The sequence below is a fragment of the Cytobacillus sp. GQ23 genome (assembly GCF_059758675.1).
Window position 1 is genome coordinate 1 of sequence record NZ_JCAXER010000018.1, and the last position, 115,343, is coordinate 115,343.

At 41.1% G+C, this 115,343-nt stretch carries 120 protein-coding genes, 1 pseudogene and 1 riboswitch (1 of these 122 running past the window's edge); of the genes and pseudogenes, 60 read left to right on the forward strand and 61 right to left on the reverse strand.

Features of this window, described 5'->3' with window-relative positions; genetic code table 11:
• Positions 1–57 precede the first annotated feature (57 nt).
• Positions 58–1,116 (reverse strand): sulfite oxidase, encoded by a 1,059-nt coding sequence (locus AC6CHU_RS15695; protein WP_498122259.1) that lies wholly within the window; start codon positions 1,114–1,116, stop codon positions 58–60.
• A gap of 434 nt (positions 1,117–1,550) precedes the next feature.
• On the opposite strand from AC6CHU_RS15695, the gene AC6CHU_RS15700 reads away from it, so the two are divergent.
• On the forward strand, positions 1,551–2,300 hold the full coding sequence (locus tag AC6CHU_RS15700) for a YqjF family protein (protein WP_251284914.1): 750 nt from the start codon (positions 1,551–1,553) through the stop codon (positions 2,298–2,300).
• 8 nt (positions 2,301–2,308) lie between these two features.
• Here AC6CHU_RS15700 and AC6CHU_RS15705 read toward each other — a convergent pair whose 3' ends face one another.
• On the reverse strand, positions 2,309–2,446 hold the full coding sequence (locus AC6CHU_RS15705) for a hypothetical protein (protein WP_201306625.1): 138 nt from the start codon (positions 2,444–2,446) through the stop codon (positions 2,309–2,311).
• 89 nt (positions 2,447–2,535) lie between these two features.
• Between AC6CHU_RS15705 and AC6CHU_RS15710 the strand changes: the two genes are divergently transcribed.
• Positions 2,536–2,718 carry a cold-inducible protein YdjO-related protein gene (locus AC6CHU_RS15710; RefSeq protein ID WP_159871353.1) on the forward strand — a complete coding sequence of 61 codons (183 nt, stop codon included), beginning with the start codon at positions 2,536–2,538 and terminating at the stop codon, positions 2,716–2,718.
• 52 nt (positions 2,719–2,770) lie between these two features.
• Here the strand turns inward: AC6CHU_RS15710 and AC6CHU_RS15715 are convergent, their stop codons facing one another.
• Both AC6CHU_RS15715 and AC6CHU_RS15720 read right to left on the reverse strand, forming a co-directional pair.
• On the reverse strand, positions 2,771–3,013 hold the full coding sequence (locus tag AC6CHU_RS15715; RefSeq protein WP_159871310.1) for a transcriptional regulator SplA domain-containing protein: 243 nt from the start codon (positions 3,011–3,013) through the stop codon (positions 2,771–2,773).
• Positions 3,014–3,030: 17 nt separating this feature from the next.
• Positions 3,031–3,219 (reverse strand): hypothetical protein, encoded by a 189-nt coding sequence (locus tag AC6CHU_RS15720; protein ID WP_498122262.1) that lies wholly within the window; start codon positions 3,217–3,219, stop codon positions 3,031–3,033.
• A 122-nt stretch (positions 3,220–3,341) separates the two neighbouring features.
• Here AC6CHU_RS15720 and AC6CHU_RS15725 point away from each other — a divergent pair, with 122 nt between their 5' ends.
• Entirely contained in the window at positions 3,342–4,610 is a 1,269-nt protein-coding gene (locus AC6CHU_RS15725; RefSeq protein ID WP_159871314.1) for an erythromycin esterase family protein, read from the forward strand.
• Between the two features lie 53 nt (positions 4,611–4,663).
• Here AC6CHU_RS15725 and pepF (AC6CHU_RS15730) read toward each other — a convergent pair whose 3' ends face one another.
• Together pepF (AC6CHU_RS15730) and yhfH are read right to left on the reverse strand one after the other, a co-directional pair.
• Entirely contained in the window at positions 4,664–6,478 is a 1,815-nt protein-coding gene (pepF, locus tag AC6CHU_RS15730; RefSeq protein WP_498122264.1) for an oligoendopeptidase F, read from the reverse strand.
• A gap of 174 nt (positions 6,479–6,652) precedes the next feature.
• Entirely contained in the window at positions 6,653–6,787 is a 135-nt protein-coding gene (gene yhfH / locus AC6CHU_RS15735) for a protein YhfH (RefSeq protein ID WP_159871356.1), read from the reverse strand.
• A 275-nt stretch (positions 6,788–7,062) separates the two neighbouring features.
• Here yhfH and AC6CHU_RS15740 point away from each other — a divergent pair.
• Together AC6CHU_RS15740 and AC6CHU_RS15745 are read left to right on the forward strand one after the other, a co-directional pair.
• Positions 7,063–8,216: pseudogene (locus tag AC6CHU_RS15740) on the forward strand (ATP-binding protein).
• A gap of 253 nt (positions 8,217–8,469) precedes the next feature.
• A complete protein-coding gene (locus AC6CHU_RS15745; RefSeq protein ID WP_159871318.1) occupies positions 8,470–9,393 on the forward strand; it encodes a 3D domain-containing protein in 924 nt (307 codons plus the stop codon).
• Positions 9,394–9,965: 572 nt separating this feature from the next.
• Here the strand turns inward: AC6CHU_RS15745 and AC6CHU_RS15750 are convergent.
• The gene (locus AC6CHU_RS15750) at positions 9,966–10,874 is read right to left on the reverse strand and encodes a hypothetical protein (protein WP_498122266.1); all 909 of its coding nucleotides are present in this window, start codon (positions 10,872–10,874) and stop codon (positions 9,966–9,968) included.
• 258 nt (positions 10,875–11,132) lie between these two features.
• Here AC6CHU_RS15750 and AC6CHU_RS15755 point away from each other — a divergent pair, with 258 nt between their 5' ends.
• Positions 11,133–11,621 (forward strand): hypothetical protein, encoded by a 489-nt coding sequence (locus tag AC6CHU_RS15755; RefSeq protein WP_159871322.1) that lies wholly within the window; start codon positions 11,133–11,135, stop codon positions 11,619–11,621.
• A gap of 44 nt (positions 11,622–11,665) precedes the next feature.
• On the opposite strand, the gene AC6CHU_RS15760 is transcribed toward AC6CHU_RS15755, so the two are convergent.
• Positions 11,666–12,568 (reverse strand): aldo/keto reductase, encoded by a 903-nt coding sequence (locus AC6CHU_RS15760; RefSeq protein ID WP_251284908.1) that lies wholly within the window; start codon positions 12,566–12,568, stop codon positions 11,666–11,668.
• Positions 12,569–12,679: 111 nt separating this feature from the next.
• Positions 12,680–13,609, reverse strand: coding sequence for a 3'-5' exonuclease (locus AC6CHU_RS15765; RefSeq protein ID WP_251284907.1), 930 nt, complete (start codon positions 13,607–13,609; stop codon positions 12,680–12,682).
• Between the two features lie 241 nt (positions 13,610–13,850).
• Here AC6CHU_RS15765 and AC6CHU_RS15770 point away from each other — a divergent pair, with 241 nt between their 5' ends.
• From AC6CHU_RS15770 to AC6CHU_RS15785, 4 genes are all read left to right on the forward strand, one after another.
• Positions 13,851–14,432: a TerD family protein gene (locus AC6CHU_RS15770; protein ID WP_159871328.1), complete on the forward strand. Its 582-nt coding sequence runs from the start codon at positions 13,851–13,853 to the stop codon at positions 14,430–14,432.
• A 115-nt stretch (positions 14,433–14,547) separates the two neighbouring features.
• The gene (locus tag AC6CHU_RS15775; RefSeq protein ID WP_159871330.1) at positions 14,548–15,126 is read left to right on the forward strand and encodes a TerD family protein; all 579 of its coding nucleotides are present in this window, start codon (positions 14,548–14,550) and stop codon (positions 15,124–15,126) included.
• Between the two features lie 356 nt (positions 15,127–15,482).
• The gene (locus AC6CHU_RS15780; protein WP_159871332.1) at positions 15,483–16,169 is read left to right on the forward strand and encodes a hypothetical protein; all 687 of its coding nucleotides are present in this window, start codon (positions 15,483–15,485) and stop codon (positions 16,167–16,169) included.
• Between the two features lie 216 nt (positions 16,170–16,385).
• Positions 16,386–17,648, forward strand: a complete 1,263-nt coding sequence (locus AC6CHU_RS15785; RefSeq protein WP_251284906.1) for a glycoside hydrolase family 18 protein — start codon at positions 16,386–16,388, stop codon at positions 17,646–17,648.
• Between the two features lie 7 nt (positions 17,649–17,655).
• On the opposite strand, the gene AC6CHU_RS15790 is transcribed toward AC6CHU_RS15785, so the two are convergent.
• Positions 17,656–17,829 carry a hypothetical protein gene (locus AC6CHU_RS15790; RefSeq protein WP_201306626.1) on the reverse strand — a complete coding sequence of 58 codons (174 nt, stop codon included), beginning with the start codon at positions 17,827–17,829 and terminating at the stop codon, positions 17,656–17,658.
• Between the two features lie 165 nt (positions 17,830–17,994).
• Between AC6CHU_RS15790 and AC6CHU_RS15795 the strand changes: the two genes are divergently transcribed.
• The 4 genes from AC6CHU_RS15795 (at position 17,995) to AC6CHU_RS15810 (ending at position 23,493) form a co-directional block, all read left to right on the forward strand.
• Positions 17,995–20,232, forward strand: coding sequence for a DEAD/DEAH box helicase (locus AC6CHU_RS15795; protein ID WP_159871336.1), 2,238 nt, complete (start codon positions 17,995–17,997; stop codon positions 20,230–20,232).
• Positions 20,233–20,498: 266 nt separating this feature from the next.
• Positions 20,499–22,577, forward strand: a complete 2,079-nt coding sequence (locus AC6CHU_RS15800) for a transglycosylase domain-containing protein (RefSeq protein WP_498122269.1) — start codon at positions 20,499–20,501, stop codon at positions 22,575–22,577.
• A 175-nt stretch (positions 22,578–22,752) separates the two neighbouring features.
• Positions 22,753–22,947, forward strand: a complete 195-nt coding sequence (locus tag AC6CHU_RS15805) for a hypothetical protein (protein WP_159871341.1) — start codon at positions 22,753–22,755, stop codon at positions 22,945–22,947.
• A gap of 21 nt (positions 22,948–22,968) precedes the next feature.
• The gene (locus tag AC6CHU_RS15810) at positions 22,969–23,493 is read left to right on the forward strand and encodes an HD domain-containing protein (protein ID WP_159871344.1); all 525 of its coding nucleotides are present in this window, start codon (positions 22,969–22,971) and stop codon (positions 23,491–23,493) included.
• Positions 23,494–24,114: 621 nt separating this feature from the next.
• Here the strand turns inward: AC6CHU_RS15810 and AC6CHU_RS15815 are convergent.
• Entirely contained in the window at positions 24,115–24,765 is a 651-nt protein-coding gene (locus tag AC6CHU_RS15815; protein ID WP_159871347.1) for an MtnX-like HAD-IB family phosphatase, read from the reverse strand.
• A gap of 164 nt (positions 24,766–24,929) precedes the next feature.
• Between AC6CHU_RS15815 and AC6CHU_RS15820 the strand changes: the two genes are divergently transcribed.
• The 6 genes from AC6CHU_RS15820 (at position 24,930) to AC6CHU_RS15845 (ending at position 28,651) form a co-directional block, all read left to right on the forward strand.
• A complete protein-coding gene (locus AC6CHU_RS15820) occupies positions 24,930–25,367 on the forward strand; it encodes a peptidylprolyl isomerase (protein ID WP_159871350.1) in 438 nt (145 codons plus the stop codon).
• Between the two features lie 102 nt (positions 25,368–25,469).
• The gene (locus AC6CHU_RS15825) at positions 25,470–25,982 is read left to right on the forward strand and encodes a mismatch-specific DNA-glycosylase (protein WP_159867527.1); all 513 of its coding nucleotides are present in this window, start codon (positions 25,470–25,472) and stop codon (positions 25,980–25,982) included.
• Positions 25,983–26,160: 178 nt separating this feature from the next.
• The gene (locus tag AC6CHU_RS15830) at positions 26,161–27,126 is read left to right on the forward strand and encodes a S8 family peptidase (RefSeq protein WP_159867524.1); all 966 of its coding nucleotides are present in this window, start codon (positions 26,161–26,163) and stop codon (positions 27,124–27,126) included.
• On the forward strand, positions 27,123–27,932 hold the full coding sequence (locus AC6CHU_RS15835; protein WP_159867521.1) for an endonuclease I family protein: 810 nt from the start codon (positions 27,123–27,125) through the stop codon (positions 27,930–27,932). The genes AC6CHU_RS15830 and AC6CHU_RS15835 overlap by 4 nt, the downstream gene beginning before the upstream one ends.
• Before the next feature lie 247 nt (positions 27,933–28,179).
• Entirely contained in the window at positions 28,180–28,311 is a 132-nt protein-coding gene (locus AC6CHU_RS15840; protein WP_285869805.1) for a hypothetical protein, read from the forward strand.
• Between the two features lie 22 nt (positions 28,312–28,333).
• Entirely contained in the window at positions 28,334–28,651 is a 318-nt protein-coding gene (locus tag AC6CHU_RS15845) for an MGMT family protein (protein WP_251283818.1), read from the forward strand.
• A 45-nt stretch (positions 28,652–28,696) separates the two neighbouring features.
• Here AC6CHU_RS15845 and AC6CHU_RS15850 read toward each other — a convergent pair whose 3' ends face one another.
• The gene (locus tag AC6CHU_RS15850; RefSeq protein ID WP_159867515.1) at positions 28,697–28,954 is read right to left on the reverse strand and encodes a YpbS family protein; all 258 of its coding nucleotides are present in this window, start codon (positions 28,952–28,954) and stop codon (positions 28,697–28,699) included.
• A 262-nt stretch (positions 28,955–29,216) separates the two neighbouring features.
• On the opposite strand from AC6CHU_RS15850, the gene dacB reads away from it, so the two are divergent.
• Positions 29,217–30,701, forward strand: a complete 1,485-nt coding sequence (gene dacB / locus AC6CHU_RS15855) for a D-alanyl-D-alanine carboxypeptidase/D-alanyl-D-alanine endopeptidase (RefSeq protein WP_159867512.1) — start codon at positions 29,217–29,219, stop codon at positions 30,699–30,701.
• A gap of 54 nt (positions 30,702–30,755) precedes the next feature.
• Here dacB and AC6CHU_RS15860 read toward each other — a convergent pair whose 3' ends face one another.
• Positions 30,756–31,289, reverse strand: coding sequence for a YceI family protein (locus AC6CHU_RS15860; RefSeq protein ID WP_159867509.1), 534 nt, complete (start codon positions 31,287–31,289; stop codon positions 30,756–30,758).
• 203 nt (positions 31,290–31,492) lie between these two features.
• Between AC6CHU_RS15860 and AC6CHU_RS15865 the strand changes: the two genes are divergently transcribed.
• The 4 genes from AC6CHU_RS15865 (at position 31,493) to AC6CHU_RS15880 (ending at position 36,656) form a co-directional block, all read left to right on the forward strand.
• Positions 31,493–34,069: a DEAD/DEAH box helicase gene (locus tag AC6CHU_RS15865; protein WP_159867506.1), complete on the forward strand. Its 2,577-nt coding sequence runs from the start codon at positions 31,493–31,495 to the stop codon at positions 34,067–34,069.
• A gap of 18 nt (positions 34,070–34,087) precedes the next feature.
• Positions 34,088–34,930 (forward strand): deoxyribonuclease IV, encoded by an 843-nt coding sequence (locus AC6CHU_RS15870; protein WP_159867503.1) that lies wholly within the window; start codon positions 34,088–34,090, stop codon positions 34,928–34,930.
• Between the two features lie 186 nt (positions 34,931–35,116).
• Positions 35,117–36,109, forward strand: a complete 993-nt coding sequence (locus tag AC6CHU_RS15875) for an LLM class flavin-dependent oxidoreductase (protein ID WP_159867500.1) — start codon at positions 35,117–35,119, stop codon at positions 36,107–36,109.
• Between the two features lie 85 nt (positions 36,110–36,194).
• A complete protein-coding gene (locus AC6CHU_RS15880) occupies positions 36,195–36,656 on the forward strand; it encodes an SRPBCC family protein (protein WP_159867497.1) in 462 nt (153 codons plus the stop codon).
• A gap of 38 nt (positions 36,657–36,694) precedes the next feature.
• Here AC6CHU_RS15880 and AC6CHU_RS15885 read toward each other — a convergent pair whose 3' ends face one another.
• Positions 36,695–37,177 carry a ribonuclease H-like YkuK family protein gene (locus AC6CHU_RS15885; RefSeq protein ID WP_236566260.1) on the reverse strand — a complete coding sequence of 161 codons (483 nt, stop codon included), beginning with the start codon at positions 37,175–37,177 and terminating at the stop codon, positions 36,695–36,697.
• Positions 37,178–37,427: 250 nt separating this feature from the next.
• Here AC6CHU_RS15885 and AC6CHU_RS15890 point away from each other — a divergent pair, with 250 nt between their 5' ends.
• The 9 genes from AC6CHU_RS15890 (at position 37,428) to AC6CHU_RS15930 (ending at position 45,928) form a co-directional block, all read left to right on the forward strand.
• Complete coding sequence (locus AC6CHU_RS15890; protein ID WP_159867492.1) at positions 37,428–37,871, forward strand: YndM family protein; 444 nt, start codon at positions 37,428–37,430, stop codon at positions 37,869–37,871.
• A 175-nt stretch (positions 37,872–38,046) separates the two neighbouring features.
• The gene (locus AC6CHU_RS15895) at positions 38,047–39,408 is read left to right on the forward strand and encodes a DEAD/DEAH box helicase (RefSeq protein WP_159867472.1); all 1,362 of its coding nucleotides are present in this window, start codon (positions 38,047–38,049) and stop codon (positions 39,406–39,408) included.
• Between the two features lie 23 nt (positions 39,409–39,431).
• Positions 39,432–40,016 (forward strand): branched-chain amino acid aminotransferase, encoded by a 585-nt coding sequence (locus tag AC6CHU_RS15900; RefSeq protein WP_159867469.1) that lies wholly within the window; start codon positions 39,432–39,434, stop codon positions 40,014–40,016.
• A 147-nt stretch (positions 40,017–40,163) separates the two neighbouring features.
• Positions 40,164–41,207 carry a Delta(5) desaturase DesA gene (desA, locus tag AC6CHU_RS15905; RefSeq protein WP_159867466.1) on the forward strand — a complete coding sequence of 348 codons (1,044 nt, stop codon included), beginning with the start codon at positions 40,164–40,166 and terminating at the stop codon, positions 41,205–41,207.
• A 90-nt stretch (positions 41,208–41,297) separates the two neighbouring features.
• Positions 41,298–42,434: a sensor histidine kinase gene (locus tag AC6CHU_RS15910; RefSeq protein ID WP_159867463.1), complete on the forward strand. Its 1,137-nt coding sequence runs from the start codon at positions 41,298–41,300 to the stop codon at positions 42,432–42,434.
• Positions 42,431–43,030, forward strand: coding sequence for a response regulator transcription factor (locus AC6CHU_RS15915; RefSeq protein WP_159867460.1), 600 nt, complete (start codon positions 42,431–42,433; stop codon positions 43,028–43,030). The genes AC6CHU_RS15910 and AC6CHU_RS15915 overlap by 4 nt, the downstream gene beginning before the upstream one ends.
• A 431-nt stretch (positions 43,031–43,461) precedes the next feature.
• Positions 43,462–44,559, forward strand: coding sequence for a branched-chain amino acid aminotransferase (locus AC6CHU_RS15920; RefSeq protein ID WP_159867454.1), 1,098 nt, complete (start codon positions 43,462–43,464; stop codon positions 44,557–44,559).
• A gap of 113 nt (positions 44,560–44,672) precedes the next feature.
• Positions 44,673–44,939 (forward strand): DUF1292 domain-containing protein, encoded by a 267-nt coding sequence (locus AC6CHU_RS15925; protein WP_159867451.1) that lies wholly within the window; start codon positions 44,673–44,675, stop codon positions 44,937–44,939.
• A gap of 77 nt (positions 44,940–45,016) precedes the next feature.
• The gene (locus tag AC6CHU_RS15930; RefSeq protein WP_159867448.1) at positions 45,017–45,928 is read left to right on the forward strand and encodes a CBASS cGAMP-activated phospholipase; all 912 of its coding nucleotides are present in this window, start codon (positions 45,017–45,019) and stop codon (positions 45,926–45,928) included.
• Positions 45,929–45,959: 31 nt separating this feature from the next.
• On the opposite strand, the gene AC6CHU_RS15935 is transcribed toward AC6CHU_RS15930, so the two are convergent.
• Positions 45,960–47,096: a glycosyl hydrolase family 18 protein gene (locus AC6CHU_RS15935; protein WP_498122277.1), complete on the reverse strand. Its 1,137-nt coding sequence runs from the start codon at positions 47,094–47,096 to the stop codon at positions 45,960–45,962.
• Positions 47,097–47,369: 273 nt separating this feature from the next.
• Here AC6CHU_RS15935 and AC6CHU_RS15940 point away from each other — a divergent pair, with 273 nt between their 5' ends.
• Entirely contained in the window at positions 47,370–48,377 is a 1,008-nt protein-coding gene (locus tag AC6CHU_RS15940) for a DUF438 domain-containing protein (protein WP_236566266.1), read from the forward strand.
• A gap of 28 nt (positions 48,378–48,405) precedes the next feature.
• Here the strand turns inward: AC6CHU_RS15940 and AC6CHU_RS15945 are convergent, their stop codons facing one another.
• Positions 48,406–49,215, reverse strand: a complete 810-nt coding sequence (locus AC6CHU_RS15945) for a hypothetical protein (RefSeq protein ID WP_159867443.1) — start codon at positions 49,213–49,215, stop codon at positions 48,406–48,408.
• A gap of 328 nt (positions 49,216–49,543) precedes the next feature.
• Between AC6CHU_RS15945 and pepF (AC6CHU_RS15950) the strand changes: the two genes are divergently transcribed.
• The 9 genes from pepF (AC6CHU_RS15950) (at position 49,544) to htpG (ending at position 59,783) form a co-directional block, all read left to right on the forward strand.
• Positions 49,544–51,331: an oligoendopeptidase F gene (gene pepF / locus AC6CHU_RS15950; protein ID WP_159867440.1), complete on the forward strand. Its 1,788-nt coding sequence runs from the start codon at positions 49,544–49,546 to the stop codon at positions 51,329–51,331.
• A 165-nt stretch (positions 51,332–51,496) separates the two neighbouring features.
• Positions 51,497–52,510: a glycosyltransferase gene (locus AC6CHU_RS15955; protein ID WP_498122279.1), complete on the forward strand. Its 1,014-nt coding sequence runs from the start codon at positions 51,497–51,499 to the stop codon at positions 52,508–52,510.
• Positions 52,511–52,530: 20 nt separating this feature from the next.
• Positions 52,531–53,580 (forward strand): selenide, water dikinase SelD, encoded by a 1,050-nt coding sequence (gene selD, locus AC6CHU_RS15960; RefSeq protein WP_201306567.1) that lies wholly within the window; start codon positions 52,531–52,533, stop codon positions 53,578–53,580.
• 61 nt (positions 53,581–53,641) lie between these two features.
• The gene (gene phnD, locus AC6CHU_RS15965; protein WP_159867437.1) at positions 53,642–54,544 is read left to right on the forward strand and encodes a phosphate/phosphite/phosphonate ABC transporter substrate-binding protein; all 903 of its coding nucleotides are present in this window, start codon (positions 53,642–53,644) and stop codon (positions 54,542–54,544) included.
• 32 nt (positions 54,545–54,576) lie between these two features.
• Positions 54,577–55,311 (forward strand): phosphonate ABC transporter, permease protein PhnE, encoded by a 735-nt coding sequence (phnE, locus tag AC6CHU_RS15970; RefSeq protein ID WP_396398729.1) that lies wholly within the window; start codon positions 54,577–54,579, stop codon positions 55,309–55,311.
• Between the two features lie 12 nt (positions 55,312–55,323).
• Positions 55,324–56,097: a phosphonate ABC transporter ATP-binding protein gene (gene phnC / locus AC6CHU_RS15975; protein WP_159867431.1), complete on the forward strand. Its 774-nt coding sequence runs from the start codon at positions 55,324–55,326 to the stop codon at positions 56,095–56,097.
• 38 nt (positions 56,098–56,135) lie between these two features.
• Entirely contained in the window at positions 56,136–56,747 is a 612-nt protein-coding gene (locus tag AC6CHU_RS15980) for a polysaccharide deacetylase family protein (protein ID WP_159867428.1), read from the forward strand.
• Between the two features lie 109 nt (positions 56,748–56,856).
• Complete coding sequence (locus tag AC6CHU_RS15985; protein WP_159867425.1) at positions 56,857–57,795, forward strand: phosphotransferase; 939 nt, start codon at positions 56,857–56,859, stop codon at positions 57,793–57,795.
• Between the two features lie 110 nt (positions 57,796–57,905).
• Positions 57,906–59,783, forward strand: a complete 1,878-nt coding sequence (htpG, locus tag AC6CHU_RS15990; protein WP_159867422.1) for a molecular chaperone HtpG — start codon at positions 57,906–57,908, stop codon at positions 59,781–59,783.
• 37 nt (positions 59,784–59,820) lie between these two features.
• Here htpG and AC6CHU_RS15995 read toward each other — a convergent pair whose 3' ends face one another.
• On the reverse strand, positions 59,821–60,174 hold the full coding sequence (locus AC6CHU_RS15995) for a hypothetical protein (protein WP_159867419.1): 354 nt from the start codon (positions 60,172–60,174) through the stop codon (positions 59,821–59,823).
• 290 nt (positions 60,175–60,464) lie between these two features.
• On the opposite strand from AC6CHU_RS15995, the gene AC6CHU_RS16000 reads away from it, so the two are divergent.
• Positions 60,465–60,806, forward strand: a complete 342-nt coding sequence (locus tag AC6CHU_RS16000; protein WP_159867416.1) for a hypothetical protein — start codon at positions 60,465–60,467, stop codon at positions 60,804–60,806.
• A gap of 101 nt (positions 60,807–60,907) precedes the next feature.
• Complete coding sequence (locus tag AC6CHU_RS16005; protein WP_498122282.1) at positions 60,908–62,272, forward strand: amino acid permease; 1,365 nt, start codon at positions 60,908–60,910, stop codon at positions 62,270–62,272.
• Positions 62,273–62,339: 67 nt separating this feature from the next.
• On the opposite strand, the gene AC6CHU_RS16010 is transcribed toward AC6CHU_RS16005, so the two are convergent.
• The 3 genes from AC6CHU_RS16010 to AC6CHU_RS16020 form a co-directional block, all read right to left on the reverse strand.
• Positions 62,340–63,197, reverse strand: a complete 858-nt coding sequence (locus AC6CHU_RS16010) for a DUF421 domain-containing protein (protein WP_159867410.1) — start codon at positions 63,195–63,197, stop codon at positions 62,340–62,342.
• Positions 63,198–63,217: 20 nt separating this feature from the next.
• Positions 63,218–63,424 carry a DUF1657 domain-containing protein gene (locus AC6CHU_RS16015; protein ID WP_159867407.1) on the reverse strand — a complete coding sequence of 69 codons (207 nt, stop codon included), beginning with the start codon at positions 63,422–63,424 and terminating at the stop codon, positions 63,218–63,220.
• Between the two features lie 68 nt (positions 63,425–63,492).
• On the reverse strand, positions 63,493–63,696 hold the full coding sequence (locus AC6CHU_RS16020) for a DUF1657 domain-containing protein (RefSeq protein ID WP_159867404.1): 204 nt from the start codon (positions 63,694–63,696) through the stop codon (positions 63,493–63,495).
• Positions 63,697–63,929: 233 nt separating this feature from the next.
• Between AC6CHU_RS16020 and AC6CHU_RS16025 the strand changes: the two genes are divergently transcribed.
• A complete protein-coding gene (locus AC6CHU_RS16025) occupies positions 63,930–64,226 on the forward strand; it encodes a hypothetical protein (RefSeq protein WP_498122284.1) in 297 nt (98 codons plus the stop codon).
• Positions 64,227–64,304: 78 nt separating this feature from the next.
• Here AC6CHU_RS16025 and AC6CHU_RS16030 read toward each other — a convergent pair whose 3' ends face one another.
• The 29 genes from AC6CHU_RS16030 to AC6CHU_RS16170 form a co-directional block, all read right to left on the reverse strand.
• Positions 64,305–64,643 carry a zinc ribbon domain-containing protein YjdM gene (locus tag AC6CHU_RS16030; RefSeq protein ID WP_498122286.1) on the reverse strand — a complete coding sequence of 113 codons (339 nt, stop codon included), beginning with the start codon at positions 64,641–64,643 and terminating at the stop codon, positions 64,305–64,307.
• Positions 64,644–64,743: 100 nt separating this feature from the next.
• The gene (gene ytzI / locus AC6CHU_RS16035; RefSeq protein WP_159867398.1) at positions 64,744–64,908 is read right to left on the reverse strand and encodes a YtzI protein; all 165 of its coding nucleotides are present in this window, start codon (positions 64,906–64,908) and stop codon (positions 64,744–64,746) included.
• Positions 64,909–64,948: 40 nt separating this feature from the next.
• Positions 64,949–65,299, reverse strand: coding sequence for an ArsR/SmtB family transcription factor (locus AC6CHU_RS16040; RefSeq protein ID WP_159867395.1), 351 nt, complete (start codon positions 65,297–65,299; stop codon positions 64,949–64,951).
• Positions 65,300–65,318: 19 nt separating this feature from the next.
• Positions 65,319–67,082 (reverse strand): SulP family inorganic anion transporter, encoded by a 1,764-nt coding sequence (locus tag AC6CHU_RS16045; RefSeq protein WP_498122288.1) that lies wholly within the window; start codon positions 67,080–67,082, stop codon positions 65,319–65,321.
• A 769-nt stretch (positions 67,083–67,851) separates the two neighbouring features.
• Positions 67,852–68,004: a hypothetical protein gene (locus AC6CHU_RS16050; protein ID WP_498122290.1), complete on the reverse strand. Its 153-nt coding sequence runs from the start codon at positions 68,002–68,004 to the stop codon at positions 67,852–67,854.
• A gap of 111 nt (positions 68,005–68,115) precedes the next feature.
• The gene (locus AC6CHU_RS16055; protein WP_159867389.1) at positions 68,116–68,589 is read right to left on the reverse strand and encodes a staygreen family protein; all 474 of its coding nucleotides are present in this window, start codon (positions 68,587–68,589) and stop codon (positions 68,116–68,118) included.
• 77 nt (positions 68,590–68,666) lie between these two features.
• On the reverse strand, positions 68,667–69,428 hold the full coding sequence (locus AC6CHU_RS16060) for a YybI family spore inner coat protein (RefSeq protein WP_159867387.1): 762 nt from the start codon (positions 69,426–69,428) through the stop codon (positions 68,667–68,669).
• A 102-nt stretch (positions 69,429–69,530) separates the two neighbouring features.
• Positions 69,531–70,961 (reverse strand): alanine/glycine:cation symporter family protein, encoded by a 1,431-nt coding sequence (locus AC6CHU_RS16065; protein ID WP_159867384.1) that lies wholly within the window; start codon positions 70,959–70,961, stop codon positions 69,531–69,533.
• A gap of 323 nt (positions 70,962–71,284) precedes the next feature.
• Positions 71,285–73,735 carry a DNA topoisomerase IV subunit A gene (parC, locus tag AC6CHU_RS16070; protein ID WP_498122292.1) on the reverse strand — a complete coding sequence of 817 codons (2,451 nt, stop codon included), beginning with the start codon at positions 73,733–73,735 and terminating at the stop codon, positions 71,285–71,287.
• Positions 73,732–75,714, reverse strand: coding sequence for a DNA topoisomerase IV subunit B (gene parE / locus AC6CHU_RS16075; protein ID WP_311315913.1), 1,983 nt, complete (start codon positions 75,712–75,714; stop codon positions 73,732–73,734). Before parE ends, parC begins: the two co-directional genes overlap by 4 nt.
• 302 nt (positions 75,715–76,016) lie before the next feature.
• Positions 76,017–76,430, reverse strand: coding sequence for a CoA-binding protein (locus AC6CHU_RS16080; RefSeq protein WP_251283794.1), 414 nt, complete (start codon positions 76,428–76,430; stop codon positions 76,017–76,019).
• Positions 76,431–76,495: 65 nt separating this feature from the next.
• Positions 76,496–77,065, reverse strand: a complete 570-nt coding sequence (locus AC6CHU_RS16085; protein ID WP_498122294.1) for a GNAT family N-acetyltransferase — start codon at positions 77,063–77,065, stop codon at positions 76,496–76,498.
• A gap of 213 nt (positions 77,066–77,278) precedes the next feature.
• Positions 77,279–78,616, reverse strand: a complete 1,338-nt coding sequence (locus AC6CHU_RS16090; RefSeq protein ID WP_251283793.1) for a 5'-deoxyadenosine deaminase — start codon at positions 78,614–78,616, stop codon at positions 77,279–77,281.
• Positions 78,588–79,784, reverse strand: coding sequence for a M20 family metallopeptidase (locus tag AC6CHU_RS16095; RefSeq protein ID WP_159867370.1), 1,197 nt, complete (start codon positions 79,782–79,784; stop codon positions 78,588–78,590). Before AC6CHU_RS16095 ends, AC6CHU_RS16090 begins: the two co-directional genes overlap by 29 nt.
• Positions 79,784–80,407: a DUF1989 domain-containing protein gene (locus AC6CHU_RS16100; RefSeq protein WP_498122297.1), complete on the reverse strand. Its 624-nt coding sequence runs from the start codon at positions 80,405–80,407 to the stop codon at positions 79,784–79,786. The genes AC6CHU_RS16095 and AC6CHU_RS16100 overlap by 1 nt, the downstream gene beginning before the upstream one ends.
• A gap of 20 nt (positions 80,408–80,427) precedes the next feature.
• Positions 80,428–81,111 (reverse strand): cyclase family protein, encoded by a 684-nt coding sequence (locus tag AC6CHU_RS16105; RefSeq protein WP_159867364.1) that lies wholly within the window; start codon positions 81,109–81,111, stop codon positions 80,428–80,430.
• A 59-nt stretch (positions 81,112–81,170) separates the two neighbouring features.
• Positions 81,171–82,982, reverse strand: a complete 1,812-nt coding sequence (locus AC6CHU_RS16110; protein WP_159867361.1) for an adenine deaminase — start codon at positions 82,980–82,982, stop codon at positions 81,171–81,173.
• A gap of 3 nt (positions 82,983–82,985) precedes the next feature.
• Positions 82,986–83,264, reverse strand: a complete 279-nt coding sequence (locus tag AC6CHU_RS16115; protein ID WP_159867358.1) for a EutN/CcmL family microcompartment protein — start codon at positions 83,262–83,264, stop codon at positions 82,986–82,988.
• A 13-nt stretch (positions 83,265–83,277) separates the two neighbouring features.
• Positions 83,278–83,895 carry a hypothetical protein gene (locus AC6CHU_RS16120; RefSeq protein ID WP_498122299.1) on the reverse strand — a complete coding sequence of 206 codons (618 nt, stop codon included), beginning with the start codon at positions 83,893–83,895 and terminating at the stop codon, positions 83,278–83,280.
• A gap of 116 nt (positions 83,896–84,011) precedes the next feature.
• Entirely contained in the window at positions 84,012–84,296 is a 285-nt protein-coding gene (locus AC6CHU_RS16125) for a BMC domain-containing protein (RefSeq protein WP_009334686.1), read from the reverse strand.
• Between the two features lie 23 nt (positions 84,297–84,319).
• Positions 84,320–84,733, reverse strand: coding sequence for a BMC domain-containing protein (locus AC6CHU_RS16130; protein WP_498122301.1), 414 nt, complete (start codon positions 84,731–84,733; stop codon positions 84,320–84,322).
• Between the two features lie 71 nt (positions 84,734–84,804).
• Positions 84,805–85,746 carry a hypothetical protein gene (locus AC6CHU_RS16135; RefSeq protein ID WP_498122303.1) on the reverse strand — a complete coding sequence of 314 codons (942 nt, stop codon included), beginning with the start codon at positions 85,744–85,746 and terminating at the stop codon, positions 84,805–84,807.
• A 32-nt stretch (positions 85,747–85,778) separates the two neighbouring features.
• Positions 85,779–86,042, reverse strand: a complete 264-nt coding sequence (locus AC6CHU_RS16140; protein WP_061790799.1) for a BMC domain-containing protein — start codon at positions 86,040–86,042, stop codon at positions 85,779–85,781.
• Positions 86,043–86,068: 26 nt separating this feature from the next.
• Complete coding sequence (locus AC6CHU_RS16145; protein ID WP_159867346.1) at positions 86,069–87,406, reverse strand: UbiD family decarboxylase; 1,338 nt, start codon at positions 87,404–87,406, stop codon at positions 86,069–86,071.
• Positions 87,403–87,990: a UbiX family flavin prenyltransferase gene (locus tag AC6CHU_RS16150; protein ID WP_285869762.1), complete on the reverse strand. Its 588-nt coding sequence runs from the start codon at positions 87,988–87,990 to the stop codon at positions 87,403–87,405. Before AC6CHU_RS16150 ends, AC6CHU_RS16145 begins: the two co-directional genes overlap by 4 nt.
• On the reverse strand, positions 87,983–88,573 hold the full coding sequence (locus AC6CHU_RS16155; RefSeq protein WP_159867343.1) for a cysteine hydrolase family protein: 591 nt from the start codon (positions 88,571–88,573) through the stop codon (positions 87,983–87,985). Before AC6CHU_RS16155 ends, AC6CHU_RS16150 begins: the two co-directional genes overlap by 8 nt.
• A gap of 28 nt (positions 88,574–88,601) precedes the next feature.
• Positions 88,602–90,062, reverse strand: coding sequence for a dihydroorotase (locus tag AC6CHU_RS16160; RefSeq protein WP_498122305.1), 1,461 nt, complete (start codon positions 90,060–90,062; stop codon positions 88,602–88,604).
• 71 nt (positions 90,063–90,133) lie between these two features.
• A complete protein-coding gene (locus AC6CHU_RS16165) occupies positions 90,134–91,462 on the reverse strand; it encodes a nucleobase:cation symporter-2 family protein (protein WP_159867337.1) in 1,329 nt (442 codons plus the stop codon).
• Positions 91,463–91,717: 255 nt separating this feature from the next.
• Positions 91,718–92,068, reverse strand: coding sequence for a Na-translocating system protein MpsC family protein (locus AC6CHU_RS16170; protein WP_159867334.1), 351 nt, complete (start codon positions 92,066–92,068; stop codon positions 91,718–91,720).
• 162 nt (positions 92,069–92,230) lie between these two features.
• Positions 92,231–92,328, forward strand: a riboswitch (purine riboswitch).
• A 181-nt stretch (positions 92,329–92,509) separates the two neighbouring features.
• Here AC6CHU_RS16170 and AC6CHU_RS16175 point away from each other — a divergent pair.
• The 8 genes from AC6CHU_RS16175 (at position 92,510) to ade (ending at position 101,134) form a co-directional block, all read left to right on the forward strand.
• Positions 92,510–92,998 carry a (2Fe-2S)-binding protein gene (locus tag AC6CHU_RS16175; protein ID WP_498122307.1) on the forward strand — a complete coding sequence of 163 codons (489 nt, stop codon included), beginning with the start codon at positions 92,510–92,512 and terminating at the stop codon, positions 92,996–92,998.
• 3 nt (positions 92,999–93,001) lie between these two features.
• Positions 93,002–93,598 (forward strand): nucleotidyltransferase family protein, encoded by a 597-nt coding sequence (locus tag AC6CHU_RS16180; RefSeq protein WP_498122309.1) that lies wholly within the window; start codon positions 93,002–93,004, stop codon positions 93,596–93,598.
• A gap of 4 nt (positions 93,599–93,602) precedes the next feature.
• Positions 93,603–94,478, forward strand: coding sequence for an FAD binding domain-containing protein (locus AC6CHU_RS16185; protein WP_159867325.1), 876 nt, complete (start codon positions 93,603–93,605; stop codon positions 94,476–94,478).
• Positions 94,475–96,763, forward strand: a complete 2,289-nt coding sequence (locus AC6CHU_RS16190; protein ID WP_498122311.1) for a xanthine dehydrogenase family protein molybdopterin-binding subunit — start codon at positions 94,475–94,477, stop codon at positions 96,761–96,763. The genes AC6CHU_RS16185 and AC6CHU_RS16190 overlap by 4 nt, the downstream gene beginning before the upstream one ends.
• A gap of 8 nt (positions 96,764–96,771) precedes the next feature.
• Positions 96,772–97,605 (forward strand): XdhC family protein, encoded by an 834-nt coding sequence (locus tag AC6CHU_RS16195; RefSeq protein WP_159867319.1) that lies wholly within the window; start codon positions 96,772–96,774, stop codon positions 97,603–97,605.
• Positions 97,584–97,898, forward strand: a complete 315-nt coding sequence (locus tag AC6CHU_RS16200) for an XdhC family protein (RefSeq protein WP_159867316.1) — start codon at positions 97,584–97,586, stop codon at positions 97,896–97,898. The genes AC6CHU_RS16195 and AC6CHU_RS16200 overlap by 22 nt, the downstream gene beginning before the upstream one ends.
• Before the next feature lie 92 nt (positions 97,899–97,990).
• Positions 97,991–99,358: an NCS2 family permease gene (locus AC6CHU_RS16205; RefSeq protein WP_251283787.1), complete on the forward strand. Its 1,368-nt coding sequence runs from the start codon at positions 97,991–97,993 to the stop codon at positions 99,356–99,358.
• A 39-nt stretch (positions 99,359–99,397) separates the two neighbouring features.
• Entirely contained in the window at positions 99,398–101,134 is a 1,737-nt protein-coding gene (ade, locus tag AC6CHU_RS16210) for an adenine deaminase (RefSeq protein ID WP_498122314.1), read from the forward strand.
• 33 nt (positions 101,135–101,167) lie between these two features.
• Here ade and AC6CHU_RS16215 read toward each other — a convergent pair whose 3' ends face one another.
• The 3 genes from AC6CHU_RS16215 to AC6CHU_RS16225 form a co-directional block, all read right to left on the reverse strand.
• Positions 101,168–102,889, reverse strand: a complete 1,722-nt coding sequence (locus AC6CHU_RS16215; protein ID WP_498122316.1) for a glycosyl hydrolase family 18 protein — start codon at positions 102,887–102,889, stop codon at positions 101,168–101,170.
• Between the two features lie 128 nt (positions 102,890–103,017).
• Entirely contained in the window at positions 103,018–104,460 is a 1,443-nt protein-coding gene (locus tag AC6CHU_RS16220; RefSeq protein WP_498122318.1) for a phospholipase D family protein, read from the reverse strand.
• A gap of 129 nt (positions 104,461–104,589) precedes the next feature.
• A complete protein-coding gene (locus AC6CHU_RS16225) occupies positions 104,590–104,913 on the reverse strand; it encodes a DUF3243 domain-containing protein (protein ID WP_498122320.1) in 324 nt (107 codons plus the stop codon).
• Positions 104,914–105,106: 193 nt separating this feature from the next.
• Here AC6CHU_RS16225 and plsY point away from each other — a divergent pair, with 193 nt between their 5' ends.
• The 5 genes from plsY to AC6CHU_RS16250 all read left to right on the forward strand — a co-directional run bounded on the left by plsY (position 105,107) and on the right by AC6CHU_RS16250 (position 109,136).
• Positions 105,107–105,691 carry a glycerol-3-phosphate 1-O-acyltransferase PlsY gene (gene plsY, locus AC6CHU_RS16230; RefSeq protein WP_498122322.1) on the forward strand — a complete coding sequence of 195 codons (585 nt, stop codon included), beginning with the start codon at positions 105,107–105,109 and terminating at the stop codon, positions 105,689–105,691.
• A gap of 183 nt (positions 105,692–105,874) precedes the next feature.
• Positions 105,875–106,585: a sensor histidine kinase gene (locus AC6CHU_RS16235; RefSeq protein WP_498122324.1), complete on the forward strand. Its 711-nt coding sequence runs from the start codon at positions 105,875–105,877 to the stop codon at positions 106,583–106,585.
• Between the two features lie 109 nt (positions 106,586–106,694).
• Entirely contained in the window at positions 106,695–107,855 is a 1,161-nt protein-coding gene (locus AC6CHU_RS16240; RefSeq protein WP_498122326.1) for a CapA family protein, read from the forward strand.
• Positions 107,856–107,920: 65 nt separating this feature from the next.
• Positions 107,921–108,733 carry a CPBP family intramembrane glutamic endopeptidase gene (locus AC6CHU_RS16245; protein WP_498122328.1) on the forward strand — a complete coding sequence of 271 codons (813 nt, stop codon included), beginning with the start codon at positions 107,921–107,923 and terminating at the stop codon, positions 108,731–108,733.
• A gap of 109 nt (positions 108,734–108,842) precedes the next feature.
• Positions 108,843–109,136 carry a HesB/YadR/YfhF family protein gene (locus AC6CHU_RS16250; RefSeq protein ID WP_159867286.1) on the forward strand — a complete coding sequence of 98 codons (294 nt, stop codon included), beginning with the start codon at positions 108,843–108,845 and terminating at the stop codon, positions 109,134–109,136.
• A 54-nt stretch (positions 109,137–109,190) separates the two neighbouring features.
• On the opposite strand, the gene AC6CHU_RS16255 is transcribed toward AC6CHU_RS16250, so the two are convergent.
• The 9 genes from AC6CHU_RS16255 to acnA all read right to left on the reverse strand — a co-directional run.
• The gene (locus AC6CHU_RS16255) at positions 109,191–109,448 is read right to left on the reverse strand and encodes a hypothetical protein (RefSeq protein ID WP_341071653.1); all 258 of its coding nucleotides are present in this window, start codon (positions 109,446–109,448) and stop codon (positions 109,191–109,193) included.
• Positions 109,405–109,704, reverse strand: a complete 300-nt coding sequence (locus AC6CHU_RS16260) for a hypothetical protein (RefSeq protein WP_159867283.1) — start codon at positions 109,702–109,704, stop codon at positions 109,405–109,407. The genes AC6CHU_RS16255 and AC6CHU_RS16260 overlap by 44 nt, the downstream gene beginning before the upstream one ends.
• A gap of 159 nt (positions 109,705–109,863) precedes the next feature.
• Positions 109,864–110,301: an acyl-CoA thioesterase gene (locus tag AC6CHU_RS16265; RefSeq protein WP_159867280.1), complete on the reverse strand. Its 438-nt coding sequence runs from the start codon at positions 110,299–110,301 to the stop codon at positions 109,864–109,866.
• A 2-nt stretch (positions 110,302–110,303) separates the two neighbouring features.
• Positions 110,304–112,616 carry an AAA family ATPase gene (locus AC6CHU_RS16270; RefSeq protein ID WP_159867277.1) on the reverse strand — a complete coding sequence of 771 codons (2,313 nt, stop codon included), beginning with the start codon at positions 112,614–112,616 and terminating at the stop codon, positions 110,304–110,306.
• A gap of 125 nt (positions 112,617–112,741) precedes the next feature.
• The gene (tlp, locus tag AC6CHU_RS16275; RefSeq protein ID WP_159867274.1) at positions 112,742–112,993 is read right to left on the reverse strand and encodes a small acid-soluble spore protein Tlp; all 252 of its coding nucleotides are present in this window, start codon (positions 112,991–112,993) and stop codon (positions 112,742–112,744) included.
• A 157-nt stretch (positions 112,994–113,150) separates the two neighbouring features.
• Positions 113,151–113,294 (reverse strand): acid-soluble spore protein N, encoded by a 144-nt coding sequence (locus tag AC6CHU_RS16280; protein ID WP_159867271.1) that lies wholly within the window; start codon positions 113,292–113,294, stop codon positions 113,151–113,153.
• A gap of 62 nt (positions 113,295–113,356) precedes the next feature.
• A complete protein-coding gene (locus tag AC6CHU_RS16285) occupies positions 113,357–113,488 on the reverse strand; it encodes an FbpB family small basic protein (RefSeq protein WP_201306565.1) in 132 nt (43 codons plus the stop codon).
• A 235-nt stretch (positions 113,489–113,723) separates the two neighbouring features.
• A complete protein-coding gene (locus AC6CHU_RS16290; protein ID WP_251283783.1) occupies positions 113,724–114,245 on the reverse strand; it encodes a peroxiredoxin family protein in 522 nt (173 codons plus the stop codon).
• A gap of 555 nt (positions 114,246–114,800) precedes the next feature.
• Positions 114,801–115,343, reverse strand: partial view of an aconitate hydratase AcnA gene (gene acnA / locus AC6CHU_RS16295; protein WP_159867265.1) — the final stretch only. The gene runs 2,166 nt beyond the window's last position; the window shows 543 of its 2,709 coding nt (coding positions 2,167–2,709); the start codon falls outside the window, past its right edge; its stop codon occupies positions 114,801–114,803.

The window sequence follows — 115,343 nt, forward strand, 5'->3', positions numbered from 1 at the left end:
GAAGATGTAAAACATCTTCTCTTTTTGTATATATGGGATTTTGTATAGAAAAACGGATTATTTCACTTGAACTTTTATTTTTTGAACACCATTATATCCATATCCCATTCTGTTCCAGTAAGGATTTTTGGGCTGAATATTCCCCTCTGAATCAGCGGCCCGCACAAGAATAGTATATGCACCTTTATTTGCCTCCCAATTAAAATACCACCTCACCCAGGAATATTTTTCGTTTTCTCTGTATTTAAGCGTCGCTTTTCTCCATGTTTCCCCGTGATCAAAGCTTATTGCCACTTCAGTAATTGTGCCAGTTCCAGTCCAGGCAATACCTTTTATATCATGCAATCCTTCATCAACAATGGAATAATCCAAGGGATACTGAATTGTGCTGTTAACATTTATGGCGGTAACAGGCTTTTTATCAAAGTCATTATCTTTATTAGGATAGTAAACGTAATCTTTTGTTTGAAAAGGGCCATTAAATGTATGCTGAATAATAAAAATATTACTGAGCCACTTAACGGAAGCCATTCCGTACCATTGAGGGATGATTAGCCTAAAAGGAAAACCATGCTTATAAGGTATGTGCTTGCCGTTATATTCATAAGCTACGAGCGTATCTTCATGAAGTGCCTTTTCAATTGGTAAGCTTCTTGCATAGTAAAAGGAATCTTTAAAATCTTTTCGCACACCGAAATCCTTTCCCACAAATACAGCTTCTTTACTCCCATCCAAAAGTCCCGCTTTATCCAGCAGCTCTTTCAAAGGCACTCCTTTCCATTTCCCCTGACTGACTGCTCCTTCTTCCCATTGCTCACCAAAAACCTTTGGCTTAAATTTCGCTCTATTATTGCCGGCACATTCCAGCGTGACCAACATTTCTTTGGAAGGAAAGCGGGTAAGTTCATGAAATGATATTACCATCGGTTTCTGAACGTTCCCGGTAATGGACAAAGCTGCATTCTGAGCATTAACTAGCGGGTATGGAAAATGGTTTCTTAGATAGAAGTAATCCTGAGGGGTTTTCCAATTCTCCAGAAAATGAATGGGAGACTCCTGATTTTCCGGAGACAGACTGAGCGTTCTCAGATAGGGTACTGCTAGATGCCTATTCATGACCATCACCTCTCTTAATAAATACAAGGCAATGCAAAAGCTTAGAACTATAGACTATTTGAAATGCATTTATACCTCCTGAGTTTAATGCCTGCATTTTGAAGGAATAATCGTTAATAAAAAAGGCTGTTTTCGAAAAGATTGTTGCCTTTTCATAATCTAGTTTAATATGCTGAGTTGATCTTCGCTGGGGTACTTGATCCTCGAAAATGCTGACGCATTTTCTTCGTGCGGTGTCTATTCGAGGAAGCTCATTCAATGTCCTGAGGGAGGAGAGGGAAGTGTGAGACCCCGCAGGCGAAACCGAGGAGGCTCGCATACCTCCCCGCGGGTCCACTGCGTGCCTTTCGCTGCAATCAACGGGCAGAATTTATAATCAAAAAACATCAATGTTTTAGAAAAGAGCCATAAAAAAGATGAAAGGCGGTAAAAGCATGAAGGAAGAATTACAGATAACAGGGCATAGACCATTTCCGCTGCCTGATAAACCCTGGGTGATGGAGCAAATATGGAATGATGTCCTGTTTGCTCATTGGCCTGTGCCTGCAAAAATAATGAAAAAACACATTCCTTCTCAGCTAACGTTAGATACATTTAACGGACATGCCTGGATCGGAATAGTTCCTTTCTGGATAAGCAGAATGAGAGTCCGCGGCTTGCCGCCGCTGCCAATGATGAAAACAATGAATGAATTAAATGTAAGAACTTATGTAGAGTATGGGGGAAGGAAAGGGGTGTATTTTTTCAGTTTGGATGCCGACAATTTTTTAGCTGTAGCAGGAGCCAGAATGCTGTATTTCCTTCCCTATATGAATGCCGAAATGCAAGTTGATCAGGAAGAGGGGATTATTAAGTATGAGAGCATGCGGAAAAGTGCACATCAAGAGAGAGGACAATTCAAAGCTCACTCTAAGCCGGAATCCAGCCCATTTAATTCACAGCCGGGGTCCCTTGATGAATGGCTGACTGAAAGGTATTGCCTATGGGTAACAAAAAGTGAAAAGGTTTATCGCGGGGATATCCACCATACCAAATGGCAGCTTCATAAAGTATCTGTTTCGATACACGAAAATACGATGACATCATTTTTGCCTGACAAGTACTTAAAGGGGGAACCAGTTTTACACTATTCTCCTCAAAAGCATGCCTATTTTTGGCCACTAATAAGGGAGGCAGCCCCCTAAATTATGTTTCATTTCTTTAAATAATTTTCTGCCAGTCTTCTTTTTACCTCGTTATAAGATAATCCAGACTGGCTATTCAGCCTTTTTACCTCATCAATATCAGTTCCTGCGACAGTAAGGTTCTTTTTCTTCTGTTGGATGACCATAAAAAATCCTCCTCTTTATATTTGTTTTTAACATTTTCAATAATTTTCCCGATTCTTGTCCATACTAAGAAAAAAAGGGGGCGTTTCCAATTTTTTTCAATAAAAAAGGCCAAGATGATAAGCCAGAGGTTGTAATGCTCGACACAGAGGTGTTTTCCTGTAACAGCTGCAATGGCTGGATGAGAAAAGATTTTGCCTCTTCCGATTTAAGATGTCCATTATGCGGTGATGAAACAACTGCCGAAATGAGGGAATTACCGCAAATCTTATAATCAGCATATAAAGAAAGACTGTTGTTGCATAACAGTCTTTCTTTATTGGGCTTCAGTAATCTCCATATAATTCCTGAAATGCCTCTTCTGCATCCTTCTCAGAAGTAAACAGAGCATCATCTTCTTCTATTAAATGGAACGACTCATTAAGAAAGAGGGCTACTGCATTAGGATCCTTTGGATGAGGAACAATTTCAGCAGGCCTTACGTTTGCTACACTGGGAGTGTGAGGATTATGGTAAATGACATAAACCTCATCTCCTGCTTTTACTTCTTTAGGATCTATAGTTTCCATTTGTTTTCACTCCCCATTTATAGGTTTTCATTTTGCTGGCCGATTTCTTTTGCCCCCAAAATAGCATTTGCCGTCTCCAATTGTTCATGTCTATTTACAGAGTCCCCGACTGTATTTTTCAGATTTGGAAATTTGCCGTCATTTTCAATGGTAACCATATTTTCCTTCGGCGCAGATGTGAGGTATTTTTCATCCATTTTTTTCATATTTCCCTAACCCCTTCTTATAAATATTCGAACAGCTTTCTTTAAAGTTTTCTCTCAGCAGTGAGCTAATATTCAGCCATATAATCCTAATTCAATGGGCAAGGCTATATTGAGGTGAAAAAATGAATGCTAATCAAAAGGTGATCTCAGCTATTCAGTCGGAAGCTGGCTCTCTTAGTGATCCATCCTGGTTTGAGCGCATTATTGAAGCGGCCGGGAATGCGAAATTTGTTTTATTGGGAGAATCTTCCCACGGAACATCAGAATTTTATACGATAAGAGCTGAGATATCCAAGAGGCTGATTGAAAATAAAGGGTTTAATTGTATCGCAGTAGAAGGGGACTGGCCTTCCTGCTTTACTGTTAACAGGTATGTTAAAGGCTACGCACCTATGAACCCGCTTGATGCACTGAAAGATTTTAACAGGTGGCCGACATGGATGTGGGCCAATGAGGAAATAAAACAGCTGATAACCTGGATGCATGATTATAACCAGGACCTTAAAGATCAGAGCCAAATGGCAGGTTTTTATGGCATCGACATATATAGCTTATGGGAATCTATGGATGAGATCATAAAACTTTTGGAGTCGAAGGGGGCTGCCGAACTGGAAGCTGCTAAAAAGGCATTTGCCTGCTTCGAGCCATTTCACAGGAAGCCGGAAAATTATGCAGTAGCAGCAGAATTTTATGGAGATGCATGCGAAAAAGAGTTGGCCGACCTCTTGCTGAAAATAAAAAATAAGTGGGAGGAAACCAGCCATTTTGAAGAGGAATCACTGAACCTATTGGTAAATAGCCTTGTTGCCCTGAATGCAGAAAACTATTATCGCGCAATGGTAAAAGGCGGTCCTGATGATTGGAATATCAGAGATCATCACATGGTAAATGCATTGGAGGAAGTGTCGCAGTTTTACGGAGAAAATGCAAAGGTTATCGTTTGGGAACACAACACTCATATTGGTGATGCAAGGGCAACAGATATGAAAGAGGCAGGGCTTGTTAATGTTGGGCAGATCCTCCGTGAAAAATATGGGGAAGATCAGGTTTTTGCATTAGGTTTTGGCACTCACTCCGGCACCGTTATTGCTGCCGAACAATGGGGCAGTGAAATGCAGGTTATGGAGGTCCCGCCTGCACTGGAAGGAAGCTTTGAGGATACTCTTCAAAAGGCTGGTCCTGGTGATAAGGTACTGCTGTTCACCGATGAAAACAAACATTTATTTAAAGATTCTTTCGGACACAGGGCTATCGGAGTTGTATATAATCCTGAATATGAACAGTACGGGAATTATGTTCCCACTAAAATTTCTCAAAGGTATGACGGCTTTGTTTTTTTAGAGAAAACCCATAGCTTAAATCCGCTTAACATCCCTGTCAGATCACAATAAAACAACCAGAGGCTAAATAAAAATCCCCCTCCTTAAATCGGAGGGGGTTCCTGTTAACTATAACTCTTTTCCAATTCGTCCACCAGCGTTCCAACATAGCTAACTGCTTTTCGAATCGGCTCTGGCTTTGACATATCAATGCCCGCACTCTTAAGCTGTTCAAGAGGCTTCTTCGTTCCTCCTGCTTTTAGGACATCAAGCCAGCGCTTTACAGCAGGCTGGCCTTCCTCCTGAATGCTTTGTGCCATAGCTGTTGAAGCAGTCAAACCAGCTGAATAGGTATACGGGTAAAGTCCCATGTAATAATGAGGCTGTCTCATCCAGGTTAAAGCAGCTTTTTCATCCAATTCAACCGAATCTCCCCAGAATGCAGAAAGTGTGTCAAATTTTTGGGCAGAGAGTGTTTTTGCCGTTAAAGGAACACCCTTTTCAGCCAGCTGATATACTCTGCGCTGATACTCTCCTTCGAGAAGATGTGTGACAAAGTTGTGATAATACGTTCCAAGCATCTGCAGAATAACCCAGCGCTTCATTCTTTTATCTTCAGTACCTGCCATTAAATGCTGCCCAAGTAGCATTTCATTTAATGTGGAAGGTGCCTCGACAAAATAAGTTGAAGGACGGGTATTCATTATGCGCTGATATTTATTGGCCAAATAAAAATGACCCGCATGTCCAAGTTCATGAGCCAGAACAAAAGCACCGCGCATCGTGTCCGTCCATGTAATCAGGATGAACGGATGGGATCCGTACGGACTTGAGCAAAATGCGCCAGTTGATTTACCGATGTTATCTGCTAAATCAACCCAGCGTTCAGTCAGACCTTTCTTTATAATATCCGTATATTCCGGGCCCATCACATTGAGAGCTTCCAAAATAACATCGGATGCTTTTTCAAAAGTTATTTCCGGATTGAACTCCGTGTCAAGAGGAGCCTTCAGGTCACAAAATAGCATTTTATCTAATCCCAGGATCCTTTTCTTCAGCTGTGCATATCTGCGCATGTGGGGGGCAAGCTCCTTCTGGATAATATCGAGCTGATTGTTGTACATTTCCTCTGTTACATGCTGAGAATCAAGAAGCATTTCTGTAACTGAGCTGTATTTTCTAAGCCTCGATAATGTTACCTGCTTTTTCACTTCAGCAGAATACGCAGAGGCAAATGTGTTTTTGTAGTTCTCCAATGACTCAGTAAACGAGGCAAAGGCATTGCGTCTGACAGTGGTATCCGGGGAAAACTCATAGCTATCTTCGTACAGAGCAAAAGAGTTTGGCAACTCGTTTCCTTCACTGTCATTAAATGAAGCAAATGGCATGTCAGCAAGTTTTGCAGACTGATAGATATTATAAGGAGCACCAAATACTTCTCCCAATGCAGCCAGGGCTTCTTCCGTTTCCTGAGAAAGCCTGTGCCTCTTTGTTTCCAGTAGTTGAGTCAGCACATTTTTGAACGGTTCCAGGCCGCTTTCTTCGTTAATGTACCTTTCAACTGTACCATCAGGCAGAGACAATAATTCTGAATCAATAAACGAAAGGGCGGAAGCTGCTTTTGCCCTTAAAGAGGCCATCAATGATGAGTTTGCCTGATTGTCCGGATTTGTGCCGTCTTCGGATTGGCGTAAGCTTGCATATGTACCGGCCTGAACAAGACGGATCGAAAGCTTTTCTTGAGCAGAAAGGCAGGCAAGTAATACCTGCGGTCCTTCATGGAATTTTCCTTTGAATTGATCAAAAACTGCAAGATCCTCTTCAATACTTCTGATCTCCTGCTGCCAATCTTCCTCCAATGCAAATAAATCCTCCACGCTCCATTTGCGCTCTTTCGGCACCTCATGACGATTTAATCTCGTTATTGCTGTTTGAACCATGTAATGATCCCTCCTATTTCGATTCTCTAAGTAAAGAGATTATGGAACAATTATACAGGAAGCTCCACTTAATTTATAGACTTTTCAAATAATTTAACGTGTACTGTAACAGCTGGGGGTTGTAAAAATCTCATTAAAAAGAGGAAGGACCTGTGGCCTTCCTCTAATAGTGTGCTATTCCATTTTCTTTGACAAACAGCGATCACATTCCATCAAATATGATTCAGCTTGTTCCTTTACTGTTTGGCCACACTCTGGACATACCTTTTTGGGAAGCGTTCTGAAGAATTCAACCGGACTTTTCATCATCATTATTTCCTCCTTCTTATAATACAGTTTACTTTATTTGCTTCTGTTGTAGTACAGTATATACCAAACTTATATAAAAGTGAAGTGCTTTTGCTAAATTTTTTAAAAATTTCATTAATTATAATTCAAGGTACAAAAGAGGGCTGAAATTTTTTATTAAGCTGTCAGTTTTAACCGAACTGCAGACTTTATTTCTTCCAGCCTCTTCCATGGCATTATTGATTCCATTACAATCATATTGAATAAAGTAAAAATGAGGGGGCTAAAAGCCTGCGATGACTGAGATAATCGAATCTTTTAATCCGATATTAATCTTTGCGGGATTTCTAATTCTAAGCGGCCTCATTTCTTCCGGAGTCCTAGTCACCAAGCGCCTGAAAGTAAGCCGCACCCGCTTGCATGATATTCAGGCTGCACTGGATGAATCTACTATTGTGGCTATTACTGATCCAAAGGGGATTATCACTTATGTGAATGACAAATTTGTTGAAATATCGAAATATGAAGAAGATGAATTGCTGGGAAGGAATCATAATATCTTAAATTCAGGTTATCATCCGCCGGAATTTTTTCGAAACCTATGGAAAACAATTGGCCGTGGCCATGTGTGGAAGGGGGAAATCCGCAATAAAGCAAAGGACGGGTCTTATTACTGGTTCATACAACAATTGTGCCGTTCTTAAACGCAGACGGAAAACCTTATCAATACTTGTCCATAAGAAACGATATAACAGAGAGGAAGAAAACAGAGGAAGTGCTGCATCGGCAGGATAAACTTGCAGCAGTGGGCCAGCTTGCTGCAGGGGTTGCACATGAAATTCGCAATCCGCTGACAACAATGAGAGGATATGCAGAGTTCCTTCAGCTGGATGAAACGAATGAAGAGAGACAGGAATACTTAAGAATCATTTTAGATGAAATTAACCGGGTAAATGATATCGCAGAAGATTTTATGGTTCTTGCTAAGCCGAAAGCGGCAGAACTGGAAGAAAAAGATATTATACATATCTTAAAAAATGTCATTTCTTTATTGGAATTTGAAGCCCGAAACCTCTCGGTGAAGATTCGTTTCGAATTTGTACAGGATATTATCCAAATCGAATGTGACGAAAACCGCCTAAAACAAGTCTTCCATAATTTAATCAAAAATGGAATTGAAGCAATGCCTGAAGGGGGAGAATTAACAATCAGAGCAGCACTCATACATAACGAGGTGCAGATTGCTATACAGGATACAGGTGTGGGAATTCCGCAGGAACAGCTAAAAAGTATAGGCGAACCTTTTTTTACAACAAAAAAAAATGGAAATGGCTTAGGCTTGATGGTCAGCTTTAAAATAATAGAAAGCCATAATGGAAAAGTATTTATCCAGAGCGAATTAAATAAAGGTACGACATTTAATATTGTTTTGCCTGGCAAATCTAAATAGAAATTAATTCCTTTTCTGCTTAAAAATAGACTTTCCTAGCATATGGATAAATTAGTATAACATTGGCTGGAATCCCATTAGATAAGGAAAACCAGCACTTTAGGTTTAATCAGACCCTTCGCTTTGAAATATGTTTGTTATGATGCTGTTATCTCCGTAACAGGATTTTTACCTGTTTGTTCTTTTTTAGTAAAGATTACATGTTATAGTTATCCCCGTTAGCTAAAAACGAGCTATACGGGAGGTTTTACACATGAAAAAATCTATTTTAACTTTTGTAGCCGCTGCAGCAATTACAGGAACAGCAGGTGCAAATGTACAAGCAGAAGAAGTAACAGTAAAAAAAGGCGATACTTTATGGGATTTCTCCCAGTCATATAATGCACCAGTTGAGATGATAAAAGAATGGAACGGGCTGTCTTCAAATATCATCCATCCGGAGGAGGTATTAAATGTATACCCGGAAAAGAAATACATAGTATCAAAAGGTGATACTTTATGGGATATAGCAAGAGAGCACAATATCACAGCTGAGGCAATTAAAGAATGGAACAGCTTGAGCTCTGATTTAATCCGTCCGGACGATGAATTAATTCTTTATCCTGAAGCGAAAGCTGTTAATGCTGCAGCTGCTCCGGCAAAGTCCGATCAGCCTGCAGAAACAGTATCAGCTTCAAACCAAAAGTCTGAACAGCCGGCAGCAAAACAAACTCAGCCAGCCGAAAAGTCAGAACCGGCTCCAGAAGCAAAGCCAAAGGCAGAGTCAAATCCTGAACCAGCACAGCGGGTTGTGGAATCAAAGCCTGCAGCTGAGCCTGCCAAGCCTGCAGCGGAATCCAAACCAGCTGCAGAAAAACCTGCAGAAACTGCAAATGACGAAGCATCTCAAAAAGTGCTGAATATGGAAGCAACAGCCTACACAGCTGATTGTGAAGGCTGCTCAGGCATTACTGCAACAGGGATTAATTTAAAAGAAAATCCTGATCAAAAAGTAATCTCCGTAGATCCGGATGTGATACCGCTCGGAACTAAAGTCCATGTTGAAGGGTATGGTAATGCTGTCGCAGGAGACACAGGCGGAGCGATTAAAGGCAACAAGATTGATATCTTTATGCCATCTCAGGAAGATGCCATCAATTTTGGCAGAAAAACAGTTAAAGTTACAATTCTTGATTAATACTGGGAAAGCCGAATGCCTCAGTTTAGACAAGAAGGCACTATTCAATTAACCTGGTTCTCCACTTTGAGAGAAAACAAGATAGATAGTCAAAAGACAGACCAATCAGCAATTAATCGGTCTGTCTTTTTTGCTGTAAAGAACCGCTACAGGGTGTAATACTAAGTCCCTGTGCTAACTAGCGTATTTAAAGCTCTCTAAAATAATCCAAGATCATTTTGTTTCGGGCTAGTGCCGGATTTGATTAAAATGATAAAGGCTGATGATGAGGGTTTGTATTAGTGATGGTGGAGATATAGGCAGTGGTACAGCTAATATTGTCAACCATGTGTAAATGTTGGGAAGGCAACACATACAATCATAGAAGAATTAAAGAACAACAATTTACTAGAGGGAGTGAACATAACTTACTTAAATCCTGAAGACGAGGAGTACATCACCTTAAATCCATAAAGAGCCGATTTCAACCTAATGTAAAAGAGCATTGAGACATCCCAATGCTCTTATTTACTGTGTTATTTAAATTAACCTGCCTCCAACAGGAGAATCCTTTATTATCACAGTCTCTTTCTTTACTCTTTATTTTTGCCTTCCTTTGCCTTTTCTTCCTGATTGACAAAGAAGGTGTGGACCGGTTTTGCCAGCTGTTTTAAGCTTTTTTCAAAGCGTTCAGAAAGGTGGGAGGCCCGCTCATAAACAATTGACTTTAAATGATCTAATTGCCTGCTGATTTTTTCGGTGTTTGCCTCCTGGCTGTGCAAGCGTTCCATTATCGACCTGCTGGCCTGTTCCTGTTCGAGAAGCTTCATATTTAATTCTTCTTTCAATTGCTCCTGCGACTTAAGCTTTTTCTCAGCTTCCTCTGAAAAGGATGCGAACTGCTGGTCTAAACGTTCCATTACTGTATTGTGGAATACTTCCTGGACATCAAGGCTTTTGCTTAATTCTGCTTTCATTTCTTCCTGAGCTTTAAAATTTGATACGGCTTCTTCAGAAAATGCCTCGAACTTATCAAATTTACGGGAAAGTGCCTGTGTTGCCGCTTCCTGACAGGAAATTTGTTCAAGTATCTCCTGTTTTAACGGCTCTTCATTTTCAATAATTTCGAGAATTTCCTTATTTATTCCCTCCAAGGCAGCAAGTCTGTTATACAATAAATCATTTTCCTTTTCACGCTCATGCAGCATTTCCAGAAAACTGGCCAAAAAAGAATCCTGCTTTTCAAGCTTAGCTGATAGATGCCCAATATGATTACTGTGTTTGCCAGCAGCACTTTTTACAAGCCTTTTCATATCAAAGAACGAATCTTCAAGCTGAGTCTTCATCTCTTCATAGGTATCAGATAATCGGGTGTTTACCGTCTGCTGCTCTTTTATTATCTCCTGGAGGAAGTTGAGACGGTAAGTACCCTGATTAGTGTCAGGATGTGAATCGCTCAGAAAAAGCTTAGGCTTTACATCCCCATTTGATTTTTGTGACATAGGAACACTCCTCAGTTTTATATTTTTAATAGCCTATGCCAGAACTTTTTTTGACGGATGGGCACTCTCCCATAAAAGCCTAAACATTTTTCAGTTCTACACAGCATAATTCATAAAAACATTTCGAAAACCATAATTAAAAGGGTTGAAAAAAATCAAAAAAATATGTAAATTATTAATTGCCAGTTAATTGGCAATGTAATTACATATGAAGTCAATCAAAACTACCTCTGAACAATCGAAGGAGAGGACAAAAGCATGAAGAAATTATCTTTCTTGCTTTCAGCAGCTGTACTGACACTAATGCTGGGAGCATGCTCAAACGAAGAAGCTTCTAAAGTGGAAGAAAATGAAAAGGAGGCAGCTGAAGCGACAGAATCTGCTGAAGAATCCAAAGAAGTGCGCTCGGCTCTGCTGAACTATCAGGGAGAAGTGACAAAAATAATCCGAAGCACAGATGCCAACTTAACTGCTGAAGGTCAGGATCCGGCTGAAGCAGCTGCAGCATTCGAAAAGGAAGCGAAAGCCGTGTCTGTACCGGAGGAAATAACAGACTATACTAAGGATATTGAAGCCGCGATTGATAGCTTATCCCAATACTATGCTAAAAAAGCCGAGCTTGTAAAAGCAGGCTCAAAAGATATGGCGGAAGCAGAGCCATTTAAAGAAGAATATATCAATGCCATGACTAAAGTTTTTGAAGAGGTAGAATTATCTCCTCCTGCTTTTAAAAGTGTTTTTCAGTAATATGTAAAAAACAGCCCATTTAATAAATTGGGCTGTTTTCTTTATTAAGGGACATCATGCCCCAGTGAACTTTGATAAATTTCGAACCACTGATCCCGGTTAAGGTTATAAGATAATGCACCCACAGCACGTTCAATTCTTTCGATCCTGCTGGAACCAACAATCGGCATGATTCGGGCAGGGTGATTTAAGAGCCATGCAAATAACACTTGGTCAATATCAATTGCCCCGATGTCTTCAGCGACTTTAAGCAATGCGTTTCTTAGACGCACTGGTTTTTCTCCGGTACCGCTGAAGACTTCTCCGCCAGCCAAAGGAGACCAGGCCATCGGAGCAATTCTTTTCTCTTGGCACAAATTTAATGTGCCATCCTCGAAATTCTCCAGCTGATAGGCAGACAGCTCAATTTGATTAGTAATCAGATCCATGTCAAGATATGACTGAAGCATTGTAAATTGATGGCTTTTAAAATTCGAAACACCAAAATGCCTTACCTTGCCGGCTGTCTTTAGGGATGAAAATGCATCAGCCACTTCTTCCGGATCCATAAAAGGGTCAGGACGATGGATGAGCAGGGTATCTATGTAATCTGTTTTCAAATTTTGCAATGATCTCTCGACAGAAGCAATAATATGTTCTTTCCCGGTATTGTAATGATGGGATTTATGCTCTGGCCGGTTTGGTGACTCCAGCACAATCCCGCATTTCGTAACAATTTCTATTTTTTCACGGAGTTCCGGTTTTTTCGCCAGAGCCCTTCCAAACAGGCTTTCACAGGTATAGCTTCCATAAATATCAGCATGATCGAATGTCGTTATGCCGAGCTCCAGACAATGCTCTATTAATGTAATTAACTCTTCATCTAAAAATTTCCAGTCAGCCAGTCTCCAAAGTCCATGGACAATTCTTGAAAACGACAGGTCCTCTGCCATCTGCACTCTATCCAAACGTATCATCTCCCCGTGTTTAGTATTGTCATTATCTCTGAAATTGTTGAGAATACCAAGCAAAACGTTGGCAAAACACAAAAAAGAGGCAACTGTTATGTCACCTCCAAGTTAAACGCATATTTTCTCCAGCGGGTTAACCATTTGCTCATGCAGTATCATTATTTTTGATGTGTAAGAACAATGTTCCCTGTAGGCGGTCTGAAGTTCCTTATAAAAGTTGATTAATTCTTCAACAGCGGCTATCAGTTCACCCTCAAAAATGCCAGACCGATTTATCAGGATATTCTCATATTTTTCAACAAGCTTCTTAGTTCTTTTTATTAATTTCCAGGCATCTTTCATGCGCAAAGTATCATTTATACTGGAGTAGAATCCAGCCAGATCTTCATGAAGTACATGCTTAATTTCCTGGTTGAGTTTGTCATCAGGAGGGAGTTCTCCCTCTTGTAAGATAAATTGCTCCACCATAATTAAATCTGTTTTTACCAATTTCTCTTTGAATGACTGATAAATCCTCAGCGTATTATAAGCATCATACATAGGATGGTGGGGCTCACCAATAAAAGAGAGTCCATAGAATGACAAAGCTTTTTCAACAGAAGCTGAAGTACGGGAAGCTCTTTTTGTAAAAACAGCTTGAAAATCAACGTATCTATTAGTAATTTTTTCAATCGTTGTCTGGGGAAGATTATGCCTTAAAGCATCAGCTTTCAATCTTAAGATATCACTGGATGACCACGAGTAGAATTTAGCTTTTATCACTCCGCCGACCCAAAAAAGAAAATCTTTAAACACCTCAGGAAAGGTATCCGCAAATTCCAGGTCAGAGTCAGATATACCGGTTAATTCTTTACAGAAAGAACTTAAAGGCGAGGTCTGCTGCGGGCGAATGAATCTGTCAAATTCACTGACCCTGCCTGATGCAACATCCACTTTTACAGCACCAAGACGAATGGCCTCCATATCTTCAAACATCATGCCATTTTTGCTGCATAGCATTTCAAAATCAAAGAAAATCAGCTGCCTTAGCTCGGCCATACGCCATCACCCTTTCTATACCTGACTTCCCAACAAGACATTATAAAGAATAAGGGGTAAAAAAGGAAGGCACAGAATTATCCATCGACCTATGTGATAAAAAGAACTTTTTCCCAGCTCAGGCAGCAAATCGGTTTACGATTTCATTTGAAACGTTTACACTTAAGGTGTACATAGTTTTCAGCCGCAGCGTTGAGTGGGGCTGCTTATAAAATTTTGAATTTGAAAGGATGGATGAACATTGGGTATTTCATTATCGAAAGGGCAAAAAATCGATTTAACGAAAACGAATCCCGGGTTGTCTAAGGTAATCGTTGGACTTGGCTGGGATACGAATAAATATGATGGCGGCTTGGACTTTGACCTTGATGCCAGTGTTTTCTTATTAGATGCGAATGGCAAATGCGCATCAGATAAGGATTTTATTTTCTACAACCAGCTTGAAGGCGGCAATGGCTCAGTCGTACATACTGGAGACAACAGAACAGGTGAGGGAGACGGCGATGACGAGCAGGTCAAAGTTAATCTTAGCGCTGTTCCTGCTTCCATTGAGAAGATTTCTTTCGTTATTACTATCCATGATGGCGAAGGCCGCGGCCAAAACTTTGGACAGGTTTCCAACGCATTTGCGCGAATCATTAACGAAGAAACTAATGAAGAGTTAATCCGCTATGATCTGGGCGAAGATTTCTCTATCGAAACTGCCATTGTTGTAGGTGAATTATACCGTCATAATGGAGAATGGAAATTCTCTGCTGTCGGTTCAGGCTACCAGGGCGGACTTGCCCGCATCGCAACCGACTTCGGTTTGCAGGTAGGTTAAGACCTTTTTTTGCCAGGCAGAGCATCAGCTTTTCCTGGCTTTCTCATTAGATGAGCTTATTTATGCAGATGATCTGTCATCAAAAACAGATTTGGGTTATGAAGGAGTGAATATCTTGGGTATTCAATTATCAAAAGGGCAAAGAATTGATCTGACTAAAACGAATCCCGGCCTGACAAAAGCTATAATCGGCCTGGGCTGGGACACAAACAAATATAGCGGAGGCCATGATTTTGACCTTGACGCATCAGCATTTCTGGCTGATGAAAACAGTAAATGTACAAATGATCATGATTTTATTTTCTACAATAATCTGCAGCATCCAAGCGGGGCAGTAATTCACACAGGTGACAACCGTACAGGTGAAGGGGACGGTGATGATGAGCAGCTTGTTGTTGATTTTACTAAAATACCATCACACGTCCATCGCATTGGCATAACGGTTACAATCCATGATGCAGAACTAAGGCAGCAAAATTTCGGCCAGGTTTCCAATGCATTTGTTCGATTAGTGGATGAATCCAATGATCAGGAGCTGCTTCGCTTTGATCTTGGAGAAGATTTTTCAATTGAAACAGCGGTTGTTTTCTGTGAGCTATACCGCCATGGAAACGACTGGAAGTTCAATGCCATTGGCAGCGGATTCTCAGGTGGTTTGGCAGCTCTTTGCCGCAATTACGGGCTGCAGGTTTAATTTATAGGGATTTCGCAGGTTTTTTACTTGGTTAACTGTATGTAGCGGTAAAGGTGAGACCCGCGCATGCGCAGCGTTGATGATGTTTTTCGCCCATCCGAGCGAATGCGCATTTATTCAGCAAAAAGGAAATTAGCAGTTTCAGCATGAAGTGGAAATCAACAGGCTGCATTTAGAGGCGAAAAAAAACAGCCTTTGCGAAACGAACAATTTATTTTATTTCAAGCACCCGACATATCGGGTGCTTTTTTAGTGAAGTCTCTCAGCAAATTCTATTGGATATTAATGCCACACTTGAAAAAACGGCAATCGGGAAAAATAGGTTTGAGAAAAACCTTGAGAGGAAGGTATGCAGTATGTCACTAGAATGGTTTGACAGGGTAAGCGGTGAACTGCAGGATCATCTTGAATCAATTTGCAGTAAATATGATCAGATTGGCCATATGTCGGTTGACCGGGGTGCCAAGCATCCCAGAATGGAATTTTTTATTGAAACCGAGGACAATGACAGAGAGTATTTTTGCACACTTTTCTTTGATCCGCATAATGAGGAATTTTATGTAGAAGACTTTGACTTTGAACTTGGCCATACCTCTAAAACAATGCTTTTTGACATTGAAGATATCATCGATACCGTTCACGAAAGTCTTCATGACTACATGAATGGCACAGAAGATGAAGAATTTGGGTTTGAGGAGAATGAAGAAATTTATGTCGAGGAAGACGATGATATCGTTATCGCCGATGAATATGATTTCGGAGATGAAGGAGATATCTTCGAGGAAGTAGACGTAGAGTGGGAAACTCCTGAAGTTACTGCCTTTTTCAAGGAAGACGAAGTAGAGGTATCCTATCAGTTTGGAGTGGTCCAGGAAACAGGTGATGGCGTCCTGCGCAGAGTTAATCGCATTTGGACTGATGATGAGGATATGATAAAGGATGAAGATCACTTTATCTTCAGCAAAGAAGAGGCGAGCACAATCATTGCAATGATTGCCAGCCACATGGATTCACTCGGCGGGCATGAAGCAGATTATCTGTAATTTAAAAATATGTAAAAGTGGCTGTCAAGAATCCTTGAAGCCACTTTTTTGCGAGTGGGCACTTGCCAAAGCACGTAAACAGCAATCCCTCATTACCAAAACACCCCGGTTCACCAGGGTATATAAACACTTTGAGAATGCTTATTGGTCACTTAGTACTATTTAGGCCTGCCTCTCCCATAAACTAACTTAAAAGCAAGTGAAGTGAGGTGCATTATGGGGATTCACATCGTTCAGGCAGGCGATAGTCTTTGGAGCATATCTCAAAGGTTTAATATTCCTATCCTAAACATAATAGAGGCAAACGGCCTTGAAAGTGCACCTGCCATCATTCCTGGTTTAGCTCTATATATACCGGAGAATGAACCTGTTATCCGATCGTATCTGGTAAAGCAGGGTGACACACTTTGGACCATTTCCCAGCGTTTCCAGAGCTCAATTAATGCAATTCTGTCAGCAAACCCGGGAATTAGGCCAGAAAGACTGTATATCGGTCAGAAATTAAACATCCCATCATTACGCAAGTTAGCTATGAGAACGCTGGGTTTCATTGTCCCTTATTCCCCTGAAACCTTTTTACCCGCTTTCAGGGAAACAGCAAAGCATTTAACCTACATTGCCATTTCCTCTTATTCGCTGACAAAAGAAGGGTATGCCTACATCGAGCTGGACGATACAGCCATATTGGCAGAAAGCAGGCGTTTGAATGTCATCCCTTTGCTGATGATCCGAAATCTTGCCGAAGGAGACTTTAACGCTGAATTAATCGGTGGAGTACTCGAAAGGCCAGCTTATAGAAGGAACTTGATCTTAAGCCTGATGAATTTTGTCAGCCAAAAAGGGTACGGAGGCATCAGTCTCGATTTTGAATTTATCCCTCCGCAAAGGCGCCAGGATTTCAATTTATTCATAAAGGAACTAAAAAATGCCTTAGGACAAAAAATTCTTCATGTCAATGTTCATGCCAAGACGGAGGATATTCCGGGAAACCGGATAATAGGGGCATATGATTATAAAGCCATTGGAGAAGGTGCAGATATTGTTGCGGTCATGACCATGGATTACGGTTATCCTACAGGTCCTCCCAATCCAATCGCTCCATTATGGTGGGTCGAGGAGGTTATAAAATATTCGGCCACACAAATTGATACGAAAAAACTGCAAATTGCTTTGCCGTTATATGGCTATGACTGGAGAACAGCGGATAATCAAACCCGCTCGTTTTCCATGCAGGGCATTCAAAATTTGGCTTTAAGCAGAGGTGCAATTATTCAATACGATGGGTATGCAGCATCCCCATGGTTCAGGTACTGGAATGGAGCAGAAGAACATGTTGTCTGGTTCGAGGATATCCGCAGCATAACTGAAAAATATAAATTAATTGACCAGTATAATCTATTAGGGATGACATACTGGCAATTGAGCTTGCGTTTTCCGCAAAACTGGGCATTTATGGAGAGAAATTTTACAATTCTATAGCCTATTTCTAAAGTATTTCTTTCATTTCTTCTTCGAAATAAAACATTTTCGGATTTTCTTTAATTGTATATGTGTATTTCTTCATTTTCGCCACATAACATGTTTTGTTGATTGTCACTTTTTCTCCTGTATCAACCAGAATCACTACATCATTATGATCAAATTTATTTCTGCGCTTCACGCTGATCCCTCTTTCGTTCATTCGATTAGGTGTTATTTTCATTATCTCATACTTCGGGAGAATTAACCTTAGATATAATTAAACATTCATTTTTTCTTTTGCATATTGGCAAGTAAATGATATATTAGTCTAATTGAATATTTTAGTGGACAAAGGACGATAAAAATGACATCAACACTTGGACTTATAAGGGCTTGGCAAAAAGCCATCCAGGCTGAGATTTTACACTTAAAAAAATACGGGAGCTCCCGCTGGCTAATTCTTAATGGGCGTCTGCTTTCAAAATCAGATGCCTATATGTATTTTTTCGATACACCTTCAGCAATAAAAATACCAACTGGCTCAGCCATAAAAATAGACTGGGGAAGTAAGAGGATAGAGGGAAGAATCCTTTCTGCGGAAGGAAATAATGTGATTTTGGCCCTAAAAGAGGATATTGGCAGCGATTTATCTGAGGCCTATTTGCTTCATGACCCATGGGAGCTATTGGATCAGCTTTTTCAGCGCTTAGAGGACATAAAAGGCAGCAAAAGAAAAAGGGCGAGAATAAAAAAATTAATGGATCCTTCAATGCCCCCCAAACATCCTGCTGATAAAGTAAAAAGCAGTACCCATGAACTGATATTGCGCTCTAAATATAATCCGGCCACATATGTCTGGGGACCGCCAGGCACGGGAAAAACCTACACACTGGCACGAGTAGCTGCCAATAAATATTTTAAAGGACAAAATGTTCTCATTCTTGCACACTCCAATCAAGCAATCGATGTCCTTATGGCAGAGATTTCAGCCTTTGCATCCCACAAAAGAACGATCGCTGATGGTGATTTGCTTCGCTACGGGTCACAAATCGGCCCGGCATTAATTGATCATCAATCATTAAATGCTGAATTTCTATTAACTAAGCAGCACTCTAATCTCTCAGAGCAAAAAGCAGCTCTAATTGAGGACCGACGCCTGATTAAACAGGATTTATCAAGGTCGTTCAGCCAAAGAGATTCCGGCCAGCTAATTGAAATAGAAAAGAAGCTGTCCGGAGTGCTTGAAAAAATCAGGCAAAAGGAAATCGAGTTTGTAAAAAACGCTTCGATTATCGGAACAACACTCGCAAAAGCTGCAAGTGACCCGGCAATTTACGAGAAAAACTTTGATTTGGTCATCATCGATGAAGCCAGTATGGCTTATGTTCCACAGGCTGCCTTTGCAGCTTCGCTTGGAAGAAGGGTAATTATTTGCGGGGATTTTAAACAGCTTCCTCCAATTGCTGCCTCAAAACATAAGCTTTCGGAAAAATGGCTGAGGGAGGATATCTTTCACCACTCAGGCGTGTCTGATGCAGTCAAGGATGGACACTTGCATCCGCACCTTTTTCTTTTAAAAGAACAGCGCCGAATGCACCCGGACATATCCGCTTTTTCCAATAAACATATTTATCATGCACTTGTAGGTGACCACCCCGATGTATTGGCCGCTAGAGCTCCTATTGCAGCCTGCACACCTTTTCCCGGAAACGCCTCTATCCTGATCAATACAAATGGATCAGGAGAATATGGCATAAAAGATGGCAGCTCAAATTCAAGAATCAATCTATGGAATCTGCTGCTAGGGTTTCAGCTGATACAGGAGGCTTATATTGGGGGAAGCCGGTCAATAGGGTATGTTACTCCTTATCGTGCACAGGCCTTATTAATGGAACAGCTTCTCAGCGAGATATATGATGAAGAAAGAGCTTCTGCTGATATCATTGCTGCGACAGTTCACCGTTTTCAGGGAAGTGAACGGGATGTTATGATTTTTGATTCTGCAGATGCCGCTCCCCATGACAGAGCTGGAATGCTCTTGACTGGGAAAGATAGCGAAAGGCTTTTGAATGTTGCCATAACAAGAACCAAGGGAAAATTCATCCATATATGCGATTTGCAATTTATACAAAAGAAGGTTTTCAAAAACAAAACATGGCGGAAGCTGGCAGATCATCAGCTGGAAAATGGACAGGCTTTGCATCCTGAGCATATTGGCAGATGGATTAAAAATCAGCATCCTCATCTGCAGTGGATGCATGCAAAAAAATGGGAGAAAGTGCTTGAGGATATTTCTAAAGCGAAAAAGGAGATTATCATGTCCCTTCCTGATGGCCAGGGATTAGGGGAAGCGTGGGGGCAGGCAATTTCCAGAAGGTCACCAAAAACAAAGCTGACCCTGCTTGCAGAGCATTCTGTTCCTTTCGTTACCCCTGATGAGATATCGGAAAAATGCCTCCCGTTCCCATTCCTCTTAATTGACAGAAACGTCTTATGGCTGGGTATGCCGGCAGAGGCCCATAAAAACGCATGCCCGCCATACGTAGCAGCCAGGCTCCGGTCAGCAGCTATGGGCTCATATCTTACATCTTTAATCAAATAAAAAAGACGCCCCATAAGGGCGTCTTTTTCTACGTATTGCGGCGACACGACTGCACTCCACATAGTGCATTGCCAAGAAAGGCTTGTCTGTCGTCTTATGCAATTAGCTCATCGCTTAATCAATATAGCATTATTCCAAAAAGAAAACAAGCATTTTTTGTGAGCAGCCCCTTAAGCCGAACTTGAAACTTTTTATACTGTTTATTCGTTTAATATATAATAAGAGGAAATAATAAAGAAACTGAAAGAAATAGCGAAGGAGTCACCATGGAAAAATTACAGCGTTTCAAAGAAGCTTTTGCAGGATTTTGGCGCAAAAAGCATTTAACCCAAATTCTGCTGCTTTTATCACTGACTATATTACTGCTAACCATTCTATTTTTTGCTTTTCTCGCAGCTACAGCTAACGTTGAAACTCTGAAAGATGGATTAAGGCAGTCAACGGTAATCTATGATAAAGACGGCGATGCTGCTGCAAGACTTGCGGAAAACAGGGCAGAGGGGGCTAATATTGAGGAATTGCCTGAACATGTTGCCAATGCTGTTATTGCAATTGAAGATGAACGCTTTTACAAGCATAACGGATTTGATATAAAAGGCATTGCCAGAGCATTTTTTGGCAACTTATTTGCAGGGAGCATAACCGGCGGAGGAAGTACCATTACTCAGCAGCTCGCTAAGAACGCCCTGCTTTCACCTGAACAAACATACAAGCGAAAAGCTGAAGAACTGTTCCTGGCAGTAGAAATCGAAAAAAATTACAAAAAAGATGAAATCCTTCAAATGTATTTAAATCAGGTATACTTCGGAAGCGGCTCATGGGGAATCGAGCAGGCATCCAATAAGTATTTCAGCAAAACACCAAAGCAATTAAGCATCAGCGAAAGTGCATTGCTTGCAGGATTGCTTCAATCTCCTTCTGTTCTCGATCCATACAATCATTACGAACGGGCAATCAAAAGAAGGAATGTTGTCCTTGGGAAGATGAAAGAGCACAAAATGATTTCATCAGAAGAATATGAGATAGCTGTAAATGAAAAGATTCAATTACAGGAAGGTACCCGAAGCAAGAAGGAAAGGAAATACCCTTACTATGTTGATGCCGTCCTGGATGAAGCAATTAATACCTATGGATTAACCCAGGAGGAGATATTTACCAGAGGGTATAAAATTTACACAGAAATGGATCAAAACCTGCAATCAAGCCTGGAAAATGTATATCAAAAAGACTCCATTTTTCCAGCTGGAATGAATGGTCAAATTGTCCAGAGCGGTGCTGTGCTTCTTGATCCGGCGACAGGAGGAGTCAGGGGGCTGGTCGGCGGAAGAGGTGAGCATGTTTTCAGAGGATTCAACAGGGCCACACACATCAAGGCTCAGCCTGGATCTACACTAAAGCCTTTAGCCGTTTACACACCTGCCCTTGAAGAAGGATACTCACCAACCTCAATGCTGAAGGATGAACCCGTAACATACGGAGATTACTCACCGGCCAACGCTTCAGGACAATATGCAGGTGAAGTATCTATGTATAAAGCTGTGGAAGACTCCATCAATGTACCGGCCGTATGGCTGCTTAATGAAATTGGACTGGATAAAGGGCTGGATGCACTTGAGAGGTTCGGCATTCCACTCGAAAAAGAAGATGAATATCTCGGAATTGCCTTGGGCGGGATGCGAAAGGGTATTTCACCGTTAAAGCTCGCCGAAGCATATGCAGCTTTTCCTAATGGCGGTAAACGCAACGATGCCCATTTAATTACGAAAGTCGTAGGTCCGACCGGAAGCATTATTGCTGAGCGAGATAAAAAATCAGTTAAAGCAACGACAAAAACGGTATCTAACCAAATGACTTCCATGCTTTTAAATGTAGTTGAAACCGGCACAGGGAGCGCAACGAAGATAGAAGGACTTCAAATTGCCGGCAAGACAGGTTCGACCCAGCTCCCATATAAAGATATTAACGGAACAAAAGATCAATGGTTTGTAGGCTATACCCCGAATTTAGTGGGCGCCGTATGGCTGGGGTATGATAAGACTGACAGGGACCATTATCTGTCAACAAGCAGTTCTCAAACAGTAGTCCCTGTATTCCGATCGATAATGGAGGCAAGCCTGCCATACATGCAGGAAGGGGAATTTGCTACTAAATCGGTTAATGAAAAGCTCGAGAAAAAAGAATTAACAGAAGAAATTGGACAAACGATTAAAGAACAAGCTGAAAAATTCGAAGGCAAACTGAGAGAGGATCTCCCAATATGGAAGGAAAAATTAAGAGAAGGAAAACAGGAACTTGAAGATTTCGGCAGATTCCTGAAGGACAAATGGGATCAATTCAGCAAATAGCGTTAATGAGAGAATGGCTAACATAGCTGTTCTCTTTTTCATATTCCATTAATCTTTATACTGGAATAATTCAGCAAAACAGTGTAATCTAAATATTTATAGCACCTACTAACAAATCGACAGCATTCGCTATCATGTTGCTAGCTCTTAGATATTAATTGCCAGGAGGATTACAATGAGTGGAGAAACCCGTATTCAGCTTAATGTCCGCATATCAAAAGAAACGTCAAATAAGCTAGATGAAATTGTTGATTATTATCAGGAAAACACGAAACTCGGCAGGATTTATAAAGGCGACGTATTAACAGATATTATTGAAAAATCATATGAAGTAATGAATAAGCAAAAAATCCTCAATAAAAAATTCTAATAGTTAATGGAGGGAGATTACATGAGGGATGTTAAACTGACCGATATTTATCAGCATCGGATCGCACAAAAATATATAACTCGCTCCGGCATCGCTCATGCTATTGCCGTTGCCTATCACGCATTTCAAATTGCCAAAGAATTGGGAGAAGATGTTGATTCAGCAGCCAAAGCAGGATTTATGCATGACATCGGCCATTATACGTGGTACAAAAATGGCAAGTGGGATTACGAACTTTACAAGCAGAATGACATTCATGCCATTAAAGGTGCTGAGCGTGCACATAAACTGCTGATAAGACTTGGAGAGAACCCGATCAAAGCAAAGGAAATTGCTTTGGCTATCCTTTTTCATACGGATTCATTTCTGCCTGGCGGCGAGGTTGTCAGAACCCCGCTGCAATCCCTTGTCAAACTGGCAGATGAGAAAGACGAAGAACCCGGCGGTGCCCATCACTATCGTGAACTTGATTTTGAGCGTGCCATGATAAGCTTGAAAATCCTCGATAATAAGATTGATCATTATCTTGAGAAAAAAGAAGAATAACATAAATATCTGTCATGTTATGCGCTTCCCCAGGAAATTCAGTTTTTATTTTTGGCTGTTTTCGTAAAGTTTGTTGCGTTTTCATAACCTAGTTTTATTTGCTGAGATGATCTTCGCTGTGGGCACTGGATCCTCGAGAATGCTGTCGCATTTCCTTCGTGCGGCGTATATTTGAGGAAGTTATTCAATGTCCGGCGGGAGGAGAGGGAAGTATGATACCCCATAGGCGAAACCGAGGTGGCTCACATTCCTCCCCGCGGAAAGCTAGTGCCTTTCGCTGCAATCAAAGGGTACAATTCATAAACAAAACAACAATCTTTTAGAAAAGAACCTTATTTTTTGAAGGGAAGCGCATGTTTCATGAAGAATAATAATTCATGCCGATGATCAGATGATCAAATTTTATGTGCGAGGATGGTGTTGCTGCAGTGAGGGCAAGGACTCGAAGACAACAGTCAATTAATATAGAAGAAATCAAATTCAGATTAACAACTGTATTTCTGCATCTATCTTTCTACGCAACTATTATATTTATCTTAATCTTATTTTTGGAGTTATTTGGTTAATATACATAATAAAATCCCGGATAAGCCAGCTTCTTTCCCGGGATTTTCTCTAGGATTATGACAAAATGCCTTTTTCAGATAAATACTCCTCTACTTCAGTAAATTCATTTACTGGAACAAACGATATGCCCTTTTCCCTAAGCAGATCCTGCAGCCCATTTTTGGCAAAGGTGATATCAGCATGCTCTGCCGGGTGGGAATCCGGTTCACTGTCCCCTATAAAAAACACAGTTTCATATTCGTTTTTTAAGTCCTTAATAACCTTCGATTTATCAATGCCATATTGTTCATGATAATGCTGATGATTCTTATCAATATTCATGTGGACATTTTTCTCATGGTAATAACCTTCATTTGAAAAAACCTTAACATCTTTGACTCCATACTTTTTTAAGATGTGATGGATATAATAGTCTGTGCCGGCACTTAAAATGAAAAAATCTCCGCCATTCTGCTGAATCCTATCAATAAAATCAGGTACATGTTCATCTATTTCAATGGAATAAATATCGCTGATTATTTGTTCTTCATCCTGATTGATTGAAGTGAAGACTTTATTCAAGAAGTCTATATCCTTTATCTCACCAGATTTCCATTTGGGCATCAGGCTGTGCCCCTCCGGAAAATATTTATCCATCATAATCAAATAAAAGTCTCTTTTTGAAATGGTTCCATCAAAATCTGAAACAAATGCCCATTTTTTCATACTGCAAACCTCCAATAAGTCGTATCTGCATTTTATCCTGTATAGCTATCATAACTTTACCCTTTGTTTATCATGTTCAATCAGCAAAAAAACGCCTTTTGATTTTATTCCTGAAGAGATTAATGGTATTATTAATTTGATTTTTACATAAGGAGATGATTAGTATGGCAGAAAAAGGATACATATTAATGAAAAACGGTGAAAAGGTTGAATTTGAACTATACCCTGAAGCAGCACCAGGTACAGTTGAAAATTTCAAAAAGCTTGCTAAAGAAGGATTTTATAATGGCTTGAACTTCCATCGTGTAATACCTGGGTTTGTAAGTCAGGGAGGCTGCCCAAACGGAACAGGAACTGGCGGGCCTGGTTACACAATCAAATGTGAAACAGAAGGAAACCCTCATAAGCATGTAGAAGGATCTCTATCTATGGCTCATGCAGGCCGCGATACAGGCGGAAGCCAATTCTTTATCGTTCATGAGCCACAGCCTCACCTAAACGGTGTTCATACTGTCTTTGGAAAAGTTACTTCCGGGATGGAAGCCGTTAAAGCAATGAGAAATGGCGATGTTATGGAGAAAGTTGAAATTCTTGAAGGATAATTAGTTTAGAAAAAAGAGCCTTAGAGGGCTCTTTTTTGTTTTGTTTAGCATCCCGTTTTAGGTAAAATAATCAGTAGCTTCCAAAATCGAAAGGATGGTTCTATGGGGCCTATTAAAGATTACTTAAAAGAAAACCTTGATTTACTTTTTGTCGGCTTCAATCCAAGTATTCGATCTGGAGAGACGGGTCACCATTTTGCAAACCCAAATAACCGCTTTTGGAAAATTCTTCATGAATCAGGCATAACTCCCCGTAAATACAATGCAGCAGAAGATTATAAATTATTGGATCTGGGCTATGGAATGACAAATATCGTAGCAAGGCCTACTAAAGCAGCTGATGAAATAACCAGGGAAGAATATAAAGAAGGAAGAGCAGAGCTGATAAATAAAATTTCTGAACTTAAGCCAAAAGTCGTTTGCTTTGTTGGAAAAGGCGTATATCAGGAATACAGCCGCAAAAAAAAGCTGCCATGGGGAATTCAGGAGGAATCTGTAGTTCCCGGCACTATTGACTTTGTTGCACCTTCCTCTTCAGGACTTGTGAGAATGAAAATCGATGAAATCATTCAAATCTATGCTGAGATCCCGAAGCTGTTAAAAACTCTGAGATAGCGATTTGATATAAAACCGACTGCCATTTATAGTCCATATTTCACAAATTCTACCTTTTTATAATTACAAATTCTATTAAATATCACTACCATTGATACTGTTATTAAGTAGTCAGAATTGTTAAAATGTAATTAGCATCAGGAACCGGCTTTAATTAATCTCTTAAGGAGGGAAAGAAATGGAGCAATCTGTTCGTGTCATTCCTTATAAGGTGATTCAGCAGGAAGAGGATGTTAATGAAGTTCCAAGTGGCGTGGAGTTGATTCAAGCGCCGAAGGTTTGGAGCGAATCAAAAGGAAAAGGAATCAAAGTAGCTGTACTGGACACGGGGTGCGACATTAGCCATCCTGATCTGAAAGACCGTGTAGTAGGCGGCCGTAACTTTACTGACGATGATAACAGCGATCCGAATAGTTTCAAGGACTATAACGGCCACGGAACACATGTGGCAGGGACTATTGCTGCACATGAAAATGATGCCGGTGTTATTGGGGTGGCTCCTGAAGCTGATCTTCTTATTGTAAAAGTCTTAAATAAAGATGGTTCTGGACAATACGAATGGATTATCAATGGCATCCATTATGCTATCGAGCAAAATGCAGATATCATCTCCATGTCGCTAGGCGGCCCAGCTGATGTTCCTGAACTCCATGATGCGATTAAAGCTGCTGTAGATAAGAATATCCTAGTAGTATGTGCAGCAGGAAATGAAGGGGATGGGGACGACTCTACTGACGAGTTTGCTTATCCAGGCTGCTATAACGAAGTGATTAGTGTAGGCGCTGTGAACCTCAAAAGGGATTCTTCCGAATTTACAAACTCTCATAATGAAATAGATTTAGTGGCGCCGGGAGAAGGGATACTATCCACCTTTCTGGACGGCAAGTACGCAACCCTCAGCGGTACGTCAATGGCCGCTCCGCATGTTTCTGGGGCTTTGGCCTTAATCAAGGAATTTGCAAACAAGCAGTTTGAAAGAAAGCTTACAGAACCCGAGCTTTATGCCCAATTGATCAGAAGGACGGTTCCACTTGGCAACTCTCCAAAACTTGAAGGAAACGGACTCGTTTATTTAACCGTTCCAGAGCATTTAGCCGGAATTTTTGAGCAGGAGTTCAATTCAACTGCTCTTAATGCCATATGAGCAAAGTGAATAGTATAACTGCGGAATGGGCAGAGGCTCAGTCAAGGTATATTGAAAGTGTACAGAATGAACCCTATTATAATGCTGAAGAGGATATTATTAATCAAGAGAATTACTATGGCACCCTAGATTTTGAGAAAGAGGATCTTCCGTTAAAGGTTCACGATCTGCTGGTTCGCACCCATGACCGGCACTTGGATTACTCACCTCACCAATACGTATATCCCTGGGTGGACCTGCAGGAGAACCTGAAGCTTAAAAGTTTGTATTCAGGTAAGGGGATGGACCCTCTCAAAGCCATAGACCAGGATCTCAAGCTTCTGCAGACGATTCGTGAAAGAGGCTTACACAGCAATGGAAGAGAACTATTTAACACCGAGCATGTCGTCCCGCAATCATGGTTTGAAGAAAGACAGCCAATGAAAGGGGATCTCCATCATCTTTTTGCCTGTGAGCCGGCATGCAATAGTATGAGAAGCAATTTTCCCTACTTTGACTTTGAAGCCTATGTCCCGGAAATAGGGGCGGCGGGAGTCAGAAGCGGATGCGGAATGGCAGAACAGGAGAAGTTTGAGCCGGAATATGGAAAGGGGATTGCCTCAAGAGCTGTATTCTATTTTGCTGTCAGATATAAAAAAGAACTTTTATTGGACGAGAAGATGGATATGCAGACTTTGCTGAAATGGCATGAAGAAAATCCGGTGACTATATATGAAAAGCATCGAAATGCTGCCATTCAAGCTCTCCAGGGGAACAGAAACCCATTTATTGATTTTCCTGAGCATGCAAAGAAAATGCTAGGATAGTGAACAAACCCGTCTGAACAAAGGCGGGTTTGTTTTCTATTTGAAAACTCTATTCAAATTAGCACCCTGACAAAATTTGGTGATTTATGTTACGATTAGGTTAACTAAATCCCACAATTACTTCATTAAATATTAATAGCGAGGTGTCAAAAGTGTCTAAAGAAATAATGTATATCTTAGTTATGGTATCTATGGCTATATGGATCACCGTATCTAGAGAAGCTGTAAAACCCTCAAAAGAGATAAATTGGCGGAAAATGATTACATTACTGTCAGCAGGGTCTTTATCAGCATTAATTATTACTATAACGCTTTTTCAAAGCCTGCCGTTCTGATGCAGCAGATGAACTCTTCAATAAACCCCAACAGAGCAGAATAGAAACAATAAGAGGAGCTTTCACATGCAGCCATTTACAGAAAAAGTAATTAACATCATTCAAAACATCCCAACAGGAAAAGTCATGACCTACGGACAAATTGCAAGGCTGGCCGGGAGTCCGCGAGGAGCAAGACAGGTGGTCCGGATTCTTCATACCCAAAGTGAAAAGCATCAACTTCCATGGCATCGGGTTGTGAACGGGAAAGGGGAAATTGGATTCAAAGACGAAGAGTTGCATAACAGGCAGAGAGATCTGCTAGAAAATGAAGGAATATACTTTCAGCTAAATGGATCGCTTGATTTAAAGACGTTTGTCCATGAACCATCAAATCAAAGTTAAAAACGTGCATTCATGGAATACACGTTTCAATATGAGAAAAAGCACCTATTTAGTTTTTAATGCGTATTCCTCAATCATATCAGCTGTTACATACTTTCTTGCAGGTATTATGCCCTGTTTGGATAATTCATTAATCTCAGCAGTTACTTCATTTATCTTATCCGCCGTAAAAGGAAGACCTCTTCTGCAAAGATCCAAAGCTTGTTCGATATAATACTCTCGCTGTTCATCCAAGGCAGCAAACCTCGTGATGATCTTATTCTGCTTTCCCACATGTTCAGATATTGCTTTATGTACACTCATTTGTTCCACCCCTTATAAAATTCACGTAATATTATCATACCATTTTTTCTGCTAGATTTTTAAGAATAAATATTCTTACTTGAATAATATTTAATATAGAAAAAAATAGGAAATATCAGCTATCCCACATAACTTATCCTAAGGAGAATAAAATAGGTAAATAATCAAAAAATGATTCTTTTTCCTCATTATGGAAATAAAGGGAACTCACCTTTCTTAGAAGAAAAGGTAATGAAACAAAATGGAAGGTGGTTTAACACAGATGAAAAAGAGTGTAAAAATACATATCAGTTTATTGCTGGTATTTATGCTGGCACTTGTCCCTCTAACCCAGCCCGAATCTCCTCAGGTTCAGGCAACAGAAGAAGGAAGCGATCTTGTCCAGCAGCTGAATCAAATGCTTAATAATGATCCAATTCTAAAGGGGGGACTTGCAGGAGTCAGCATCCGCAATGCAGAAACCGGTGAGCTTGTATATGACCATATTGGGGATGTTCGTCTAAGACCGGCTTCTAATATGAAGCTTCTAACAGCAGCTGCGGCTTTAGAAACACTGGGAGAGAATTATCAGTTTACAACAGAACTTCTTCACACAGGTTCAATAAAAGGAAAAGCACTGCAGGGTGATTTGATCTTAAAAGGGAAAGGCGACCCAACTCTTTTAAAGAAAGATTTTGATTCATTTGCTGTTAAGGTGAAGGAAGCAGGCATCAAAGTTATTCATGGGAGCCTGATCGGTGATGATACCTGGTATGATGATGAACGCTACTCAACCGATTTGTCATGGAGCGACGAATCCTGGTATTATGGCGGGCAGGTCTCAGCACTTACTGCCTCTCCAAATGAGGATTATGACGCAGGCACAGTTATTGTGGAGGTTTATCCCGGAGAAAAAGCCGGACAGGAGCCGGTTGTAAAAATGGTGCCGGAAACAGACTACATAAAAATCGTCAATAAGGCGAAAACCGTCTCTAAAGGAGAAAAGAAAGATATTCATATAGAAAGGGAGCATGGAACCAACACCGTTACAATCGAAGGAAATATTCCAGTTGAAGGAAGCCGTTCAAGGGAATGGATTGCAGTATGGGAGCCGACTGGCTATGCATTGGATCTATTAAAGCATTCTCTCGCTGAACAAGGCATTAAATTAAAAGGGCAGACAAAAGCAGGCACTGCCCATGAAGGAGCAAAGCTGTTGCTTGAGCATAAATCCATGCCCATTAAAGAGCTTCTCATTCCATTTATGAAATTAAGCAATAATGGCCATGCTGAAACGTTAATCAAGGAAATGGGCAAGGCAGTCAAAGGGGAAGGCAGCTGGGAAAAAGGATTAGAAGTGTTGGAAGAACAGGTGAAAGCCTTTGGCATCAATAATGAAACTCTCGTGCTTCGTGACGGATCAGGGATTTCACATGTAAACTTAATTCCGGCAAATGAAATCTCCAAGCTGCTTTTTGAAGCCCAGGACAAAGAATGGTTCTCCTCTTATTTAAAGTCATTGCCGATTGCCGGAGAGACAGACCGGATGGTAGGGGGAACTCTGAGAAATCGCATGAAAAACTCCAATGCAGCCGGGAACGTCAAAGCAAAAACAGGTTCCATCTCCACAGTCAGTTCGTTATCAGGTTATGTTAAGACAGCAAGCGGGGAAGAGCTCATTTTTTCCATTATCCTGAACAACTTAACCGATGGCGATGAAGGAAAGGTTATAGAAGATCGAATTGCCACGCTGCTGGCAGATCAATAAACTGCAAAAAGGGCAATATACCGTTTCAATGGTATATTGCCCTTTTTATATGACTTACTCTGCTTTTGCTGCCTGTATTTGAAGATCGATTTTAACTTTATCTCCTACAAGGACACCCCCAGTTTCAAGTGCAGAATTCCAGGTTAAGCCGTAATCGCTTCGTTTAATGGCCCCAGCAGCTGTAAAGCCGACTTTTTCGTTGCCCCATGGATCTTTGCCTGATCCTTCATATGTGACAGCAAAGGTTTCCAATTTTGTTACTCCATGAATCGTAAGATCGCCTGATACTTCATATTCATCGTCACCCTTGCTGATAATGTTTGTTGAAGTGAATGTCATTTTCGGGTGATTTTCAACATCAAAGAAGTCTGCAGAACGAAGGTGATTATCACGGTCTTCGTTTCGTGTATCCACACTTGAAAGTGCAACATTGAATGTTATATCAGCTGTTGTCAAATCTGCAGGATCTGCTGTAATTTCAGCATCAAAGCTATTAAAGCTGCCTTTCACGTTTGCAATCATCATATGCTTGATAGAAAAATCCACACTGCTGTGTGCCGGATCAACTGCCCATTTTATATTTGCCATTTCTTTCTCCTCCTAAGTTCGCAACTTGTCTTGAATTCAAGATGTTTTAATTCTAAACAAATTATATGCCGCTTCGAGTTTTATGTCAATGATATTTTTTGAAAAGATGGTAAAATGAAGACTACTTAAATTTTCAACATCATACATAACCTAAGTCATAATGATTACATCATTTATCAATGATGTTTAAAGGGGAACGGATCATGAATCAGCTTGAACATATATACAATAATGCTGAAGAGCATACAAAAATAAAAATTCTCGAGGATGTCGACCGTTATCTGGGCAGTCAGGAATCGATGCCCTCTTATAAGGAATATCTTTCGGAAAGATTTCATTATATTGATCAAATCTGGGTGAATGTGTGGCTGAATAAAATCACCGCCAAAATATCCAAGCAGGAAAAAAAGAAATATTTAAATGAGAAAGGGTACGACACCGAAAATGTTGACAGGAAAATAATCAATCACCTGTTCCGGACTGAAATGAGGGACTACCAGCCTTTTAACAGCTTGGAATGGCTTAATGACTTATTTGAAAGTAATGATGAGGCTTGGTCTGAGCGCTATGAAAAGGCAAGAGCTCATTATCTGCAGAAAGCAGAAGAAGAGCTTCTTCAGCGAAAAAAATACTTAATTCGTGACAATATCGAAAAGAGCATAGATGCAATTATTGAAAAAGATTATAGCCTTCTTTATCTTCATGTGAGATATTTGGCATCAAAGCAGCTGGTCTCAGATATGAAAAATAAAATAAGGTATCATAAGGTGGATACCTTCGCGCTTGAAGAAAAGCTTGAGGAAACTGGCTGTTTTAATGCTGAAGATTATACTGTTTTGGGAGAATTTTTCGAGGAGCTGACAGGGAATATTCATAAAGCCTTGCATTGGGGAAAAGGCTACTTTGAATATGAAACATATTACTATGTTTATAAAACCCATATATCAGGATTTATTTCTGACTCTCTGCAGACACTCATCCTGCAGAACCTTCCGCAGCATCTATTCGAAGAATATGAAGATGCATATAATAAACCCCTGACTGGGAAGTCTGTGAAAAAGCTGATTGCCCATACTCTTCAGAATCTTAATGATAGCTTTTTTGAAACCATTCAGGAGGAATATGTTGAAGATTTATTTAAGCTTGCCGATATTCCATTTGATCCTGAAGTGCATCAGGAACAACTAGAGAAGGATATTGCAGACCGGGAAAGAAAAAGAGCAGAGGAACTGGCTGAACAGCAGCGGAAGAAAGAGGAAGAAGAACGCATGCTCGAATATATTTTCAGGCAGGAATATAGTCCTTCAGTGGAACGGGCCACAAAATATGTTCTTCATATTGGAGAAACCAATACCGGGAAAACCCATCACGCCCTTGAAGGCATGAAATCTGCCAGCAGCGGACTGTATCTGGCGCCTTTAAGGCTTTTGGCACTCGAAGTATATGATAAATTGAACCGCGATGGTGTGCCCTGTTCCTTAAAGACCGGGGAAGAGGAGAAGACAGTTGCCGGTTCACATCATCTATCGAGCACGGTAGAGATGTTCTACGAAAAGGATCATTATGACGTCATTGTTATCGATGAATCACAGATGATTACGGATAAAGACAGAGGATATTCCTGGTATAAAGCCATAACTAAGGCAAATGCCAATGAGGTCCATATTATTGGAAGCCGAAGTGCCAAAAGCATGATGCTGCAGCTTCTTGGCGACGCAGATATTGAACTGAATGAATACAGCCGGGATATTCCTCTTGAAGTTGAAGCAAAGGAATTTAAATTTAACCATGTCCGAAAGGGAGATGCCCTTATCTGTTTTTCAAGAAAAAGAGTGCTTGAAACCGCCTCAAGGCTTCAGCAGGAAGGGCATTCCGTCAGCATGATATATGGAGCAATGCCTCCAGAAACCAGAAAAAAACAAGTTCAGCGTTTTATTAATGGGGAAACTTCCGTCATCGTTTCTACAGATGCCATTGGTATGGGACTTAACCTGCCTATCCGGAGAATAGTGTTTCTGGAGAATGATAAATTTGACGGAACGAAAAGAAGGACCCTTACATCCCAGGAAGTGAAGCAAATTGCCGGGAGAGCAGGACGAAAGGGTCTTTACAATATTGGAAAGGTTGCTTTTACAAAAGATATCAAAAGAATGAAAGCCCTGCTTGAAATGGAAGATGCACCAGTACACAGCTTTGCCATAGCCCCAACCAATACCGTATTTGAAAGGTTTCAAAGGTATTTCAGGGATCTTGGGACATTCTTTGAGCTCTGGGATAAGTTTGAGAGCCCAAGAGGAACAAAAAAAGCGGCATTAACAGAGGAGAGGGAACTATATGAAAGGATAAGGGGCACAGAAATTGAAGCCAAGCTTGGCTTAATGGATCTGTATGGCTTTCTCCACCTGCCTTTCTCTAAAAAAGAAAATGATCTTGTCCGCCAATGGGAAGAATCGATGTATGCCATTATTTACGGGGAGGAGCTTCCAGAGCCTAGAATCAAGAACCGGAACCTCGAAGAGCTGGAATTGACCTACAAGGCGATAGGCCTACATTTGCTGTTCCTGTATCGGCTAGAGCAGAGAACCGAAGCATTATATTGGGAACGATTAAGGGAAGAAATCAGCGACCATGTTCACGAAAGATTAAAGACCGATATTAAAGAGCTCTCAAGAAAATGCAGAAAGTGCGGCAAGAAGCTGCCATGGGAACACGAATACCAGATCTGTGATGAATGTCATTCTTCGCGTTCCAGAAGAAGATACAGTTATTATAGAAGGTAATGAACGGATGGGATATGGATGTTATTTGGCTGTCATGTAAGCATAAGGAATGGTTATTTAGGAGCGGGCAAGGCTGCAAAGGCCATGAATGCGTCTGCCTTTCAGTACTTTCCAAAGAATCCAAGAAGCTTGATTGTAAAGGACTTTAATCAAGAGGATGCAGCTCTTTGCAAGGCTTACTGCAAAGAGCATGACATCTTTTCGATTGCACATACTCCATACCCAACCAGCCTGACACCCAAGCCGGAGAAGCAGGAACTGACGGTAAAGTCTCTGCTGAATGACCTTGAAATTGCCAATGCATGCGGCTCGGCAGGAGTGGTTGTCCATTTCGGAAACCCAATCAGCAGCAAGGATCCGCTTGCAGGCTATCAATTAATGATCGAAATGCTTAATCAAATCCTCTCCCGCAGTGAAGAACAATGCCTAATCCTCCTTGAGAACACTGCTGGCTATCCTGGGTCAATGGGTACCACAATGGAGGAGCTTGTACAGGTTCGGAACCTGTGTGAACACCCTGACCGGATTGGCTTTTGCCTGGATACTTGCCATGCCTTTTCCAGCAATCTCTGGAATGGAGAAAATCTTAAAGAATTTCTAAAAAAAGGGGAAGAGCTTGGCTACTTCGAGCATCTTAAAGCCATTCACTTTAATAATTCCAAATTTCCGGCAGGCTCCGGCAAGGATAGACACGCCAATATTTTGAACAATGGCTTTATTACCGAGAAACAATTTGATCAGTTTGTCAAAGCTGATCCCTTTCGAAAAATGCCTTTCATACTGGAAACACCTTCGGACGAAGGACTTGAACATCATGAAGAAATAGAACTTCTCATTCATAATTGGGGAAATCTGCAATAAACGAAGGAGCCTGCTGTTTAACAGCAGGCTTTAATGATGCCGGTATTAATGCCATACAGCAGTCTTCATGTCCATTGAACTTTTTCTTATGAAGAATAATATCTTTCGAATTAAATTCTACTCACTTATCAAATTCGATGCTTGTTAAATGGCGGAGAATTAAAATGGCGAAAGAGGGTATAAACAGTGAAACTAAGCATTTTAGACCAGTCACCCATTTCCTCGGGATACTCAGCCAAAGAAGCACTGGAAGCTTCAGCAGAGCTTGCACAAACAGCAGAGAAGCTGGGCTTCACAAGATATTGGATTGCAGAACATCATCATTTATCCGGCTTTGCCAGTTCTGCTCCGGAAATCATGCTGAGTTATATCGGTGCAAAGACCAAAAAAATACGGATTGGTTCAGGTGCCATATTGCTGCCATATTATAAGCCATACAAAATCGCGGAATTGTTCAATATGCTTGCTGCCTTGTTTCCCGGAAGAGTGGACCTGGGAATCGGACGAGCACCAGGAGGATCGGCAGAAGCGTCCATGGCACTCTCAGATAATTTCCTAGAAGGTGTACGCCAAATGCCTGAAAAGGTGAAGGAGCTTCTTCAATTTTTAAATAATGACTTTCCTGATAACCATATGTTTGCAAAAATATCAGCTTCACCTCTGCCGGAAATCCGCCCGGAACCCTGGTTACTGGGAACAAGCCTGAAAAGTGCTTTAATGGCTGCAGAATGTGGAACTGCTTATGTATTTGGCCATTTTATGAGTGAAAAAGATGGAGAAGATATCATAAAGCAATATAGGAAGAATTTCATTGCTCGGGGAACTTTACAGACACCAAAAGTTATATTGACTGTCTCGGCAATATGCGCTGAAACAACACAGAAAGCTGAAGAGCTGGCACTCAGCAGTATACTTTGGAAAATAAAAGCAGAAAACAATGAAGGCACTGAGGGGATTCCTTCGATTGAAGAAGCAAAGAACCATTTTAGCAGGCTGGGTATGGAGCCAATTATCAATAGAAAGCACGATATCATTGGTAGTCCTAAAGAGGTTGCCGAGCAGCTGAAGGATATGAAGCACAGGTACCAAGCAGATGAAATCATGATTGTAACCCTTGTTCACCAATATGAGGACCGTTTGCGTTCATATGAGCTTATCGCCAAAGAATTAATTAAATAAACTAAAAAATAATGAATCTCCCCTGGTTCGTTTGAATACATATTCATGGAAACCAACTTATGAAATTTACAAAAGGGGCGGTAACATGGCAAGCTGCATACATCAGGCAGAAGTAAACATTCCGATATCGGCAATATGGAACTTTGTCAGCAATATCGGAAACTGGGCACCATTAGTGCCTGGATATATTGCTCATGAGGTACTGAATGACAAAGAGTCGACATGGAGCTTTAAAACCGATATGGGGATCATTAAGAAGAAAATTGAATTAAAGGTAGATATAACAAGCTGGCAGGAGCCAACAAAGGTTACCTTTCAATTAACGGGACTGAATGAGAAGTTTTCAGGTCATGGTTATTTTCTTGCAGAGAAGAGCGGGAATAAGAAGAATATTATAACAGGATCACTTGAGATATCAGCAGAGGGCATGATGGCTAAAGTAGCTAACTCTTTGCTTAATACATCACTTCCTGAAATTACTGCGGAACTGACAGAGGCTGTGGCATTAAAGGCCGAGCAGGAATACAGGGAGCATGCTGGAGTATAATTTGCCTAATAAAAAGAACTCATTTGCCTTGAGTTCTTTTATTTCGTATATCGATTTGCGTAGCTGGAGGCGACGAATGCTTCCGGCTTTATTTTTGGCTCGAGACCGATTGATTGGATCCTCGACACCATTTCTTTCACAAATTCCCTTGTTTTATTTCGTTTTCCAGAGCCGATGTCCATATGCCCTTCCATCGAAAATGATCCGCCTTTATAAAGGAACGGCAGAACTATTTCAATCATTTTGTCTTTGCAATCATCTGTAAACAGCGAGACCACTTCTTCTGTCAGGGAGGTTTCATAGGAGATTCTCTCATGAAGATGCAGCATTTTCCTTGGTATTACCGTTTTTCGAATACATGCCCAGGCGCCTTTTCGCTGATTTTGTATGACAATACCGGTTATAAAAACGGTGCGATTGTAATGCACCTGTGAATCTGTTCCAATCATCAATCTGAAGTTTCCATCAGGATTCCTCTTCATAAAGAGTAAAATACGGTTGAATACCTGCTCAAATGTCATATTCCTCTCCTGAAGATTTTGAAATGTATATTCAGCATTCACCTATTATCACCACATTAAGTATTTTGTCTCGGAGTAACACTCTTCCACAACCTTTAACAATAATGTAATCCTAGTTACTGCCATTATATTGCCGGACACTGAACAAGTTGTTTACTTTTTTGAAAAATTTTGTATTAGTCCCGGTGTACAGAAAATGAATGGGAAACACCATGTTGATAAATGCTAAAGAAAAGGAGGAGGTGTTCCTATGAACAATACACTTATTTTAATACTTAAACTGGCATCTGCCCTGATTGCCTTTGCCATTGCGCTTGATTTATTTTTCGATGCGACATTCGCCGAAATTCTCTCTTTCAGTATTCTGGTAACAGCTATGTCGTATTTGCTTGGAGACCGCATTATCCTCCCGCGGGTTGGAAACCGGAATGCCCTTATTGCTGACTTTTTCTTAGTTTATGCATCCGTTTGGGTGTTTGGGAGTGTGCTGCTTAACAATTACTTGCAAATCGCATGGGGGAGCATCATTTCAGCAGGTATAATCACCCTTTCCGAAGTTTTTGTACACAGATTCCTTGTAAACAAAATGGAAATTAGAGAAGAGCAAGGGGGCGGCCAATCTGCTCTCAATTCGCGCCTGGCATACGGGATGGAAATGGCCGAAGAGAGAGAGCCTACAAAGGACTGGGAATAATTTTCTGTATGTTATGAAAGCCCGCTGAAGGCCTTTTGGCCTGAAATGGGCTTTTTATTTTGAAATAGCCTTTTTTAAAATTTCGCCTATAGAATGCTTGCTATTTTGCGGCTAAACACACAATATAAGTAAGGGCATAATTAATACAGAACTAGAAAAGAAAGTAGGGTTATACTTGCAGGAATTTATAAAACTTGGCATTTCAGAAGAGCTAACCGGCGTCCTCATGCAAAATGGAATAGCCAAGCCAACACCTATTCAGGCTCAGGCGATCCCAGCTGTTATGGAAGGAAAGGATGTAATCGCCCAGGCTCAGACAGGAACAGGCAAGACATTGGCATTTATTCTGCCTATACTCGAGAAAGCGGAATCGGATGCCGGCCATATTCAGGCTCTGATTGTCACACCAACAAGAGAACTGGCATTACAAATAACGGACGAGGTACTGAAGCTGACGAAAGACAGTGATCTGGAAGTCTTAGCTGTCTATGGAGGACAGGATGTAGATAAACAGCTGAAAAGGCTGAAAAAGAATATCCAGATTGTGGTGGGGACACCCGGCCGGCTGCTGGACCATATTAAACGAAAGACGATTGATTTATCAGAAGTGAATTTTTTAGTTCTGGATGAAGCCGATCAAATGCTGCATATAGGCTTTCTAGATGAAGTTGAGAGAATCATTAAAGAAACGCCTGACAAAAGGCAGACAATGCTTTTTTCAGCAACAATGCCGGCAGAAATAAGAAAACTGGCAAACAAACATATGAAAGAGCCTCAGTATATCCAAATTGAGAAAACACAGGGGCCAGCCCATTCAGTTAAACAAATAGCAATACATACTGTCGACCGCGCCAAACAGGGTACGCTGATACAGCTGATCCAAACCCATAGACCATTTTTAGCCGTGATCTTCTGCCGTACAAAACGAAGAGTAACTAAATTATATGAAGTGCTGAAAGCGAATGGTTTTGATTGCGATCAGCTTCATGGGGATATATCACAATCAAAACGCGAACAAGTAATGAAGCGATTCAGGGATGCGGAGATACAGCTGCTGATTGCTACGGATGTAGCTGCTAGAGGGCTGGATGTTGAAGGGGTCACACATGTGTTTAATTATGATATTCCACTCGATCCTGAAAGCTATGTGCACCGCATCGGGAGAACCGGCCGGGCGGGCATGAAGGGGCTTGCCATCACGTTTTATTCTTCTGCAGACAAGCCGCTCCTTGAAGAAATCGAAAATGGGCTGAAAATAAAAATCCCTAAGCAAAACATTGGCAATAGCAACGACGATCAACAACCTGACGCAGCACCTAAAAATAAGAGGCATGATCCCAAACGACAAACTTCCGCTGGCAAAAGAAATGACAGAAGAAAAGGCAGACAATCACAATCAAGGGATGATAAGTTTTCCCCTAAAAAGGGGAAAAGAGGGGAAAGCAGTTCATCTCGAACAGGCCGCACAAAAACCCAAGGGAAAAAGAAGCACTCTCCCAATGCTTCAAGAAATTCATCAAAGAATCGGGGAAGGTAAATATACTATAGGAGGAGAGCAATTTGTTAAAAGAACGGATGAGAAAGCACTTGCTAGAACAGCCTGCCGAGCTTTATAAAGAAGAAAAGGAATATGCCCAAAAGCTTAGTCTGCTGCAGAATGATGCATCAGAAATTAAAAATCCGGCAGATCGTTTTAAGGATGCTTATATTGAAAGAGGAGATAAAGAAACAGAGGAAGTTCTCGGACAGGAACCGGCCAGCTTTTTGGATCAGCCAATAAGCTACTTCAAAAATCATATAAATGAATTTTTGTACTTGGAGTCGAAGTGGTTTGACCTGATCGGAGCGGATGCTGTTTCCTTTGAAACAGATGATGTTTTTGGCAACTATGAAATAATGCTGGGACTGAAGCTGCCAAAAAAAGCGGAATCAGCTATAAAAGCATTTATAAATGAAAATACTCTTACTAGTACACCAAAATTCAGCCTGATGTTCAGCCCTCAGGATGGGCTATGGGATTTTAATTTTTCATTGAATGACCTTCAAGGCTTTAAAGAGGAACTAACTATACAAGATGCCTATCTGTTGGTCTATAACTTCCTTTTTAACCTTGTGTCAGAAGTGGAAGATACCCGCAATAAATAAATTTTTGTAGCCAGTTATTAGGATGAGCTCTTAATTTTTTGTCCAAACCATGATAAATGTCATGGTTTGGACATGACACCTATGTCTACACACTAATCTGCAAACCCTTTATTATTAAATTAACGTCATGATGAAGGGAATTAACAAATGACTTCTAAACAAAAACAACTCAACTTAAAAAAACAAATGGCACCTTATGAAAAATCGGATTTATCAAAAAGCATTATGCAGCTGGTCAATACGCTGGGACCTTTTTTCCTGCTCTGGTTCCTTGCTTATAAGAGCTTGAGCATTTCTTACTTGCTGACACTTGGCATATCTGTCGTTGCTGCAGGTTTCCTGGTCAGGATCTTCATTATTTTCCATGATTGCTGCCACCATTCCTTTTTCAAAAATCGCCAAGCAAACAAGATTATTGGCACAATCACAGGAATACTGACCGTTTTTCCTTATCACCAGTGGCAGCATGACCACAATGTTCACCATGCAACCAGCGGGAATCTGGACAAGCGCGGAACAGGTGACATCTGGACTTTAACAGTGAAAGAATACCAGGATGCGTCATGGTCAACTCGCGCAGCATACCGCATCTATCGTAATCCGTTCGTTATGCTGGGATTAGGCCCTATTTATGTATTTCTGTTAAAAAACCGTTTTAACAGAAAAGGGGCTAGAAAGAATGAACGCATTAATACGCACCTTACAAATGCGGCCATCGCTGGTTTGTATGCGTTCATGTGCCTGGCAATCGGCTGGGAAGCTTTCCTGATGGTACAGGGTCCGATCTTCCTGATTTCAGGAGCAGCAGGGATTTGGCTTTTCTATGTACAGCATACATTTGAAGATTCCTATTTTGAAGAAGATGATAAGTGGGAGTATGTCAAAGCTGCTGTAGAAGGAAGCTCTTTCTACAAGCTGCCAAAAGTGCTTCAGTGGCTTACAGGGAACATCGGCTTCCATCATATTCATCACTTAAGCCCGCGCGTTCCTAACTATAACCTTGAAAGCGCCCATTATAATACAGCTGAACTTAAGAATGTACCGACGATTACTCTTTCTACCAGCCTGAAGTCACTTCGATTCCGCTTATGGGATGAAGAAGCCCAGGACTTCACAGGGTATGGAGCAGCAAAGCAGCCTGCCATCAGCAAAAAACAAAGCAGAGCTAAAACGGCATCTGTTAAGCCGTAAACTGAATGTATAAGCTGAATAACAGCTCCTTTGTGGTATGATTGCAAAGGAGCTGTTTATTATTCCAAGAATAAAAAGAGGGTACCTCATATGTTTAATAAATATATAACTGCATTAAAAAGTTCAGGCATTTCTCCATATATATGGAGTGTATTCAGCATTCTTCCGTTTTATTTCATCTTCAGATCCACATCCAAAATTGAAATTGCAGTTGGTATAATACTGACTATATTCTTCTTTATATCGCTGCGTTTTGCTTTTATATCCCGGAAATGGCCTGTCTATTTATGGACTGGCATCTTAATCAGCATATCAATTACAATGACCATTCTTTTTTCTTTTATTTACTTTGCATTTTATATTGCTTATTACAATGGCCATATCAAAAACAGAATTGCCTTTTTAACGCTCTATGTCATCCACCTGGTCGCAACCACCATATCCATAAATGTTAATTTTGTCACCCAGAAGCCATTATTTCTTCAGCAGATCCCATTTATTATCATCATCTGGATCAGTGTGATCCTGCTTCCTTTTAACATTTACAATAAGAAAAAGCAGGAAAAGCTTGAGGAACAGCTTGAGGATGCCAACAAAAGGATTGCGGACCTGGTCAAGCAGGAGGAGAGGCAGCGGATTGCACGGGATCTTCATGATACACTCGGACAAAAATTGTCTCTTATCGGATTAAAAAGCGATCTGGCCAGGAAGCTCATCAATAAAGATCCTGATCAGGCAAAAGAAGAGCTTATAGATGTTCAGCAAACAGCCAGAACAGCATTAAATGAAGTTAGAAAAATGGTTTCCCAGATGAGGGGAATCAGGCTGAAGGAAGAAATTATCCTTGTTAAGCAAATTTTAAAGGCTGCTTCTATCGAATTCATCGGGGAAGAAGATATCAAATTAAAGAATGTATCCCTGTTCCTTGAGAATATTTTAAGCATGTGCATGAAAGAGGCTATAACAAATGTAGTAAAACACAGCAAGGCGACAGAATGCCGCATCAATATCGAACAAACCTGGAATGAAGTCAGAATTACTGTCCAGGATAACGGAGTCGGCATGAACCCCTCTACAGATGTAGGCAAGGGATCCGGTCTTCTTGGCTTAGGGGAGCGGCTGGATTTTGTCAATGGAAGCCTTGATATTGTATCTGAGAATGGAACAACGATTATAATGAGAGTACCTACAGTCGTGAAGGAACCAAACAAGGAGGAGAGGGCATGATAAAGATCGTCATAGCTGAAGATCAGCGGATGGTGCTGGGTGCTTTAGGATCTCTGCTAAATCTCGAAGATGATATGGAGGTCATTGGGAAAGCTTCGAATGGAAAAGAAGCCATATCCCTCGTCAAAACTCTTAAACCGGATGTATGCATCATGGATATTGAGATGCCGGAAAAAAGCGGCCTGGAAGCAGCTGAAGAATTAAGAGACACCGGCTGCAAAGTTATTATTCTGACAACCTTCGCGAGGTCAGGCTATTTCCAGCGGGCCCTAAAGGCTGGGGTAAGAGGGTACCTATTAAAAGACAGCCCAAGTGAGGAGCTGGCCAGCTCTATCAGAAACGTTCTCAAAGGAAAGCGCATCTATGCCCCTGAATTAATGGATGATGTCTATGGCGAAGAAAATCCTCTGACAGATCGTGAAAAAGAGGTGCTGGAGCTGATTGCTGTAGGCAAAAACACGAAAGAAATTGCCGCCCAGCTCAGCATTAAAACAGGAACTGTCCGTAACTATATCTCTGCTATTCTTGATAAGCTCGAAGTAACGAACAGGATAGAAGCCATAACCCAGTCGAAAGAGAAGGGCTGGTTTAAGTAAAATCTGCCTTATGAAAAAAGACAGCAGCCTATTAAGGCTTTAGCTGTCCTTTTTCATTTTCTTTATTTCTTCCATCACTATGAAGGCAAGATCATCATTTCCGAACAGGGATAGAACACCAAATTGTCAATTCGTATTGACAATTAAATAGGAGAATATCATAATATTAGAAAAACTTATATAATCTTTAACAAAGAACTGCACTACTGCCTTGAAGTAGAAAAGAGCGAAAGGCAACCTGAACAAAAACAGTATAGGAGTCTTTATCAATAACTTCAGCTGTTTAACATCCATATTGGTTGTTGCCGGGAAGCAAGCCCTTTCGTCCACGCTCGGAGGATGACTGGGCGTTTTTATTTACCCTCTTTTAAGAGCAGCACGTAAAGCAGGAATAAGGTTTTTAAATCATCTACAGATAGGGAGTTTTGAAAATGTCAGAATTTAAAATTGAAATCAACCACACACCTGAGAAAAAACAAAAACCTGCATTTGATAACCTGGTGTTTGGCAAGAATTTTACGGATCATATGTTTGAAATGGATTATACTGCCGGACGGGGATGGCATGACCCAAGAATTGTTCCTTACCAGCCGCTTTCTCTCGATCCAGCTGCAATGATTTTCCATTATGGGCAGAGTGTCTTCGAAGGGTTAAAAGCCTATCTTACCATTGATAATGAGGTGCTGCTCTTCCGTCCCGAAAAGAATATGGAAAGACTGAATCAATCAAACTCCAGGTTATGTATTCCAGAAATTGATGAAGAGCTTGCTCTTTATGCCTTAAAAGAATTAATTTCAGTTGACCGTGACTGGATTCCGAATGTTGAAGGAACTTCACTTTATATCAGGCCATTTGTCATTTCTACAGAGCCTTATCTTGGAGTGGCCCCATCAAAGAGATACAAATTCATCATTATTCTTTCTCCTGTCGGCGCTTATTATAAAGAAGGCATCAATCCTGTTAAAATTGCTGTCCAAAACGAATATGTCCGTGCAGTAAAAGGAGGAACAGGTACAGCTAAAACTGGAGGAAACTATGCAGCGAGTCTAAAAGCACAGGAGCTTGCTGGCTTAACGGGATATTCGCAGGTTCTATGGCTGGACGGCAAAGAAAATAAATATATTGAAGAAGTGGGAAGCATGAACATTTTCTTCAAAATTAACGGAGAAGTTGTTACCCCAGAGCTAAATGGAAGTATCCTGGAAGGAATCACGCGAAATTCTGTACTTGAGTTACTTAAATACTGGAATGTGCCGGTGTCGGAAAGAAGAATTTCCATAGAGGAGATCTACCAGGCACATGCGGATGGCCAGCTGGAAGAAGCTTTTGGAACAGGCACGGCTGCTGTAATTTCTCCAATTGGCGAATTTTTCTGGGACAACAAGATCATTGAAATCAATGAAGGGAAGACCGGGGAATTGTCCAAGAAAATATATGATAAACTGACAGGCATTCAAAAAGGAACTGAACCGGATCCATTTGGATGGAGTGTAAAAGTGGAAAAAAAAGAGGCAGCAGGAATTAAATAATCTCCAAAGTAAGGGTCGGCACCGTAAAGCCGATCCTTTTTCTATTTTAGGCATGAAATTCCTCTAAAACGGGAAAATATAGAAAGAACCTAATATGGAGAGGAGATTAATAAATGGACAAAATAGAAGTCGGAGAAGTTTTTACAATCAGTGATGAGAATGATCAGGAAATGGAAGTGGAGGTCCTCGCATCGGCAGAGGTTGATGGCAATCAATATGCTGCTGTCAGCTTTGTAGAAGACCTTGAGGAAGACACAGAAGAAGATATTGACGTGTTCTTCTTAAAACTGGATGAGGAAGGCGACTTTACACCCATTGATAACGACGATGAATTTAACAAAGTATCTGCCGTTTTCGATGAAATGATACAAGAGGAATAAGAGAGAAGGAAAGATCCTTCTCTCTTTTACATACGCCAATCTTCTAGAGAACGATTAGGGAAACTGCAGGTGATCCAATGAAAATATTATGCATTGATGGCGGCGGAATACGGGGTGTTTTTGCCGTAAGCATTTTGAAAGCTCTCGAAGAAGAACTGAAACAGCCTGCAGGCGACTATTTTGATATAATTGCAGGCACGAGCACCGGATCGATCATAGCCTCTTCACTGATTCTGAAAAAAGATATGAGGGAAGTCCTGAAAGGTTACGAAACATTCGGGAAAAAAGTTTTTGTCAAACAGGCTAAGGTTGGCCTTTTTAAAAGCGTATATAGTGATAAATATCTGCGGCGTTTTTTCCGGAAAGCCTTTGGCGAAATCGAGCTATCCGATATAAAAAAACCGCTTTTGATTCCAGCAGTCGATGTGACACATGGAAAGCCATTTGTCCACCGTTCCAATTACGGCGCCTCAGGCAATGAAAGCCTGTCAATGAAGCTTTGGGACGCCGTTCTTTCCTCCTGTTCGGCGCCTGTCTATTTCCCGCCAAACAACATCAGCAACAGTTATTTATCCATAGACGGAGGGCTTTGGGCAAATAATCCATCATTGGTCTGCATTACGGAAGCTATGCACCACTTTAAAGTGGAATTTGGAAAGATAAAAATCCTTTCGCTTGGAACCGGCCTCCAAAAAATTGACTTTACGATTGATGATAATAAATATTGGGGGGTCAAGCATTGGCTTCCTTTTCAGCTTCCGTCCATGAAGGTGACGCCAAAGCTATTGGACCTCGCTCTTCATTTATCCTCCGAATCTGTGACCTATCATTGCAGGCATCTCCTTGGAGAGAATTATCTGCGCATTAATGAAGAGCTTGGTGAAGAAATGCCATTTGATGAAATAAAGTTTGTAGAAGAATTGAAAATGCTTGGGGAGAAGGTCTACCAGGATAGACGTGAAGAGATTAGAGAGTTTCTGCTTTCATGAAAAGGAGCAGGGGATAATCCCTGCTCCTTTCTCATTTTGTATGAATCACAGAATAATACCTTACAGGTTCTTCTGTGTTTTGAAGAACCTCAGCAATCGTTCTAGTAAGGCTGTATTTCCCCTTTGCATCCAGGCCAGCCTCCCAGAGCATCATTCCGCCGAAACCGTGCTTTAAAGCCAGGGCAGTTTTCTTTTTCATTGTTGCGGATCCATTATAGTAATAGCTGACACCATTCATGCTGATCATATCTTTTGCTGCATTTTCAGGATTATTGTTTATAACAGCCTGATAAGATACCGGCTTAACGGCAGGATCCTCCGGCTGAGCATAAAGTGGAACACCCAGAACAAGTTTATCCTTGGGGATTCCTTGTGAATCAAGGAGGCGGCCCCAATAATTTACGATATTCTCCGTAAAGGAATAGGGAGAAAGATTTGCAGCATTGTATCCGCCATCCCATTGGCCGTCATATGCCATGATGTTCACATAATCTGCCTTTCTAAACATATCTGGCTCATACACAACATAACCGCTCTCTGTACCTGTTATACTATGAACCTTGGCATGAACCGCAACCGACAGCTGCTTGCCGTTTGCATGGAGCACTTCACTCAGCTGATTGATAAAAACAGCCAGGAATCTTGCATCATCTGTTGAACGCGGATGCTCAAAATCAATATCAATCCCGTCAAGGTTTTCCTTTTGAACCAGTCCTGAGAGTTCTGTTATCAGCCTGTTTCTTGAGGATTCATCCGTTATTGCCTGTTTAAAATAATCATAGGATTCTCCGCCATTGACATGAAACCAGCCGCCTACAGCAAGGAATGCCTTTACATTATGCTTATGAGCAATCGACACCATTCTCTCCAGATTGTTCCTTGCCGTCTCACCATTAAAAGAAATGCTTCCGTCCTTCTCTGGATGAATAAAAGAAAATAGGACATGTGACAAATTTGAATAATCGATCGAAGCAGGATCGCGATAATCCTGGACGTAACCCATCAGTACTCTTTCGGGATTCTCTGAAACTTCCGGAATTTCTTTTTTGGCTGGAAGTTTATGCGAGTTTGAAACCAGTAAAGGCTGGTTAAGAGTCTGTGTCCCGTTTGTACTTTTTGTATAAAAAATGCCGGCTGCAAACCCGCCGCAAAAAATAATAGCAATCATAATCAAAACTTGATATTTTCTCTTCACTGCCAGTAAACCTCCATCTTTCGATCCCTTAAAAGTGTAACAAAAAAGGGAACATGGAGGGGGTGGTAATTTATTGCTCACATTTCATTCCGGCAAAAATCAAATAACTTTTTATCAGCATATGATTCCCATCACATTACGAACTTTTCCAGCATGATACATTCCTTATAAGCACTAGTAAAAGCCTTGAATAAGGAATGAAGGAGGAGGAATTCTACAGTGAGCGAATTAATTAATAACCGTGAGATTCCGGATCAGCACAGCCATTCTAATCATGCTTATGATGAAGCTGATCCCCGTACTAAACCGGAAGAACAGCCGGGACATCCCATTCATACGTTCAAACGTGAAAATAAAGCAATTGATAAGCACCTGAAAGAAAATGTTAAGGTTCATCTCGTGGCATTCATCCAGGACGATGATGAAGAAAATGTATATGCATTATTAGAAGACTGCATCCTGCTTCTTGACCTTGATAAGCACTATAGCCGGAAGGAAAATCTGCTTTTTCCTTATCTGGAGAAGTACGGAATATATGGTCCAACAAATAATATGTGGAGCATCGATGACTTTATCAGGGACGGCATCAAGGAAGCCAAGAATCTTCTCACCCATTACAAGGGGGAGGAGAAGCAAAGGGTCATCCATGCAGTCCGTTTCGTTTTCAATGAAATTAGTGCCATGATTTACAGAGAGGAAAATATTCTTTTCCCTATGGCTTTAAAAAACCTTACAGAAGATGAATGGGTAAAGATTGCCCATGAAAGCGGCGAAATTGGCTTCTGTCTGGACGGCCCTGAAATGGAATGGAAGCCTGAACGGAAAGAGATTAAGGGAAATGCACTATCAAAAGGCTATATCAAAATGGAAACTGGCGTCTTGTCCTTAAAGCAGCTGGAGCTCTTATTCAATCACTTGCCTGTCGATATCACCTTTATTGATCATGATGACGTTGTCCGCTACTTCTCCCATGGTAAGGAAAGAATCTTTGCCAGGACCAAAGCCGTGATAGGGCGAACCGTACAGAATTGCCATCCGCCCCGCAGTGTCCATGTTGTGGAGGAGTTGCTGAAGGATTTCAGGGAAGGCCGGAAAAACTCTGAGGACTTCTGGATCAAGTTCAAAGATAAATATGTTTATATCCGTTATTTTGCCGTACGGGATGAAAACGGGCGCTATGCAGGAACCCTTGAATTCACACAAAACATCAGCCCAATCCAGAAAATCGAGGGAGAGAAAAGGATTCTTTCGTAATCCAAAAAAGCTAAGAGCCCTGCGCTCTTTAGCTTTTTTGGATTTTAGATGGATTATTTACCTTATATTGAACAGGTTCTTCGATAATGAATTCCTCGTCACAGTCTTTTCCTTTAGGTAATTTCTTTTTAACGATTTTCCCATCAAATTCGAGTTCATCACCTGGCTGAAGTTCAAATTTCTTTAATGTTTTTGAATGAGAGCACCAGCCTAGCCCTACCTCTATTGATTCATCCTCCTGAATGACAAGATCTTCAAGTATGATAACTTCATCATTGGCTTCATTGAAGTGATTCCAGCTCAGGGCAAGCTGCTTAACTTTAGCAGTAAAATGAACCTTATCTGCCGGCAATTCCAATGCAGGCTGTTTTTCCTTTTTGGCTTTTTTGGCTACCGGTTTATCACTTTTGCTGGTTTCAGCAGATTTCTTTGTTATTTTTTCAGTTTTGACACTCTCTTCTTTTGTATCTTCCTTTTCAGAAGCAAGTGAGGAGATATCCCCAAAATCAGCAGCCAGTGCTTTTCCAAAGCTTGGAGACTGCATTTCTTTAAGGTAAGCAGGGTGGATACAGCTCAGATTTCCATCCTGAAACTCGATAATGAGTGTATAATAATCGCCCGTTTCGCCGTATGTCTGATAACCTTTAACGGTTACTAGACGCTGCTGTGTTTTTTCTTTATACCAGAATTCCTTTTTTACTTCCCTTGTAGTCGATAATCCCCATTCCCTGACTTTTTCTTCATAATGGGCATCGTCCTGAAACGTTTCAAAATGACCCACTGGAGGGAAATATGGAGTATTGTTTGAGTCTTCTATATGAGGCAAAGTAATGGCCAATCCGTCCACATCCTTTCATCATTATTTTAATGGCCATAAGTGATAAAATCAAAAATGTGGAAGGGTTTTTGAGATAACTTTTGAATATAGTTAATAAAAAAGGCTGTTTTTTTAAGAGAGTTGTTTGTTTTTGAGTTCTGCCCGTTGATTGCAGCGAAAGGCACGCAGTGAACCCGGGAGGAGGAATGCAAGCCTCCCGCAGGCAGGAGTAAAGTGCCCACAGCGAAAATCTACTCAGCAATTTATACTCAGTTATGTAAAAGCAACAAACTTCACGAAAACAGCCTAAGCCTAATAAAACAACAGTATGCTGCAAAGGAGTAATAAGATGAAGACATACAAAGACAGAAATGACGTTCCGCTGTATGAAAAATGGAATCTGGAAGACATATACCCAAGCATGGAAAAATGGGAAGAAGATTACAGGCAGATTGGACAACTGGCCGATAAGCTGAAGACCTTCGATGGGCAAATCCATGATGGTCATTCCCTTTATCAATACCTTGAAAAGAAAGAAAAACTCTCTTACATATTTAATAAGCTGTATGCATATGCGATGCTGAAAACCGATGAGGACACACGGGTGACAGAATCGCAGGCCTATGTAGACAGGGCCAAGCAATTAAGCGTTAAAGTCAGTTCATCCACATCATTTTTTATGCCTTTTCTCTTAAGCCTGGATGAAGATACTCTTAAGGGCTATATTGCTGAGGAAAAGGGTTTGAAATACTTTGAGGAGGATTTGCTTGAATCCTTCCGCTATAAGCCGCACGTCCTTAATAAAGACCAAGAAGAAATCCTCTCTCAGCTTGGGGAGGCACTTTCAGTTCCCAGTCATACATTTGGAATGATGAATAATGCAGACATAAAGTTTGGCGATGTCACAAATGATGATGGCGAAAAAGTGGAACTGACACGCGGCATGTATGCGAAAATTATGGAAGAGGATGACCGGGAAAAGAGGAAAGAGGCATATAAGTCCTATTACAAGCCTTATGTGCAGCTGAAGAATTCCATTGCATCCACCCTTTCTGCCGCAATTAAAAACAATGTGACCACGGCCAGAATCCGGAATTATCCTTCAGCCCTTGAAAAGGGATTATTCGGTGATAAAGTGCCAAAGGAAGTGTATGTAAATTTAATTGAGACGACTAAAGAGAATATTGGGGCGATGCATCGGTATACTGCAATCCGCAAGGAACTGCTCGGACTTGACGAGCTGAGGCAATACGATTTGAGTGTTCCTTTAGTAAAGGGAGTTAAACCTGAAATGTCCTATGATGAAGCTTATGACACAATGTGTAATGCGCTCGAGCCTCTTGGTAAAGATTATATTACTATTCTGAAGGAGTTTAAGTCAGGCCGCTATATTGATGTGCGTGAAACTCCAGGGAAGCGGTCAGGGGCATATAACCTTGGCATTTACGGAGTTCATCCTTATATCCTTCTGAATCACCGGGATGATCTGGACAGCCTTTTTACACTTGCTCATGAATGCGGGCATGGTGTCCACAGCAAGCTGAGCTCACAGCACCAGCCGCAGATTACAGCCCGTTATAGCATCTTTGTGGCGGAAGTGGCTTCAACAGTCAACGAAGTGCTCCTGATTCATTATTTGCTGGACACAGAAAAGGATAAAAGTGTCCGCAGGCATCTCCTTAATCATTTTATTGATCAGTTTAAAGGAACCTTCTTCACCCAGGTCATGTTTGCTGAGTTTGAGATGAAAACCCATGAATTAGCGGAAAAGGGAGAACCGCTTAACGCCGAAGTATTCAGCGGAATCTATGAACGTTTATTCCGCGAGTATAATGGGGATGAAATTGTTTTTGATGAAGAAGTAAAATTCGGCTGGTCCAGGATCCCTCATTTTTACCGTCCATTTTATGTGTATAAATATGCTACCGGATTTGCGTCTGCCATTCATTTAGCAGCGAAAATTCTTGAAGGGGACAAAGAAACACTGCAGAGCTATCTGGAGTTCTTAAAAAGCGGAAGCTCTGATTATCCGCTGGAGCTGTTAAAGAAGACTGGAGTGGATCTGACTTCCCCATATCCAATTGAAAACTCACTTCAGAAATTCAGAGAGCTTGTAGAAGAATTTGGAAACGAATAGAGAATGGGCCTGTTTCTTAATAAAGAAACAGGCTTTTTTACAGTTATAACTAAAAGTGCATCACCTGAAATACATTAATGGACAGGATGAAATATTCCTGCAATAATTGATGCAAACTTTAATTAACACGAAGATCGTACAAATATAATTGTGAAGGATGAAAGGATGAAAGTACTTCTGGCAAGCCCGAATTTTCATCAGGCAAGAGGAAATACCGTAACTGTGCAGCGTATATCTGATGGCCTTAATAAGCTGGGCATTGAGACTGAAATTATTAATATCACAGACAGCTGCAAATTATCCAGCCTGCCAAAAGCCGATATCGTTCATGGCTTTAATGCTTATCGGTTTGGCCATTTTATGAAGGGGCTAGGTGAAAAACCTGAAAGATATGTCGTAACCATGACCGGCACGGATTTAAATATCGACCTTCATAATCCGGAGAAGAAAGCCGAAGTCATTCAAACTATTACCAATGCGGAAGCTATTCATGTATTTGATGAAGAGGCTAAGTTAGTCCTAGCAGGTGAAATACCTGAAGCAAAAAATAAAATTAGCGTGATCCATCAGGGCACTGTAATATTTTCGAAAGCTGGAGCGGATTATAAAAAAGAACACGGCACTTTTGTATTTTTGCTGCCGGCAGGAATCCGTAAGGTGAAGAATATTCCTTTTGCCATCGAAAAACTTAAAGTGCTATATGAAAAGAATCCCCGCATCCGTCTTTGGCTGGCGGGGCCTGTTATTGAAGAAGAAGAGGGAAATATCGTAAAGACCCTTACTGAAAGAAATAAAGAATGGGTTCAATATTTTGGCCAAATCCCGCATCACCATATGGGAGAGCTATACAGACAAGCTGATGCCGTATTGAACACATCCCATTCTGAAGGCCAGCCTGCTGCCATTTTAGAAGCAATGAATTATAAACTTCCAGTTCTTGCCGCCAATAACCTGGGAAACAGGAATATCATATCGCATCAGGAAACCGGTTTAATCTACACTAATCCGGTCGAATTCCTTGATAATGCAGACAAACTAGTGAATAATAACGAATTGAGGATTAAATTGGGGCATGCTGCCAAACTTTACATTGAGGACAGTCATTCTTCAGAATATGAAGCCAAAATACTTCAGAAAATTTACGAAACCATCTTAGAAAAATCCCCAAGTAAACAATGAATAGGCAAGGAGAGAGAAATATGTCGAGAGAAGAAATCGTAAAACTGACTTCTTTATCAACAAAAGGCGGCTGAGGATGCAAAATTGGTCCTGAGGACCTGGCGCAGGTTCTGCGTCATTTGCCAAAGTCTGTACCTGACCCAAACCTCCTGGTAGGATTGGATACATCAGATGATGCAGGCGTATATAAAATAAATGATGAAACTGCCCTTGTGCAGACACTGGATTTCTTTACACCTATCGTTGATGATCCGTACATGTTCGGCCAAATTGCTGCAGCCAATTCGCTTAGTGATATTTACGCTATGGGCGGAAAGCCTATAACTGTCATGAATATTGTAGGTTTCCCGATCAGCAAATTGGATAAAAGTATACTTGCAGACATTCTGGCTGGTGCGTCAGACAAAGTGAAAGAATCAGGTGCTGTATTAGTAGGGGGGCACTCCATTGACGACCAGGAGCCAAAATTCGGCTTATCTGTTACTGGAACCGTACATCCTGAACGGGTGAGAACCAATGCTTCGGCCAAGCCTGGTGACAAGCTGATTTTAACCAAGCCGATTGGCGTAGGCATCCTTACTCAAGCGATAAAAAGGGACATGCTGGAACAGGAAGGCATTGACTGTGTGATGGAAGTCATGGCTGCTCTAAATAAAGAGGCAGCAGAGGCTATGGATAACTACCAGGTTAATGCCTGCACAGACATTACCGGTTTTGGCCTTCTGGGACATGCCATGGAGATTGCGGAAGGAAGCGGCACAGGGATAACGATTGAAAGAAAAGCTGTTCCAGTCCTTCCAAAAACAAGAGAGCTTGCTGAACAGAATATAATTCCTGGCGGTTCTAAAAAGAATCATAAATGGCTATCCGGACGAATTCAATACGAAAATATTGATGATGTTGACCAAGTGATTCTTTGTGATGCTATAACATCAGGAGGACTTTTAATAACCGTTCCTGAATCAGAAGCTGAACCACTCCTGAATGACCTTAAGTCAAAAGGAGTAGAATGGGCTTCCATCATAGGGACAGTCACAGAACAGAATCCCGGAAGGATTACTGTTATCTAAAAAAGGACTCGCAAAGAGTCCTTTTTTACCTTCACTAAAAACAAAACAAGGAAGTGCAAACATGAAAAAATTCTTAATGCTCATAACTATCTTTTCACTGATGCTTCTGTCAGCCTGCAGTGGCAATGAAACAAAAAACACAGATAAAAATGCAAAAGAACAATCGAAAGAAACCTTCACCATTGGAGTCATCCCCGTTCAAACAGAGGGATCAATGGAAGCTGCCATGGAGAAACTGCAGTCAACATTATCGGAAAAACTCGATCGGAAGGTTGCTGTTGAAGTTTATCCGGATTATAACGGCGTAGTCGAAGCCATGAACTACGATAAAATTGATATGGCCTATTTCGGTCCTTTAACATATGTAGTTGCCCATGAGAAGAGCGGTGCAAAAGCCATCATTACACAGCTGATTGATGGAGAGCCATTCTATTATTCATATATCATTACCCACAAAGACAACCCTTGGAATTCACTTGAAGATTTACTTAAAAATAGCAATGAAACGGACTTTGCCTTCGGTGATATCAATTCAACTTCAGGATCTCTTATCCCTTCCATTGAATTGAAGGACCGTGAAGTGTACAAATCAGAGGATGATCACAGCTTTAAAAGCGTCCGATTTACCGGCTCACATGATGCTACTGCATTGGCAGTTCAAAATAAACAGGTGGATGCAGGTGCGGTCGACAGCGCCATTTATAATCAATTAGTGGATTCAGGAAAAGTAGACGGAGATCAAATTAAAACGATCTGGAAATCAGAGAAGCTTTTCCAATACCCTTGGGCTGTACATGAAAACACAGATGAAGAAACAATTAAAGCACTAAAAGAAGCGTTTCTTGCGATTGAAGATCCGGAAATTCTGGATGCATTCGGAGCAAGCGGATTTACAGAAGCAAGCAACAAAGATTATGAAAGCATCCGCCAGGCTGCCCTAAAAGAGGGACTTATTAAAGAATAGGGCTGATAAGATTGTGGTTTAAAAGACGCAGCATACTAACATATTTGGTGTTGGTTTTATTTGTTTATCTAAGTATGAGGCTAACGGAATTCGATTTATCGAAATTCAAGGACTTCCGGAATATGATAGACTTTCTGTCCCATTGGTTCCCGATGGATTTTTCTCTCCTTCCAAGGATCCTTGAAGACAGTCTGGAAACATTGGCTATGGCTTTTCTGGGAAGCTTTTTCGGTCTTATTATCGGACTTCCCTTAAGCTTTATGGCCGCTAAAAACACATCCGGCTCAAAATTTGTTTACCATATAACCAGAGTCGGCCTCAGCTTTGTCCGTTCCATTCCTGAAATTGTTTTTGGTTTGATTCTTTTGACGGCTTTAGGACTTGGTCCTTTTCCGGCTGTCCTGGCCATTATGTTTCATAACATTGGAGTTCTGGGAAAATTGATCTCTGAGCTCATTGAAGCCTCTGATCCCGGCCCTCAGGAAGCCATGAAGGCAGTTGGGGCAAAAAGCTGGTTTGCATCCCTGTTCAGCATCCTGCCTCAAATATGGCCAAATGTATTATCAAATTACTTTTACCGTTTTGAGGTTGCCATAAGGACTTCCCTTATCCTAGGCTTCATTGGCGGGGGAGGAATCGGCCAAAGACTTTTTAATGATTTTAAAACCTTCCAATACAATTCCGTTTCGCTCGATGTCCTGGTGATAATGATCATTGTTATTCTAGTGGACCTTTTCGGAAGCTATGTCAGAAACCGAGTGATATAAAGGAGGCAGGAAATGCTTGAAATTCGAAATATAACTGTCCGTTATCCCGGCATGAAGCATAACGCGCTTAATTCAATAAATCTGACGATACACCCTGGAGATTTTGTGTGTGTCCTGGGTAAAAGCGGGGCCGGAAAATCCACTCTGATCCGCTGTTTAAATAGCCTCCAGTCACCTACGTCAGGGGAAATCATCTGGGATGGCCAATCCTTTTCCGCACTTAGTGATGAACAGCTTCGGAAAATCCGCAGGGAGATGGGAATGATCTTTCAGCATTTTAATTTAGTTCCGAGATTGACTGTCCTGCAGAATGTTCTGACAGGCATGTTCGGCTACAGAAGCAGCTTTAAGAATCTCATTGGGTGGTTTACGGAGGAAGAAAAGACTCGGGCTAAACAGGTCATTGCAGAAGTTGGCTTAGCCGACTATGCCGAACGCAGGGTTGAACAGCTTAGCGGAGGGCAGAAACAGAGAGTCGGCATTGCAAGGGCTCTCCTTCAAAAGCCAAGGTTCCTGCTGGGAGACGAGCCAGTTGCCAGCCTGGATCCGGGAACTTCAGACCGGATCTTCAGCCTGCTGAAGGAGATGCATGATCGGCATGGTCTCCAAACCACCATTAATGTCCATGATGTTCAATTGGCTAAACGCTATGCTACCAGGATTATTGCCTTAAAAGATGGGGAAGTCGTTTTTGATGGCAAACCAGAGCAGTTTACAGATGATATGTATGTATTTACATACGATGCAGAAAGTTATTACGAAAAATCATATATCCCATCAACTTAAGGAGAGGAGGCAGAAAAATGGCCAATTGTCCATGAATAGTGGATAGCTCGAACGTCGTGTACGTTTCGAACGACCCTGACATCCAATTATTTAATTCCGGTCAATCATCTAAGAAAACAGTGACGCTGACTTTTGACGATGGGCCGGCAAGAGTTCTTCCGGAAATACTGGAAATATTGAAGGCTGAAAAGGTTCCTGCTGTTTTCTTCTGGCAATCACGGCTTTTATACGCTGGACGTCCATGGAAGAGAGTCCTGGAAGAAGGACATCAGATTGGAACACACTCTTCCAAGCATTCCAATCTCGTTAAGTTAACTCCGGCTGAACAATTCCGGGATCTAAGGACAAGCAAATTAAAGATCGAATCCATCACAGGTCATGAAGTGAAGCTATTCAGGCCCCCATATGGACAGTATAATGAGCATACCATTGCTGCAGCGAAAGAGCTGGGGCTCTCCACCATATTGTGGAGAATCTCGTCGATGGACTGGGAGCTTAAAGAAGAGCCTGAACAAATAATCAGAAACGTTATTGAGAACCTGGAAGATGGAGCAATCATCCTATTGCATGAATTACCCCAGACTGCAGAAGCCCTCCCTGGTTTAATTGCTGAAATCCGGGATAAGGGCTATGAATTCACTCTGCTTTGAAAAGTATCCTTATACAGGATACTTTTTTTGTGCCTTGAAAAATCCAGTATTATTTAGCTAGGCAGATTGATATATATTTTAGGATGCTGTTAATTAGGGGGGAGCCAGCTTGTTTACTAATATTGTGAATGCAGACGGGACTTTAAATGACCAAAATATTTTGAGAAGAGAGAATATCTATCAAGGAGTGAACGGCAGGTTTGTCGAGCGCTTTTTTATTGATGCTTCAAATAGCTATATTTTCAAGCCTCTGACAAACAATTCCCAGCTTGGAAAAGAAGTATGGATTTTTGAAAATGTACTGGCAGAACTCCCGCTAAAGTACCCTAAAATCCTGTCTTACTCCGTTCACAGCAAACCAATCAGTAATTGGATTATTTTAGAGGATCTTGGCACCATTAACCATACATTTGATACTGATATTGCCCTGAAGCTGACCGTATTAATGGCCAAATGGCATTCTTTCCCTATTGCGCGGATTTCCAATACACAGCTGAAGGGTCCTAAACCTCCTATTCAGGAAATGGCTGCCTATATACTGAAAAACAAAGAGAAGGTTTTTGCTGTTTTTAGGTTACATAATGTTTCATCTCTCATAGGAAATATAATCTTCAACGCATATACCGATAATCCCTTTTCCGATAAGAAGGTTCTTTGCCACGGAGATTTACACACGGGGAATTTCGGCTATGCGGACGATAAAACAGTTGTTCTGGACTGGGAGCATTGCCACTTAAACACCCCTTATTGGGATTTGTATCACTTAATCGATATTTCGCATCCTGATTTCCCTAGAGAAAGCGGCCGTACATTGCGAAACATGATTCTGGATTGTTATTGTGATGAGCTTGGAATCCCGGCCTCTGAAAGGAAACAATTCAAACGGGAATATTATCTGTTTTCAGCTGTTTTTTCAATTTGGATGATGCTGTTAATACAATCAGACCTGGACAATCAGAATTCAAAATGGACTCCAGAGCAGCTGTCCCGGCAATTAAAAGAGACCATTCGCAATCTTGTGGAATGTGCCGGGAAAATCTCATACTAAAATTCATTCATCTTAATTGACATATATTAGCTTATATGATATTAAAATATTGTTTAGCACTCTTAAGGTTCAAATGCTAATGTATCAAAATGTTAGGGGGAGAGACGAACATGGAAACGAAACAGTTTCAGGCAGAATCCAAGAGATTATTGGAAATGATGATTAACTCCATTTACTCTCAAAGAGAGGTGTTCCTGAGGGAGCTTATTTCCAATAGCAGTGATGCGATCGATAAAATTTACTACAAAGCACTTACAGATGATTCCTTAACGTTTGAAAAAGACAGTTACTACATAAAAGTCGTTCCTGATAAAGATAACAGGACTTTAACAATTAGAGATACCGGCATCGGCATGACAAAGGAGGAACTGGAAAACAACCTGGGTGTCATTGCCAAAAGCGGTTCGCTCGCTTTTAAGAAAGAAAATGAGATTAAAGATGGCCATGATATTATCGGCCAATTTGGAGTAGGATTTTATGCTGCTTTCATGACAGCTGATGTGGTAACCGTAATCAGCAGGGCACTTGGCAGTGATCAGGCGTATAAATGGGAATCACATGGTGCTGACGGTTATACAATTGAACCATATGAAAAAGACACGATCGGCACTGAGATTATTTTAAAAATCAAAGCGAACACAGAAGATGAAAGCTATGATGAGTATCTTGAAGAGTACCGCTTAAAGTCAATCATAAAAAAATATTCTGATTTCATCCGCTATCCTATTAAAATGGATGTGACCATCAGAAAACCAAAAGAAGATGCTGAAAATGAGTTTGAGGAAATAACAGAAGAGCAGACCATCAACAGCATGGTACCAATTTGGCGCAAAAATAAAAGCGAGCTGACAGACGAAGATTACGAAAAGTTCTATAAGGAGAAGCATTATGGCTTTGACAAGCCGGTAAAGCATATCCATATTAATGTGGATGGCACCATCCGCTATAATGCGATTTTATATATTCCTGAAAATATTCCATTTGATTATTACTCAAAAGAATATGAAAAAGGCCTGGAGCTTTATTCGAATGGCGTTTTAATCATGAATAAGTGCGGAGACCTTTTGCCTGATTATTTCAGTTTTGTGAAAGGGATGGTTGATTCTGAGGATTTATCCTTGAACATTTCAAGGGAAATGCTTCAGCATGATCGCCAGCTTAAGCTAATTGCCAAAAATATCAGCAAAAAGATTAAAAACGAACTCCAGCAGCTGATGAAAAATGAGCGGGAAAAATATGAACAATTTTATAAGTCATTTGGACGCCAATTAAAATATGGTGTTTACAGCGATTTCGGAACTCATAAGGAAACGCTCCAGGATTTATTGCTGTTCTTTTCTTCAACAGAAAAGACCTTAACATCTCTTGATGAATATGTATCCAGAATGAAGGATGATCAGAAATATATTTATTATGCTTCCGGAGAGTCATATGAAAGAATCGAAAAGCTTCCGCAAACCGAGCTTGTGGCGGATAAGGGTTATGAAATTCTGTACTTTACAGAGGATATAGATGAGTTCGCTATTAAAATGCTCATGTCCTATAAAGAGAAGGAATTCAAGTCGGTCTCAAGCGGTGACCTCGGCATAGAGAATGAAGAAGAAAAGCCGTCAGAGGCAGAAGAAAAAGAAAATAAAGAATTGTTCAGCACCATGAAGGAAATATTATCAGGAAAAGTAACAGATGTTCGTATTTCCAAAAGACTAAAAAGCCATCCGGTGTGCCTGACTGCAGATGGGGAAGTCACCATTGAAATGGAAAAGGTGCTCAGCAGCATGCCAGATAATCAGAATGTAAAAGCGAACAAGGTCCTTGAAATCAATCCAAATCATGAAGTATTCCAAGCCTTAAAGAATTCTTTGGAAAATGATAAAGAAAAATTAGATCTATATACAAACCTCCTGTATAACCAGGCATTATTGATTGAAGGACTTCCAATCAGCGACCCTGTGGAGTTTACGAATGATATCTGCAAGGTTATGGTGTAATCTGGAAACAGCCCGAATTTTTCGGGCTGTTTTTTATTTATTGCTGTCGAAAAGTGCCTCCATAATTATATTGAGATCCAGGCTGATTATTAAATGGCTGCGGGAATGCGGTCATTTCTGGCCCGGTGAGCTGCCCCTGCATTTGATTGCAAATGTTTACAACTTCCTGGCAGCGCTGGATGGCCAGCTCGTGACTATGCAGACTTTGCTCGATTAATTGGGCAGCCTGCTTTTCACGCTGCAGAATCTGTTCAAGCATTTGGATATTCTGCTGTTCCTGCTGAAGCATCATACGGTATTGCTGGCTTCCCTGCTGTGTCTGCTGGATCAGCTGCTGTGCAAGCTGACGCGCTTGATTTGCTTGCTGTAAACCATGTTGAACTGTATGCATATAATCAGCTCCCTAATAATTTTTCATGGGACATCGCCCCTTCAATATTTTTAGCACTCCTCCTGCTAAAATTACAGAGAAAAAAATCAATAAAAGGGAACTTTTTTCATTCATTATGGAAGCTTCCGAAAATCAGCAAAGAATATTTTCTAACAATAATAACAAACTAAACAGGAAGGGAATCAATCCGGGAATGAACAACTCTGGGCAGTTTCATTTCCAAATATATAAGGTCCCTGGAATTTTACTTTGTGAATCAAAAGTTCTGAAATCTTGGGAAGGGGATTATCATGTCAGTTTTTGTTTATCAGTCTTTTCAGTTAAAGCAGGATAACTTTGTTGAAGCTCTTAAAAACCTCAGAATGATACAAAATTTCCGCAACGAAAATTACCAGCATAAAATCGAATTATTATCACCCATATCAGGCGATGATCATACATATGCTTTTCTTTCCACATATGAAGGTCTGGCCGAGATGGAGCTTCAAAATAAAAAGATGTTTGAGGATGAGGAATACAAAAAATTGATCGAGCAGTTTTTCCTTGAGGATATTGTTCAGGGGAGCATGAATACACAGTTGTTTAGATCTATTACAGGGTTAAAAAACGACACTTCCGAGAAAAAGAAATAAGAATTATGGCAAATTTCCAAGTGACACCAAAACGGAAGCCGATCATCATCTGAATCGGCTTATTTTTTTGCCAGTTTGCAACGCAAAGAGGGAGGTACATCATGGATTTTTTTCTTCCAAGCGGAAATTCCTCGAAAGAAAGTGAATCAGGTGATTTAAAGTGGTGGCAATTATCACTGATTGGTGTCGGCTGCACCATCGGGACCGGATTTTTTCTGGGGTCTGCCATTGGAATCAAGATTACCGGACCCGCTATTGTTATTTCATTTATATTAGCAGCTATTGGAACTTATATAGTCTATAATCTTTTAGCTAAGATGACAGCAGAAGACCCTCAGGAAGGATCTTTCTGCTATTATGCCAATAAAGCTTATGGGAAATGGGCAGGGTTTAGCTGCGGCTGGAATTACTGGTGCTCAAATATTTTAATCATGGGAAGCCAGTTAACTGCACTTTCCATCTTAACAAGATTCTGGCTGCCACACGTCCCGCTTTGGATTTTTGCAGCTGGTTATGCCATTCTTTCAATTATTGTAGTTCTTACAGGAAGCAAAGGCTTTGATAAGGCAGAAAACCTATTTGCGGTCATTAAGACTGCTGCCATCATCATGTTCATCATCCTGGCTTTTGCTGCTTTGGCTGGTGTGATGGACGGAAATGTGAATCATCCTGGATTTCCAGGTTCTGTACAGGACTGGTTTCCAGAGGGTTTTACAGGCTTTTGGTCATCTTTAATTTATGCTTTCTATGCATACGGTGGAATTGAAGTAATCGGCCTCATGGCTACAAGATTAAAAAAGAAAGAAGACGCACCGAAAGCCGGCATTATCATGCTGATTGTTTTGGTCATCATTTATGTCATTTCTTTGGGTTTAGCCGTTTACATGGCTTCACATGGAGAATTTAATGAAAAAGAAAGTCCGTTTGTTACTGCCATGGAACATTACAACCTGGCCTTTTTCCCGCACGTTTTTAATGCAGCCATAATCATTGCCGGCTTCTCTACCATGACAGCTTCACTGTTTGGGGTAACAGCATTGCTGGTTACTTTAGCCGATGATGGTGATGCTCCAAATGTCTTTTCAAAAAAAATAAAAAAATGGAAGGACCTGCCGCTGCCATCGCTCATACTCGCCACTGCGGGCTTAGTTGCATCAATTGTAACAGCTTTGCTTTTGCCGGGAAAAATCTATGAATACATTACCACTGCTGCAGGCATCATGATTTTATTTAATTGGTCTTTCATAATAATTTCAGCACTGAGGATATTGGAGAACAAAATATTTGGCAAGATCCTGGCCATTTTAGGATTGATCCTAATCTTGGCTGCGGTCAGCGGGACACTGCTTGAAAAATCAATCCGATTTGGATTCTTTGTAAGCTTACTATTTGTGGCATTAATAGCGGCCGCAGCTCTGATTATGCAAAAGATAGTATGGAAAAAGGAAGGGAAAGGGACATGTTAAAAAACAAACACCAAATTTCTGGTGTTTGTTTTTTGATGGACGGAGGAAAGCAGGAGGGAAGGTAAAATCACTTAAGGTACGGAGTCAGTTTCTGAATAATTTGATTCAGCTTTTCAGTATTTTTTTCATACATCTTCTGTGCACTTTTTGAATCAGTCTGCAATGAAAATACCTCCAGGTCCGCTGCACACTTCTTAATCATGGCCAGAAGCAGAGGGCGCTGTTGAGGTGCAGGAACCTTAATTGAATCATCATATACATCCACAGTTAATTCGCCAAAAGAATTAATTTGACCCCAAAAAATATTTTCCTGAGTGAGGCCTAATTTTTCGATTTCAGCTTTCAGCCATTTTTTGCTTTTTCCTGACTCGGCCAATGGATCGTTTAGAATGTTACCATCCATAATAACCGTTTGCGGTTCTTTTTCCTGAGGCAAGTTCAATTGAAGATCTTTTGGAGTGAGCGGCTGGTTTTCCTTCTTCAGCATAATGCTAAGGTCACCACGAGGCTCCAGAACTGCAAACTCAACATCAGCTGCCTTAAAGACATTTTTTTGGCGGAGCAGGGAGGAAAGATCATCAATAGAGTATCTTTCTTTTTTTAAATTGTCTTCCAGTATCTTTCCATCTTTAATAAATATTGTCCCTTTTCCTTCAAAGAAATCGCGGAAGCTTTTACTCTTTAAGGAGAGAATATCAGCAAATAATGTTACAAGACCAAAGATCATAATAGAAAGAATTCCGCTTGCCCAGTGGTTGTCTAAGCCCATAATAATTTCACCGGCTATACTCCCGATGGTGATTCCTGATACATATTCAAAAAAAGAAAGCTCTGAAATTTGTTTTTTTCCAATCAGTTTAGTAATGATAAGTAGAACACCTGCGTACAAAATAGAACGAGCACCAATCAGCAGCCACTCAGGCATAATTTCATCTCCATGTTTGATTAATTTGGTTTATATTGAGGCTCCTCAAACTCAATAACCTGTTTTCTGTTTTCCAAATCATTTTTTATTTCGCTTACCTCCAGCATAGATTCATGAAAAAGACGTTTAGCTTCTTCGTCCATTGAAGTTAATGCAAGGCTGGATAATTGAGCTTCGATAGAACGAATTGCTGCTAGACATTGACTGACATCAGAAGCTATGGTCATTTAGAAATTCACACCATTCATAAGAGTTTTTATATAAAACTGCGGCTGGCAAAAGCCAGCCAGTTGATTTACTGATTATATTGAGGTTCTTCTTCCTGAATCTCCTTAAGTCTTGGTTCAAGGCTATCAATGATGGATTGTGTCTGCTGGGCAGCACTTTGGTACATCTGCTTAGCATTTTGGTTGTCGGTTGCAAGAGCAAAGGTTTCAAGACTTGCCTGTGCGCTTTTTAAGCCTGCAATGGTCTGTTTTACTTGAGTTCCAACTGTCATTTTCTTACCTTCTTTCTGTACTACTATTACAAGTGTATTTTGGCTTTTTTTAATTTTTAAATGTGATTCGTCTGCTGATTATTGCTGGGTATTTGGGAAGTATTTGTTTAACAGGAGTTAATAAGACCATCAAAAAAATTGCCAGCATATTTGCATTCCCATATGCGAAAATTAAGAAACGGAAGAGAAAACGTCTCTTTCAAAATTGGTTATAAATAAGGGAGTGCTTGCAGTTGAATAACTGGATTTCAGCGCTTTTCAATAATATGGGGAATATGCGCAGGCCAATAATGAATATGTTTGGCGTAAAAAGGAAGAGCAACTGGGGGTGGTTGTGGGGATCACTGATCAGCATAGTGCTGAGCACAGCAGCCGTTGCATTTACACGCAGCCGAAACCACAGCGCCAATACGCATCCCATGCAGCAGATCATAAACAAATCAAATTTAAACAATGCTTTTAAGAACCAAAACCTGTCAGCGCTCACTGAAATGGCAGATGAACTTGGTTTTGAGAAAAAAAAGCAGTAAAACTGAATATATAACAAATGCCCACTGTAATGTGGGCATTTGTTCATCGATGGGGGACAGCTGAAAAAATTTTGAAACTTAAACCTTCTTAACAAATTCAGATTTTAATTTCATTGCTCCAAAACCGTCAATTTTACATTCTATATCATGATCTCCGTCCACTAAACGTATATTTTTAACTTTTGTTCCTATTTTTAATACAGATGAACTTCCTTTTACTTTAAGGTCTTTGATTACAGTTACATTAACACCATCATTTAAAACATTTCCATTTGCGTCTGTAATTGTTTTTTGATTTTCACTATTTTCAGTTTCTGAGTTTAAAGACCACTCATGAGCACATTCAGGGCAGACAAATAGGCTTCGATCTTCATAAGTATATTCTGAATTACATTCATTTAATAAGTAAATTGTCAATATAATGATCTCAATGCCGGAGAAAAGCTAATTCGACATTGTCATTAAAAAAGTATATAAAAGGGTACATAACAAAAAATATTTGATAAGAAACAATCATCTAAACATTTTTGTCACTATTTTCTTTATCTTCGCATAAATGTGGATTATTTTCTAAAGGATCCACTGTATGCTTAAAGGTGTATGCTTTGGAAGTGGTTATAACACTTAAGAATAATACAACCAAAACAATTAAGACCCCAACAATTAGTAAACCCGTTAACATTTTACTCACCTGATTTCAATTATTTTTCCTAAAACCTTAACTAAGACTGTTCAGAATGATCATGATCATCATCATTAAACTTATCTAACATTTCTATTGTATCGACAAGATGATTGTTGAAAATTTGCCGTGCAACATGAAGCAATTCAATAATCATGGGATCTCTTAAAGAATAGATAACCCGATTTCCATTTTTCGTACCAGTGACAATGTTTTTAGCTCTTAGCACGGTTAATTGCTGAGAAACAGCAGAGCCTTCACTCCCTACAAGACTTTGAATTTCATTTACATTCTTATCTCCATCTGCTAATAATTCAAGAATCCTTATCCTTAATGGATGGGCAAGAGCTTTAAAAAATTCCGCTTTGAATTGCTGAATTTCAAGGTTCAATTACTTGGCCTCTCTTTCATTAATTAAGATACTCTGCAACACTTCTTAATTGTCCGATATCACTTTTTTGACACGATAATGCCGCGCACTCTCTAAATGCAAAATGTCTGCAACCAAAACACTGTTCTGTATTTAAGTGTTTAAGTGCGAAATTTATTGATTCACCAGTATGTTCAAAGAAATGTTCTTCTCCAATAAAGTCATATATACCAGTCTTTTTTAACATACTTTTAGGCTGTGGCTTTAAGCCGGAGATGAGTATAACTCCATGCTTTGATAACTCCTTTATGATACCAGAAAAATAATATTCCCCCGTTATATCCATAAAAGGAACTTTTCCCATTCTTAATAATATCACTCTTGGCTTATTTTGGATTGTTTTCATAATAGATTGCTCAAAGGCTTGAGCAGCCCCAAAAAACAGGGGACCTTCAACACTATAAATACTGATTTGAGGGCAGTCATGAGTATCTGTCACCATGTGAATCTGTATTTTCTCATGTTTGTTTTTAGGATCAGGCAGTGATTTAGATGTTATCAGCATATCACTCATGCGTTTGGTAAATAAGACGATGGCTAGTATAAGACCTGCTTCCACAGCAACCGTAAGATTTACAAAAATGGTTAATAAAAATGTCACGACTAAGATTAGTGAATCTTCCGTTTTAGTCCTGAGTACATGATAAAATTCTTTTCTCTCACTCATGTTCCAGGCAACAACCATTAAAATTGGGGCCATACTGGCTAAAGGGATGCTGGAAGCAAAGGGTGCAAAGACTACTAAGATTATCAAAACCACCATTCCATGAATTATCCCGGAAAAAGGCGAAACTGCACCATTCTTAATATTTGTTGCTGTTCTGGCTATTGCTCCGGTTGCAGGGATTCCGCCAAATAAAGGAGTAATCATATTCGCAATTCCCTGGCCCAATAGTTCACGATTGCTATGATGCTTACTTTTTGTCATTCCGTCCGCTACTACAGCTGATAATAAAGATTCGATGCCTCCAAGTAAAGCGATAATTAAAGCAGGCCCGATTAAGAGCTGAATTTTTTCAAAAGTGATGTCCGGAAAACCAAACTGGGGTAAGGAGTTAGGAATTTCTCCGAATGTCGAGCCTATTGTTGCTACCTGATTAGGATAAAAGAACATTGCTGCAAGGGTAGAAAACAGCAGCCCTAAAAGAGAGCCGGGAATTTTCGAGAAAAATCTGGGTGTAAGTAAGAGAGTAATCAAACATATTCCAGCTGTTAAAACACTATAAACATTAAGTGTATGAAAATGAATAAAAATTTCTCTCATATTTTTAAGAAATGATTCATGCTTTTCTACACCTGTAAGCCCCAGAAAGTTAGCTATTTGGCCGACGAAAATGATAACAGCAATTCCAGATGTAAATCCAATCGTAACTGATCTGGGAATATATTTAATTAAAATGCCGAGGCGAAAAATCCCCATTAAACATAATATAATTCCTGCCAGAAATCCTGCAATTAATAGATTTTCATAACCATATGTCATGACAATTCCAAACAAAACGGGGATAAATGCACCAGTGGGCCCGCCAATTTGGTATTTTGAACCACCGAACAGTGAAATAAGTATACCTGCAATAATGGTTGTATAAATTCCATATTCAGGTTTCACTCCGGAAGCGATAGCAAACGCCATGCCTAAAGGAATTGCAATAACACCAACAACAAGACCTGACAGAAGATCTTTTTGAAAACCCTGTAAAGAATAACCACTGAATCTCCCAGTAAAAAACCTTTTTTGCTGCATTACAAGCCTTCCTTTTTAATATTTGTTAAATTGTATATCTGATTATTTGAATATACTATGATACAAATTTACATCGTAATGTGAATTATGTCAAAAGGAAAAATGTTGATGTCTTCATAGTTAGAGGAGAGAAATTATATATTCGTTTAGAATGGTTTTTAATGGGAAGAGGGCAGGATGACCAGAACATTTTACAAACCAGTGGTTTCACAATTCATAACTATTTTTGCTTGATGACCAAAATTGAGGAGATAATTAGTAAGGGTTATTAATATAAACAAAACAAAGCATTAAATAGTGATTTGCCCTTAAAAAGTAAAGATAAATTGAATAATTGTTTATGTATAGAGTGTAGGGAAATCCCATCAGCGGACAGTTGGGGGACTAAGTCACGTGTTTGTTTTTATTTTTTCTAGTTTACATAATATATATTATAGGAAGTTATAAGCAACAATAGAATTTCTGTCTCATTATCTAAGTATACTTAAGATAATGAGACAGAATAAAAATTTACAGTCTTATATTTATTAAAATGTTAATGTAATCTGCAAACGAAAAGTTTGGCTTTAAATAATTGCAGTTAAATGATTATGAGCTGTTTGTTTGTTTATTTCAGCTGATGCTACGAAAACATAATCGATGTTCCAGTAAATTCTTCTTAGATAACACTATTCACAGATATCCAAGCGCCCTCCTGACCATATACTTTTTTACTCTAGTTTACATAACATTTTTATATGAAACTATCTATTCTGATCGACTTATTAATTTATTCACTATCCTGTGTAGTATTAAAAAACATCTCTTGATGTCGTTCTTCTTTATTGTTCCTCTTACTATTGCTAGGGCTTTTGGTTTTTCCCCCCATCTCTCCATCAGATTCATAACTCAATTCAAATTCTTTATCCTGTTCATTCCTCATTATTCTATTCGCTCCTTTGCATTAATGAATAAATACAACTTGTTTTCCAATTGCTGCTATGTTTAGAGCCATTTTTCACACCACAGAACAAATGTTCTTATACGTGTATTTTCATACTGGCTGCAATGCTGCACTTAAATATTTTCTGGGAGTTCCATAATAAATCAGCTTGCTGAATTCCGGATAAACGGATTCAAAGTATATAAAGATTGGTGAATCAAGCAGCCATGGATAGTTGGAATAAAAAGACCGGTCTCCATAGGCCATGGCTGTTAGTGCCAGCTCCAGTTCTTTCTGGTAAATGAGAAACCTAATTTTTGCGTATTGCTTATCGAATTCCCCGCCGCTGATATATACCCTCCCGCTCAGCACATACTGCCCCATTTGAGGTATCCATTCAGCAAAAACTTCATCACGGAATTTTGGATTAACTGCATTAAAATCATAGGATCCGCCTATGGCCAAAAATAATTCTCCTGTTGCATCCGAATGTGTAAGTGTATATTTCCTGCTGTCTACGGGTCTGAATTCCGTCGCAGGAGGCAAATATTTAACAGACAGCTTAGATGGATTAAATTTGCTCATATAAAGCGACCCCCTATACAAATATCCTTATGTTCAGTATATGGAGGCCATGCTAAAACGTGACAAATGCCCAGTCTTTAACGCTTGCGGGAATTCATATTCATAACTTTCGTGTCTTTTAATACCCATTTTCCATCTTCATAAAGCCAAAAGGACTCTGCAAAGGCAATGGTATCTGCATTATATGCACCGCTTATTCTTTGAACTCCCATTAATCCCTTTTTCCCTTCTATAGGGATGATCTTCAGCGTACTATATGGATTAACCATAAGCTCCGTCGGCTCGCTTAGCTTGCCGTTTACATACAGACCGAGCCGTTCGTACTCTTCACCTCTGTCCCGTAAATCGAATGTATACGATTGTTTCGTATCCTGGATACTGATAGTAGCTTTGTAGCCATTTTCAAATTGGCTATTAATTACTAAAGGATCCGGAACAGACAGGTCAATTAGTTTAAATTCTTTTAAAGTAAATAAATAAAAATTCGACAAGCCGCCGCTTCCGCCAGTAGGAATACTTATATACATATCATTTATGGAATCATGGTTTAGATCTTCAAATTGTATTTGAGGTTCATAGCCCCCTTCAAGCTCCGCTTTATATGTTTTTCCGTCTGAAGCCTTAACTTTGAGTGATATTTCCTTTAAAAATGAAGCGCCTTCCTCATAATAAACACCCTTAAGATAGACAGTATCCGCCTTTTGATCACCGGTAACATCCACTTTATCTTTTGACAGCGTAACAGTCTTTTGGTCTTGTTCACCTGCATATACACCGGTTATGGCGGATAAAGACATAAAAAAGAACGCCGCAAACGCAAAAAGCAATTCCTTCTTCATTTATGTACCCTCCCTATTTTTTTATTATCTTGCCCAACTATGGAAATACTATGTAAAATGACAAAAAACCTCCTATCCATAGGATAAGAGGCTGTTAAATACTTATTTTGCTGCTTTTTTTAAAGCACTTTCTTTCGTTTCCCAAGATTCTATCCCTTTTAGGCCCGGAATGGAGTCAGCATAAAACACAGGGTCTTTTCCTGCCTTCCTCTGTGCCTTATAATCATTCAGAGCTGCATAGGCAACTTTAGCAAGCAATATAATCGCAATAAAGTTAATGATCGCCATTAAGCCCATAAATAAATCAGCAAGGCTCCAAACAATGGCTAAATCAACTACGGATCCGAAGACCACCATTCCGATTACAGCTATGCGATAAGTAAACAGGGCAGTGCGGCTCTCTTTAATAAATTCAATATTGGTTTCGCCGTAATAATAATTCCCAATAACCGAAGTAAAGGCAAATAAGAAAATAGCAACTGCAATAAAAATAGGTGCCCATGATCCAACATGTGTGCTAAGGGCTGCCTGAGTTAATTCTATGCCGGTAAGATCAGAGTTCGCATAATCACCTGATAGCAGGATGATAAAAGCAGTCGCAGAACAAATTAAGATCGTATCTACAAACACCCCAAGGGTTTGGATCAGTCCTTGTTTTACAGGATGGGAAACAGCTGCTGTTGCCGCAGCATTTGGTACACTACCCATACCTGCTTCATTTGAGAAAAGACCCCTTTTTATACCCATCATTACTGCTGCACCCATTGCTCCGCCTGCAGCCTGATCAATACCAAAAGCACCTTTGACTATGCTGGCAATCAGATTAGGGATTTCTGTGATGTTCATGATGACAATAATGATAGCCACAGCTAAGTATATAACCGCCATGATCGGCACAATGACTTGAGAGACATACGCAATCCGTTTAACGCCACCGAAAATGATAGCCGCCGTTAATACCGCCAATATAATTCCGATTGTTAGTCGGCTGGTGCCAAACGCTTCATTAAAGGCCAGGGAGATCGTGTTGGATTGTACAGAGTTAAAAACCAGCCCAAAGCAAAAAGTAATAATGATAGCAAAGATGATTCCCATCCAACGCTTGTTAAGGCCTTTTTCCATATAGTAGGCAGGCCCGCCGCGGAACCCATCTTTATCTTTGACTTTGTAAATCTGAGCAAGAGTACTTTCAATGAAGCTAGAAGCTCCCCCAATAAATGCGATAAGCCACATCCAAAAAACAGCGCCAGCTCCCCCTGCAGCAATCGCAGTTGCTACACCGGCAATATTACCTGTACCTACACGGGAGGCTGCACTAATAGTGAAGGCCTGAAAGGAAGAAATCCCTCTTTTGCCTTTAGCAGATACCATTGCTTTATCGCCCAATATTCTGAACATTTCACCGAAATATCTTAATTGGACAAACCTGCTTTTAAAACTAAAAAATAAACCAAGAATTATTAATGAGGCGATCAAAATGTACGTCCATAAAAGATCATTTAGAAAGCCTACGACTGTTTCTAATAAGCCCATACTTTTCCCCCTAAACATTTTTTATTATTTTGGAAAAACAACACGCTCCTTATAATCTATCAAAAGAATTTTTAATAGACAAGTCGAATATTAATTCGCCAGTGTGAATATTCTATAAAAACCCTCATTTTAAGCCAATTATACCGGGTTTCTTCTAAAATGAATTAAATATTTTTAATCGCTTTCATATAAACTAGTATAAGTTTTTTATACAAATAGACTTTCAAAAGAATAACATTATTCAGTTTACTCAGGACTCAGTTTCACATAAAATTATATTCCAGCAGACAAATAAACCCCTGTATTCACAGGGGTCATTAATTCTATTCAGTTTTAGTGCCTTCATCCTCTTCCAGGACTTCAGCCTTCCAGATGCATTTTGCTTTGCCGCTATCGGTAACGTCAATGATAAACGATCCATTTGAATAGCGGTCATTAAAGCGGATTGCTGAAGCATTAACTGCTTCTATCTTCCCTTTTTCTGTTTCAATATATAACACATCTTTGCTGCGGACGATTACACACCCAATGATACGATGCGGGTTTGATTTCAATTCACGAAGCATCACGACGCCTCTTTTCGCGCGCGAGGTGCGTTCGAATTCAGTCAGCTTCATTTTTTTAATGGAACCACGCTGTGTAACAATCACAACAGCCTGCTCTTTATCTTCCTCTATAAGCTGGGCGCCTGTAACAAAGTCGCCATCTTTGAGATTAATTCCTTTAACGCCGGCAGCCCTTGCCCCTACTATGCTGACCTCTTCCTCATGGAACCAGAGGCCGTATCCCTGGTGGGTCGCAAGGAAAATTTCCTTGGTGCCATCAGTTAAATAAACATCAAGTACTTCATCATCGCACTTTACATTGACAGCAACCAGAGGTTTTGAATATCGCTGCGCCTTATATGATTTTAGCTCAGTTTTCTTTACCATGCCGTTCTTCGTCATGAACAGAAGATATTCTTTGGTCTCAAAATCCTTTACAGGAATTGCCCGGACAATCGATTCATTCCGGTCAATCGGAATGATATTGGCAATATGCTGCCCGAGATCTTTCCAGCGGATATCAGGCAGCTGATGCACAGGGCAGTACAGGTAGTTGCCTTTATTCGTAAATACAAGAAGTACATCAGTTGTATTCATATCAAGCTGAGCAATAATTCTGTCTGAATCCTTCATGCCAAAATCCTGTCCGTTAGAGGCAGCAAATGATCGTTGGCTGGTCCGCTTGACATAGCCTTCCTTCGTTACCGTTACAATTACATCTTCACTCGCTACCAGAACTTCAAGATTGATCTTGATTTCCTCGATTTCCGCTTCAATTCTGGTACGGCGTTCATCCGCAAAGCGCTTTTTGACATCCCTTAACTCTTTTTTAATAACAGAGAGAAGTTTCTTCTCGCTCTCCAGAATAGCTTTAAGCTCGCTGATGAGCTTAGCAAGCTCTTCAGCCTCCGCTCTTAAGGCAGTGATATCTGTATTGGTTAAACGGTAAAGCTGCAGGGAAACGATAGCTTCTGCCTGAGGTTCCGTGAACGCAAATTTTGCAATCAGATTATCTTTCGCATCCCGTTTATCTTTAGAAGCGCGGATTGTCGCAATCACTTCATCCAATATGGACAAAGCCTTCATTAGGCCTTCAACGATATGCTCTCTCGCCTCAGCCTTTTGCAGCTCAAACTGGGATCTCCGTGTAACAACTTCTTTACGATGGCCAATATAAGCATCCAGCAGCTCTCTTAGTCCCATTAATTTCGGATGGCGATTGTGGATGGCAACCATATTGAAGTTATATGGAATCTGCAGATCACTGTTTTTGTAGAGATAATGAAGAACGCCTTCAGGATCGGCATCTTTTTTTAATTCAATCACAATCCGTAGTCCGGTGCGGTCTGTTTCATCACGGACTTCGGCAATGCCTTCAACTTTCCGATCAAGGCGGAACTCATCAATCTTCTTCACCAGATTTGCTTTATTCACTTCATAAGGGATCTCAGTGATGACGATCTGCTTTTTCCCTCCGCGCAAATCCTCAAATTCAGCCTTTCCGCGGACAATAATTTTGCCTCTTCCTGTTTCATAAGCTTTCTTTATTCCATCGATTCCCTGAATGATGCCACCCGTAGGGAAGTCAGGGCCTTTAATATGCTCCATAAGATCATCTATGGAACAATCAGGCTTATCCATCCGTAATATAACACCATCGATAATCTCATTTAAATGATGCGGCGGAATATCCGTTGCATACCCCGCCGAAATGCCTGTCGAGCCATTAACAAGCAAATTCGGATAAACGGCCGGCAATACGGTTGGCTCATTTGATGTATCATCAAAGTTTGGAATGAATTCAACGGTTCTTTTCTCAATATCTCTCAGCAACTCCGAAGAAAGGGGAGACAGCCGAGCTTCTGTATAACGCATGGCTGCAGGAGGATCTCCATCAATGCTCCCATTGTTTCCATGCATTTCAACTAAAAGGTTTCGAACTTTCCAATCCTGGCTCATCCGCACCATCGCGTCATAAACGGAAGTATCGCCATGCGGATGATAATTGCCGATTACATTCCCGACTGTTTTTGCGGACTTTCGAAAACCCTTCTCATGTGTGTTGCCTTCTACGTGCATGGCATAAAGAATCCGTCTTTGAACGGGCTTTAACCCATCACGTGCATCAGGCAGGGCACGATCCTGAATTATATATTTACTATAGCGTCCAAAACGGTCGCCTAAAACATCCTCAAGAGGAAGGTCCCGGAATTTTTCAGCAGAACTCATGAGTCAACACCCTCCTCCTCTAGTACTGAAATATTTTCATTTTCAAGTATGCTGCCGTCTTCTTCAAGTCCGAATGCCACATTTGATTCGATCCATTTGCGTCGGGGTTCAACTTTATCGCCCATCAAGGTGGTCACCCGGCGTTCAGCTCTGGCTGCATCATCAATTTTAACGCGGATCAATGTGCGCGACTCAGGGTCCATCGTTGTTTCCCACAGCTGGTCGGCGTTCATTTCCCCAAGTCCTTTGTAGCGCTGGAGCATATAGCCTTTTCCCACTTTTTTTATGGTATCCTGCAGGTCATCATCACTCCATGCATATTCGATCATTTCTTTTTTGCCTGAACCTTTGCTGACCTTATACAAAGGAGGCAGCGCAATGAATACCTTTCCTGCTTCAAGCAGCGGCTTCATATACCTGTAAAAGAACGTTAGCAGGAGCACCTGAATATGCGCTCCATCAGTGTCGGCATCTGTCATGATGATCACCTTATCATAGTTGACATCGTCCAGATTAAAATCCGCTCCAACACCGGCACCAACTGCATGGATAATAGTATTGATTTCTTCATTTTTAAAAATATCCGCAAGCTTTGCTTTTTCCGTGTTGATTACTTTACCTCTAAGCGGGAGTACAGCTTGAAAACGCCTGTCCCTGCCCTGTTTGGCAGACCCTCCTGCCGAATCCCCCTCAACCAGATATAATTCATTTCTTTGAGGGTTCCGTGATTGTGCAGGAGTCAGTTTTCCCGAAAGCATTGCTTCAGATTTTTTCCGTTTTTTCCCGCTTCTTGCTTCCTCACGTGCTTTGCGGGCCGCCTCTCGTGCCTGGAAAGCCTTTATCGCCTTTTTAATTAACAGTGAGCTTGTCTCAGGGTTTTCTTCAAGGAAATAAGACAAATGCTCGGAAACTACTGAATCCACCGCAGAACGGGCTTCACTGGTCCCCAATTTGCCTTTTGTCTGGCCCTCAAACTGAAGAAGCTCCTCAGGGACACGAACAGAGATGATCGCCGTGAAACCTTCCCGAAGATCCGCTCCATCCAGGTTTTTATCTTTTTCTTTCAGCAGATTCACCTTGCGGGCATATTCATTAAAGGCCCTTGTCATCGCAGTTTTGCTCCCGGCCTCGTGCGTACCGCCGTCCTTTGTGCGGACATTGTTGACGAATGAAAGAACATTTTCCGAGTAGCCATCATTAAATTGAAAAGCAAAGTCCACTTCAATCCCATTGCTTTCGCCTTCAAAGCTTACGACAGGGTGGAGAACATCCTTTTCTTCATTTAAATATTCAACAAATGCTTCTATGCCGTTTTCATAGTGAAAAACATCATGAAAATCATTACGCTCATCGATGATTTCTATTTTCATTCCTTTTAGAAGGAAAGCAGACTCACGAAGACGCTCGCATAGAGTTTCATAATTATACGTGGTTGTCGAAAAAATCGACGGATCCGGCTTAAAGTGGATGGTAGTCCCCGATTGATTTGTTTTGCCCGTTTTTTCGAGGGTAGTAACCGGCTTACCGCCAAGTTCAAAGCGCTGTTCATACACAAAGCCGTCACGTTTAATTTTTACCACTAGCCATTCAGATAGGGCGTTGACGACAGATGCACCAACACCATGAAGCCCGCCGCTTGTCTTATAGCCTCCCTGACCAAACTTTCCTCCTGCATGAAGGACAGTCAATATGACTTCTGGAGTCGGCTTGCCCATTCTGTGCATACCTGTAGGCATTCCGCGTCCTTTATCTTGTACACTAATTGAATTATCTTTATGTATTCTAACAATGATATGATCCCCGTATCCTGCCAGTGCTTCATCGACAGCATTATCGACAATCTCATATACAAGATGGTGCAAACCCCTTGCATCCGTACTTCCAATGTACATACCCGGGCGTTTTCTAACAGCTTCAAGCCCTTCGAGTACCTGTATGGCATCATCATTGTAGTCAAAAGCTTCCTGATTTCTTGCCACGAACATACCCCTTTCATTTCCTGCAAAAACACTTGCCGCCGAAGATCACGGCATTTGAACATACCAGTACAGCCTATTTTTATTTGTAAAAAAACAGGTTGCGAACAGATGTTCTGTATTTATATTTTACCATATAAATTAGGATGGTCTATGCTTTATTTTATCTATTTATTTAGTTTTGGCAAATAAGATCTTGGGATTTAAAAGATTTATCATGATTAATTCCGTTACACGAACCCATTATTTACATGGATTTTATAAATAATAAAAAACATGAGATCTATTTAGACCTCATGCTGAGTTTACTTCGTCAGAGCATGTTCAACTTTAATGCAGCGATCCATAATGACAGTGTACCCTTTTTCTTTTAGAAAATCATATGCTTCCTGGTTTGCCACTCCAAGCTGAGCCCAGAAAATATTAGCATCTATTTCGGCAAATTCCTGCGCGATTTCCGGAAGAAACTCAGATCTCCTGAAGACATTAACGATATCTACATGCCCCTCGATGTCTTTAAGACTCGGTACTGCCTTTACACCAAGTACTTCATCAACAGAAGGATTTACTGGAATGATTTCATAGCCCGCTTTTTGCATCGCCTCTGATACCATATAGGATGTACGTTCAGGATTTCCGCTTAATCCTACAACAGCAATCCTCTTTGCCTTTTTTAAGAGGACACCGATTTCGTCCCTGCTTGGGTTTTCAATAGCCATTTTGTTGTTCCCTCCATTTTATCTGATTACTTATATATTACCTAAAAATACAAAAGCACACTAATTTATTGCTCTTTTACCCGAATATCTAGTTTAAAGAAATTCAGCGATCTCTCAACTTTAAAGCCTGCTTTTTTATAAATAGACAGCGCTTTCTCATTTGCTGTCTCTACACAAAGCTTAATGCTATTGGCTACACTATTCACAAAAAGATCATGAACCGCCATTTCAAGCAAATTCCGTCCAATGCCCTTCATCCGCTTATCAGGATCCACACCAATGAATTCAATGCTTCCTTCTTTTTCTTGACGATTGTATTCTGCATATAAATAACCATCTAATCCATTTTCATCTTCAGATGTATAGACTTTGTGATCATCATTGATCCTTTCAATAATCTCTTTTCCTGAATAATATGCACGAGGAAACAAAGTATCATGTAAATGAATAAAGTCACTATGAAGGTGAACCGGCAATAAACTGACATTTTTAAAACCGAAGCCTGAATTTTTTTTCAGTTCCATGTATGTTTGAGCCGATTGCAGAAGGAATCCATTTTTTAAAGCAAACTTGGCTGCAGCATGGTTGGAGGTATCGGCAAATAAAAAGTATGTATGCAGCTGATTCGTTATCACTATTCAACTCTTTTAAACTATGAAGGATATCATTTTTTTCGGTCCCTAAATACCCTATATGATTCTCTGGAAAAGCGTTCTTTTCTGCTATAAATTCGGATGCCTGAATTAAATTTAATTGATCTAACATTTCGGCTTTCAAATCACCACACCCCCACTTACTTATTTTACCATAAAAAAGCAGCCGATTTGCCCTCAGCCGCATTTAGAAGATTAATATATAGCTGTCTCTAATCTTTTGAGCAGCCTCTTAATGCTTGTATTCGCTTCTCTTAACACTATTTTTTTATCTACTGTGTTCAGTTTGCGATTTTCCATCACAATCTTCCCGTTCACAATGGTAGATTCCACATCTGCACGAGTCGCTGAATAGACAATTCTTGAGATGGTATCGATATCAAATGACGGATAAACATGAAAGTCATTCAGATTCAGGATAGCAAGGTCAGCTTTCTTTCCGGGCTCTAGGCTTCCGATTTCCTGTTCCATTCCGACTGCTTTAGCTCCGCCGATCGTTGCCATTCTGAAGACGGTTCTTGCATTCATTGCTGTTGGTCCGTGGACAGGCTTCTGAATGATGGCAGCCAGTCTCATTTCGTTAAACATATCCAGATTGTTATTGCAGGGAGCCCCATCAGCACCCAGGCTGACAAAAGCCTCCTGATCGATTAATGAAGGAATCTCTGCCACACCTGAGGCCAGCTTTAAATTAGATCCTGGACAATGGCTGACCTTAACCCCACGCTCTTTAATGATTCTTTTTTCTTCCTCATTAAGCCAAACACAATGGGCCAGAATCAGCCTTTCATTGGCTAGACCAATGCTGTCCAGGTAGACGACATTCCGCATGCCCAATTCTTTTTCGACAAGGAGAATTTCATTGAAATTTTCCGATGCATGAGTATGGACTTTTACGTCATACTGTGCGGAAAGATCCCTGACATTTGTCAGCAATTCTTCGGTACAGGATACTACAAAACGAGGGCAGAAGGCATATTGTATTCGCCCGTTATCACGATTATGCCATTTTTCAAGGAGATCCACGCTTTGCTGTATGGATGCGGAGGTATTTTCTCTTAACGGAACAGGGACCTCATCACCTTTATCCATCATGACCTTTCCGGCTAATGCTCGTATGCCGCTTTCTGCAATGGCCTGAAATGCATATTCGGTATGATTAACGGTTTCCATATCCACAACAGTTGTTGTCCCGCTCTGGAGCAATTCGCCAATGCCCAGCATAGCAGAATAATAGATGGACTCTTCATCATGGGAAGCCTCAAGCGGCCAGATTTTCTGCTTCAGCCAATCAAGCAGCTCCAAATCATCAGCCTGCCCGCGGAAAAGGGTTTGGCACAGGTGAATATGTGTCTGAATAAATCCTGGAATAACCGTCTTTCCGCTGGCATCAATTACTTTATCAGCTTGATGCGTCAAGTTTTGTCCAATTTCGGCAACACGGTCATCTACAATATATAAATCTCCGAAAATGATTTCTTCGGCTGCATTCATCGTAACAATTTCAGCATTCTTTATCAGGATACTGTTCAATAGCTTTCCCCCCTTGGATAGAACTGACTTTTGAAGGCTCAAGCTTTCCATATGACATAATAAGCTGTCTGTAAAATTGAATGGAGCGCTGATAGGCATCCAGACTGACCCACTCATTTGGCTGATGGGCCAGCTTTTCATCACCCGGTCCATAAATTAAAGTCGGAATTTCACTCCTTGGATTTAACACGGCCCCATCTGTATAATAGGACACCCCGTAATGATCTGCAGCCAGGCCTCCCTTTATCATTTGCGCTAAATGAATAATGTCTTCAGCAGGATCTGTTAAAATAGATGGGCGGTCCAGCAGGGTTTCCACACTGTATTTATAAATTTCTCCCTGATCCTCCAGGAGATTAAGTTTGGATTTTAGCCTGTTAATAAAACTGGAATGGGATTGAGGAGGGACAGTTCTTATGTCTGCTCTGATGCTGCATTTATCCGGAATGACATTAGTCTGCACGCCGCCTTCAATCATGGTAACAGCCAGGCTGCTTTGTCCGAGGGGCTTTTTTTCTGTCTTCCATTCAATTTTCATTTCATCCAATACCCGGATTATTTTCAGCATATGATCTACTGCATTGATTCCCTGTTCCGGCATCGAACCGTGAGATGTCTTTCCATATGCTGTGATTTCAAGCCAAAGTGCCCCCTTATGGCCAATGACAATTTTTTCATTTGTCGGTTCGGCAATGACAAGTGCATCAATTTTCCGTTCATCATTTTCTTTTAGAAAAGCCCTGGCACCGCAGCTGTCGACTTCTTCCCCGGATGTTGCCAAAAAGGTAACGTCTGCAGGCGGAATAGTATTTGAGAGATACAGCTCCTCTAATGCCAGAAACATTGCTGCAAGACCGCTTTTCATATCAGAAGCTCCTCTGCCATACATCCGGCCATTTGCGATTTCCCCTGAAAAAGGGGAGTAATCCCATTCTCCTGTTCCAGGGGAAACAGTATCCATATGGCCGCATAAAAATAGCTGTTTACCGCTTTTTCCGGGAAGGGTGACTTCAAAATTGCTTCGAGTCTCATCAAGCATGGTCATTTTAAAAGGCAGACCATTTTGCTTGCATCGATTAATAAATGCTTCAGTCACTAAATGCTCATTTCCGGGGGGATTGGAGCTGTCAATTTGGAGCAGATGCTGAAGAAACTGGATATCATTCATTAATCCGCCTCCAGAATTTGCATTTTAATAGGGGTCACTTTGAACCCATTAACAGGCGCCATGTCCTGGGAACACGTTGTACAGGCAATGACAACATCGCACAGCGCTTTCAGCCTTATGTAATCGCCAGGCTTGGAAAGCGGTTCTGCAATAACATAATCCCCGGCAGCATCAAGGACATTATTCATAAAAATATTAATGGGATCTGGAATTACCGGAGGATGAATATTAAACTTTTTCAATGCATCTGCGATATTATCATGGCAATTAGGGTGGTCCTCTTTGCCGAAATCTACTTTGTAGCGATAATAATCGCATGCCGGGAAGAAGAAATCATGTTTTCCAACAGTATCTTCCAAAAGCTGCATTAAGGGACGGCGGCGGTTGCTGTAAAGCCAGTCTCCCGTTTTAAGGCGAATGCTGCTAAGTGAAGCCCGCATATGAACAGGTGATACATGTTCCGCGGGATCTTCATAGTTAATGCAGACAAAGTCCCCAACCTGTTTTCCTTCCATATCAATAATAATCAGCTCTTCCCCTTTGTGAACCAGTGCGCTTCTTCCTTCATAAGGCGGGATTATAATCTCATCCCGGACCTTGCCTCTGTTAAAAGCCTCTTTCATTTGATCACCAGCCTTTGTTATTATTCAATAAAAACTGCAACCGCACGAATCGGAGATCCCGTTCCTTTCCGAATTCTGAGAGGGAGTCCGAAATATAGAAATCGCATGCCTGCAATCTGGTCGAGATTGCAGAGATTTTCCGTATTGGTAATTCCGTATTCACGGCAAATAAGGTGTCCGGAGTACTTAGAATCATCTGGATGATCAATGGCAGGAGCGTCAATGCCTATATTGACTGCACCTTTTTCAGCCAGCCATTTTGCTGCCTGATAGTCCAGGCCAGTATATGTTGTGAGCCATTTGTCAGTACCATAAGAGCGATTATAATGGCCCGTATAGAGGAGGACGATATCTCCTTTTTCAATAAACTGCTGTGATCTTCTCAGTGCTTCCTTGAGATCACGGTCGGTAATATATTGATGCGGCTGGATGTGGGATACATCCAGGCAAACTGCGGGCCCGTAAAAATACTCAAGCGGCATTTCATCGATGAATTGGCCATTTGGGTCATATTCGTAAGTTGCATCACTATGAGTAGGACCATGTTCATTTATTAGCAGATTATTAGTTGCAAACATGAATCCAACTTGCTTTTCACTTTCTTCGTGAGACATATTCGGGAAAATCATCGTTTTCTGATGAAGAGGGAAGACAGGCATCCCCTGATAAATTTCCTGTGTCAGATCGACAAGTTTCACTCCCATGATATTCCTCCTTTACCCGCTGCATATATGAAAAGCGGCAGGGAATGCCGCTTTAATGATCAATTAATAATGGTCGGTATGACCTCAAACTTATCTACATCAATAAGCCCCATATCGGTAATTTTCCATTTAGGGCTTGTTACCAATGACCAGAATGATAAATGCATAAAAGGAACTTCCATTCCGCAGCCAAGAACTTCTTTGGCAAGCTGCGACAATTCATCGACCTTTTCACTCATTTCTTTTCCGGTTAATTCATCTGTCATTAAACCGCCAATCCTCAGAGGCAAATCACCTACTACTTTGCTATCATTTATCATGGCTATTCCGCCATCCATGGCAATGACACGGTTCACCGCCATGACCATATCTTCGTAGTTTGTTCCTGTTACAATAATATTGTGGGTATCGTGAGCAACGCTTTCTGCTATGGCTCCGCTTTTCAAATCAAAGCCATGGAGAAATGACTTGCCGATTTTTCCGGTTCTGCCGTGGCGCTCCACAACCAAGAGCGGGAGAACATCCTGCTTTAGGCAAGGCTGCACAATGCCGTCTTTGACATTCATTGTGTATTCGCCTCCGCCAGTTAAATTCTGAAAAGGGATCGCTTCAATTGCCCTTACTTTTGCACGGCTGCCTGGAGCTTCAATAGCGAGTTCCTTCACTGTTACAGGCTTCCGCTTCACTGACTTTTTCACACTTTCCGGATATATGTAAGGAGCAATATCTATCGTTAATTCTCCTTTTTCAGCTGCTTTTTTCCCAGCCAGGTATACCTGATCAATTGTCATATTGATCAAATCGCTGATCACGACAACATCTGCTCTTTTGCCTGGTGCAATAACCCCCACATCCTTAAAGCCAAAGTGGGTTGCGGGATTAATGGTTGCCATTTGGATCGCTTCCACTGGATCTATGCCGACTGCAATGGTTCTGCGGACGATATCATTCATATGTCCGTAATTTAACAGATCAGCAGGCACCATATCGTCCGATACAAGGATTGCACGGCGGGAATCCAGCCCATCCTCTGTAATGGCCCTTATGCAGTCTGCCATATTTCTTTGGGAAGAGCCTTCCCTCATGAACACACTCACGCCATTGCGCAGCTTTTCGACTGTTTCTTCTTTTGTGGTGGTTTCATGGCAGGAAACATGGTTCCCTCCGCTGATAATGTGGGCGGCAAGCTCTTTGCCAAACAATCCGGGCGCGTTCCCTTCAACGGTTTTCCCGATGCTGTTTGCATATGTAACTGCTGCAACAAGGTCATCTATTAATTCCGGTGCATGCTCATATACCGGCCCAATATTGCTGAAGCTCTGAATTTCCCCAATTCCCTGCACATATGGATCTGCCAAAAGCTCTTTCATATCCTTTGATGTCACATCAAAGCCTGATGTTTCAAGCCCGGGAGCATCAGGCACAGCACAAGGGACCGTAAATAATACCCGGTTTGGAAGGGTTTTAGCTTCCTCAATCATTGCCTGCATGCCGTAAACACCCAGGACATTCCCAATTTCATGCGGATCACCAATCAGTGTGGTGGTTCCTGTCGGAATAGAGAGCTTGGAGAATTCCGTACAAGTCAGCATCGCACTCTCAAAATGCATGTGAGAATCAATGAACCCCGGACAAACGAATTTTCCCTTAATGTTTTCCACTATCGTTTTTGGCCCAATTAAGTCCTTTGCGTCCCCGGCCATTAAAATATATTCGCCTTTCATCGCCACGTCGGCTTCATAGATCTCACGGGTGATCACATTAATAAAGTAGCCCCCCTTCAAAACGACATCGGCATACTGGCTGGAATCAAGCAATACATCAATCAGCTTGCGGTACTGCACTGCCTTTTTGATATTTTTTGCTTCCATTTATTAACCCCCTGTTTCCATTCCGTCTACACTGTCTATAATTCCGATAATGGCAGCATCGATAGGAGCATCTTTATTCTGAACCGCTCTTGATGCCATGCTTCCAGTCACATAAATGACTTTTTCTCCTATGCCGGCACCAACAGTATCAACGGTTATAATGGGGTTCGGTAACATTGAGCCGTCCAATCCTATAGGCTGGGTAATTAATAGCTTTGTGCCTACCAGATTATCATCTTTTCTTGTGGCAGTTACGCGGCCAACCACTATTCCCATTTGCATAAAGACCTACTCCTTAATGAAAAATAATTTCGATCTTGAGCTCCTTTGCTGTATCTCTTGCCAGGGGGGTAATGATAGCCCCTTTTGGAACAGTTAAGTGATTAAGCTTGTTTAAATAGGCAAACCTGACTGTATCATCGGAAATAACTGTTTTCTTCATCTGCTGAGCTGTATAGTCAGCTTTATCATTAAAATCTATTAATCTTATGCCGAGCATCTTTAACTCTGCCATCTGCCCATTAAGTTTTCTTTTTAAGAAATCAGGACCTTTATCCATTCCATTCAGTTTCCAATATTGGCTGAAAGGATCACCTCCAGCCTTCAAGGCCGTAACCCGTTTCCCTTTTAACAAAGCCATTAGGATGATCCGCACCAAAGGCCTTTGTTCGTTAAGGGCTAATAGATCTGCTATTAAAGAAAAAGATAGAATAGGCAATAGGATCTCATCAAAATGATCAAGAAGCTGATTATTAATCATTGAAGGTGAGATCCAATCGTCATTCCCTGTCTGAAAAACTAACTCCTCAAGCGGAAATTGGATCAGCATTTCTTCTTCAGCAGCCATTCTAAGTGTTATATCTTCCTGTAATAAGTGTTTCAAGTATGATAATCCCGGTTCCATCCCTATCATATGAGAGGTCAATAGAGCCAGGATATGAGGTTTTCTTTCTCTGCAGTTATTATTTCGCATGTAAAGCGCCTGCAGAGTGTTTTTAGCCATAACACTCTGCCTTTTGCTCCTCATGCTTATTCACCGATATTTTTTGATAATAAAGCTCTTTCAACTTCGCTGTGCGGCCTTGGAATGACGTGGACCGAAATAAGTTCTCCTACTCTGCTGGCAGCTTCGGCTCCTGCATCGGTGGCTGCTTTAACCGCTCCTACATCTCCTCTGACCATAACGGTAACTAGACCAAATCCCACTTTTTCATATCCGCAGATCTCCACGTTTGCTGCTTTCACCATTGCATCCGCTGCCTCAACAGCCCCTACCAGACCTTTCGTTTCGATTAAGCCCAATGCTTCACCCATTATGTGTTTCCTCCTTAAGATTATTAAACTGATGGTTTATCATGATCATTTTCATTTGCTTCATTTGATTCTTTAGCCTGCTTTGTTTCAATTGGCTCTTTATTGAATCTCAACTCTTTTTCAGTGACTGTTTCCTGATGCATTTCTTTCAGCTTAAATTGCGGAAGCAGCTTCCCGGCTACTTCATTGTGGGCACGCGGGATGACATGAGAAGAAATTACTTTTCCTATTCTCTCTGCTGAGCTCACACCGGCGTCGACTGCAGACTTTACAGCTGCTACATCGCCGTTAAAATGGATTGTCACGCCCAGATAGCCATCCACTCCTATTACTTTTTCAATACCTACAATTTCTACATCGGCTGCTTTTACGGCTGCATCTGCTGCAGAAACTGCTGTTGAATAACCAACGGTTTCAATTAAACCCAATGCTTGCAACTGAAGAATCCTCCTCCTGTAAAAGTGTCACACCGGCTAATTTTTCTTGAATTGTTGTCCTGGCCAAACTTTTATTTAATCCGGTCGAATTCCTTACAAAGCTGATCCGTAATTCGGGATACATCATCAAACTGACCGTAAAGAAGAACATATTTCTTCTCTATTAAAAAATTGATGCGTTCGGCCATGTTTTTTTTCATGTGCCGGTCAAGGAGCAAAATACCTGTGTAATAGTCAATTCCTTCAATGACAGACACACATCCTATTGACGCGTTAAGCCCCAATTGTTTTGTCAGCCATGGACTGGGGGACTTTTCTATATAAGCTGCAGTCGCCTTAAATGATTTTTGGGATAGTTTTTTAAAGTAGCTCTTTAAAGCGTTTAACAGTATTCCATCATTCTCTTCATAAAGCTCTAGCGAAAAGGTTTGCCCGCTGTTTTTGTCCCATGACAGAAAATATTTTAAAGAAGGAAACTCTCTTAAAAGTTCATTCAGTAAAAACAGCTGTCCCGGTGTACATTTTTCTGATGTAACTACCCCGATCGAGCCTGTTTTCAGTTCCCGCTGAAAGGAGCCTTCCAATGCAGGGTGAAGATCTGAGAAATGCCATACTTTTACACCATCCGGCGTTTGTCCGACAAGCTGGCTTTCTCTCGCATTTCGGCCAGATTTTGTTTCTGCAGAAACTCGCTGTTTCCCTTGTGCCAGGGCCAGGGTTTGCAGCTGGGCAATTTTTTCTTTAGCGGAAGGCTGAGGTGAAGAAAGTGAAACTGTCTGCCTTCTAACATTCAGGTGTGGATTAGCAGCCTTGGGTGAGTCTGTTTTAACAGCTATTCTTTTATTCATTTTTTCCTTTTGATAATTAGGCCTGCTAATACCTGGTATACCTGACTTCAATCCCGGCTGGCTGCGGGGCGGGGAGAAATTGGGAGTCCCATTAATAGGATTTGCTTTTGGCTTGCTGTAGGGCTTCATTACTTCTTCAACAACACTTTTTATAAAGTTAGACACGCATTATGCACCTCCACTTTTGGAACATCTGCTTAAAGAATTTTGCGAAGTTCTGAATGAGGGCGTGGTATAACATTTGCCGACACCAGTTCTCCTCCAGCCATAGTGTGAGCAGTCTTTCCAACCTCAACAGCAGCTGTGACTGCCGCTACGTCCCCTTCAATAATGACAGTGACAAGCCCTGATCCGACTCTCTTTAAATCAACCAAGCTGACATTTGCCGCTTTTGCCATGGAGTCCAGCGCTTCAATAGCTGCTGTCAAGCCCCTTGTTTCTATCAGACCAATTGCCTTCATTTTTGACCTCCTCTACCTGCAAAAGCTTATAGATAGTCTTCGAGATTCACTTCAATGGGGATTGAAGTTCTTTTAAATAACTCTTCTTTTCCAAGCGGATAGGTTGCGTCTATGCCCATCTTATCGCTGACTCCTTTTAAATGATGAGAAGACTCGAGCGGTGATCCCTTCGCACCCTGTACGATAAAAATATCATCCCCCGCCTGTACTCTTGTCGCAATAGCCCATTCAACATCATCCGAATCAAAGATATCGACGTCATCATTCACAACCACTACATGCTTTAAATCCTTATCGCTTGCAAAGGCTGCAAGTGCTGCCTGTTTTCCGTCACCTTCATGCTTCTTCTCTATTTGTATGACTGCATGATAGCGAGCCACCCCTCCCATCGGGATATGTACAGCTTTGATAAACGGAACAACCTGTCTGACGGTGCTTAAAAGTGTTGCTTCCCTGACAAGAGCCATTGGCAGCCTTTCTTCATAGCTTGATGGAAAAATAGTCTGTGAGATAGCATTATTACGGTAAGTCACAGCCGAAAATTCTACTATCGGCTGAGGCGTTCTGGTGCCATAATAACCGGCCAGTTCGCCAAACGGCCCTTCCAGTTCTCTTTCATATGGCAGCATTTTGCCTTCCAGGACGATTTCGGCATCAGCCAGTACTTCCAAATCCACCGTTTTGCACTGAACAACATCCAGCGATTGGCCAAGCAGGGCACCTGCTACATCCAATTTGTCGGTATGATACAGATGCGTACTGATCTGGGAACTTAGGACAACAGCTGGAACGACACCAAACATAACAGCCACTTCCATCGGTTCTCCAATGCTTTCATAATGGGCATATTGCTCCATCAGCTCCGGGGAGGTTATGAGAATATTCGTTCGATTACCGCCAAGGTATTGCATCCGGCGAATCGAGGTATACCTTTTTTTGCCGGATAAGTCTTTAACCACCAATATTCCTGCCACATAATAAGCTCCTGAATCTTCTGCATGATAAGTTGGAATAGGAAACAAATCTGCCAAATCGAATTCCCCGGTCACAAGATTCTCCTGAACAGGACCAGTTTGCCTTAAAGTTGTCGGTATAGGATTAACAATTGATTCGATGAGTTTAGGAATAAGTTCAGAAGAGGAGATTCCCATGCTGTCTGCCATCAGTTCTCTATCTCCTCCGAGACCGGCAGCCATGGAAGTTTGATAGCCTTTTATTCTTTCAAATAAAAAAGGCTGACGTCCATGTTTCGTATTAATTACTGCTCCGAGTTCATAGAGTGGATCCACCTCTTTTTTAACCCGATGAACAAGTCCCCTGCTTTCCCATCTATCCAGCAAAGCTCTCATTGTTACAGGGTTCATGCTTTTTCCCCCCATCTCTCAAGGAGCTCATGGTCTATATCCAGCATGTCCAATATCCTCGCCACCATAAAGTTGGCCAGCTCCCAAATCTCTGTCGGCTTATGGTAAAAGCCAGGTGATGCAGGCATTATGCATGCACCGCTCTCAGCGAGAAGAGTCATATTGCGGAGGTGAATCAAATTAAATGGAGCCTCTCTCGGAACAATAATAAACTTTCGATTCTCCTTTAAAACAACACTGGCAGCCCTGCTTAGAAGGGTATCGCCGACCCCGTTCGCAATTGCACCCAATGTATTCATCGAACATGGCACAATCACCATTCCGTCTGTTTTAAAGGATCCGCTGGCAACCGCAGCGAAAAGATTCCGGTTGCTGTGGATAGCGGCATACTCCTTCAACTCGTCCATCTTGACCCCGCATTCAAATTGCATTACTTTTTCTCCCATCTCCGTAGCAATTAAATGCGTTTCGATCTCTAATTGATGAAGAGCGCGGATCAGTGTATATGCATACAATGATCCGCTTGCTCCGGTTATGCCCACTAAGATTCGTTTTTTTCTTGGACCTGGAGAAGAGTTAGACAACAGATTCGTCTTGGGAGAATTTCTTTTTAGCCAGTTCTTTGTATTCTTCTGTTGATAATATGTCTCCAAAAATGTCGATATCTCTTAGACCGGATACGTGCATATCATCATCCTGTGAAGCGGTGCCATCAGATATGCAAATTACATTGTATCCATGATATAAGGCATCAGAAGCAGTACTGCGTACACATACATTGGTCCAGACACCAGTGAGGACCACCGTATCAATTTCTTCTTCTCTCAGGAAGAGATCAAAATCGGTATAGCTAAATGCACTATGCCGTCTCTTTTGGACCACATAATCTCCTTTGCTCTCGTCTGGCTGAAGTTCTGGAATGAATTCCGAACCCCAGGTCCCCTTTACTGCATGAACAGGTCTTACACGAAAATCACGGTCATTCTTTCTATGAGCTTCCTGAACATGCACAACCTGAATATTGTTTTCGTGTGCGAACTCAATAAGCTCTTGAATTTTAGGAACGATTTTTTCTCCATTTTCACACCTTAATGCAGCTTTTTCCCCGATAAAGTCGTTTAACATATCAATAATAACTACACAGTGCTTTTTTCCCCTAAGTTCCAATCCATTCAGCCTCCTTCGATATCTATATTTATTGCTGTGCTACAGGATCTTTTGTTTGCACATTGACTGCTTCGTATTTTTCATACTTTAATGTTCTTTCCAGTCTCTGGATGCTTTGGCGCGGAACGTACTCTCCATATCCTGCTTTCCCGACGATCCCTTTGTCTTCTTCGAATACCACGTTTCCGCGAATTATTGTTTGAACTGGCTTTCCTTTTAATTTCATGCCATGAAGCGGATTATACTTAGCCATTGATTCTGTTTTCTGCTCATCAATAACATATTCTTTTTCAAGATCAATAACCGTGAAATCAGCATCACTGCCAATTTCCATTGAACCCTTTTTAGGATAAATGCCATAATGAATGGCTGCGTTGCGGCTCGTTACTTCTACAAATCTTGATAGAGATAAGCGGCCTTTATTCAGCCCTTCGCTGACAAGGATCGGCACCATCGTTTCTACACCCGGGATGCCAGGGAAGGTGTTCCAGATCGTTGCACCTGGATAATCCTTTTCAGTGGCAATTTCATATGGGGCATGGTCGGTTCCGACAAAATCGATTGTTCCATCAGCCAGAGCCTGCCAGTGGGATTCGTTATCCTCTTTCCCCCTCAGTGGAGGAGCAATTTTTGCATAAGAGCCCCGCTCTGACATGGAGTCCTGTGCATTTAAAACAAGGTAGTGCGGGCAGGTTTCAGCAGTAACCTTGACACCGCGTTTCTTTGCAGCCTTAACGAGCTCAACGCCTTCCTTTGTGCTCATATGTACGACATGTACACGTGCGTCAGTAGCTTCCGCGAAGCTGAGAATCAGTTCAATGGCCACCTTTTCAGCGAGGCTAGAACGAGCTTCAGCCCATGCCGGTCCGTCAAGTCTGCCTTCTTTTTCAAGCTTCTTCGAATTGAATGTGCAGATATCATAGTTTTCAGCATGAACACCAATCGGAAGACCGGTTTTTGCAACGTTTTTAAAAATCTCAAGCATTTCTGCGTCAGATACTTTAGGGAAGGTTGGTACAGAAGGTGTCATGTAGACCTTAAATGCAACAATGCCCTGATCTATCTGAGGATAAATATTATCAATCCAGCCTTCACGTGCATCCTCCCCGGTCATGCCGCCCCAGAAGCAGTAATCAATATAAGCCTGATCCCTGATTGGACCAATTTTCTTATTGAAGCTATCCCCATCCCGTACAGATGGCTTGCTGCAGCATGGCATATCAATAATAGTTGTCAAGCCGCCGGCTGCTGCAGAACGGCTGCCGGTTGCAAATGTTTCTCTGTGAGTAAACCCTGGATCCATAAAATGTGTATGTGGATCAATACAGCCTGGGACAACTAATTTTCCTTGTATATCAATAACCTTGGAGGCATTTAGAAAAGAAATGTCGTTCGTGTAGCCGACAATCTTTCCATCGTTTACTAGAATATTCGTTAAAACCTGACGATCACCCTGCGGAATATTTGCATTTTTCAGAATTAAATCCATTTACCCTGCTCCTATCTATTAATTTGATTTCTGCCTCTAAAAGTAGAGGCAGGTGGTTACAGCAGCTGCTATTAAATCAATTCAGCTGAGTGGTCTCCTTTCAGCTGCTCAATTCTTTCACTTTCACTTATATTTAATTCTTTATAATTAAATACCATATTTAATAAAATTGCTGTGATGCTCCCCAGTACAATTCCGTTTTCAACCAGAAGGCGTGCACTTGTCGGCAGGCTTTCAAAAATCTGCGGGACCACCGCTGAACCAAGCCCAATTCCGATTGAACAGGCAACGATAAGCAAGTTTTCATTTTTGCTGAAATCCACTACAGAAAGCATTCTGATTCCCGATGAGATAACCATCCCAAACATCGGAATCATTGCTCCGCCAAGAACAGCCATAGGAATAATCGTAGTCAGAGCAGCCACTTTGGGCAAAAGACCGAGAATCATTAATATGACACCAGCTGCGATAACAACATTTCTCGTTTTTACTTTAGTCAATGCTACAAGGCCCACATTCTGTGAAAAGGACGTATAAGGAAACGCGTTAAAAATGCCGCCTATAACAACAGCCAGTCCTTCTGCACGCAAGCCTTTCTTAATGTCCTTAGAGTCGAGCTTTCTCTCACAGACATCTCCGAGAGCGAGAAATACCCCAGTAGATTCAATCATGCTAACAATTGCTACTAAGGTCATCGTAAGGATGGCTGAAGCATTGAATGTCGGGAATCCGAAATAAAGCGGCTGAACGACATGAAACCAGGAAGCCTGGCTGACTTCGGCAAAGCTGACGAGCCCCATAAAATAAGCTGCTATAGTCCCGGCCACCAATGACAGCAGGACAGAAATTGCTTTCATATAGCCTTTAAAAAACCGGTTCATTAAGATAATCAGCACCAGTGTAAAGGCAGCCAGGAATAAATTCTTTGCACTTCCATAATCGGATGACCCAAGCCCGCCTGCAGCATTATTCATGGCAACAGGAATCAGTGATACCCCGATAATTGCAACGACTGAACCGGTTACGACCGGCGGGAAAAATCTCATAATTTTACTCATAAATTGGGATAGGATCATGACGATAATACCCGAAGAAATAATTGCCCCGTAGATGGCTGTAATCCCCTGCAAATTCCCGATGGCAATCATCGGGCCTACTGCTGTAAAAGTACAGCCCAGAATCACAGGCAACTTGATGCCAAAATGCTTCCCCCCTATTACCTGAAGCAAAGTAGCAATCCCGCAGGTAAACAAATCAATTGAAATTAAGTAAGCGAGCTGCTGGGCAGTAAGCCCAATTGCCGGTCCTACAATCAGCGGTACAATGACAGCACCTGCATACATGGCTAGCACATGCTGAAATCCTAAAGTCCCTACCTTCCAAGGATTTAGCTTTTCCAAAGATTTTCCCCCCAGGTTTAATTCTTTGTTATGCCACAGCCTGACTCCAGCTTTTAAAAACCGGCATCACCTCCCAAATGAAAAATGTGTATAAAAAAAACCGCAGCAATAGATAACATCAAAGTAAACAATAGATGTTCTATTACTGCGGTTTCATTCAGCTTCCGTTCAACAAAAGACAAAGGAACCGCTCCTATATTCAGGTTTAAGAAAAACTGCGTCATGCACAGCTCTCCCAAACAAAATGTAAAACTGCTATTCTTGAAAATAAATAATGGTGCAGGCTTCTTCAGTAACAGGATCATAATCTTTTAAAATCGTTTTGACTTTCAAATGAAGAGCATCTTCAATCATACCTTTTAGAAGCGATTTAAATTCAACAATCAATGCTGAATCAACCGAAATGGTCAGGTGATGGAAGTTCTGACTCAGCATCTGCAGTGCCTGAACACGCTTATGCTGTGCGAAGATGATGACTCTATCATCAAATGTTTCAATACGCTGTTTTTTCACGCCTGTTCCATAGATTTCCTGGTTCACACGATTATAGAGAAAAGCGAGATCTTTTTTTATTGTTTGAAATAATTTTGAGGTTAATACAGTCATGTAATCCTCCTGTTAATCACTATATTAAACAAGGCTATTTTATAAGTCAATATCTTTTTCAGAAAATTCCCACTTGACAAAATATTAACTTAACTATTACACTACAAATCAACTCCCCCTATATTTCTATAATTGTCCCTGTAAAACCTCCCTTCAGCATCAAGAAAAATTAAATAGAATTTTCGTATAACCTCAATAATCGGTTTGAGGGTTTCTACTGGGAACCGTAATTCCTATCTACGAAAGGGATATTTCCTGTTGATTACATACAGGAACCTTTTGTGCAGGAATTTTTTTGTGCTTATTAGTCTATTTAGAAGAAGATGCATAATATCATAATTTAAATACCTCTTCATGCTCGCCAGGCTACTATCCCATACAAAACTGCTCACACTTTTTTCTCATTGCCAATGGTCTCAAAATCTATGAGGAGGCGAAGATTTGAAAAGTATTCATTTTATTGTTAACGGGAAGGAATGTACGGTCGTTTGCCCGCCTGCGAAACCGCTCCTGGATGTATTAAGAGAAGAGCTGGGTTTGACTGCAAGCAAGGAATGCTGCGGAAAGGGAGAATGCGGATCATGCTCTGTTCTAATCAATAATGAGGTTGTATGTTCCTGTCTTGTCCTTGCTGGCCAGGCGGAAAACCAGGTGATCACCACTTGTGAAGGAGTCGGACTATCACCAAATCTTGATGTCATTCAGGAATCTTTTATTGCCGAAGGAGCAACACAATGCGGGTACTGTACCCCGGGAATCATCGTATCAGCAAAAGCTTTCTTGGATGGAATTGACCATGTTCCATCCGTTGGGGAAATTAAAACCGCATTAGGAGGTAACCTGTGCCGCTGTACAGGCTATACCAAAATTATCAAGGCCGTTCAGACAGCTGCCAGCCAAAAAATATCCGAGCCTGAAACAATCCGATAATCCATGACACATACAGCCATTTTACTTGCCGCGGGCCAGTCCAGCAGAATGGGTACTCTAAAAGGACTGCTGCCATGGAATGGTACGACATTATTCGAACATCAGCTGAACACACTCAGAAAATCGGTGTTCACAGATATTGTAGTTGTATTGGGTTATGAAGCCGATACATTTCATTCAATTGGAAAAAAGTATTCTGCAAATATGATCATAAATGAACACTTTCAGGATGGAAAATGCTCGTCAATCATTGCGGGGGTGAAAGCCGCAGACGCGTTATCAGATACGATTCTAATTACATCCGTCGACCAGCCGCTTCATACTGAGGTCATTAATAAGCTCGCAGGTGACTTTAGAAAAACCCGCTGCCTGATTGCAGTCCCTAGCTGCCAGGGCAAAAGAGGGCACCCCATCCTCTTTTCGTCCCGATTGAGGAACGAGCTTTTATCAATAAAGGAAGAGAATATGGGTTTGAGGCATGTAATTCAACAGCATAAGCAATTTCTCCTTGAGGTGCCAGTGGAAAATGAACAGATTCATCTCAACCTGAATCGCCAGGAAGATTATAAAATTGCGGTTAAAAAATATACAGGGAGGTAAGCTGATGCTTGTTTCAGAGATTGATATGTTTACCCCTTCCTCTCTATCCGAATGTCTGATGCAGCTATCGAAGAAAGGCAGGGTTCATAAATTGATAGCAGGCGGTACAGATGCTGCAGTCCGGATGAAGGAAGGCAAATGGCGGCCGGAAATTTGGATCAATATAAAAAACTTAAGTGAGCTGCGTTATATCATAGAAAGTAAAGATTGTATTCATATTGGCCCGTTGACAACACATACTGATATTATTCATTCTCCGCTTCTGCAAAGAAAAGCGGATGTTCTCGTAGATGCAGCTCGGGAAGTCGGCGCCACTCAAATGCAGAATATGGGAACAATCGGCGGCAATATTGGCACTGCCTCTCCTGCAGGCGATACCCTTCCGGCTTTGTATGTTCTCGGAGCAAGACTTGAACTCTCCTCGCTGTCGGATAAACGAATCGTCCCAATCGAAGACTTTATCCTTGGTCCCGGCAGAACTGTTTTAAAAGAAAATGAAATGATTACAAAAATCATAATAACGCCGCAAAAACCGAATGAAATAGGGATTTTCCAAAAGCTCGGCCCTCGCAAAGCGCAATCTATCTCCATTGTGAATGTTGCTATTTCACTCATAATGGACCATGAGCTGAAATGCAGGGAAGGAAAAATCGCCTTCGGATCTGTAGCACCAACGATTATACGTGCACGCAAGTGTGAATCGGTGCTGACGCTGGGACCGCTAAATGATGAATTAATCCGGAACATAGCCAGAATTGCCTGGAAAGAGGTTATGCCCATCACAGATGGAAGAGCAACAGCTACATATAGACGGGATATGGCAAGCGCTTTATTGGAAAGAGGATTATACCGCTTAATGAGGAGGTGGAATAACCAGTGAACACCAAATGGGTTGGGAAACGGGTAAATAGAATCGATGGCCCGGAAAAAGTAACCGGTGAATTAAAATATATGACCGATTACCACTTTGACAATATGGTTTGGGGAAAAGTGCTGCGCTCTGAATATCCGCACGCCAAAATTAATTCAATAGATATTGAGGCAGCCAAAAATCTGCCTGGTGTGATATGTGTGCTAACCCATAAAGATATCCCCGGCTTTAATGGATTTGGGATTGTGGTTCCCGATCAGCCTGTTCTGTGCTCCGATGTCGTCCGGTGTACAGGAGATGCGATAGCATTAGTTGGAGCAGAAACACTGGAAATCACAGAACAGGCACTGAGTTTAATTAAAGTGGACTATGAGCCACTTGAAGTAGTTGCAGATGCTGAATATGCCCTGACAAATTCTGCTCCGAAGCTTCATCCTGATGGCAATCTACACAGCCATGTGAAAATAAAAAACGGAAACATCGAGAAAGCATTCGAAGAAGCTGACATCATTGTCGAGAATACCTTCTTCTCCCCCCGCCAAATGCATGCTTTTATCGAAACGGAAGGCGGCTGGGGGGTAATGGATGACGATGGGTTCCTCACCATTCGCTGCCCTGGCCAATATGCATACCGCGATCGAATGCAGATTGCGAGATCCCTGGCATATAACCCAGAAAGAATAAGAGTTATCTCAAGTCCAATTGGAGGTGCCTTTGGCGGAAAGGATGAGATTACCGTTCAAATTTATCTTGCTCTCCTTGCACTGCATACAAAGGGACGGCCTGTAAAAATCCATTTAAGCCGGGAAGAGTCAGTCATTGCGGGCATAAAAAGGCATCCATTTAAAGTACAAATGAAGACTGCTGCCAGAAAAGACGGGACACTGCTTGCCAATCAGGTGAGAGCCATAGGAGATACGGGTGCTTATGCATCACTTGGAGGGGCGGTCATAGCACTCGCGATCGAACATTCATGCGGCCCTTATAAAATTCCTAATGTGGATCTCGAGGGCTTCTGTGTTTATACAAATAATGGCATTTCCGGCGCATTCAGAGGCTTTGGCGTCAATCAGGTATGCATGGGAATTGAAACTCATATGGACATGATTGCAGAAAAGCTGGGAATGGACCCTATTGAATTGCGCAAAAAAAATGTTTATCACCAAGGCGAAGTTTCAAGTGTAGGCCATATTGTCAAATCCAGTGTTGGCACTTATAAAACCCTGGAAACAGCAGAGAATTGCGATTTGTGGAAGAACAGGGAAAAATACAAATCTGAAGTAAGTGAGCCATGGAAAAAACGCGGAGTATCCCTGGCAACTTCCTTTCATGGTATCGGAATGGGTATTGGCCTCCCTGATTATGGAGCAGCCTCTATTGAACTTCAGCCGGATGGAACTTTCCTTGTAGGTGTGGGATGCGAGGAAATCGGAGGAGGCAACAGCACCGCTTATGCCCAGATAGCCGCAGAAATGCTGACCTGTGATATCAGCAATATCAGAATTATTCAAGGTGATACACAAAAAACACTTGATGGCGGTACTGTAACTGCCTCCCGCTCCACCTATACCGGCGGAAGAGCTATTGCTCAAGCAGCTCCCCGGATGACCCAGCTTCTTATTCAAACTGCTGCTGAAATGCTGAATCTAGATGCGTCCCAAATTAATTTAAAACCGAACCACCTATCAGCCAATGAGCAGATTATACCTTATAAATCTATCTATAAATACCTTTATGATCATCATAAGGCAACTAGAGTAGAAGGACACTTCTACCTGCCGAAAGAAAAAGATGAAATCAAAGGCTCCGGCGGTGCCCCCCACCATTTATACGGATATTTGACACATGTGGTGATGGTGGAAGTTGATACTTTAACAGGCGAAACAGAAGTTCTTCGGGTAGTTTCCATCCCGGATGCAGGCAAAGTCATTAATCCGCAGGGCTTAGAGGGCCAGGGTGAAGGGGGAGCAGTAATGGGCATCGGCTATACTCTTTATGAAGATGTGCTGATTGAAAATGGATACCATAAAACGCGGAATTTCACTGATTATATCATTCCTACTATTCGCGAGACTCCTTTAATTGAGACCTTTCCGGTTGAAGAGCCAGAACAATCTGGCCCCTTTGGCGCAAAGGGCATTGGGGAAGTGGTAATGATTCCGATAATTGCTGCTATTATGTCAGCCATATATGATGCAACAGGGGCCAGAATATTTCATTTGCCTGCTACTCCTGAAAGAGTTTTTAATGCATTGAAAGATCTCAAAAAACAAAATGTCCAATCCCCAAGGTGATCCTATTGATGAGCCGCAATTTATTTGCCAGATTAGAAGAGTCCATCAAAAATCGGAAAGACACGTTTCTGCTGACTATAACAGACTATCCTGAAGAAAAACTCATCGGAACCAAAGCTTTATTATGGCCAGAAGGGGAGTTCTGCACGGAATCCTCCCTTCTGCCCATGGATGTAAAGAAACTACTAACAGTGCAATGCAATAAACTGGTCACCAAAAAACGGTCCGGAACTGTGAGATTTATGTGGAACGATAGTCTAATTGAATGTTTTGCCGAGTACTTCCCTTCTCCGCTCCATTTAATAGTCGCCGGTGCCGGCCATGTGTGTGAACCCGTGGCAGAAATGGGACGGATGCTCGGATTTTTCGTGACAGTAATAGACGACCGGAAAGAGTTTGCAAACAGAGAACGTTTTCCAAAGGCAGATGAAGTGGTTTGCCAATCCTATCTGGATTATTTCAGGCATGTTGAAATTTCGGAAAAAACTTATATACTCCTTCTTACACGGGGACATAAGTATGATGTTCTCAGTTTGAATGAACTTTTAAAAAGAAAATGTCAGGCAGGATACATTGGCATGATCGGCAGCAGAAGGCGTATATCGGGTGTTTTTGAAGAATTGCATCAGGATTTTCCTGACGAGAGCTTTGAAAATCTATACACACCGGTGGGTCTAGATATTGGAGCTGAAACACCTGCGGAGATTGCAGTCAGCATCATGGCAGAAATTCTGAAAGTGAAAAATCAAAAATCCGGAGATTCCTTAAGTTCGCAAATTAAAAGATTTGCAAAATTGGGGTTCCGTGAGGGGGCTGGCAAATGGACCAAATGCAGCTTATAAAGCGCACCCTCGATATCCGGAAAGGAGGTGAGAAAGCAGCCCTCGCCACCATTATCCGCACAAAAGGCTCTACTCCGAGAAAAATCGGAAGCCGGATGATTGTGTTCCCCTGCGGAAGAATTGAAGGAACAATTGGCGGTGGCTGCGGAGAAGCAGAAGTAATTGAGAAGGCTTTCGAGGTTATGCAAACAAATACCCCCAGTCAAAAGCGTGTTGATTTAACAAAAGGGCTGTTTTATGAAGATGGCGGAATATGCGGCGGCATCATGGATGTTTTTATTGAACCCATCTAATAAACTGCAGAAAAAGATCTCCCGCCTATTCCATGGTCAAGTCAGTTCGTTTCTCAGGATGAACATTAACCATGAATAAGGAGTGACCTTTCATGTCGACGATTGAAAAGGATCTTGGGTCGGGCCTCCCGCCTGCCTCAAATGCGAACCTCTTAGAACGGCTCTTTAAGCTTTCCGCACGAAATACAAATGCAAAGACAGAAATACTGGCAGGCATTACATCGTTTTTGACAATGAGTTATATTATCTTTGTCAACCCGATCATCTTAGCTGACGCGGGCATACCAAAAGAAGCTGCACTGGCAGCAACCATTTACGCAAGTGTCTTCTGTACTCTTCTAATGGCTCTGTGGGCAAATTTCCCTGTAGCAGTTGCCCCGGGCATGGGGCTGAATGCCTTTTTTGCCTATACGGTGGTGCTTGGACAGGGGCTTTCCTGGCAAACAGCCCTGGGAGCTGTATTTATTTCGGGGATTGTGTTTTTAATTTTGACCGTTACCGGAGTCCGGCAGAAGATTGTAGATGGTGTCCCGGATGTCTTAAAGTCAGCTATAGGTGTTGGAATTGGTTTATTTATAGCCTTTATCGGGTTAAAAAATGCAGAATTAGTGGTCGCAAATGAAGCTACATTTGTCGGCTTGGGAAGCATCACAAGCAAGGGGCCACTGCTTGCCCTATTCGGATTGATTATTGCCGCACTCCTGATGGCAAAGAAAGTAAAAGGCGCCCTGCTTATCAGTATATTGGGAACGAGTGCAGCAGCCATGATTGTTGGCTTCATTGCCTACCCAAAAGCCGTAAGTGATATCGTTTCCCTTAATCTGCCAAGCATGTCTGAGACGTTTTTAGCTATGGATATTATGGGAGCCGTAAAATATGGCATCATCTCAGTCATTTTCTCCTTCACAATTGTAGAATTATTTGACAATTTAGCAACCCTCATCGGACTATCAAGAAAAGCTGGCCTCACAGATAAAAATGGAAAAATTGAAAACCTGGACCGTGCCCTTCAGGCAGATGCCGTAGGTACGATGGCAAGTGCAGCCTTCGGTAGCACTGCCTTAAATGCTTATGTGGAGAATGCCACAGGAATCTCAGAAGGCGGACGGACTGGCTTAACGGCATTAACGGCAGCTGTACTTTTCTTCCTGTCGCTCATCTTTGCTCCGCTTATCTATTTTATACCGTCTGTCGCCACTGCGCCTATTCTCATTCTTGTAGGAGCCTTAATGCTTAGTGAAATAAAACATATAAGCTTTGATGACTTCACTGATGTTATTCCGGTATTTTTGACAATCGTTCTTATGCCTTTAACCTTCAGTATTGCCCAGGGATTGGCATTCGGCTTTATCTCTTATACTCTGCTTAAGCTCCTGACAGGCAAGCATCATCAAATCCACTGGATCATGTATTTTGTGAGTGCTGCCTTTATTATTAATTTCATCATGGGCGGACATTAAACTGTTGATTGTCATTTTTTTTAAAAGCGAGGAGTCCGTATGAAGCTAACCATTGAAATGTTGCGAAAAAGAATTGATGTGGCGGCCAAAAGAACTCCTGCCGATCTGGTAATAAAAAACGGAAAAGTAATAAACGTGTTTACACGTGAAATCATCGAGGAAGACATTGCGATTGCCGATGGCTTCATAGCTGGCTTAGGAAGGTATGAAGGCAAAGAAATTATTGATGCCCGGGGCAGCTATATCGCCCCAGGCTTTATTGACGGGCATGTCCATATTGAGTCAGCGATGGTGACTCCCGCTGAGTTCAGCAATGTTGTGATCCCGCACGGAGTCACGACTGTGATTGCCGACCCTCATGAAATAGCCAATGTCAGCGGGACTGACGGCATTGATTTCATGCTGAAATCTTCGGAGGATATCCCGCTTGATGTATTTTTTATGCTCCCATCCTGTGTCCCTGCAACTCCATTTGAAAATGCCGGTGCGTCCCTTAGTCACAAGGACCTCGAGAAATATTACAGTCACCCAAGAGTGCTTGGGCTCGGTGAAGTTATGGATTATCCCGCTGTTATGAACAATGATGATGGAATGCTAAAAAAACTGGAAGCTGCCTATAGCAAAGGGAAATGCATAGATGGGCATGCGGCAGGACTTAATGAGGAAGAAATCAATATTTACATGGCAGCAGGCATAAGAACAGACCATGAATGCATCAACCCTGAGGAAGCATTGGATCGGATGCGCAAAGGAATGTTTGTTATGCTGCGGGAAGGATCGGCGGCAAGAGACTTACTGTCACTTCTCAAATCTGTCAGCGAACAAAATTCACGGCGCTGTTTATTCGTAACCGATGACAAGCACCTGGATGACCTGATCAATGAAGGCAGCATTGATCATAATGTCAGAATGGCCATTAAGGCAGGGATTGATCCTATCCTTGCCGTTCAAATCGCTACTCTTAATGCAGCAGAATGCTTCGGCCTGAAAAATAAAGGGGCCGTTGCTCCCGGTTATGAAGCCGACCTGGTTTTTCTCAGTGACCTCAGGAATGTCAAAGTTGAAAAAGTTATAAAATCCGGAATACTTACTGCAGAAAATGGGATCATGAAGAAAACTGTTCCAAACAATGCTGCACCCGCAAGACCTATTTTGGACAGTATCAAAATCACCAGCCTGAACTATGAAGATTTAAGCATTCGCATTGGGAAGGATAACTGCAATATCATTGGCATTATTGCGAACAGCATTGTCACCAGGCACCTTGTGGAGAAGGCTGATTCAATTGATGGCTATTTCCAGCCAAGTGCTCATAGAGATCACTTAAAGCTGGCCGTTGTGGAGCGGCACAATGGCACAGGCAGCATAGGGCTTGGCATTGTTAAGGGGTTAGGGATCTCCAGAGGCGGGATTGCTTCAACAGTTGCACACGATTCCCATAATATTGTTGCAGCAGGCACATCTGATGAGGATTTGCTGACTGCCATTAAGCATACGGCAGCAATGAGAGGAGGTCTGGCTGTTGTCCAGGATGGGGAAATACTTGCGGAACTGCCCCTGCCTATTGCGGGACTCATGACCGACCAGGATTCCTCATTAGTCTATTCACGTTTATCCCAATTGAATGATGCACTTATGACAATCGGATGCAGCATGGAGTTCAACCCGTTTTTGACGCTCTCATTTTTAGCGCTCCCGGTTATCCCTGAACTCAAATTAACTGATAAAGGGTTATTCTCTGTAAGATCCTTCAGTCACATTAAAACCGAAGCATAAAAAATAAGGCCGTGATGTTCTACGGCCTTTCTTTCATTTTTTGGTGATTTCCTTATTAGTTAACGTTAAGGCAGACCAGGCTGTTTCATCTGCAAAGTATCTGCTCCAGCTTGCAACACCGGCCAAATGATATTTCTTTGCCAAATCAGCTCGTTTCGTTAGTGAAATTTCATCTTCAAGCCATACTTTGTATGTGATTTTATCTTTTTCTGAGTAATGCTCCGCAAAATTTTGCCCGCTTACCGGATCGTATATGGGAGTAACTTTATTTTGAGTGAGCCATTCTTTCACTTTGCCCATAGAAAGGGCTTGTGAAGAAACATCGCCATTTGATTCCTGTTTCCATAGTCTCGTATATAATGGCACACCCAATATTAATTTTTCATTAGGCACAACCTCAAGCAATAGTTTCAGATTGTCCTCCACCCACGGGAGGCTTGCAACACTTCCTGCAACCTGTGAGCTTCCCCAATGCTCATCATAAGCCATGACAACCATATAATCTGCTATTTCGGCAAGCTTTTCCCTTTCATAAAAAGCAGACCAATTTCCGCTTGATGAAATGAAGGTGATATCCATTGACACCACTAAACCTGCGTCATGTAAAAATGGAGTGGCTTCTCTCACAAACTGCGTTATGAGCGGACCGTCCTCAGGATTTACATTTTCAATGTCAAGATTGATTCCGTTTAATTCATATAGTTGACTGAAATTTAAAAGCTGCCGGATCATTTTCTGCCGTGTTTCAAAGTTACCAAAGGCTTCATGTGTCAAATCAGGGTCAAATGCATTTGAAAACAATCCCCAAATTTGGTATCCCTGTTTTCTTGCCCAGTTTGCATACTCCTTCGACCCCAGGTTCTTAATAGCTCCTTTTCCGTCCGCAAGCTCAAACCATGTCGGCGATATGACATTAACGCCATCCATCTTCGGGATGGCCGAAGTATTCGGGTTTTTGGTATATACAGCTTCCCAGGTCAGCTGAATCGGATCTTCCATTTTAGGGACTGTGTTTTTTGTTTCTTCAAGTGAAATAGCTATCTCCCTGGTATTGCTCTTTTTTATGTATTGCTTCTTCAAATAGCCTGCTCTGCCATCTATTTTTCTTATAAGATAGTAATCTCCTTCTTCCTCTTCAATAAAAATATGTTCTTTAGGAGTTACGGAGGCCGTATAGGGTGAATCAAGACTGGCTTTCGTCCGAAGCCGAAGCAATTCTTCATGAATATCTTTTTCAAGCACTTCACCGGAAACAATAGTCTCTCCATTCTTTTGAACCCAGACTGCACCTGTTTCAGCGAGAATTGAATAAGTTATTGAATAGAAAGTCAACAGGGGCTCAAGTGCCACATACCTGTCTCCTCCTATCTGCTTAACAACTGAAAACTCCGATTCCACAGACTTGCCATTCACATAATAGCTTGAAGCATCAGATGGCATCTGCACTACTTTATTCTTAGTGGCAAGAATAATAGATTGTGAAGGTTCATCGTAAATGATAGCTTCATCAATAAACTCCTGCAGAAAGGTTAGTGGCAGGTAGATTGTATCCTCTTCTTTATAAGCATTTCCAGCCTGTTTTCCCATAAACAAAATCGGATTATCCCCTTTAAAGTAAGCTGCCTTCTCCTTCGAGGCAAAAGGATATAAAAGCATCAAAATGCTGGAGATTATCATTGTAAATGCAAACAAAAGACCCGCAAAAATCCACTTTTTAACAGGAGGCTTTTGTTTGCTTGTTTCAATCTTGTACATTCCTTTTCCTCCCTTATTTTCCATCGTAAAGGAATAATCTGAAAATGGGAAGAAAATTTAGAATGTCTTCATTTATTCAACCCATCCTTATAAACGAAATTAATCAAGGAAAGGTTTCACAATTTTTATCAGTATGTTGTAAAGTGAGTAAGCTTCTGGAGTCTATAAGTAATATATTTGGCAAAAGGCATTTTTTCATTGGAAGGATAGTTCTTCGTATAAATGCCTCCATTATTATTCCAAAGCTTATTAAAATACCTGTCGACATCCTTCATAACCTGTGAATGAGGAGGGGCGATGATTTTTAAATTTGTCTCCAGGTTTAAATCGTCCAGATTTCTTTTCGTAAAATTAGCTGAACCGGCGATAATCTTACTATCTTCTCTTCCGGTTATATACATGATTTTCGAATGGTATTGTTCAAATCCTGTATTGTACCATCTTATTTTTATGTTATTATGACCTAATTTGTTCAATTCAGCTGCAACAGGTATATTAGGCAGCCCGATCTTTTCAGAGCCGAAAGCGTTCTGGTTGGGATCCAGGATGATTTTTACTTTTACGCCGCGGTCGGCTGATTCTTTTAGTGCATCTACCACTTTTCGCTCAGCAAGATAAAACATGCCAAGCCAAATGGTTTCCCCTTTCCCAGCTTTATTGATTTCTTGAAGAATGTGTTTATAAATCTTGCCTTCAGTCAGCACCTGGGCCTTAAGCGGGCCAATTTTATTGCTCTTTTCTGACGTGAAATCTGCAAGTTTGCCGGATGCTGAATAGTCGACTACTGCCTGCTCGGTTTTTACGAGATCCGCTAAGATTGGCCCTTTTACTTCAAATGCTATATTGGAATGAAACCCGCTGGCATTGTGGGGATTTCCGGATGTGACAATCCCGGATTTTTCAGTTACAAAAACCTTCCGGTGATTTGCTTTTATATTCATTAGATCGAGATAGGAACGGAATGTCACCTTCGGAGCATTTTCTGCGAGCGGATTGGGGAGCCAGCCCTTGCCGCCCTGCCCAAACCATTGTATAAATACACGCCAAAATGCCGAATAAATTGGATTTGAATCCCTTAAAGGAACTAATGAAGTATAAACCAATTTTATGCCATTCTCTTTGAGTTCCCGGAATTCCGGGACTTCATGTGATCCATAGGTACTGTTAATCCGATCTGTAATAACGGTAATATCCATATTCGGGCGGTTAAGCTTTTTTTCAATCAGCTTATCAGTTATTTTGCCGCTAATATCAGGATATTCTTTATCACCATCATTAAAGCCGTTGAATAAAAACATATCCATAACTATAAAATCCTCTGCCTCGTCGATGGCTTTTAAAATATGCTTAAAGATTTGCTGTTCACTTTCTCTTTTGCCATTTTCTTTTTCAAATGTTAAATCGTAAAGGAACTGAACATCTTCTGCAGAATATATTTCTCCTTCGAATGAAAGGCCCTCGGGCAATGATTTATTGGATTGATAGATAATGGTTGCTGCCATTACCAGCACCAGGCTCAAAATAGGTATCCATACCTTTTTTCTATTTACTTTTCCCAGAACCTTTCTCACTAGTACTCCCCCTGCTTCTTAGACTGCGATAACTATATATAGACCATTTTTGACCATTGTAAACTCATCTATGCGCCTCCAGGCAAAATAAAAGACGAAGGCAAGCGCCTTCGCCATTAATACATATTATTAGCCAACAAGCTTTACAAGCAAATGAGACAGCTTATGCTTTTCTTCTTCTGTGCCTACCTTCCATAATTCCTGAAGAAGCTTTTCTTCACGGTTCCTTGGTTCTTCTTTAGATGCCAGATAATCGCCTACCTTTTGAGCAGTATTAGCAAGCTGTTCCTCATCCATGCCCATTTTCTGTCCCATGGAAACCTTTCCGCTTAAATAATCTTTAAACCCGTCAAAGCTTGAAAGAATATCATCTTTCTTTTCGCTCCCCATGTTATCGAGCTTTCCCTCTACATCTGCCGCTTGTCCATTTACATTATTCATATTTTGTTCCATGCTGAATCTCTCCTTTATTTGGAATTGTTTGCTGTGACAGTCTACTAATACCCGGTGTCAAACAGATCAAACACAAGCCAGAGAGTTGTAGCATCCTCAAAAATAATTTGGACTTCTTTTTAATTGCACATGGTATGCTGCTTTGCTCACATGGTACAATATACTAACATAGAAAGTATGAAGGAGAGTTTTTATGATTTATGGAATTATCATTATTTTAGCTTATTTACTTGGCTCCATTCCTTCAGGTTTAATTGTTGGAAAACTATTTTATGGAGTGGATATTCGTCAGCATGGCAGCGGAAATCTGGGCGGCACCAATACTTTCCGGACACTTGGAGTGAAGGCCGGCATGATTGTGACCATAGCTGATATCTTAAAAGGCACCCTTGCCGCATCCCTTCCCCTTTTCTTTGGTTCAGAAATGCATCATCTTATCGCCGGAGTTTTCGCAGTTATTGGGCACATGTATCCGCTGTTTGCCGGTTTTCGCGGAGGAAAAGCAGTGGCCACTTCAGGCGGAGTACTTTTAGCCTATGTACCGTTCATGTTTCTTATCATATTGGGTGTTTTCTTTCTAAGCCTTTACATAACTAAGTATGTGTCTTTATCCTCTATTCTGGCAGCAGTTGCCTCCATCATTTACGCTCTTATATTAGGTGACATACCGCTGATTATTGTTGTGTCTATCCTCGGATTCTTTGTTATTTACAGGCATAGGGCTAACATTAAACGAATCAGGGACAAAACCGAGCCCAAAATAAAATGGCTTGGCTGAAACCAGCCGGCCGCGCAAAACAGCAGACTTTTCACCTGCTGTTTTTTATATTTCAGAAAAACTGACCGTATGGTATGCGAGTAAATGATTATACATAAAGAAACATAAATTGATATCTTTCGCCATACATTAGTTTAGGCTTATATTCTGCCGAAAACCACTAATGTAAGGATGAATAATAAGATGGAAAAAATGAATAATATAAAAAAAGAAGAGGGAGAAATTCCCAATAGTGATGGTCAGCTGGCAGCAGCATTAGCTCATGAAATCAGAAATCCGCTGACAACAGTGAAAGGATTTATGCAGCTCTTAAAGCCATATTTATCTGAGATCGGCAAAGAACAGTACGCCGAACTTGCCATTGAGGAGATTAATAGGGCAAATGATATGATATATGAATTTCTGAATGCATCGAAACCTGGAACCAACAAGAAAGCAAAAATAAATTTAAACAAATTGATTCAGGAAATGAAAATGTTATTTGAAAGTCAAGCAAATATTAATAATATAAACCTCTCTGTAAAGCCTTGCCCTGGAAACCCCATCATCTATGGAGACACTAATAAGATAAAGCAGGTACTGATCAATATCATTAAAAATGCACTGGAGGCATGTGAGGAAGTTCATGCAGGAGATGGAGAAGTTAGCATAACTGCCAAATCAAACAGCCAACAAACAGAAATCATTATTGAAGATAATGGGCCTGGCATGACTGAAGAAACGATAAATAAATTATTCTTGCCATTTTATACTACTAAAGAAAAAGGGACTGGGATCGGTCTATCCATATGCCGGAAGATAATCGAGGAACACAAGGGCAGAATTGCCGTCAATTCCAGACTATCACAAGGGAGCGTTTTTATAATTGAACTTCCTCTAGCATTGACCAAATAAGAACATTTAAATTTAATGAAAAAAATGCAGAAAAATGATGAAAAATGCAAAAATTCATATTAAAATTAAACTATTAATATATATGCTCTATATTAAGGGGATAATTTTTATGAAATTAAGTAAAGCCTTCCTGCTATCCGCATTTTTCTGTACAACATTATTAATATGCTCGGGCCTCCTTATCTACAAGATGCACACTGAACATAAGGCTGAAGCTGCTGAAGCCAAACCTGTTCAATTGCATGCTGAAGACAGGGAAATGGCCGAGGGCAGTAAAATCCTTATTGAAAGGGTAACTTTGGGAGCTATTGGCGACATCCTTATTCATGATTGGGTATACAATGATGCCAAAACAAAAACAGGTTATGATTTCAATCCAATGTTTGAACATGCTAAATCGCTATTAAGTACTCCCGATTTCTTACTTGCCAATCAAGAGACAATTCTGGGCGGTACGAAAATAGGAATCTCCAGCTACCCAATGTTCAACAGCCCTCAGGAAGTAGGCAATGCTCTTATTGAGGCAGGCGTTGATATTGTTTCAACGGCCAATAACCATTCACTCGATAAGGGAGTAAAGGGCCTGGAAGCGTCTCTCGATTATATGGATCAAATTGGTCTGCCGCATGTGGGAACGAGCAGAACACCAAATGAGCAGCAAACCTTGAAAATACTCAGCAAAAACGGAATTAAAGTTGCCTATCTTTCTTACACATATGGCACCAACGGAATTCCCGTTCCTGCAGGTAAAGAATATCTCGTCAACCTCATTGATGAAACCGCAATAATAAATGAAATTAAGCGTGCTAAAGAAGAAGCTGACGTTGTTGTAATAAGTATGCATTGGGGAAATGAATATCAGCTTCAGCCAACAGTGGAACAAAAGAATTTAGCACAGAGTCTTGTTAAAGCAGGTGCTGACATTATCTTCGGCCACCATCCGCATGTTCTGCAGCCTATGGAGTGGATTGACAGAAAAGACGGCGGCCAATCATTGGTTGTTTATTCGCTTGGCAACTTTTTATCCGGACAGATGCGTGATTATAAAGATATAGGCGGGCTTGCAACCGTGGAGGTTACAAAATATATTGATCAAAATGGGGTCGATATCAAACTTTCCAACCCTAGGTTCGTCCCTACCTACGTCAGCAATAAACAATTGAAAAATTATCAGATCGTGCCGCTTGAGAATGCGGGCAGCTTTGGCTTACCCAATGCAGACTCTAAATACGACGAAATTATGAAACATATGTTAGGCAATATGAAGTAAAGCGCTTTTTAGCGCTTTTTTTATGCAAAAAAATGGTAAAATATGTTGTATACAGGGGGTTAGTTATGAAAAATGCTTTTATTAATAAGTCTCTTCCTTATATGCAGCTATGTGTATTCACTTTTGGTGTATTGCTTTTTCAATTGAAGCTTTTCGCTTTCGCTTTCATTCTTTCGTTATTACTTATCATTTTTTTAGTGCTTCTCTCAAAACAGGAGCGTGTTTTTTCATGGACTATTGCCGGCTATTTGTCAGGCAGCCTTTTGTTTCTTTATGGCGATAAGCTTCTTGATTCACTGCCCCTTCCATACTATATCTTAATGATATTAAATCGCTTTCTTCTGGTAATCCCGATCCTGCTGCTGATCTATATTTCAATAAAGTTTAAAAAAACACCGATCCCCTTTTGGCAAAAACCGGATTGGAATTCTCTTATATTTTTTCCTTTCATATGGAGCGGCTTCCATACCATAAAAATAAAGTATTTTCTTATAATTGCTATCCTAATTAATTTTGCTGCATTTGCATATTTTATTTTTTCAGCCGAGCACTCCTTTTCTAGGGACTTTCTGCAGTTCCTTATTGGCTTCTCCATTGTAAATGGGATAATGGAAGAGCTTTTATGGAGAGGAATCATCTTATCCAGAATGGCTGACCTGTCAGGAGAAAAATCAGCAGTTCTGTTTTCCGGGCTGGCATTTGGGGTATCACATATGATGTTTGGATACTCATTAGTTCTGTGTCTGCTGTTTGCTGCAGGAGGAGTGTTTTACGCGGCCGTCACGGTGAAATCCCGAAGCATCTTTCCTGCTTTCTTATGGCATATTGCCATGAACATTTTGATGATTTTAAGCGGCTTAATACCATTTCCAGGATAATATATTCTTGTTCATGCCATTATTTATAGGTATGGCGGCAGACATTTTATTCGCGCATAGGGAAAAACTAGCCTATAATATGACTATCACCCACGAGGAGGAATTTCAAATGAACATACATATCGAAGATCAGGCTGCCCAATGGTATCAGGAAGAAATGCTCTTGAATAAGGGTGACTTTGTCCGATTTTTCGCTAGATACGGCGGCTGCAGCACGGTTCAGCAGGGATTTTCCCTAGGCGTCTCTAATGAAAAGCCTCATGACGCAGGGGTGCAGACAGAAAAAAACGGAATCACTTACTTTATCGAAGAAAAGGATTTATGGTACTTTGATAATCATGATTTATTCGTGACTTTTAATGAAAAAGCACAGGAACCTGAATTTAAGTATAACAATGAGTAAAAGAAGCAGACACCGCCTGCTTCTTTTTTTATAAGATAAGAATCTATACTAGTGTTAGATAATTTTCCATCTCCGGTTTAAGCAGTACATGGGCAAACGTCTATACATTTCTTTCAGAAGGTTAAATAACAGCCCTTCAGCTGTCTCATCCTTCGCTTGAGGCCCGCGGGACAAGGGGAGACTGCGTGTAACATCAACAGCAACGCCCGACCAAAAACTGATGCTTTTCGTTGGCGATATTATATCATAGGCGATGCCTTCCACTTTCTTATTGCAGCCGTTCCAGGTGCTCCCATAACTTCTCTTTTTCAAGGATTTCCTTCTGCCTGGCACCAATCAAATCAAAGTGCGAGTAGCCATCAGTCCGATAATCAATCCACTCAGATTTTAGGCCATGCGATTTTCCCCAATCTTTCAGTTTATTTAGATCCGAACAGCCGACCTTTGTGACTGTTTTACAGCCAGGGAATCGCTCATCTAACCAATAATGTGTTAAAAAAGCAATTTCTCCACGGTCCACTTTCATCTTCCATTCTTGAAGATCTTTTCTGCGAAGGCCGAAAGCCATTTCCATTCTCCATCCTTTAGATTTATCACAATCTAACGTGCCCGAAAGAAGGACAAAGACTAGAACGCCACTTATGCAGCAGTCTTTGTGACCCGCTTCCTGAGGGCCTCAACTAACAATCAGCAGAAGATAACGCCCCCCGCTGATTGAAGTTTCACTTTATCTGACAGCAGCTTCAGGCTGCTTTTTTGCTTTTTCATACGCTTCATGCCAATCAGGATATTTCTTTTTAATAGAAATCGGGCGGAAATTCTCTTTTTTGACGCAAACATGTTTGGACAAGCCTGTTACGGCAAGTTCTCCTTCATCATTGAATATTTCATATCCATAGCTGACGCGGAAACCGTCATATTCTTCGATCCAGGTTTTAATTGTTGCAGTCTGCCCGTAGCGCAATGGTTTTTTATAAGAAGCAAGGATATCCAATACTGGAGAGATGATCCCATCCTTCTCCATTTCAGCATAGCTGAATCCAAGATCCTTTATGATTTGTGTCCGGCCAAGCTCCATCCATACCAGATAATTGGCGTGGTAAACTACTCCCATTTGATCTGTTTCTGCATACCTTACTTCTATTTCTTTTGTTGAGATGAGCATCTCTATTCCCCTTTGCTTATTTTATTTAATGCAAGTTCGAAATCCGCCTTCTCCAAAGTGCTGACCTGCTCAATATCCTCATCAAGTGCTGAAACCATTCTCATGGCCTGCGCCTGAATGGCCTCATCAGCAAGATTGGCGGCAAACCGTCCATTCCCGTTAACCTCAATCCTTGATAAAGTGCTGTTAAGGTAGTCCTTTGCTTCCTCTGTTAGAGTGTATTCATATTTTCCAGTATACGAAATAATTATTTCGAGGAGCTCCGCAGTTGAATAATCCTTGAAATGAAAGAACTTTTTGAAGCGGGACTTTAACCCCGGATTACTTGACATTAGCTTCTCCATTTCATTCGGGTATCCAGCCAAAACAACGATAAGGTTTTCATTATGCTTTGTCATTTCATCCACTAACGTATCAATGACTTCTTTGCCAAAATCTCCTGATGTCTGTGAAAGGAGTGAATATGCCTCATCGATGAATAGCACGCCGCCTAATGCCTCTCTTATCTTCTTCTTTGTTTTGATAGCAGTCTGGCCAACATAGCCGGCTACAAAATCAGCACGGCTTGCAACAATCAAATGTCCGCGTTTCAAGAATCCGCATTCTTTCAGCAATTCTGCATAGATCTTTGCTACAGTTGTTTTTCCTGTCCCCGGATTACCTGTAAATACTGAATGGAGCTGGATCGGGATAACCGGGAGATCTTTTTCACGGCGCATCTGCTGTATTTTAACAAAGGCCACTAGGTTTTGAACTTCTGTTTTAACTGTTTCAAGTCCGATCAGGCGGTCAAGCTGGTCCTGAGGATTTATCAGCTTTTCTTCTTCTTCACCTTCAAAATCTTCTTTTTCCAACAGTGTATATGACATGATGTTTTCGTTATTCTTTGCTTGAGATCCTTTTCTGAAAATCGCATCCAGCACAATATTTCTGACAGTCCTGGCATTTCCGAATGTGTCATCAACACGCTCTTTTTCAATTCGTTTACCCAGTTCCTGCTTAGCCCCTTGCGTAAGGACATAATCATTATCAGAGGACAGCTTTTCAGCAATCTGCAGCAGCTCTTCATTGGAATAATCCGGCAGGGCTATAAAGTTAGACTCCGGGAAACGGCTGCGGAGACCAGGATTGCTGTCCAGAAATTGTCTCATCTCTTCTGGATAACCGGCCATTATAACAGCAAACTTTCCCCCATATTCAGTCCCCGTCATCAGCGAAACTAGAGTATCAATGGCAGTTTGTCCATAGTCACTGCCGGACTGTCCCTCACGTTTTAGGCTGTATGCCTCATCAATGAACAGTACTCCGCCGATTGCCTTTTCAACAGCCGCCCTGACATTTTCCTCTGTTTGCCCCACAAATCCGCCTACCAGCTGTGACCGATCAGCTTCGATTACTTCTTCCCGCGGCAAAACCCCAAGGCTATGATAAATCTTTGCCAAAAGACGGGCGATAGTCGTTTTGCCTGTACCTGGATTCCCGGTTAGTATCATATTGAGGCTGAGTGCATCTTTGGTCTGAAATCCAAGCGACTTCCGTTCGTTTTGATATTTTAAGAATCGGTAAAAGTCATGAACTCTGCTTTTGACCGATTGCAGCCCAACCATTTCATTAAGTTCATCAAGTGGATCCTTTGGTAAATCAAATTGCTCAGCCTCAGATTCAAAAATCTCTTTCCATTCATTTTTAAGTCTGTTAATGGCATTTAAGTGCTTTTTCATATCAGTGTAATAAGTTGAAGTATGAAAAACACCCGAAATAGATTGCTCATATTCTTCAGATGCTTTTAAAAGAGAAGCTGTTTCTTCAATAGCTTTTTCAAGTATTTCAGTGAGCTTCCGGTATTCCTCATCCTCATAGGCAACCTGCTTTTTCTGCAGGTCTTCAAGCTCATCATCTGATTTGTTGATAAAACTTCTGCAAATTTCAATAAATTGCTCAGCGGTCTTCTTTTTTGCTGCCCTGTTATCGGTTTCCCGAATTGGGGGAAACGTCAGGGTTTCAAGAAGATTGCCTTTATTTTTCCATTCAGATTTCCCTAATTGGGCTGCTGCCATAGTATTGCCGGAGTCCAGTTCAACTGCTTTCTGCAGCCATGCACATGCGAGTGTATCATCGCTATTCTTGTTTAACCGGGAGATAGCAGCCATTGCCAATAATTCAGATAGCAGGGCAGGATCTGATTCTTCACTCATATTCTTAATTACATCTAACAGCTCAGCTTCATTTTGTATGTATCCGTATTGGTCAAGCTCATTCTTCCAATGGCCAGCCTTAATGTCTGCTGATACTGCCGGTCTATTTTGCTGTTTCATCAATTATCACTTCTTCTTCTTAGTTTCCTCAACTTATCTTACCATATTTCAATAATTATCTATAAGAATGCGCTCCTTCACACTAAAGGAAAAGACCTAATCACATTTGATTAGGTCTTGAGAAATTAATAATTATTCTTCTCGCTGCTATTGCCGTTTTGCTGTGCCTGATATTCATCCTTTATTTCTGAACGGAAAGATTCGATACTTTCGCGGCGGCGTTCATTTTTAGCTTCAATTCTGGCAAGATCTTCAGCATTTGCATACTTCATTGATTCTTCAGCTTCGTCCATATTCTCAATTGTATGAACGATCATGGATTGTAGCTTTTCAACGTTATCGCTGCGGTCATCTGGATTAGGTCTGTTATGTGCCATGGTTTATTCCTCCCTATGTTAGGTGATGGTACAAATTTAGTTTGTGAAGGAACAAGAAAAATATTGGCGGAAAAGTGTGGGTTGCTTGCCTGAAAAATAGAATTTGCAGGAAACAAAAGAACCTGCCGTCTATATAAATGGCAGGTTTTACTTTCAATTATTCACCTTTAGTTTGGATTACTTGAGCATGCTCTCCGGATTTGTCCTGCATTTTCTTGCCTTTGTTGCCGCCAAATCCGCGTGATTGTGTACCAATATGGTTTGGATTGAAATGATTAGGGTGTCTTTTTGGATTACTCACTTATATCCCTCCTCATATAAAGTTTGTGCATTTGAAGAGGGTTTCATAATTGGCAAGTAATTCTATTCAGCCTTGTTTAATCGCTTAAGTTCGAGACGCTCTTCGATTTTCTCCATAGCATCTTGATCTTTAAGCAACTGGCGTTTATTTTCTAGTACTAATTCAGCAAAGGAGCGTTTTCTAGGCTTTCTCATAAATCTTTCACCTTCCTTTAATAACATTGTAACAATAATTATCTCCAGAAACCCTTTAAATTATTACAACTTTTTGAAAATTTAATCCGCATATACCCAACCTATGTGAAAAAAGTTCATTTGGTTCATGAGTAATGCTTAAATATTCAGAAAACATTAGTCCTATTGTAAATTTCCCCCTATTAGCTTGAGATAAACCTAAATAAAAAAACATCTGCTTTAAGCAAATGTTTTTCTACATTTCTTCTATATACTGGTTCATTAGTTCCAGGGACATCGCACTTAAATATTTATTCCGGATAATCCCTTTTTCATCAATAAAAAAAGTGGTAGGTATCGTTATTATTTGATAATCATTAGAGGCTTTTTCGTCCACATCGAGTAAAATTGGAAAGTTCACACGCATTTTATCAGCAAAGCCTGCCACATCCGACTGAGGATCAATATTAACTGCCAATATAGCAACAGCGTCTCCCTTTTGGGTGTAAAATTTCTGAATTTCAGGCATCTCCGCTTTGCATGGAGGACACCATGTCGCCCAAAAGTTTAACATCACTTTTTTCCCTTTAAAATCTGAGAGTTTTACTGTTTCCCCCTGAAGATTCTTCAATTCAAAGTCTGGGGCTTTCAAGCCAATCGCTAACCCTGTTTGATTAACTGGATGGCTTTCAACTTCATCTTTTTCAACCGCCTGTACAGCAAAAATAGCGGTAATAATAATTAATAACACAGAAGCTGCGAACATTTTTTTGAACATGCTGTTTTCCCTCCCAGCTATTCAAGCCTTTTGCTTACTCAATTGTATTTTAACCTAGAAAAGCAAAAATAATAAGGTCCTGAGCAGCCAGTAAGACAGCATAAATGTGACAGATCCGTAAACAATTCCATCTAGCCAATTTCTGAGCGGATAATTGTATTTTTTAAATTCCCTAACCCAATAGATAAGTGAAAATAAAAACCCTAAAGTGGCTCCTTTGCTTCCTCCTGATAAATATAAAATACTTAAAGGGCTGGTTATAATACTTTCTGTTTGAAAAAGAATTAAACTAAATTTATAAGTAAAAAAGCTGATAAGAATTGAATTGAATAGGACATTCTGAAAGATCTTTTTAAATTCCGCGTTGTCTCTAAATACTATTGCTATCGTAAAAAAAGCAATAATACATGAGAGCAGGATCAATACCCATTCATACTTCACTATTAATGGTCCAGCCAAAAAAGCACCCAACTTCAGCCCCCCATTTAAGATATCTGAGCCTGTATATTGTAAATAAAAACCGCTATGTGAGCAAGCACATAGCGGCAGGTTAAATTAGTTAGCCAATTTATCACGAAGAACCATTTGCAGGATTCCGCCATGACGGTAGTAGTCGATTTCAACTTCAGAATCGAAACGGACAAGAACTTCGAATGTAGTCTGGTTGCCGTTTTCATCTGTAGCTGTAACTTTAACAAAGTCACGTGGTCTAACATTTTCATCGATTTGAACATCGATTGTTTCTTTTCCTGACAAGCCAAGAGTTTCTGCACTTTCGCCTTCCTTGAACTGAAGTGGAAGAACACCCATTAGAACAAGGTTAGAACGGTGGATACGCTCATAGCTTTCAGCAATAACTGTTTTAATGCCCAGCAGGTTCGTACCTTTTGCAGCCCAGTCACGGGAAGATCCCATTCCATAGTCTTTGCCGGCAAGAACAACTAAGCCAGTACCATCTTCTTTGTACTTCATGCAAGCATCATAGATAGATGTAACTTCGCCAGTAGGCCAGTAAGTTGTGAATCCGCCTTCTGTGCCTGGTGCAATTTGGTTGCGGATACGGATGTTCGCAAATGTACCGCGCATCATAACCTCATG

Excerpts from the sequence above, each read along its gene's own strand:
- AC6CHU_RS15695 (WP_498122259.1), bottom strand. The coding sequence starts at position 1,116 with ATGAATAGGCATCTAGCAGTACCCTATCTGAGAACGCTCAGTCTGTCT.
- AC6CHU_RS15700 (WP_251284914.1), top strand. The coding sequence starts at position 1,551 with ATGAAGGAAGAATTACAGATAACAGGGCATAGACCATTTCCGCTGCCT.
- AC6CHU_RS15705 (WP_201306625.1), bottom strand. The coding sequence starts at position 2,446 with ATGGTCATCCAACAGAAGAAAAAGAACCTTACTGTCGCAGGAACTGAT.
- AC6CHU_RS15715 (WP_159871310.1), bottom strand. The coding sequence starts at position 3,013 with ATGGAAACTATAGATCCTAAAGAAGTAAAAGCAGGAGATGAGGTTTAT.
- AC6CHU_RS15720 (WP_498122262.1), bottom strand. The coding sequence starts at position 3,219 with ATGAAAAAAATGGATGAAAAATACCTCACATCTGCGCCGAAGGAAAAT.
- AC6CHU_RS15725 (WP_159871314.1), top strand. The coding sequence starts at position 3,342 with ATGAATGCTAATCAAAAGGTGATCTCAGCTATTCAGTCGGAAGCTGGC.
- pepF (WP_498122264.1), bottom strand. The coding sequence starts at position 6,478 with ATGGTTCAAACAGCAATAACGAGATTAAATCGTCATGAGGTGCCGAAA.
- yhfH (WP_159871356.1), bottom strand. The coding sequence starts at position 6,787 with ATGATGAAAAGTCCGGTTGAATTCTTCAGAACGCTTCCCAAAAAGGTA.
- AC6CHU_RS15745 (WP_159871318.1), top strand. The coding sequence starts at position 8,470 with ATGAAAAAATCTATTTTAACTTTTGTAGCCGCTGCAGCAATTACAGGA.
- AC6CHU_RS15750 (WP_498122266.1), bottom strand. The coding sequence starts at position 10,874 with ATGTCACAAAAATCAAATGGGGATGTAAAGCCTAAGCTTTTTCTGAGC.
- AC6CHU_RS15755 (WP_159871322.1), top strand. The coding sequence starts at position 11,133 with ATGAAGAAATTATCTTTCTTGCTTTCAGCAGCTGTACTGACACTAATG.
- AC6CHU_RS15765 (WP_251284907.1), bottom strand. The coding sequence starts at position 13,609 with ATGGCCGAGCTAAGGCAGCTGATTTTCTTTGATTTTGAAATGCTATGC.
- AC6CHU_RS15780 (WP_159871332.1), top strand. The coding sequence starts at position 15,483 with ATGTCACTAGAATGGTTTGACAGGGTAAGCGGTGAACTGCAGGATCAT.
- AC6CHU_RS15785 (WP_251284906.1), top strand. The coding sequence starts at position 16,386 with ATGGGGATTCACATCGTTCAGGCAGGCGATAGTCTTTGGAGCATATCT.
- AC6CHU_RS15795 (WP_159871336.1), top strand. The coding sequence starts at position 17,995 with ATGACATCAACACTTGGACTTATAAGGGCTTGGCAAAAAGCCATCCAG.
- AC6CHU_RS15800 (WP_498122269.1), top strand. The coding sequence starts at position 20,499 with ATGGAAAAATTACAGCGTTTCAAAGAAGCTTTTGCAGGATTTTGGCGC.
- AC6CHU_RS15805 (WP_159871341.1), top strand. The coding sequence starts at position 22,753 with ATGAGTGGAGAAACCCGTATTCAGCTTAATGTCCGCATATCAAAAGAA.
- AC6CHU_RS15810 (WP_159871344.1), top strand. The coding sequence starts at position 22,969 with ATGAGGGATGTTAAACTGACCGATATTTATCAGCATCGGATCGCACAA.
- AC6CHU_RS15815 (WP_159871347.1), bottom strand. The coding sequence starts at position 24,765 with ATGAAAAAATGGGCATTTGTTTCAGATTTTGATGGAACCATTTCAAAA.
- AC6CHU_RS15820 (WP_159871350.1), top strand. The coding sequence starts at position 24,930 with ATGGCAGAAAAAGGATACATATTAATGAAAAACGGTGAAAAGGTTGAA.
- AC6CHU_RS15825 (WP_159867527.1), top strand. The coding sequence starts at position 25,470 with ATGGGGCCTATTAAAGATTACTTAAAAGAAAACCTTGATTTACTTTTT.
- AC6CHU_RS15830 (WP_159867524.1), top strand. The coding sequence starts at position 26,161 with ATGGAGCAATCTGTTCGTGTCATTCCTTATAAGGTGATTCAGCAGGAA.
- AC6CHU_RS15835 (WP_159867521.1), top strand. The coding sequence starts at position 27,123 with ATGAGCAAAGTGAATAGTATAACTGCGGAATGGGCAGAGGCTCAGTCA.
- AC6CHU_RS15845 (WP_251283818.1), top strand. The coding sequence starts at position 28,334 with ATGCAGCCATTTACAGAAAAAGTAATTAACATCATTCAAAACATCCCA.
- AC6CHU_RS15850 (WP_159867515.1), bottom strand. The coding sequence starts at position 28,954 with ATGAGTGTACATAAAGCAATATCTGAACATGTGGGAAAGCAGAATAAG.
- dacB (WP_159867512.1), top strand. The coding sequence starts at position 29,217 with ATGAAAAAGAGTGTAAAAATACATATCAGTTTATTGCTGGTATTTATG.
- AC6CHU_RS15860 (WP_159867509.1), bottom strand. The coding sequence starts at position 31,289 with ATGGCAAATATAAAATGGGCAGTTGATCCGGCACACAGCAGTGTGGAT.
- AC6CHU_RS15865 (WP_159867506.1), top strand. The coding sequence starts at position 31,493 with ATGAATCAGCTTGAACATATATACAATAATGCTGAAGAGCATACAAAA.
- AC6CHU_RS15870 (WP_159867503.1), top strand. The coding sequence starts at position 34,088 with ATGTTATTTGGCTGTCATGTAAGCATAAGGAATGGTTATTTAGGAGCG.
- AC6CHU_RS15880 (WP_159867497.1), top strand. The coding sequence starts at position 36,195 with ATGGCAAGCTGCATACATCAGGCAGAAGTAAACATTCCGATATCGGCA.
- AC6CHU_RS15885 (WP_236566260.1), bottom strand. The coding sequence starts at position 37,177 with ATGACATTTGAGCAGGTATTCAACCGTATTTTACTCTTTATGAAGAGG.
- AC6CHU_RS15890 (WP_159867492.1), top strand. The coding sequence starts at position 37,428 with ATGAACAATACACTTATTTTAATACTTAAACTGGCATCTGCCCTGATT.
- desA (WP_159867466.1), top strand. The coding sequence starts at position 40,164 with ATGACTTCTAAACAAAAACAACTCAACTTAAAAAAACAAATGGCACCT.
- AC6CHU_RS15910 (WP_159867463.1), top strand. The coding sequence starts at position 41,298 with ATGTTTAATAAATATATAACTGCATTAAAAAGTTCAGGCATTTCTCCA.
- AC6CHU_RS15915 (WP_159867460.1), top strand. The coding sequence starts at position 42,431 with ATGATAAAGATCGTCATAGCTGAAGATCAGCGGATGGTGCTGGGTGCT.
- AC6CHU_RS15920 (WP_159867454.1), top strand. The coding sequence starts at position 43,462 with ATGTCAGAATTTAAAATTGAAATCAACCACACACCTGAGAAAAAACAA.
- AC6CHU_RS15925 (WP_159867451.1), top strand. The coding sequence starts at position 44,673 with ATGGACAAAATAGAAGTCGGAGAAGTTTTTACAATCAGTGATGAGAAT.
- AC6CHU_RS15930 (WP_159867448.1), top strand. The coding sequence starts at position 45,017 with ATGAAAATATTATGCATTGATGGCGGCGGAATACGGGGTGTTTTTGCC.
- AC6CHU_RS15935 (WP_498122277.1), bottom strand. The coding sequence starts at position 47,096 with ATGATTGCTATTATTTTTTGCGGCGGGTTTGCAGCCGGCATTTTTTAT.
- pepF (WP_159867440.1), top strand. The coding sequence starts at position 49,544 with ATGAAGACATACAAAGACAGAAATGACGTTCCGCTGTATGAAAAATGG.
- AC6CHU_RS15955 (WP_498122279.1), top strand. The coding sequence starts at position 51,497 with ATGAAAGTACTTCTGGCAAGCCCGAATTTTCATCAGGCAAGAGGAAAT.
- phnD (WP_159867437.1), top strand. The coding sequence starts at position 53,642 with ATGAAAAAATTCTTAATGCTCATAACTATCTTTTCACTGATGCTTCTG.
- phnC (WP_159867431.1), top strand. The coding sequence starts at position 55,324 with ATGCTTGAAATTCGAAATATAACTGTCCGTTATCCCGGCATGAAGCAT.
- htpG (WP_159867422.1), top strand. The coding sequence starts at position 57,906 with ATGGAAACGAAACAGTTTCAGGCAGAATCCAAGAGATTATTGGAAATG.
- AC6CHU_RS15995 (WP_159867419.1), bottom strand. The coding sequence starts at position 60,174 with ATGCATACAGTTCAACATGGTTTACAGCAAGCAAATCAAGCGCGTCAG.
- AC6CHU_RS16000 (WP_159867416.1), top strand. The coding sequence starts at position 60,465 with ATGTCAGTTTTTGTTTATCAGTCTTTTCAGTTAAAGCAGGATAACTTT.
- AC6CHU_RS16005 (WP_498122282.1), top strand. The coding sequence starts at position 60,908 with ATGGATTTTTTTCTTCCAAGCGGAAATTCCTCGAAAGAAAGTGAATCA.
- AC6CHU_RS16010 (WP_159867410.1), bottom strand. The coding sequence starts at position 63,197 with ATGCCTGAGTGGCTGCTGATTGGTGCTCGTTCTATTTTGTACGCAGGT.
- AC6CHU_RS16015 (WP_159867407.1), bottom strand. The coding sequence starts at position 63,424 with ATGACCATAGCTTCTGATGTCAGTCAATGTCTAGCAGCAATTCGTTCT.
- AC6CHU_RS16020 (WP_159867404.1), bottom strand. The coding sequence starts at position 63,696 with ATGACAGTTGGAACTCAAGTAAAACAGACCATTGCAGGCTTAAAAAGC.
- ytzI (WP_159867398.1), bottom strand. The coding sequence starts at position 64,908 with ATGTTAACGGGTTTACTAATTGTTGGGGTCTTAATTGTTTTGGTTGTA.
- AC6CHU_RS16045 (WP_498122288.1), bottom strand. The coding sequence starts at position 67,082 with ATGCAGCAAAAAAGGTTTTTTACTGGGAGATTCAGTGGTTATTCTTTA.
- AC6CHU_RS16050 (WP_498122290.1), bottom strand. The coding sequence starts at position 68,004 with ATGAGGAATGAACAGGATAAAGAATTTGAATTGAGTTATGAATCTGAT.
- AC6CHU_RS16055 (WP_159867389.1), bottom strand. The coding sequence starts at position 68,589 with ATGAGCAAATTTAATCCATCTAAGCTGTCTGTTAAATATTTGCCTCCT.
- AC6CHU_RS16060 (WP_159867387.1), bottom strand. The coding sequence starts at position 69,428 with ATGAAGAAGGAATTGCTTTTTGCGTTTGCGGCGTTCTTTTTTATGTCT.
- AC6CHU_RS16065 (WP_159867384.1), bottom strand. The coding sequence starts at position 70,961 with ATGGGCTTATTAGAAACAGTCGTAGGCTTTCTAAATGATCTTTTATGG.
- parC (WP_498122292.1), bottom strand. The coding sequence starts at position 73,735 with ATGAGTTCTGCTGAAAAATTCCGGGACCTTCCTCTTGAGGATGTTTTA.
- AC6CHU_RS16080 (WP_251283794.1), bottom strand. The coding sequence starts at position 76,430 with ATGGCTATTGAAAACCCAAGCAGGGACGAAATCGGTGTCCTCTTAAAA.
- AC6CHU_RS16095 (WP_159867370.1), bottom strand. The coding sequence starts at position 79,784 with ATGAATGATATCCAGTTTCTTCAGCATCTGCTCCAAATTGACAGCTCC.
- AC6CHU_RS16100 (WP_498122297.1), bottom strand. The coding sequence starts at position 80,407 with ATGAAAGAGGCTTTTAACAGAGGCAAGGTCCGGGATGAGATTATAATC.
- AC6CHU_RS16105 (WP_159867364.1), bottom strand. The coding sequence starts at position 81,111 with ATGGGAGTGAAACTTGTCGATCTGACACAGGAAATTTATCAGGGGATG.
- AC6CHU_RS16110 (WP_159867361.1), bottom strand. The coding sequence starts at position 82,982 with ATGGAAGCAAAAAATATCAAAAAGGCAGTGCAGTACCGCAAGCTGATT.
- AC6CHU_RS16115 (WP_159867358.1), bottom strand. The coding sequence starts at position 83,264 with ATGCAAATGGGAATAGTGGTTGGCCGCGTAACTGCCACAAGAAAAGAT.
- AC6CHU_RS16120 (WP_498122299.1), bottom strand. The coding sequence starts at position 83,895 with ATGATAGGGATGGAACCGGGATTATCATACTTGAAACACTTATTACAG.
- AC6CHU_RS16125 (WP_009334686.1), bottom strand. The coding sequence starts at position 84,296 with ATGGGTGAAGCATTGGGCTTAATCGAAACGAAAGGTCTGGTAGGGGCT.
- AC6CHU_RS16140 (WP_061790799.1), bottom strand. The coding sequence starts at position 86,042 with ATGAAGGCAATTGGTCTGATAGAAACAAGGGGCTTGACAGCAGCTATT.
- AC6CHU_RS16145 (WP_159867346.1), bottom strand. The coding sequence starts at position 87,406 with ATGAACCCTGTAACAATGAGAGCTTTGCTGGATAGATGGGAAAGCAGG.
- AC6CHU_RS16160 (WP_498122305.1), bottom strand. The coding sequence starts at position 90,062 with ATGGATTTAATTCTGAAAAATGCAAATATTCCGCAGGGTGATCGTCAG.
- AC6CHU_RS16170 (WP_159867334.1), bottom strand. The coding sequence starts at position 92,068 with ATGACTGTATTAACCTCAAAATTATTTCAAACAATAAAAAAAGATCTC.
- AC6CHU_RS16180 (WP_498122309.1), top strand. The coding sequence starts at position 93,002 with ATGACACATACAGCCATTTTACTTGCCGCGGGCCAGTCCAGCAGAATG.
- AC6CHU_RS16185 (WP_159867325.1), top strand. The coding sequence starts at position 93,603 with ATGCTTGTTTCAGAGATTGATATGTTTACCCCTTCCTCTCTATCCGAA.
- AC6CHU_RS16195 (WP_159867319.1), top strand. The coding sequence starts at position 96,772 with ATGAGCCGCAATTTATTTGCCAGATTAGAAGAGTCCATCAAAAATCGG.
- AC6CHU_RS16200 (WP_159867316.1), top strand. The coding sequence starts at position 97,584 with ATGGACCAAATGCAGCTTATAAAGCGCACCCTCGATATCCGGAAAGGA.
- AC6CHU_RS16205 (WP_251283787.1), top strand. The coding sequence starts at position 97,991 with ATGTCGACGATTGAAAAGGATCTTGGGTCGGGCCTCCCGCCTGCCTCA.
- ade (WP_498122314.1), top strand. The coding sequence starts at position 99,398 with ATGAAGCTAACCATTGAAATGTTGCGAAAAAGAATTGATGTGGCGGCC.
- AC6CHU_RS16215 (WP_498122316.1), bottom strand. The coding sequence starts at position 102,889 with ATGTACAAGATTGAAACAAGCAAACAAAAGCCTCCTGTTAAAAAGTGG.
- AC6CHU_RS16225 (WP_498122320.1), bottom strand. The coding sequence starts at position 104,913 with ATGGAACAAAATATGAATAATGTAAATGGACAAGCGGCAGATGTAGAG.
- plsY (WP_498122322.1), top strand. The coding sequence starts at position 105,107 with ATGATTTATGGAATTATCATTATTTTAGCTTATTTACTTGGCTCCATT.
- AC6CHU_RS16235 (WP_498122324.1), top strand. The coding sequence starts at position 105,875 with ATGGAAAAAATGAATAATATAAAAAAAGAAGAGGGAGAAATTCCCAAT.
- AC6CHU_RS16240 (WP_498122326.1), top strand. The coding sequence starts at position 106,695 with ATGAAATTAAGTAAAGCCTTCCTGCTATCCGCATTTTTCTGTACAACA.
- AC6CHU_RS16245 (WP_498122328.1), top strand. The coding sequence starts at position 107,921 with ATGAAAAATGCTTTTATTAATAAGTCTCTTCCTTATATGCAGCTATGT.
- AC6CHU_RS16250 (WP_159867286.1), top strand. The coding sequence starts at position 108,843 with ATGAACATACATATCGAAGATCAGGCTGCCCAATGGTATCAGGAAGAA.
- AC6CHU_RS16260 (WP_159867283.1), bottom strand. The coding sequence starts at position 109,704 with ATGGCTTTCGGCCTTCGCAGAAAAGATCTTCAAGAATGGAAGATGAAA.
- AC6CHU_RS16265 (WP_159867280.1), bottom strand. The coding sequence starts at position 110,301 with ATGCTCATCTCAACAAAAGAAATAGAAGTAAGGTATGCAGAAACAGAT.
- AC6CHU_RS16270 (WP_159867277.1), bottom strand. The coding sequence starts at position 112,616 with ATGAAACAGCAAAATAGACCGGCAGTATCAGCAGACATTAAGGCTGGC.
- tlp (WP_159867274.1), bottom strand. The coding sequence starts at position 112,993 with ATGGCACATAACAGACCTAATCCAGATGACCGCAGCGATAACGTTGAA.
- AC6CHU_RS16285 (WP_201306565.1), bottom strand. The coding sequence starts at position 113,488 with ATGAGAAAGCCTAGAAAACGCTCCTTTGCTGAATTAGTACTAGAAAAT.
- AC6CHU_RS16290 (WP_251283783.1), bottom strand. The coding sequence starts at position 114,245 with ATGTTCAAAAAAATGTTCGCAGCTTCTGTGTTATTAATTATTATTACC.